At 43.5% G+C, this 115,343-nt stretch carries 86 protein-coding genes and 1 pseudogene (2 of these 87 cut by a window edge); 60 read left to right on the forward strand and 27 right to left on the reverse strand.

Translation table 11 applies throughout. From position 1 onward, the window contains the following. Together ACDJ58_RS14300 and ACDJ58_RS14305 are read right to left on the reverse strand one after the other, a co-directional pair. A protein-coding gene (locus tag ACDJ58_RS14300; RefSeq protein ID WP_413378974.1) for a radical SAM protein crosses the window boundary here: on the reverse strand, positions 1 to 652 show its 5' portion. 167 nt of this gene lie to the left of the window's left edge; 652 of the gene's 819 nt are visible here — the first part of the coding sequence; it begins with the start codon at positions 650 to 652; its stop codon lies off the left edge, out of view. Next, a complete protein-coding gene (locus tag ACDJ58_RS14305) occupies positions 649 to 1,245 on the reverse strand; it encodes a bifunctional transcriptional activator/DNA repair enzyme AdaA (RefSeq protein WP_413379668.1) in 597 nt (198 codons plus the stop codon). The genes ACDJ58_RS14300 and ACDJ58_RS14305 overlap by 4 nt, the downstream gene beginning before the upstream one ends. Positions 1,246 to 1,419: 174 nt before the next feature. Here ACDJ58_RS14305 and ACDJ58_RS14310 point away from each other — a divergent pair, with 174 nt between their 5' ends. From ACDJ58_RS14310 to ACDJ58_RS14320, 3 genes are all read left to right on the forward strand, one after another. Then, complete coding sequence (locus tag ACDJ58_RS14310) at positions 1,420 to 2,400, forward strand: Gfo/Idh/MocA family protein (protein WP_413378976.1); 981 nt, start codon at positions 1,420 to 1,422, stop codon at positions 2,398 to 2,400. Positions 2,401 to 2,424: 24 nt separating this feature from the next. Further along, positions 2,425 to 3,141 carry an SAM-dependent methyltransferase gene (locus tag ACDJ58_RS14315; protein WP_413378978.1) on the forward strand — a complete coding sequence of 239 codons (717 nt, stop codon included), beginning with the start codon at positions 2,425 to 2,427 and terminating at the stop codon, positions 3,139 to 3,141. A 93-nt stretch (positions 3,142 to 3,234) separates the two neighbouring features. Beyond that, complete coding sequence (locus ACDJ58_RS14320) at positions 3,235 to 4,128, forward strand: NAD-dependent epimerase/dehydratase family protein (RefSeq protein WP_413378980.1); 894 nt, start codon at positions 3,235 to 3,237, stop codon at positions 4,126 to 4,128. Positions 4,129 to 4,457: 329 nt separating this feature from the next. Here ACDJ58_RS14320 and ACDJ58_RS14325 read toward each other — a convergent pair whose 3' ends face one another. Beyond that, the gene (locus ACDJ58_RS14325; RefSeq protein ID WP_413378982.1) at positions 4,458 to 5,468 is read right to left on the reverse strand and encodes a LacI family DNA-binding transcriptional regulator; all 1,011 of its coding nucleotides are present in this window, start codon (positions 5,466 to 5,468) and stop codon (positions 4,458 to 4,460) included. A gap of 409 nt (positions 5,469 to 5,877) precedes the next feature. On the opposite strand from ACDJ58_RS14325, the gene ACDJ58_RS14330 reads away from it, so the two are divergent. The 4 genes from ACDJ58_RS14330 (at position 5,878) to ACDJ58_RS14345 (ending at position 10,486) form a co-directional block, all read left to right on the forward strand. After that, positions 5,878 to 7,668: an L-fucose isomerase gene (locus ACDJ58_RS14330; protein ID WP_413378984.1), complete on the forward strand. Its 1,791-nt coding sequence runs from the start codon at positions 5,878 to 5,880 to the stop codon at positions 7,666 to 7,668. Between the two features lie 41 nt (positions 7,669 to 7,709). Further along, positions 7,710 to 9,212 carry a rhamnulokinase gene (locus tag ACDJ58_RS14335; RefSeq protein WP_413378986.1) on the forward strand — a complete coding sequence of 501 codons (1,503 nt, stop codon included), beginning with the start codon at positions 7,710 to 7,712 and terminating at the stop codon, positions 9,210 to 9,212. Between the two features lie 53 nt (positions 9,213 to 9,265). Further along, a complete protein-coding gene (locus tag ACDJ58_RS14340) occupies positions 9,266 to 9,928 on the forward strand; it encodes a class II aldolase/adducin family protein (protein ID WP_413378988.1) in 663 nt (220 codons plus the stop codon). Between the two features lie 207 nt (positions 9,929 to 10,135). Next, a complete protein-coding gene (locus ACDJ58_RS14345; protein ID WP_413378990.1) occupies positions 10,136 to 10,486 on the forward strand; it encodes a hypothetical protein in 351 nt (116 codons plus the stop codon). Between the two features lie 116 nt (positions 10,487 to 10,602). Here the strand turns inward: ACDJ58_RS14345 and ACDJ58_RS14350 are convergent, their stop codons facing one another. Further along, the gene (locus ACDJ58_RS14350) at positions 10,603 to 11,229 is read right to left on the reverse strand and encodes an FMN-dependent NADH-azoreductase (protein ID WP_413378992.1); all 627 of its coding nucleotides are present in this window, start codon (positions 11,227 to 11,229) and stop codon (positions 10,603 to 10,605) included. A gap of 187 nt (positions 11,230 to 11,416) precedes the next feature. Between ACDJ58_RS14350 and ACDJ58_RS14355 the strand changes: the two genes are divergently transcribed. The 6 genes from ACDJ58_RS14355 (at position 11,417) to ACDJ58_RS14380 (ending at position 18,319) form a co-directional block, all read left to right on the forward strand. Then, positions 11,417 to 12,355 (forward strand): sugar-binding transcriptional regulator, encoded by a 939-nt coding sequence (locus ACDJ58_RS14355; RefSeq protein ID WP_090996297.1) that lies wholly within the window; start codon positions 11,417 to 11,419, stop codon positions 12,353 to 12,355. 229 nt (positions 12,356 to 12,584) lie between these two features. Then, a complete protein-coding gene (deoC, locus tag ACDJ58_RS14360; protein ID WP_413378994.1) occupies positions 12,585 to 13,259 on the forward strand; it encodes a deoxyribose-phosphate aldolase in 675 nt (224 codons plus the stop codon). A gap of 273 nt (positions 13,260 to 13,532) precedes the next feature. Further along, a complete protein-coding gene (locus tag ACDJ58_RS14365; protein WP_053780590.1) occupies positions 13,533 to 14,723 on the forward strand; it encodes a NupC/NupG family nucleoside CNT transporter in 1,191 nt (396 codons plus the stop codon). Between the two features lie 30 nt (positions 14,724 to 14,753). Further along, positions 14,754 to 15,932 carry a phosphopentomutase gene (gene deoB, locus ACDJ58_RS14370; RefSeq protein WP_413378996.1) on the forward strand — a complete coding sequence of 393 codons (1,179 nt, stop codon included), beginning with the start codon at positions 14,754 to 14,756 and terminating at the stop codon, positions 15,930 to 15,932. A 146-nt stretch (positions 15,933 to 16,078) separates the two neighbouring features. Continuing rightward, positions 16,079 to 16,786, forward strand: coding sequence for a purine-nucleoside phosphorylase (deoD, locus tag ACDJ58_RS14375; RefSeq protein WP_024631979.1), 708 nt, complete (start codon positions 16,079 to 16,081; stop codon positions 16,784 to 16,786). Between the two features lie 231 nt (positions 16,787 to 17,017). Next, a complete protein-coding gene (locus ACDJ58_RS14380; RefSeq protein ID WP_413378998.1) occupies positions 17,018 to 18,319 on the forward strand; it encodes a pyrimidine-nucleoside phosphorylase in 1,302 nt (433 codons plus the stop codon). Between the two features lie 85 nt (positions 18,320 to 18,404). Here the strand turns inward: ACDJ58_RS14380 and ACDJ58_RS14385 are convergent, their stop codons facing one another. Further along, complete coding sequence (locus ACDJ58_RS14385) at positions 18,405 to 19,388, reverse strand: TIGR03943 family putative permease subunit (RefSeq protein ID WP_413379000.1); 984 nt, start codon at positions 19,386 to 19,388, stop codon at positions 18,405 to 18,407. A gap of 40 nt (positions 19,389 to 19,428) precedes the next feature. Continuing rightward, a complete protein-coding gene (locus tag ACDJ58_RS14390) occupies positions 19,429 to 20,463 on the reverse strand; it encodes a permease (RefSeq protein WP_413379002.1) in 1,035 nt (344 codons plus the stop codon). Between the two features lie 281 nt (positions 20,464 to 20,744). On the opposite strand from ACDJ58_RS14390, the gene ACDJ58_RS14395 reads away from it, so the two are divergent. From ACDJ58_RS14395 to ACDJ58_RS14425, 7 genes are all read left to right on the forward strand, one after another. After that, positions 20,745 to 21,947, forward strand: coding sequence for a GTP-binding protein (locus tag ACDJ58_RS14395; RefSeq protein ID WP_413379004.1), 1,203 nt, complete (start codon positions 20,745 to 20,747; stop codon positions 21,945 to 21,947). A 74-nt stretch (positions 21,948 to 22,021) separates the two neighbouring features. Continuing rightward, entirely contained in the window at positions 22,022 to 22,171 is a 150-nt protein-coding gene (gene rpmG / locus ACDJ58_RS14400) for a 50S ribosomal protein L33 (RefSeq protein ID WP_413379006.1), read from the forward strand. A gap of 49 nt (positions 22,172 to 22,220) precedes the next feature. Beyond that, entirely contained in the window at positions 22,221 to 22,928 is a 708-nt protein-coding gene (locus ACDJ58_RS14405; RefSeq protein WP_413379008.1) for a metal ABC transporter ATP-binding protein, read from the forward strand. After that, positions 22,874 to 23,767: a metal ABC transporter permease gene (locus ACDJ58_RS14410; protein WP_413379010.1), complete on the forward strand. Its 894-nt coding sequence runs from the start codon at positions 22,874 to 22,876 to the stop codon at positions 23,765 to 23,767. The genes ACDJ58_RS14405 and ACDJ58_RS14410 overlap by 55 nt, the downstream gene beginning before the upstream one ends. After that, a complete protein-coding gene (locus ACDJ58_RS14415) occupies positions 23,754 to 24,833 on the forward strand; it encodes a metal ABC transporter substrate-binding protein (protein ID WP_413379012.1) in 1,080 nt (359 codons plus the stop codon). Before ACDJ58_RS14410 ends, ACDJ58_RS14415 begins: the two co-directional genes overlap by 14 nt. A gap of 201 nt (positions 24,834 to 25,034) precedes the next feature. After that, on the forward strand, positions 25,035 to 25,511 hold the full coding sequence (locus ACDJ58_RS14420; RefSeq protein ID WP_413379014.1) for a hypothetical protein: 477 nt from the start codon (positions 25,035 to 25,037) through the stop codon (positions 25,509 to 25,511). A gap of 47 nt (positions 25,512 to 25,558) precedes the next feature. Further along, positions 25,559 to 26,266, forward strand: coding sequence for a M50 family metallopeptidase (locus tag ACDJ58_RS14425; protein WP_111620815.1), 708 nt, complete (start codon positions 25,559 to 25,561; stop codon positions 26,264 to 26,266). 60 nt (positions 26,267 to 26,326) lie between these two features. On the opposite strand, the gene ACDJ58_RS14430 is transcribed toward ACDJ58_RS14425, so the two are convergent. The 5 genes from ACDJ58_RS14430 to ACDJ58_RS14450 form a co-directional block, all read right to left on the reverse strand. Continuing rightward, positions 26,327 to 26,698, reverse strand: coding sequence for a DUF4363 family protein (locus ACDJ58_RS14430; RefSeq protein WP_413379016.1), 372 nt, complete (start codon positions 26,696 to 26,698; stop codon positions 26,327 to 26,329). Between the two features lie 23 nt (positions 26,699 to 26,721). Beyond that, positions 26,722 to 27,450 carry a DUF421 domain-containing protein gene (locus ACDJ58_RS14435; protein ID WP_181458523.1) on the reverse strand — a complete coding sequence of 243 codons (729 nt, stop codon included), beginning with the start codon at positions 27,448 to 27,450 and terminating at the stop codon, positions 26,722 to 26,724. Positions 27,451 to 27,685: 235 nt separating this feature from the next. Further along, the gene (locus ACDJ58_RS14440) at positions 27,686 to 28,549 is read right to left on the reverse strand and encodes an SDR family oxidoreductase (RefSeq protein WP_413379019.1); all 864 of its coding nucleotides are present in this window, start codon (positions 28,547 to 28,549) and stop codon (positions 27,686 to 27,688) included. Then, positions 28,546 to 29,613, reverse strand: a complete 1,068-nt coding sequence (gene uxuA, locus ACDJ58_RS14445) for a mannonate dehydratase (RefSeq protein WP_376034711.1) — start codon at positions 29,611 to 29,613, stop codon at positions 28,546 to 28,548. The genes ACDJ58_RS14440 and uxuA overlap by 4 nt, the downstream gene beginning before the upstream one ends. A 47-nt stretch (positions 29,614 to 29,660) precedes the next feature. Further along, positions 29,661 to 30,392, reverse strand: coding sequence for a GntR family transcriptional regulator (locus tag ACDJ58_RS14450; protein ID WP_413379022.1), 732 nt, complete (start codon positions 30,390 to 30,392; stop codon positions 29,661 to 29,663). Positions 30,393 to 30,587: 195 nt separating this feature from the next. On the opposite strand from ACDJ58_RS14450, the gene ACDJ58_RS14455 reads away from it, so the two are divergent. After that, on the forward strand, positions 30,588 to 30,890 hold the full coding sequence (locus ACDJ58_RS14455) for an ArsR/SmtB family transcription factor (protein ID WP_413379025.1): 303 nt from the start codon (positions 30,588 to 30,590) through the stop codon (positions 30,888 to 30,890). A 97-nt stretch (positions 30,891 to 30,987) separates the two neighbouring features. Beyond that, on the forward strand, positions 30,988 to 32,379 hold the full coding sequence (locus ACDJ58_RS14460) for an aldehyde dehydrogenase (protein WP_413379670.1): 1,392 nt from the start codon (positions 30,988 to 30,990) through the stop codon (positions 32,377 to 32,379). 65 nt (positions 32,380 to 32,444) lie between these two features. On the opposite strand, the gene ACDJ58_RS14465 is transcribed toward ACDJ58_RS14460, so the two are convergent. Then, positions 32,445 to 33,356 carry a helix-turn-helix domain-containing protein gene (locus ACDJ58_RS14465; protein ID WP_413379027.1) on the reverse strand — a complete coding sequence of 304 codons (912 nt, stop codon included), beginning with the start codon at positions 33,354 to 33,356 and terminating at the stop codon, positions 32,445 to 32,447. A 179-nt stretch (positions 33,357 to 33,535) separates the two neighbouring features. On the opposite strand from ACDJ58_RS14465, the gene ACDJ58_RS14470 reads away from it, so the two are divergent. From ACDJ58_RS14470 to ACDJ58_RS14510, 9 genes are all read left to right on the forward strand, one after another. After that, on the forward strand, positions 33,536 to 35,767 hold the full coding sequence (locus tag ACDJ58_RS14470; RefSeq protein ID WP_413379029.1) for a glycoside hydrolase family 52 protein: 2,232 nt from the start codon (positions 33,536 to 33,538) through the stop codon (positions 35,765 to 35,767). After that, on the forward strand, positions 35,764 to 37,914 hold the full coding sequence (locus ACDJ58_RS14475) for an alpha-glucuronidase family glycosyl hydrolase (protein WP_413379033.1): 2,151 nt from the start codon (positions 35,764 to 35,766) through the stop codon (positions 37,912 to 37,914). The genes ACDJ58_RS14470 and ACDJ58_RS14475 overlap by 4 nt, the downstream gene beginning before the upstream one ends. Positions 37,915 to 37,993: 79 nt before the next feature. Next, positions 37,994 to 39,061, forward strand: a complete 1,068-nt coding sequence (locus tag ACDJ58_RS14480; RefSeq protein WP_413379035.1) for an NAD(P)-dependent alcohol dehydrogenase — start codon at positions 37,994 to 37,996, stop codon at positions 39,059 to 39,061. 167 nt (positions 39,062 to 39,228) lie between these two features. Next, positions 39,229 to 39,495, forward strand: a complete 267-nt coding sequence (locus ACDJ58_RS14485) for an HPr family phosphocarrier protein (protein WP_413379037.1) — start codon at positions 39,229 to 39,231, stop codon at positions 39,493 to 39,495. A 144-nt stretch (positions 39,496 to 39,639) separates the two neighbouring features. Then, positions 39,640 to 39,888: a type B 50S ribosomal protein L31 gene (locus tag ACDJ58_RS14490; protein ID WP_063563876.1), complete on the forward strand. Its 249-nt coding sequence runs from the start codon at positions 39,640 to 39,642 to the stop codon at positions 39,886 to 39,888. A gap of 215 nt (positions 39,889 to 40,103) precedes the next feature. Beyond that, positions 40,104 to 40,409 (forward strand): Dabb family protein, encoded by a 306-nt coding sequence (locus ACDJ58_RS14495; protein ID WP_413379040.1) that lies wholly within the window; start codon positions 40,104 to 40,106, stop codon positions 40,407 to 40,409. 159 nt (positions 40,410 to 40,568) lie between these two features. Continuing rightward, complete coding sequence (locus ACDJ58_RS14500) at positions 40,569 to 41,330, forward strand: SDR family NAD(P)-dependent oxidoreductase (protein WP_413379042.1); 762 nt, start codon at positions 40,569 to 40,571, stop codon at positions 41,328 to 41,330. 225 nt (positions 41,331 to 41,555) lie between these two features. After that, positions 41,556 to 43,283, forward strand: coding sequence for a ubiquinone-dependent pyruvate dehydrogenase (gene poxB, locus ACDJ58_RS14505; protein WP_413379044.1), 1,728 nt, complete (start codon positions 41,556 to 41,558; stop codon positions 43,281 to 43,283). A 338-nt stretch (positions 43,284 to 43,621) separates the two neighbouring features. Further along, on the forward strand, positions 43,622 to 44,377 hold the full coding sequence (locus ACDJ58_RS14510) for an SDR family NAD(P)-dependent oxidoreductase (RefSeq protein ID WP_063563872.1): 756 nt from the start codon (positions 43,622 to 43,624) through the stop codon (positions 44,375 to 44,377). A 97-nt stretch (positions 44,378 to 44,474) separates the two neighbouring features. Here the strand turns inward: ACDJ58_RS14510 and ACDJ58_RS14515 are convergent, their stop codons facing one another. From ACDJ58_RS14515 to ACDJ58_RS14530, 4 genes are all read right to left on the reverse strand, one after another. Further along, a complete protein-coding gene (locus tag ACDJ58_RS14515) occupies positions 44,475 to 45,656 on the reverse strand; it encodes an MFS transporter (RefSeq protein ID WP_413379047.1) in 1,182 nt (393 codons plus the stop codon). A 246-nt stretch (positions 45,657 to 45,902) separates the two neighbouring features. Next, positions 45,903 to 46,187, reverse strand: coding sequence for an ArsR/SmtB family transcription factor (locus ACDJ58_RS14520; RefSeq protein ID WP_413379049.1), 285 nt, complete (start codon positions 46,185 to 46,187; stop codon positions 45,903 to 45,905). A gap of 172 nt (positions 46,188 to 46,359) precedes the next feature. After that, positions 46,360 to 46,704: a hypothetical protein gene (locus ACDJ58_RS14525; protein ID WP_413379051.1), complete on the reverse strand. Its 345-nt coding sequence runs from the start codon at positions 46,702 to 46,704 to the stop codon at positions 46,360 to 46,362. A 39-nt stretch (positions 46,705 to 46,743) separates the two neighbouring features. After that, positions 46,744 to 47,934, reverse strand: a complete 1,191-nt coding sequence (locus ACDJ58_RS14530; RefSeq protein WP_413379053.1) for a cytochrome P450 family protein — start codon at positions 47,932 to 47,934, stop codon at positions 46,744 to 46,746. A gap of 436 nt (positions 47,935 to 48,370) precedes the next feature. On the opposite strand from ACDJ58_RS14530, the gene ACDJ58_RS14535 reads away from it, so the two are divergent. From ACDJ58_RS14535 to ACDJ58_RS14630, 20 genes and pseudogenes are all read left to right on the forward strand, one after another. Continuing rightward, positions 48,371 to 49,471, forward strand: coding sequence for an ATP-binding protein (locus ACDJ58_RS14535; RefSeq protein WP_413379055.1), 1,101 nt, complete (start codon positions 48,371 to 48,373; stop codon positions 49,469 to 49,471). Continuing rightward, entirely contained in the window at positions 49,459 to 51,861 is a 2,403-nt protein-coding gene (locus ACDJ58_RS14540) for a DUF5682 family protein (RefSeq protein WP_413379057.1), read from the forward strand. Before ACDJ58_RS14535 ends, ACDJ58_RS14540 begins: the two co-directional genes overlap by 13 nt. Next, positions 51,846 to 53,036 (forward strand): VWA domain-containing protein, encoded by a 1,191-nt coding sequence (locus ACDJ58_RS14545; RefSeq protein ID WP_413379059.1) that lies wholly within the window; start codon positions 51,846 to 51,848, stop codon positions 53,034 to 53,036. The genes ACDJ58_RS14540 and ACDJ58_RS14545 overlap by 16 nt, the downstream gene beginning before the upstream one ends. 51 nt (positions 53,037 to 53,087) lie before the next feature. After that, the gene (locus ACDJ58_RS14550; RefSeq protein ID WP_413379061.1) at positions 53,088 to 56,603 is read left to right on the forward strand and encodes a DUF4132 domain-containing protein; all 3,516 of its coding nucleotides are present in this window, start codon (positions 53,088 to 53,090) and stop codon (positions 56,601 to 56,603) included. A gap of 4 nt (positions 56,604 to 56,607) precedes the next feature. Then, positions 56,608 to 58,338, forward strand: coding sequence for a hypothetical protein (locus tag ACDJ58_RS14555; protein WP_413379063.1), 1,731 nt, complete (start codon positions 56,608 to 56,610; stop codon positions 58,336 to 58,338). After that, entirely contained in the window at positions 58,325 to 58,603 is a 279-nt protein-coding gene (locus tag ACDJ58_RS14560) for a hypothetical protein (protein ID WP_413379065.1), read from the forward strand. Before ACDJ58_RS14555 ends, ACDJ58_RS14560 begins: the two co-directional genes overlap by 14 nt. A gap of 110 nt (positions 58,604 to 58,713) precedes the next feature. Further along, positions 58,714 to 59,256: a sigma-70 family RNA polymerase sigma factor gene (locus tag ACDJ58_RS14565; RefSeq protein WP_413379067.1), complete on the forward strand. Its 543-nt coding sequence runs from the start codon at positions 58,714 to 58,716 to the stop codon at positions 59,254 to 59,256. Next, the gene (locus ACDJ58_RS14570) at positions 59,238 to 60,644 is read left to right on the forward strand and encodes a DUF4179 domain-containing protein (RefSeq protein ID WP_413379069.1); all 1,407 of its coding nucleotides are present in this window, start codon (positions 59,238 to 59,240) and stop codon (positions 60,642 to 60,644) included. Before ACDJ58_RS14565 ends, ACDJ58_RS14570 begins: the two co-directional genes overlap by 19 nt. Positions 60,645 to 60,816: 172 nt before the next feature. After that, the gene (locus ACDJ58_RS14575) at positions 60,817 to 63,327 is read left to right on the forward strand and encodes a WG repeat-containing protein (RefSeq protein WP_413379071.1); all 2,511 of its coding nucleotides are present in this window, start codon (positions 60,817 to 60,819) and stop codon (positions 63,325 to 63,327) included. 234 nt (positions 63,328 to 63,561) lie between these two features. After that, the gene (locus tag ACDJ58_RS14580; protein ID WP_413379073.1) at positions 63,562 to 65,361 is read left to right on the forward strand and encodes an ABC transporter ATP-binding protein; all 1,800 of its coding nucleotides are present in this window, start codon (positions 63,562 to 63,564) and stop codon (positions 65,359 to 65,361) included. Next, complete coding sequence (locus ACDJ58_RS14585) at positions 65,358 to 67,100, forward strand: ABC transporter ATP-binding protein (RefSeq protein ID WP_413379075.1); 1,743 nt, start codon at positions 65,358 to 65,360, stop codon at positions 67,098 to 67,100. The genes ACDJ58_RS14580 and ACDJ58_RS14585 overlap by 4 nt, the downstream gene beginning before the upstream one ends. 23 nt (positions 67,101 to 67,123) lie before the next feature. Beyond that, positions 67,124 to 68,086, forward strand: a complete 963-nt coding sequence (locus tag ACDJ58_RS14590) for an ABC transporter substrate-binding protein (RefSeq protein ID WP_413379077.1) — start codon at positions 67,124 to 67,126, stop codon at positions 68,084 to 68,086. A gap of 289 nt (positions 68,087 to 68,375) precedes the next feature. Further along, positions 68,376 to 68,774 (forward strand): annotated as a pseudogene (locus ACDJ58_RS14595) (RDD family protein). Positions 68,775 to 69,093: 319 nt separating this feature from the next. Next, complete coding sequence (locus ACDJ58_RS14600; protein WP_413379079.1) at positions 69,094 to 70,719, forward strand: ABC transporter substrate-binding protein; 1,626 nt, start codon at positions 69,094 to 69,096, stop codon at positions 70,717 to 70,719. 56 nt (positions 70,720 to 70,775) lie between these two features. Continuing rightward, a complete protein-coding gene (locus tag ACDJ58_RS14605) occupies positions 70,776 to 71,699 on the forward strand; it encodes an ABC transporter permease (protein WP_063563856.1) in 924 nt (307 codons plus the stop codon). A gap of 10 nt (positions 71,700 to 71,709) precedes the next feature. After that, on the forward strand, positions 71,710 to 72,591 hold the full coding sequence (locus ACDJ58_RS14610; RefSeq protein ID WP_063563855.1) for a carbohydrate ABC transporter permease: 882 nt from the start codon (positions 71,710 to 71,712) through the stop codon (positions 72,589 to 72,591). Positions 72,592 to 72,693: 102 nt separating this feature from the next. Then, positions 72,694 to 73,752, forward strand: coding sequence for a glycoside hydrolase family 88 protein (locus tag ACDJ58_RS14615; protein WP_413379672.1), 1,059 nt, complete (start codon positions 72,694 to 72,696; stop codon positions 73,750 to 73,752). 276 nt (positions 73,753 to 74,028) lie between these two features. After that, a complete protein-coding gene (locus ACDJ58_RS14620) occupies positions 74,029 to 76,329 on the forward strand; it encodes a helix-turn-helix domain-containing protein (RefSeq protein WP_413379082.1) in 2,301 nt (766 codons plus the stop codon). Positions 76,330 to 76,348: 19 nt separating this feature from the next. Next, complete coding sequence (locus tag ACDJ58_RS14625; protein WP_413379084.1) at positions 76,349 to 77,998, forward strand: extracellular solute-binding protein; 1,650 nt, start codon at positions 76,349 to 76,351, stop codon at positions 77,996 to 77,998. A 195-nt stretch (positions 77,999 to 78,193) separates the two neighbouring features. Next, positions 78,194 to 80,860 carry a discoidin domain-containing protein gene (locus ACDJ58_RS14630; protein WP_413379086.1) on the forward strand — a complete coding sequence of 889 codons (2,667 nt, stop codon included), beginning with the start codon at positions 78,194 to 78,196 and terminating at the stop codon, positions 80,858 to 80,860. Positions 80,861 to 81,401: 541 nt separating this feature from the next. Here the strand turns inward: ACDJ58_RS14630 and ACDJ58_RS14635 are convergent. Further along, the gene (locus tag ACDJ58_RS14635) at positions 81,402 to 82,406 is read right to left on the reverse strand and encodes a DGQHR domain-containing protein (RefSeq protein ID WP_413379088.1); all 1,005 of its coding nucleotides are present in this window, start codon (positions 82,404 to 82,406) and stop codon (positions 81,402 to 81,404) included. Positions 82,407 to 82,548: 142 nt separating this feature from the next. On the opposite strand from ACDJ58_RS14635, the gene ACDJ58_RS14640 reads away from it, so the two are divergent. From ACDJ58_RS14640 to xerS, 8 genes are all read left to right on the forward strand, one after another. Continuing rightward, a complete protein-coding gene (locus ACDJ58_RS14640) occupies positions 82,549 to 82,917 on the forward strand; it encodes a helix-turn-helix domain-containing protein (protein ID WP_413379090.1) in 369 nt (122 codons plus the stop codon). 8 nt (positions 82,918 to 82,925) lie between these two features. Then, on the forward strand, positions 82,926 to 83,621 hold the full coding sequence (locus ACDJ58_RS14645; protein WP_413379092.1) for a hypothetical protein: 696 nt from the start codon (positions 82,926 to 82,928) through the stop codon (positions 83,619 to 83,621). A 21-nt stretch (positions 83,622 to 83,642) separates the two neighbouring features. Next, positions 83,643 to 87,416 carry a hypothetical protein gene (locus ACDJ58_RS14650; RefSeq protein WP_413379094.1) on the forward strand — a complete coding sequence of 1,258 codons (3,774 nt, stop codon included), beginning with the start codon at positions 83,643 to 83,645 and terminating at the stop codon, positions 87,414 to 87,416. Positions 87,417 to 87,732: 316 nt separating this feature from the next. Further along, positions 87,733 to 88,332, forward strand: coding sequence for a hypothetical protein (locus tag ACDJ58_RS14655; RefSeq protein ID WP_413379096.1), 600 nt, complete (start codon positions 87,733 to 87,735; stop codon positions 88,330 to 88,332). 216 nt (positions 88,333 to 88,548) lie between these two features. Next, a complete protein-coding gene (locus ACDJ58_RS14660; RefSeq protein WP_413379674.1) occupies positions 88,549 to 89,550 on the forward strand; it encodes a helix-turn-helix domain-containing protein in 1,002 nt (333 codons plus the stop codon). A gap of 457 nt (positions 89,551 to 90,007) precedes the next feature. Further along, positions 90,008 to 93,946 carry a hypothetical protein gene (locus ACDJ58_RS14665; protein WP_413379098.1) on the forward strand — a complete coding sequence of 1,313 codons (3,939 nt, stop codon included), beginning with the start codon at positions 90,008 to 90,010 and terminating at the stop codon, positions 93,944 to 93,946. Between the two features lie 783 nt (positions 93,947 to 94,729). Then, positions 94,730 to 97,186: a zinc-ribbon domain-containing protein gene (locus ACDJ58_RS14670; protein WP_413379100.1), complete on the forward strand. Its 2,457-nt coding sequence runs from the start codon at positions 94,730 to 94,732 to the stop codon at positions 97,184 to 97,186. Positions 97,187 to 97,316: 130 nt separating this feature from the next. Beyond that, entirely contained in the window at positions 97,317 to 98,387 is a 1,071-nt protein-coding gene (xerS, locus tag ACDJ58_RS14675; RefSeq protein ID WP_413379102.1) for a tyrosine recombinase XerS, read from the forward strand. 1,212 nt (positions 98,388 to 99,599) lie between these two features. Here xerS and ACDJ58_RS14680 read toward each other — a convergent pair. The 10 genes from ACDJ58_RS14680 to ACDJ58_RS14725 form a co-directional block, all read right to left on the reverse strand. Continuing rightward, positions 99,600 to 100,283 (reverse strand): hypothetical protein, encoded by a 684-nt coding sequence (locus ACDJ58_RS14680; RefSeq protein WP_413379104.1) that lies wholly within the window; start codon positions 100,281 to 100,283, stop codon positions 99,600 to 99,602. A 1,213-nt stretch (positions 100,284 to 101,496) separates the two neighbouring features. Then, positions 101,497 to 103,317, reverse strand: a complete 1,821-nt coding sequence (locus ACDJ58_RS14685) for a hypothetical protein (RefSeq protein ID WP_413379106.1) — start codon at positions 103,315 to 103,317, stop codon at positions 101,497 to 101,499. Between the two features lie 1,239 nt (positions 103,318 to 104,556). After that, on the reverse strand, positions 104,557 to 105,540 hold the full coding sequence (locus tag ACDJ58_RS14690) for a hypothetical protein (protein ID WP_413379108.1): 984 nt from the start codon (positions 105,538 to 105,540) through the stop codon (positions 104,557 to 104,559). Between the two features lie 443 nt (positions 105,541 to 105,983). Further along, a complete protein-coding gene (locus ACDJ58_RS14695) occupies positions 105,984 to 106,802 on the reverse strand; it encodes a hypothetical protein (protein WP_413379110.1) in 819 nt (272 codons plus the stop codon). Between the two features lie 444 nt (positions 106,803 to 107,246). Further along, entirely contained in the window at positions 107,247 to 107,801 is a 555-nt protein-coding gene (locus ACDJ58_RS14700) for a hypothetical protein (protein WP_413379112.1), read from the reverse strand. A gap of 1,531 nt (positions 107,802 to 109,332) precedes the next feature. Next, positions 109,333 to 109,695, reverse strand: a complete 363-nt coding sequence (locus ACDJ58_RS14705) for a hypothetical protein (protein WP_413379114.1) — start codon at positions 109,693 to 109,695, stop codon at positions 109,333 to 109,335. Positions 109,696 to 109,968: 273 nt separating this feature from the next. Then, positions 109,969 to 110,775: a Shedu anti-phage system protein SduA domain-containing protein gene (locus ACDJ58_RS14710; RefSeq protein WP_413379116.1), complete on the reverse strand. Its 807-nt coding sequence runs from the start codon at positions 110,773 to 110,775 to the stop codon at positions 109,969 to 109,971. A 674-nt stretch (positions 110,776 to 111,449) separates the two neighbouring features. Continuing rightward, positions 111,450 to 112,307 (reverse strand): restriction endonuclease PLD domain-containing protein, encoded by an 858-nt coding sequence (locus ACDJ58_RS14715; RefSeq protein WP_413379118.1) that lies wholly within the window; start codon positions 112,305 to 112,307, stop codon positions 111,450 to 111,452. Positions 112,308 to 112,942: 635 nt separating this feature from the next. Beyond that, complete coding sequence (gene tnpA / locus ACDJ58_RS14720; RefSeq protein ID WP_413372396.1) at positions 112,943 to 113,416, reverse strand: IS200/IS605 family transposase; 474 nt, start codon at positions 113,414 to 113,416, stop codon at positions 112,943 to 112,945. Positions 113,417 to 113,853: 437 nt separating this feature from the next. Continuing rightward, the gene (locus ACDJ58_RS14725) at positions 113,854 to 114,183 is read right to left on the reverse strand and encodes a hypothetical protein (protein ID WP_413379120.1); all 330 of its coding nucleotides are present in this window, start codon (positions 114,181 to 114,183) and stop codon (positions 113,854 to 113,856) included. A 387-nt stretch (positions 114,184 to 114,570) separates the two neighbouring features. Between ACDJ58_RS14725 and ACDJ58_RS14730 the strand changes: the two genes are divergently transcribed. Further along, on the forward strand, positions 114,571 to 115,343 hold the 5' portion of the coding sequence (locus ACDJ58_RS14730) for a PIN-like domain-containing protein (RefSeq protein ID WP_413379122.1). It continues 718 nt past the right edge of the window; only the first 773 of its 1,491 coding nucleotides appear in the window; the start codon lies at positions 114,571 to 114,573; the stop codon falls past the right edge of the window.

Genomic DNA, 115,343 nt, shown 5'->3' on the forward strand with positions numbered 1-115,343 from the left:
CATCTCCCATAAAGTAATCATCAATGCATATTCGATCAACAAGCGGCCTCAGAATGGCTGCAAAGCTTTCGCTGCTGGGCAATACTGGCGCAATAGCAGCTTGTGTAGGGATACCGGCATCTCGCAGTTGTTCCAGTGCACGCAATCTGCCGGCGATTGGCGGAGCTGCAGGACTGAACTGCTTGCGGATATCATCCAGATCCGTTTCCACGGTCATGCTAACACGGACCCGGTCACCCAACTTTTGCAGCAGATCGATATCTCGGGTCACCAATGGACTTCGGGTTTGAACCAATATAAAATCGGGTGGATGCTGGGCCATCACTTCTAGCAAAGACCGCGTGATTTGCTCCTTATATTCAACGGGCTGATACGGATCTGTACTGGATGACATAAAGAGAGTGACTTTACCTTTCGATTTGGCACGCTGCAGCTCCTTGGCAAGTACATTGGCGGCTTCCTGTTTCACATCAACCCAGCTTCCCCATGGCTCTTTGCGAAATAAAGATACGGGCATTTGCCTTACATAACAGTAGGAACAGCTAAAAGCGCAGCCTGTGTAGGGATTCAGCGTATGTGTATAACCATTAAGGAACCCGGATCCTTTGTTCAGCAACGTTTTGGGTACTTTGTATACCAAGCTGGTCTTCATGATTGATCACGCCTTTGTTCACGGTAATTGGCAGGTGTGCATCCTGTATGTTTTCGAAATACAGTAATAAAATATGCCGGATTGGCTATGCCGACCTGTCGACCGATATCTGTAACGGTAAGCCGGGTACTTTCAAGCAATTTCCGGGCTTCGGTAACTCTTTTTTCCTGAATATACTCTACCGGAGTTAGGCCAATAATCCGTTTGAACACCCGATGCAGATGATAGGGACTACCGTGACTCACATTTGCAAGAATATCTAGTGTTAGAGGCTCAGCAAAATGATGTTCAATATAGTCTGTTACAACAGAAATCCATTCCTGATCGGGGACTCGCTCTCCCGTTGGTTTGCACCGTTTGCATGGACGGAAATGTCGTGCCAATGCTTCTTCAAGATTGTTAAATATAGAGACATTCTCATATTTGGGTGCTTTCGACTTGCAGGAAGGTCTGCAAAAGATACCTGTTGTTTTGACACCGTAATAGAATTTTCCATCAAAGCTGCTGTCGTTGTGGATAATGGCATTCCACTGTTTGTCATCTATAGGAACAGAATCTGTTTGGTAGGGGCTGTGACTTTCCAAAAGAATCACCTCAAGTCTCATTATACCCCTGATTTATGGAGATCGACGATGTTTCAAGCAAAAACGCAAGATATCAATATGTTGGAAATGTACTTCCCTTCAATCTGAATGAAATATAGGCTACAATGTACAGGATGGCAAGCTGTTTAAGCGTGAAATTTATTTACGAAAGAGGTAGATTGAATGGTTCGTTTTGGAGTGGTAGGTACCAACTGGATTACAGAGAGGCTTCTTGAGGCCGCTGCACAAGTCGAAGGATTCGAATTGACTGCCGTGTACTCAAGAACTGAAGATAAAGCTAATGCATTTGCAGATCAATATCAGGCTGCACTTCGATTCACCAATTTGGAAGAGATGGCGACGAGTGATGGCCTCGATGCCGTGTACATTGCTACACCGAATACCTTCCATGCCGAGCAGGCAGAGTTGTTTTTGAGAAACGGCAAACATGTACTGTGCGAGAAGCCTTTGGCTGCCAATGGGGCAGAGGTCCATCGTATGATTGATACAGCGAAAGAACATGGAGTTCTGCTCATGGAGGCTATGAAATCGACCCTTGTTCCCTCGTTCAAAATGGTTCAATCTCACCTACATAAAATTGGCCCGGTACGTAAATATGTGGCGAGCTATTGCCAGTACTCTTCCCGGTACGACAAGTATAAAGAAGGAATCGTCCTGAATGCGTTCAAACCCGATCTTGCTAATGGAGCGTTAATGGATCTTGGTGTGTATTGTCTCTATCCATTGATTACGTTGTTTGGAGAGCCTAAACAAGTTCAGTCCCAGGCATTGATGCTGGAATCAGGGGTAGATGGACAAGGCAGTGTCATTCTGAATTATGATGAGATGGAAGCGGTAGTGACGTACTCGAAAATCTCCAATTCTCATGTTCCAAGCGAAATTATGGGCGAACGCGGCAGCATCATCATTGACAAAATTGGTTCACCCGAACATGCGGAGATACGCTACAATGATGGTACGGTGGAAAAACTCACTGCCGAGCAAATTTACCCGTCGATGTATTATGAGGTGGAGGAGTTTGTCAATCTGATTCAGCAGGGCAAAAAGGAATCGGATATGAACACGTATGAACGTTCCTATGTTACCATGCAGGTGATGGATCAGATCCGGCAGCAGATTGGTCTTGTTTTTCCTAACGATTAATTCTGGAAAGTGAGCTGAGACGAGATGAGCAGAGATGAGCAGAAGAGCAGAGTAGCCGGCCTGGAGCTGGCACAGATTATTTTTATCGGGCGAACCTTCGAGGAATATATGAAGATGTTCAACCTGACCGTAGAAGAGATTAAAGGTAAGTCCATTCTCGATTGTCCGGGTGGGGCTTGTTCATTCAGCAGCCATGCGCGAGAGTGCGGTGCAGAACCCATGGCAGCGGATATTGCCTATGAACATGAGATCGGCCAACTGGAAGTGAAGGGACTTCAGGATATTGAACATACGATGAAACAAATGAAACAAGTACAAGACAAATATAGATGGGATGATTTCGGTTCGATCGATGGCTTGAAAGAAGAACGTAGACGTGCAATCACCGACTGTGTGGCGGATATGAGACGTTTTCCTGACCGTTATGTGGCTTCTGTACTGCCGGAGTTACCTTTTGCCGATGAACAATTCGATCTGACATTGTCTGCGCATTTCCTGTTTACGTATGCAGATCGCCTGGATGCCGAATTCCATCTTCAGACGATCCTTGAGCTGTTGCGAGTGACCAAGCGGGAGCTGCGGGTTTTTCCTACAGTAGACTTGTCTGGCAAACGTTATGAGCATATGGATGAACTAAAGGCTATACTGGAAAAACGCGGATATATTACTTCTGAAGAGAAAACTTCATACGAATTCCAGCGGGGAGCACACACGATGCTCCATATTGTGAAATCCCGGTAAAAATACCTGAATTGCAACAACACAGACAGCACTTCATTCATGAAGGTTTTAATAAGATACGCATGACCAGAACAGGTTAGGAGGTTTTATCGGATGAAAAAAGTACTTATACTTGGTGGGACACGGTTCTTCGGCAAACGTCTGGTTGATCATTTACTGTGGGAAGGAAAGTCTCAAATCACGGTCGCAACTCGCGGCAAAACGGATGTAGACTTTGGACCTGAGGTCAACCGGATTAAAATGGATCGTGAAGACCCGAAATCTCTCGCCGAGGTTGCGCAGACCGACATGTGGGATATTGTCTATGACAACATCTGTTACTCGCCGGATGCGGCGAAGTCGGCTTGTGAAGCTTTTGCGGGACGTACCCAAAGATACATTTTGACATCAACGCTCTCGGTATATGGAGATCCCAAACCTGGATTTACGGAAGTCGATTTCGATCCGTACACCTATCCGGTGCAATATGGAAGCCATGAGAATTTCTCATATGGAGAGGGTAAACGGCTTGCGGAAGCTGTGTTTTTCCAGGAAGCGGATTTCCCGGTGGCGGCGATGCGCATTCCAATTGTACTCGGGATTGATGATTACACGCGAAGACTTCATTTTCATATTGAACATGTGCAAAAAGGAAAACCCATCGGCATGCCCAATCCGAACGCCGAGATTGGTTTCATCAATTCCACGGAGGCCGCGAGATTTCTCGCTTGGCTTGGACATTCATCCATTACAGGACCTGTGAATGCAGCGTCCAAAGGAGCTATAACTCTTTCCGCCATGATGCATCTGATCGAAACGGTAACAGGCATGCAATCACAGGTACTGACCGAAACGATCAAAGAAGACATGTCACCCTTTGGAATTTCGGAGTCCTGGACAATGGATACATCCAAAGCAGAGCAGGCAGGATATACGTTCGAAGCATTAATGGATTGGTTCCCGGGTTTAGTTCGGGAAGTCGCTCTGGCACTTCAATCCGAGGGATAAATTGAACTAAAGAATATTTACACTTGCCACTCCGATGACAGAACAACCTTCCGATCACTGTTATCCCCAGATTTTTTGGATTCCCTTTTTTCAAAGGGGAAAATCCGGGGATAAAGGCGAACGCTCCGCTTCTTCAGGTTATTTCTGTCCTCTACGTTCTTGTGTAAATGCTTAGTTCAATTTATATAGATTCCATATATAAGAGGTACATTTCATACAAAGAAAACAGGACGCAATCAGAGAGATATTCTCCGATGCGTCCTGTTTGTATTTGCTTCAACTAAACAGTTTCTCTCGAGACAGGGTTGATCTTCAATTGATTTTCCTCTTTATTCGCAAGGTACAGAGGCCGAAGCGCGAATACGCAGCTCAGATGGCATAATGACGGTCTGTGGTTCCTCAGGAGCCTTGCCTTCAATTCGGTCGATCAACATTTGCATGCCGATGGCACCGAAATCATAAGCAGGCTGTGCAGCAACGGTGAGAAAGGGATCAAAGGCAGAAGCCAAGTCCAGATCATCAAAACAGACGACCGAGATGTCTTCAGGCACACGAAGCCCCCGTTTACGTAAAAGTCGAATGACGCCTATGGCGAGCATATTGTTTGCTGCAAATATGGCTGTAGGTTTGTGCTGATGTGCAAGTAAACTGTCGATACCCACTTCATCGCTGAAATCCCGGTAGCCTGTTCGAAGGATTAAGCCTTCATCAAAAGGCAGCTCGGCTTCCCGAAGCCCCTCCATGTATCCTTTTTCTCGCAGCCGCGCAGTCGAAACCTCGGAAGAACCATTAACCAGAGCAATGCAGCGATGTCCGAGATTCGTCAGATAACGAATCAATTGAAGCGCCCCATCTCGGCTGTCCCCGGCGATAACGTCAGATGTGATTCCCGGGACAGTGCGGTCCAAAATAACAAACGGAATGTTACGTTCCTGCAGCTGCTTCAAGTGATTCAGTGAGCGATCTCCTGCAGGTGCAAACAGTACACCATCGACGCGAGTCGATAGAATGGTTTCCACATAATTTTTCTCCTTGTCGTAATCCTCGTCGCTATTGCTGAACAAGAGGCGATAACCACGCAGATTGGCAGCGTCCTCAGCCCCCCGCGCCAGAGTTGTATAGAAGGGGTTGGTAATATCCGTAATCAGCAGTGACAGCATCTGGGTCCGTTGCAGCACAAGACTGCGTGCATTGGAGTTGGGAATGTAACCAAGTTCCTCAATGACCTGTTGTACACGCTCGCGTGTCGCCGGGCTGATGCGACCTGTTTGATTAATGACTTTGGAGACGGTCATGGCGGAGACGTTGGCTTTTTTGGCAATATCATAAATGGTAATCAATAGGATCTAACCTTTCCGCAACATAGTCTTTCCATTCTATAGGATAATGCCGATTGACAGCAACATAGGCTCATGATATCTTAGGGTTACCGATAACCCTAATCGTAAAAAAGTTGATTTATTTCAGTATAACCGCTCTTCATTTTTGCTCACATCGCTTCCTTCATATTCCATAACAGGACAGCATAACGGAGTCAATAATATAGAGCGGTTTATTAAATTAAGTATTTGTAAACGCATTCATAATAAGAAAAAGAATTGACCGTTGGCATGCAATGGTAGTGTGTTACCTCGGGTATCGGTGAAGAGAAGGAACAGAATCCCTAATTTGCCCCATCAAACTGCACACGGACCAGTCACAAGTAATTCGTACCTATTCTATGAAACCATTGAAGGAGGACGTTTTAGTATGACACATCAGGATTATCGTTATAAACAGGCATTTCCCAAGATTGGTATTCGTCCCACGATTGACGGAAGACGCAAGGGTGTTCGCGAATCATTGGAAGAGCAGACGATGCGCATGGCGACGTCCGTTGCCGAGCTGCTCGCAGCAGAACTTCGGTATCCCGATGGATCGCCGATAGAATGCGTCATTGCCGAGTCCTGTATTGGCGGTGTGAACGAGGCAACGGCAGCAGCGGAACTATTCAGTCGTTCCAACGTGGGCGTGACCATTACCGTTACGCCTTGCTGGTGTTATGGGACAGAAACGATGGATATGTCTCCTTCCATTCCTACGGCGATCTGGGGCTTTAACGGAACCGAACGTCCGGGCGCAGTATATCTGGCAGCAGTACTCTCTGCCCATGCACAGAAGGGGATTCCGGCCTTTGGTATCTATGGCGAGGATGTTCAGGATGGAGGAGATACGACGATTCCTGATGACGTTCGTGAGAAATTGCTGCGCTTCAGCCGTGCGGGTCTTGCCGCTGCAACTTTGAAGGGACGTGCTTATCTGTCTATCGGCTCGGTATCAATGGGCATTGCCGGCTCCATCGTGAACGATTCTTTTTTCCAGGAGTATCTGGGCATGCGGAACGAATATGTGGATATGAGTGAACTTACTCGTCGTATAGAAGAAGAAATCTACGATCCTGAGGAGTATAAGCTGGCGCTAGCTTGGGTGAAGGAGAACTGTAGTGAAGGACCGGATAACAATGCTGCCCATCTGCAGACAGATCGCAAACGCAAAGAGTATGAATGGGAAACGGTAGTCAAAATGACGCAGATCGTACGTGATCTGATGGCTGGAAATCCGAAGCTTGCGGAGCTGGGATTCACTGAGGAATCCATGGGCCACCACGCGATTGTCTCCGGGTTTCAGGGACAACGACAATGGACGGATCATTCACCAAACGGAGATTTTCTGGAATCCATCCTGAATTCTTCCTTTGACTGGAATGGCAAACGCTCGCCTTATCTGGTGGCAACAGAGAACGACAGCCTGAATGGTGTGTCGATGTTATTTGGTTCCCTACTTACACATACCGCGCAGATCTTCGCAGATGTACGCACCTATTGGAGCCCGGATTCGGTAAAACGCGTGACAGGGCATCAGCTGGAAGGAAACGCAAAGGACGGTATTCTGCATCTGATCAACTCCGGTTCTGCGGCATTGGATGGTACAGGGCAACAATCAAGAGCGGGTGAGCCTGTGCTTAAGCCTTTCTGGGAAATTACAGACGAAGAGGTTCAGGACTGCCTGAAAGCCACCTCATGGCGGCCGGCATCCGTGGAATATTTCCGGGGCGGCGGCTATTCGGCTGATTTCCTGACCAAAGGAGGCATGCCTGTTACGATGACGCGTCTCAATTTGGTTAAAGGACTCGGTCCGGTACTGCAAGTGGCTCAAGGTTACACCGTCGACCTGCCTGAGGATGTGCATGATACGCTGGATCAGCGGACAGATCCGACTTGGCCGTCCACTTGGTTTGCACCTGTTCTGACGGGCTCAGGGGCTTTTACTTCGGTCTATGAAGTAATGAATCAATGGGGCGCGAACCATGGTTCCATCTCTTATGGACATATCGGAGCAGATCTCCTGACACTGGCCTCCATGCTTCGTATCCCGGTCAGTATGCATAATGTACCGGAATCTGAGATTTTCCGTCCACGTGCCTGGGGACTGTTCGGCACAAGTGAACCGGAAAGTGCCGATTACCGGGCATGCAGCGTCTTTGGACCGTTGTATCGTTAACCTCCAAACGGCTTGTCGCGGAAGGGAAGGAGGCATGAGAGATGGGAACTCAAGCAACACATGTGCTTGCTGCCGATTACGGCGCCGGAAGCGGCCGGGTGGTCCGTGGGACTTTTGACGGGAGCAAGCTTTCGTTAGAGGAAGTGCATCGATTCAGTAACGATCCTGTACACCTAGGGGATGGATTGTACTGGGATTTCCTGCGACTTTTCCACGAACTGAAACAAGGGATTGTAAAGGGCATGCAAGGCATCTCCCAACCGGTCCGTTCCATTGCTGTGGATACGTGGGGAGTCGACTATGGATTGGTGGACGGGGCGGGAAGATTATGCTTCAACCCCCGCCATTACCGGGAATCGCGTAATGCGAAGTGGATGGAAGAAGCTCTGCGCATGGTGAATGAAGAAGAGCTGTATTCCTTGTCCGGTGTCCTGCCACAACAGATAAATACGGTATTTCAACTACTTGGAAGTGTGCGCGAGCACTCGGAAGGTCTGCGGCCAGATGTGCGCATGTTATTGATGCCGGATTTGTTTAACTATTATCTATCTGGTCAACAGGCCTGCGAGTACACAATTGCCAGTACAAGCGGACTATTGCATGCCGGAGAGGCCCGTTGGAATGAACAGTTGATCGGCCGGCTGGGTATTCCGGAGTCGCTATTCCCACCTCTCGTACAGCCAGGAACGGTGCTTGGGCAGTTAACGGATGAGCTGCGTTCAGAGTTGAAGACTGGACCGATGCAAGTGATATCTGTAGGTTCACATGATACAGCATCTGCATTGGCAGCCATTCCTGCGACAGATTCGGAATTTGCCTTTATTAGCTGTGGCACCTGGTCACTCATGGGCGTGGAACGCGACAGTCCTGTATTGGATAATCGTAGTCGTCAACTAGGGTTCACCAATGAGGGCACGGTAAATGGCAAAGTACGAACCTTGAAGAATCGATCAGGCCTGTGGTTATTGCAGGAGTGCAAACGGCAGTGGGAACGGGAGAATCAACGTTTTACCCATGAGGAACTGGTCCTGCTCGCTGCTTCGGCAACCGCTCATCAATGTTATGTATCACCCGGAGATAAGGTGTATTTGGCACCAGGCGACATGCCAGAGCGAATTAGGCAACAGTGCAGTGCCAGCGGGCAAGCAATACCCGAAACGATTGGAGCCATTGCGCGTTGTATACTCGAAAGTTTAGCACTGGAGTTCAGACAGACTCTGGATGAACTGGAGCTAATTACAGGCACTCGGCCACGGGTGATTCATATGGTCGGTGGCGGTGTGCATAATCGCTTATTGTGCCAATTTACGGCTAATGCAGCAGGTATTCCGGTGATAGCGGGTCCTGCAGAGGCAACTTCAGCCGGAAATTGCATGCTGCAATTCCTGGCACATGGCGAAGTGAGCAGTTTGTCCGAGGTGCGAGAAGTTATGGCTTCTTCCTTTTCTCCCGAAACCTATGAGCCAGAAGACACCGCAAGGTGGCAGGAAGCCTACGTAAGATACCAAAACCTGAATCAAACATTGGCGAGCAGATCTAATTAGACGAGCATTTTGTAAAATGCTTAAAAAGAAAAGTCAAAGGAGTGGAGCAGAACATGTCTGAACAACATGTAAGGGAAGAATTGACCAAATATGCCCGCAGAGCGGTTGCTCAGGGACTGGTGGTTGGACCTGGGGGGAATCTTAGCGCCCGTTCCGAAGGAACGATGCTTCTTTCGCCGAGTGGTTACGCACTAGAGGATCTGGAACCTGACGAATGGATCGCGATTGATATTGCGACAGGAGAGACACGTGCCGGATCAACACGCCCTTCCTCCGAGGTGTTGATGCATCTGTATAGCTATCGGGTCAATCCTGATATTCAAGCCATTGTGCATACACATCCGGCATACACCATCGCCCTGAGTCTCGTTTTCGATGAATTGCCTCATTTGTTCCCTGATCAGTCAGCACTGGTGGGCGATATTGGCTTTGTCCCTTATGTTCTGCCCACGACCAAACTTCTTGCTGATGCGGTGGCTGCCAAGGTTGAAGAGCACACAGCGCTCATTCTGGTTAACCACGGATTGGTCACGACAGGTAAAAACTTGCGCGAAGCCTACTACCGCACCCAGGTGGTGGAGGAAAGCGCCAAGGTGTACATGATCGCCAAGGCAGCAGGGGAGCCTAAAGTGCTTACTGCGGAAGAATACAAGGAGATCCAATCTCTTGAAAGTGAAGCTTACCGCGTACAGCTACTGCAACAACTTAAGTCATAGGCGCTCCCATCCGGGTTACATTTGATTTATACCTCGGGCACATTCGGCTATATTTTGTATTAATTGCTTATATAAAAGCACTCATTTTGACCCATAATCATCCAATAGTCCCTAATACAATAACTAACTTTTTTCGACAAGTATTGCATATCCCGAAATACCGAGTATAATACTGGGTAAATAGATGCAAAGGGGATGCAATAAACGATGAAAACACATTCTGAATTGAACTCACTTCTTGTTGACGATTATCTGGATCTCCTGAACATAGCGAAACAGCTAGGTGATGAGGAGTGGAAAGAGGCCATTCTGCAAGCATTGAAAGAAGAAGTGGATGCTAATCATCATCTGGATTCAACCGAGGTCAGACAAGATCTTTGGACTCAATTTGAAGGTATTAACGAACAGATGCATGACCTGTTAATGCAACTGAAAAATGCCGATGGTTCTGAAGAGAAAGAACAGATTATTGAAGCCATTTGGGGACTGAAAGTGGACCGCCATGCCATTACTCGCAAACTTGAAACCATGAGCCGTGCCAGCGCTGGACATCAATAAAGCTCTATCGTTTATTATAAAAAAATAAAAACCCGCGTGCCGCCCTAATGGAATTAATATTTCATGGGTTGGCATGCGGGTTTTGTCTTTGTTGCTGTACTTGTTCTAATTAAGGGTTAGAACTGTTTAGCGAGTGTACGTGCCTCTTCTATAGCTTGCTGTTTGATCTCATCTGCGCGTTCCTTATATTGGTTATGTCCTTCCACAAAAATGCCTTCAAGCTTCGGAACACCCAGGAAAGACATAATAATGCTCAGGTAACGATGACCGGATTCCATTTGGGCCGCAGGTCCTTCAGAATAAATGCCACCACGGGCCTGAATATGCAGTGCTTTTTTGTTGGAAAGCAATCCAACCGGGCCCTGTTCCGTATAACGGAACGTTTTACCAGCTACACAGATGGAGTCGATATAAGCTTTCATAATTGGAGGAAAGGAGAAGTTCCACATCGGTGTTACAAAAACATATTTGTCTGCAGAGGCAAATTGATCGGATAATTCATTCAATCGTTGGACCTTAGCCTGTTCTTCAGAAGTCAATTCGCTACCGGATTGAAGTTTCCCCCAACCACTGAACACATCTGCATCAATATGAGGAATATCTGAGCGATATAGATCCAGATGAATAACCTCATCCGAGGGATGGCTTTCACGATATGCATCCACAAACGCTTTACCTGCAGCCATGCTGAAGGAAGTTTCATGATCATGAGGATGGGCAGTAATATACAATAATGTAGACATACGGTTCTTCCTCTCTATGATGTTTTTTTTGCCAAAAAGGGCCCACATTAATAAGCGACCGATGTAGTATGCATCGTTTGTAACGTTTTATACCTGGATAGTGACCTGGTACTCAATCATGTATAATACATTAGTGTAAGGTGAATTCGAACGATAATAGGAATGAGTGAGATGAGCGCATATGGGAATGGATCTGGAGAAACAACGATTAAGCATTGAAGCAGCGAAATTGTATTATCAGTCGGATTACAGCCAGCAGGATATTGCGGTCAGGCTGGGAGTGTCACGTCCAACGGTATCACGGTTACTTCAATATGCGAAAGATCGCGGTTACGTTCGCATTGAAATTATGGACCCACTGGAGGATATCGACATTATCGCCGGGGAACTCAAGGCCAAGTATAATCTGGATACTGCGCTTGTATGTTTTGCCCCGTTGAAGAGTGATGAAGAAATATTAAAACATATTAGTAAGAGAGCAGCAGATTACTTACAGGATACGGTGCAAGATGCGGACATTATTGGCGTAACCTGGGGGACAACAATGAACGCCGTAGCCCGTCAGCTTCGTCCAAAGCAGGTCAAAGGCGTGGAAGTTGTTCAACTTAAGGGAGGCGTAAGCCATTCCCATGTGAATACGTATGCGGCAGAGATTGTTCATTTATTTGCTGAAGCTTTCCATACGGTTCCCCGATATTTGCCTTTGCCCGTGATCTTCGACAATATTGAAGTCAAAAAAATGGTAGAAGCAGACCGACATATTGGCAGGATTGTGGAGCTTGGCCGACAGGCGAATATTGCCATGTTTACTGTAGGTACAGTGAAGGAAGATGCACTTTTGTTCAGACTGGGGTACTTTAATGAAGAAGAACAGCAATTGCTGATGCATTCAGGTGCGGGTGACATTTGTTCACGTTTTTTTGATGCCGAGGGTCGGTTGATCAGTGAAGAAATTAACAACAGAACCGTCGGAATTGATCTGGCCGAGCTGCGAAATAAGGAAAAATCGATTCTCGTGGCCGGGGGAAAGCGTAAAATAGAAGCCATTCATGCTGCGCTCAAAGGCCATTACGCCAACATTTTGGTAACAGACCAATACACAGCTCAGGCTTTGCTCCGATTATAATTCAATGGATGACAACATCTGCCACGCGACATGGGCGGATGTTTTGCTTTCTTAGGCAGAAGCTATATTGTACGATTTCATCCCGGTGAGGGAAGCCTTTTGTTTAATGAAGTTTCCATGGAATGTGTTAAGATTTCAATGATGAACAAAAGTTCATATTGATTTTTACATATGTTCATGTTAGGGTAGGGATATAGAAAATAACTAGTTCAGATAAGGGGAGATTTAAATGACTACACCACAATTAGCCAAAATGATAGATCATACCTTGCTTCGTGCAGATGCAACACAAAGTGAAATGGCCAAATTGACCGAAGAAGCGAAACAATATCAATTTGCTTCTGTATGTGTTAACCCGGGCTGGGTTGCTTATGCTGCTGAACAGCTTCAAGGTACTGGCGTAGATATTTGTACCGTTATTGGTTTCCCTCTGGGAGCTTCCACTTCCGAGACCAAAGCGTTCGAAACCAAAGACGCCATCGCCAAAGGTGCTACTGAGGTGGATATGGTCATCAACATTAGTGCTCTGAAAGACGGCAAAGATGACGTTGTGGAACAGGATATCCGTGCAGTTGTTGAAGCAGCAGCGGGTAAAGCTTTGGTGAAAGTCATTATTGAAACTTGTCTGTTGACGGATGAAGAGAAAGTACGTGCATGTCAGGCAGCAGTAAAAGCTGGAACTGATTTTGTCAAAACGTCCACAGGTTTCTCTACGGGTGGAGCAACACCAGAAGATATCGCTTTGATGCGTCGTACCGTAGGTCCAGATGTAGGCGTTAAAGCTTCCGGCGGCGTGCGTAGTCTGGAAGACATGCAAAAAATGATCGATGCAGGAGCAACTCGGATTGGCGCAAGTTCCGGTGTGAAAATCATGCAAGGCGAACAATCTACATCTAATTATTAAATCGTGAGTAACTTAGCTCGATAAATTCCACTAGATGGAATGCTTAGATGCTTTAAAAGGGTTTAACTTGTTCTTCATATCTATAAATGGATGTGGAGAACAAGTTTTAAAGCTGATCCAAATTTTCTATATTTTTAATTAAAACAGTATCATAAAAAACCGAATTTATTGTAAGCGCTTCAACCGTTTTCTGAAAGGTTAATTCATCACATATATGGGAAACCTTTGAGCTGAATGATCATCCGGCTTAACTACCTTCAAAGGAGAGATAGAATGAAATTCCTAATTGCCCTTCTTGGTATACTTGTTGTCTTTGGACTAGCTTATCTGGTCAGCAACGGTAAGAAGAAGATCCGATATCGTCCACTAATTATCATGATTGTTTTGCAAGTTATATTGGGATACGCATTGTTGAACACAGAAATCGGTACGTTTTTGATTGGCGGTTTCGCGACTGTATTTGAAAGTTTGCTTGGCTATGCAAATGACGGTATCTCATTTGTATTCGGTGGCTTGACTACCGTTGGTGCAGACAGTGGGGGCGCGCCGTTTTTCCTCAGTGTATTGATGCCGATCGTCGTCATCTCAGCGCTCATTGGGATATTGCAGTATATCCGAATCTTACCTTTTGTTATAAAATATATTGGTCTGGTATTAAGCAAAGTCAACGGAATGGGTAAACTGGAATCATATAACGCGGTTGCTTCGGCTGTATTGGGGCAATCTGAAGTGTTCATTTCTGTTAAAAAACAAATTGGGTTGCTGCCGAAACATCGGCTGTACACCTTGTGTGCCTCGGCGATGTCCACGGTATCGATGTCGATTGTCGGTGCCTATATGTCCATGATTGATCCGAAATACGTGGTTACGGCACTTGTGCTGAACCTGTTTGGCGGTTTTATCATTGCTTCAATCGTGAATCCTTATGAGGTTTCCGAGGAAGAAGATATATTGGAAGTACAGGAAGAGGAAAAACAATCCTTCTTCGAAATGTTGGGCGAGTACATTTTGGATGGTTTCAAAGTCGCCATCGTCGTAGCAGCGATGTTAATCGGTTTTGTTGCTTTGATCGCACTTGTTAACGGGATCTTCAGTGCAGTGCTCGGCATTTCGTTCCAGGAACTGCTTGGTTATGTGTTTGCACCATTTGCCTTTATTATGGGTGTTCCGTGGAAAGAAGCGATTCAAGCGGGAAGTATTATGGCTACCAAAATGGTATCCAACGAATTCGTTGCCATGCTTGATCTGACCAAACAAACTACATTGTCTGCCAGAACAACAGGAATCGTATCCGTCTTCCTCGTATCTTTCGCCAACTTCTCCTCGATCGGTATTATTGCCGGTGCGGTGAAGGGACTTCATGAGAAACAAGGTAACGTGGTGGCCCGCTTCGGTCTGAAACTGCTTTACGGTGCATCGCTTGTCAGCGTGCTGTCTGCGATCATCGCCGGACTGTTCTTGTAAAGCCGGATTATTGGAAGGAGTGCTTAAGTTATGTCAACATTCAAAAGAGTACATCTGATCGTTATGGATTCAGTGGGAATTGGTGAAGCGCCGGATGCAGCGGAATTCGATGATTTCGACGTCGACACCTTTGGTCACATTGCACGTGAACGCGGAGGTTTGAACATGCCGCATATGGCCAGTCTTGGACTGTCCAATATTAAGGAAATTGAAGGTGTCCCTGTAGCGGATACACCAAAAGCCTTTTACACCAAGATGCAGGAAGCGTCCAGAGGAAAAGACACCATGACGGGTCACTGGGAACTGATGGGCCTATACATTGATACGCCATTCCGCGTATTCGCAGACGGATTCCCGGATGAGTTGATTCAACGCATTGAGGAGAAAACAGGCCGTAAAGTGATCGGGAACAAACCGGCCAGCGGCACGGAAATCATTGATGAATTGGGCGAAGAGCATGTGAAAACAGGTGCCCTGATTATATACACATCCGCAGATTCGGTTCTGCAGATTGCAGCCCATGAGGATGTTGTTCCACTGAAAGAACTGTATGAAATCTGTGAGTTCTGCCGCGAGATTACTCTCGACGATCCTTACATGCTGGGCCGTATTATTGCCCGTCCTTTTGTAGGCGAAGTAGGTAACTTCAAGCGTACAGCTAACCGTCATGACTACGCACTTAAACCTTTTGGCCGTACCGTGATGAATGAACTTAAAGATGGTGGATTTGATGTGATCGCTTTAGGTAAAATCGCAGATATCTACGATGGCGAAGGTGTAACCAAGTCTGTACGTACCGTCTCCAACATGGATGGTATGGACAAACTGTCTGAAACGATGGATGAGGCGTTCACTGGACTTAGCTTCCTGAACCTGGTTGACTTCGATGCCCTGTTCGGTCACCGTCGTGATCCACAAGGTTACGCTCAAGCACTTGAAGAGTATGATGCTCGTCTGCCTGAGATCTTCAGCAAAATGACAGACGATGATCTGCTGCTCATCACAGCTGACCATGGTAATGACCCAACCTACCGCGGGACGGACCATACACGTGAGTATGTGCCACTGCTTGTGTACTCTCCACGCTTCAGTGGGGGCAAAAAGCTTGAACTGCGCAGCACGTTTGCGGATGTTGGAGCAACAGTAGCTGAGAACTTCGGAGTGAAACTGCCGGAATATGGTACAAGCTTCCTGAAGGATTTGAAATAGTCAGCATTCTTATCTTTAACTGAACTTGGGGAAAGTTGTTATTTTCTTGAAACATAAAGTTGGACAGGATAACCACTGGGGCAGCTTCGGCTGCTCCGATCCCTGGCCTTCATTCAATCATATGGATAACTGGAGGAGATTTAATCATGAGTACACATATTGGAGCTAAACCCGGAGATATCGCAGAAACAATCCTTTTACCAGGAGACCCCTTGCGTGCAAAATTTATTGCAGATACGTACCTTGAAGATGTCGTTTGTTACAACGAAGTTCGCGGAATGCTCGGATTCACGGGTACATATCAAGGACACCGTATCTCGGTGCAAGGCTCGGGCATGGGGATTCCATCGTTTAGCATCTATGCCAACGAACTGATCAGCGAATATGGTGTGAAAAACCTGATTCGTGTAGGAACTTGCGGAGGTATGCAAGAACACGTTCGCGTTCGTGATGTTATCCTTGCTCAAGCTTCATGTACTGATTCCAGCATGAACAAGCTCGTGTTTGGTGGATATGATTTCTCCCCGATCGCGACGTTCTCCCTGCTGAAAGAAGCCTATGACCGCGCAACTGCAAAAGGTATGAAAATTCACGTCGGTAACGTATTCAGCTCCGATTCCTTCTATCGTGACGACCGTTCCGTGACTGAGAAATTGATGCAGCACGGCGTACTGGGCGTTGAGATGGAAACAACTGCACTGTACACACTCGCAGCCAAATTTGGCGTAAACGCACTGACTATCCTGACTGTAAGTGACCACTTACTGACAGGTGAAGAGACTACTGCTGAAGAGCGCCAAAAAACATTCAACGACATGATGGTGGTAGCACTGGAAACAGCAATTACGCTGTAAAAATTACTTATCAATTGATTTTGATCGAAACTTTGTTTCAAGCACGTAGTGGAGGACCCGGAATCGATTCTAAAGAAGCGAAGCGTTCGCCTTTGTCTCCAAATTTCAACCTTATAAAAGGTTATTCAAAGAAATTTGGAGACAACAGCGATCGAAAGAACGATCCGGGGCCGTAACGGACTAACAACAAAGTGTTCTATACAAATCACCCACAACGAAGGAGAGATCATCATGAGAATGGTAGACATTATTGCTAAGAAACGCGACGGAAAAGAACTGACAACAGCTGAGATTGATTTTGTTGTTCAAGGATATACACAAGGCGAAATCCCGGATTATCAAGTCAGCGCTTGGGCGATGGCAGTATTCTTCAAAGATATGACTGATAAGGAACGCGCAGATTTGACCATGTCCATGGTGAACTCGGGCGATACCATTGATCTGTCCGCAATCGAAGGTATCAAGGTAGACAAGCACTCCACAGGAGGCGTTGGCGATACTACAACGCTGGTACTGGCACCGCTTGTTGCTGCTCTGGATGTTCCAGTTGCCAAAATGTCCGGACGTGGATTGGGTCACACTGGTGGTACAACAGACAAACTGGAATCTGTTGCAGGTTTCCACGTCGAGTTGGAGAAAGAAGAGTTCATCCGCCTCGTTAACGAACATAAAGTTGCCGTTATCGGTCAAAGTGGCAACCTCACGCCGGCGGACAAAAAACTCTATGCATTGCGTGACGTGACAGCTACTGTTAACTCCATTCCACTGATTGCCAGCTCCATCATGAGTAAGAAAATTGCAGCAGGTGCCGATGCGATCGTATTGGATGTCAAAACGGGTGCTGGTGCATTCATGAAGACAACGGAAGATGCGAAAGAACTGGCACATGCTATGGTAAGCATCGGTAACAATGTAGGACGTAAAACGATGGCTGTCATTTCTGATATGTCTCAACCACTGGGCCTCGCTATCGGTAACGCGCTTGAAGTGAAAGAAGCCATTCTTACGCTGCAAGGTAAAGGACCGAAGGATCTGGAAGAACTCTGTCTGGCGCTTGGACGTCAAATGGTATTCCTTGCTGGTAAAGCAGACTCCCTGGAGCATGCTGAGGAGAAATTGAAAGAAGTGATCCAGAACGGTAAAGCGCTGGAGAAATTCAAAGACTTCCTGGCAAATCAAGGCGGAGACGCTTCAGTTGTAGATCACCCAGATCGCTTGCCACAAGCGAAATATCTGGTTGAAGTACCAGCGGATAAAGACGGATATGTAGCTGGTATCGTCGCTGATGAAATCGGTACTGCTGCAATGCTGCTCGGCGCAGGCCGTGCAACGAAAGAGTCCGAGATCGATCTTGCTGTAGGCTTGATGCTCAACAAAAAAGTGGGTGACCAGGTTAAAGCTGGCGAATCCCTCGTAACGATCCATGCGAATCGTGAAGACGTAGCAGACGTAATCGCGAAGATCAAAGAGAACATTACCATTGCAGATCATGCTGATGCCCCTGTGTTGGTTCATGATATCGTAACGGAATAATATATCAGGCAAACAAGGTCTAACCTTATGCCTGAATTAAATTCAAAGCCCCGAAGCTGTGCATTCCATAGCTTCGGGGCTTTTCTTATTTATTTTGTAACTTATCATACGTCACAACCGAATCTGCACTAGTGTAAATGTAAGGGGTGGATGGCTGATCGACCGGCGTTACCTTCGACGCCCGAATCTCAATGGTGTCCTCACCATTCACTTGGGCCGATCCAATTGTGCCATCGATTTGTACCCAACTGTCTGTAGGAAAGCTGTCTGCATTCGGGACATGAATCATCAGGCCAAAGGGTGCCGCGTCTGCTGGGCAGCACATAACAAGAAATCTCCCTAATGCAAAATGAGATTCATGATCCATGCTTTTATCTCGATATACAAACCCGGTAAGGCTGATGGCCTTGCCTGCAAATTGTCGTTGGAACATGTCGATGGAACCTAATGTCTCGGAGAAGATTTCAGGATATACCTTAATGACCGATTCCGCATATAACTTCTCTGCCAGTTCGGCTAATTCACGACTGTACTCATCTGGGGGAACGAATTGTACTTTTATGGCAGACACAGATGATTGAACAGTTGCAGTTTTTTTGGATAGATCTTTAATGTCCAGATCTGTTGCATCAGGTAAAGGTTCTTTTCGACGAATCTCCGGAGGTCCATAGGATAGGGACATGCCTTTTTGACTGGCCATGGAACTTCCTAGTGCCTGATCTGGCAAAAGAAAACCAAGTACTAAAGGAATGGCAATCAAGCCATAGATCAGCAAACTGCGTACCCATCCTGAAGGAGGTGGATGCTCACAGTCACAATGGAGCTGGCTATTACCAAACAGTCCGTGCCAGGCCATGATTGCGGCAATAAACAAAAAGGGAACAGGGCAGCAGAGTAGCAATCGCTGCATCGTCGGCGCTAAGTAATAATGAAGAGAATCAGTTGTATTCAAATGAATGATGTATACGGCGAGTCCGCCGATCCACAGCGCACGAATCAGGTTATGCCACTGGATAGGGTGAGATTTGGTAACCGGAGCTTTGGTCATTGTATAACCAGGATGGTTCATGTAATCACCTCTTTTGATCAGATAATACATTCATAAATGCTCATGCCAAAAGGTTAATCAACCACGACCCTGCAAAAACCAAAGTAATAATGGCCAGGCTCAAGCCAATAACAAACCGGGTGCGGAAGGTGGAGAGCAGCATCAATGTGCTTTTGAAATCAAGCATTGGACCGAGAACGAGAAAGGATAACAGCGGTCCCAACGCAAACGTGTGAGAGAATGCAGATGCTACGAATGCATCGGATGTCGAACAGAGAGACAATACATATGCAAAGCCCATCATGAAGGCATAGGAGGCGACAGGCCCGTTACCGAGAGAAATGAGATCACTGCGGCTGATAAAGGTTTGAATGCAAGCTGTTATTAGAGCACCGATCACCAAATATTTGCTCATATCGACAAATTCGTCACCCGCATGGATGAAAAAGCTGTGCCAGTTTTTATCGTGCGCGTGATCATGATCAGTAGAGTGGGAATGAGGCTGTGCCATTTTGAATCCAGGATGTGTCTTGACCTCCGTCACTGTAGCCTTCGGTTTGCGCAACGGATTCTGGCGGACGAACATATACACGAGACCACCGATGGAAGCTGCTACAGCAAAGGCCAGTCCCATACGGGCGATCGTAATTTCGGGATGGGAAGGAAAAGCGAGCAGGGTCGCGGTAAATACAATTGGATTTACAACAGGGCCGCTAAGAATAAAGGTCACCGCGATATAGGGCGGCATGCCTTTATGCATCAACCGTCGCACGACCGGAATCATGCCACATTCGCAGATAGGGAAAATGATTCCCAGCAGACCCGCTACCAGAACACCTCCGACGGGGTTCTTGGGCGTTAGTTTGCGAATCATTTCCTCAGAAACAAACCATTGCATTAGCGAAGATAACAGCACCCCTATGAGCAGAAATGGAGCGGCTTCGAGGAAAATGCTGATGAATACCGTTTTCATATTTTGTAAGGCTTCACTGTTCCATGCTTCTTTCATATTGGGAGCCATCGTGATCAACACGGGAACAAGAAATGCGCAGGGAATCAGGAATGACAGGAGCTTAAGATTGGCTGCCATTTTCATGGGATAAACCTCCAGAACCGGGACTTTGGTAAAATATATGCTTGTACCGTCCGCATCATACTCGTTCCCTGTAATTAATCAACATTTTTACGATTTACATATCTGGACCTTAAAAACTTCTAATGTTGACAAAAGAAACGATGTTCAGTTATAGTTTGTTTTATTAATCGTAATAATTACTATTAATTAATGATTATTTTTCAGCCCATCGGTAGAGTGAAAGCTACATAGCATTCCGATTTTTTTAGTTTTAAGAGGATAAATGGAAGGGAGTAATTAAAATGACAGAACAACAACAAGTACTACCCCGAGTTCCGGTGACGGTTTTAAGTGGATATCTGGGCGCAGGCAAAACGACATTGCTTAACCATGTTCTTCATAATCGAGAGGGTATGCGAGTCGCTGTCATTGTGAATGACCTGAGTGAAGTTAATATTGACGCTGGTTTGATCCGGGATGGTGGTGGATTGTCACGTATTGATGAGAAGCTGGTGGAGATGTCCAATGGCTGCATCTGCTGCACGCTGCGTGAGGATTTGTTGAAAGAGGTGGAGCGGCTTGCGCTGGATGGTTCTTTTGACTATATATTGATTGAATCGACAGGTATTGGTGAGCCAGTCCCCGTTGCCCAGACATTTACGTATATTGATGAAGAGCTGGGGATCGATTTAACGAAATTTACGCGGCTCGATACGATGGTGACAGTAGTGGATGCTGCCCAGTTCTGGCGCGACTTCTATTCCAAAGAAACGTTGAAGGATCGGGGCCAGGAAGCCGGAGAGGACGATGTACGAGGGATCGTTCATCTGCTGACGGATCAGGTTGAATTCTGTGATGTGCTGATTTTGAACAAGTGTGATCTGGTATCGGAAGATGAATTACTCAAACTTGAGAAAGCACTACACGCGATGCAGCCGGAAGCCCGACTTATTCGCACCACACATGGACAGATTGACCCGAGGGAGATATTGAATACCGGACGGTTTGATTTTGAAAAAGCAAGCCAGTCTGCGGGTTGGATCCGCGAATTAATGAAGGAAGAACACACGCCCGAGACAGAGGAATATGGCATTCACTCATTTGTGTACCACCGGAAACGTCCGTTTCATCCGGATCGTTTGCTTCGCTGGATTGCGAAATGGCCTGATAGCATTGTACGTTCCAAAGGCTTAATATGGCTGGCTACACGTAACCATATGGCGGTGTCGTTCAGTCATGCGGGAACATCCAAACAATTGGGACCAGCGGGGTTGTGGGTAGGCGCGATGAGTGACGAAGAGCGACAAATGCATTTTGGTGATACACTTCCGCCTATTCCGGATTGGGATGAGCAGTGGGGCGATCGGGTTACGAAACTGGTGTTTATCGGGATTGACATGGACCGAGCGGAGATCGAACGGACACTAGATGATACGCTCCTTACAGAAGAGGAGATGCAAATGAATTGGCGAGAACTGAAAGATCCATTTCCAGCGTGGAGTTGACAAACGCAAAAGCATGGGCTAATATCATTAAATAGTAATAATTACGATTAATTAATTCAAAGGAGGCCATACCCATGAGAGTCATTGTAACCTTAGCCTGCACCGAGTGCGGAGATCGCAACTATACAACAACCAAGAACAAGCGTAACCATTTGGAACGGATCGAATTGAAGAAGTATTCACCACGATTGAAGAAGATGACCATCCATCGGGAAACAAGATAAATTTTTTTGTCATTTTTACATCGTAATATTTACGAAAAGAGGAAAAACCATGATTCTATCTTCCATGCGTGATGTGGTATTCGGATACAGTAAAGAGCCGGTCATTGACCAACTGTCGCTGGATATCCATGTAGGGGAGTTTGTGGGCATTACAGGACCAAATGGTTCGGCCAAAACAACCATGCTGAAATTGTTGCTGGGGCTGTTACAGCCCTGGAGCGGCACGGTACATATGAATGCACAGTCCGTACGTGGCAGCAAGCTGAACATCGGATATGTACCCCAACAGGTAGCATCATTCAACAGTGGATTTCCCAGTACGGTGATCGAACTGGTGCGATCCGGATGTTACCGCAAACTCGGTTTGTTCCGCAGATTCACATCCGAGCAGGAAGCCATCGTGGAACGCAGCTTGCGGGAAGTCGGCATGTGGGAATACCGCAACGCCCGGGTTGGGGAACTATCTGGTGGACAAAAGCAGCGAATCTGCATTGCAAGAGCCTTGGCAGGCCAACCGCAGGTACTCGTGCTGGATGAGCCGACTACAGGCATGGACCGGCGCAGCCGTGAAGGGTTCTATGATCTGATGCGCCATTATGCAGACGTCCATGGACTGACCATTATTATGGTCACCCACGGACTGGAAGAGATGGGCAACCGGTTGGACCGGACGATTACCCTGGAGCGGCAAGAAAGTGAGGAATGGCAGTGTTTGAGTACGAATTCATGCAGCGTGCTTTCTGGGCAGGCGGACTGATTGGAGTCATTGCTCCAATTTTAGGAGTCTATCTGATGCTGCGACGGCAGGTGCTAATGGCGGATACGTTATCCCATGTTTCATTGGCAGGGGTTGCCCTGGGTTCTGTGATGAACCTGGATCCGGTGATCTGTGGATTTGCGATTGCGATTATCGGTGCATTGCTGGTGGAACAACTCCGGCGAAATTACCTGACATATAGCGAGGTGCCTGTAGCTATCATTATGACGTCGGGGCTGGCCCTTGCTGTGGTGCTCATGAGTCTGAAAACCAATCTGTCCAAGACATTCAGCTCTTATCTGTTCGGTTCCATCGTTGCAGTTAGTGATATTCAGTTGTGGATTATGACGGCTGTGTGCGTCATCGGACTTATTTTTTTCATCGTGCTCCGAAGACCATTGTACAATTTGACGTTTGATGAAGAGACAGCTTCCATTGGGGGCATTCAGGTTAAAGGTTTATCATTTGCATTTGCCATTCTAACAGGAATGACTGTTGCTTCAGCCATGCCGATTGTCGGCGTATTGCTTGTGTCTGCTTTAATTGTACTGCCCGCTGCCTTGGCACTGAGATTGTCACGCAGCTTTGCTGCAGCGATCCTTATTGCCGTCGTCACCGGATTAATCGGTATCTTTAGCGGACTAACAACCTCTTACCATCTAAACACACCACCGGGAGGAACGATTGCTCTCATCCTGTTGGTCTTTCTATTGATTGGCATATCAGCACAAAAGCTGATTGGACGATATAACCGTAAACGTCATCGTAAAGAGAGAAAACAACAACGTGCAACTCTATTCATACATTCAAGGGAGAATACACCACATGAAATTCAATAAAAAATCAGCTCTTGCGCTATTATTCAGTTTTACACTTATCGTAGCCGGTTGTGGACAAAATCAGTCCGCTTCCGATTCCAGTACCAGCTCGGCTAACACGCCAGTACCAGCCGAGACCGAAGAGGCCAAACTGAACGTTGAAGTCAGCTTTTATCCGATGTACGAATTCACCAAAAATGTGGCAGGTGATCTGGCTAATGTCCATACACTCGTTCCTGCGGGTATGGAGCCACATGATTGGGAACCAACACCACAAGATATTGCAAGCATCGAGAAAGCGGATGTGCTTGTCTATAACGGGGCGGGTATGGAATCCTGGATCGATCAAGTTACGGATAGTCTGAGCAGTGCCAAACTCATTCAAGTGGAAGCGAGCCATGGGATTGATCTGCTTGAAGGGTCGGAAGAAGATGAGCATGATCACGAACATGCCGATACAACGGACACGCATGACCATGCGGATGAAGCCACAACAGAGGAGCATGATCACGATCATGACGCCGAAGCAGAAGAAGGACATACACATGATCATAATCACGATGGACTTGATCCCCACGTTTGGCTGTCACCTGCACTTGCCGTGAAGGAAGTACGGAATATCGAGGCTGGACTTGCACAGGCTGCGCCTGAACATGCGGAGCAATTCAAGCAAAATGCCGACGCCTATGTTGCCAAACTGGAGGCACTGGATCAGGATTTCAAGGCGGCTGTGGCAGACAGCAAACGTAAAGATTTCATCACACAGCATGCTGCATTCGGCTATCTTGCACAGGAATATGGTTTGCAGCAAGTACCTATTGCCGGTCTATCTCCTGAACAAGAGCCTTCCGCAGCGCAAATGGCAGCCGTTATTGATTTTGCCAAGGAGCATCAGGTGAAAACGATTTTCTTCGAAACGTTGGTTTCATCCAAAGTGTCAGAGACCATCGCCAGTGAAGTAGGGGCCAAAACGGCTGTGTTGAACCCGATTGAAGGGTTGACGGAAGAGGAGATCGCAGCAGGAATGGATTACATCGGCGTAATGCGGCAGAATTTGGAGGCACTGAAACTGGCACTGAATGAGTAGCGCTTTTGCTTCATTAACAAGCCGAGTTTACGAAAAAAGAAAACCCATTTGATGCCTGTCATCGAAAAAGGTACAATAATACAACATGCTGAGGAATGGCAATGCCGTTCCTTTGCCTTTTGCCACGCAGAGAGCACAGGGATGTGCTCTTTTCGTTGTTCAGGGTGACGGAGATCATGCGGGGAACGGGAGGAAAGCCTTATGGATTTAAATGAAGAACAGGAAGTGCTATTAAGCCAGCAGCCTGCCCATCTATGGAGAAGACGCAAGCTGGAGTTAATGCAGTGGACGGAACGCGAGAAGCAGACGGTGGCAGCGAAGAGAACGGAGATTTGGAACGATGTTGAAGTGGATGCTGAGCTTGTGGATGCCTTGACTTTGCTTCACAGAGCGGGCGTACGTACTGAGTTTTCTTGCGCTGGTGTAAGCCCACTCGATGAACCGGTAGATCATTCTCTCTATGCCTATGTTACACTTGTACAAAATGAGGCAGCCGATCGATTTGTGACCTATGCGCTGTCGCAGATGCGCAACAGATTGCTTGCCACACTGGAGACAGGAACGGGTCGTTATGATCTGTCTTCTTTTTTCATTGGCCATAACCGGAGTTTCTGCTGGTGGATGCAATATTGCGCCGCACATTTCATGGATCGAAACGATTACACTGTAGCCACGTAGTATAGTGATAGGTATTTTTACTCGGAGGCAAGGGAGGTAGGACCGAATTGAATAAATGGCTCAAAACCATACTGTTCTTGGTGGGTTCAGCGATACTAACCCGCTTTATCCCATTTTCTTCATTGTTCCGTAACCTGGATACGATGATTCACGAATTTGGTCATGCACTGGTAACACTGTTGTTATCCGGCAAAGTATTGCGCATTGAATTATACGCTGATCACAGCGGCGTTACGTATTCATCCATGCTGACACCCGGCAGATCTATATTGGTTTCCTTAGCTGGGTATGTCACGGCATCTCTCTTTGCCTGGCTGCTATTCTATCTATACCGGAAAGGACGGCACATGTGGGGGCTTGGCATCATGACGGGTGTAGCTCTTGTGTCGCTTCTCTTCTATGTAAGGGGAGAATTCGGCATGCTCTGGCTTACAGGCTTTAGTGCGCTGAATGTTGTGATTATGATCTTTGGTGCCAAAATTGCGAAATTCTATTATTTGTTACTGGCTTTTCTCACACTGGAAGAGTCCGTAGTTAGTGCTATGTACGTTGGACTAATGTCTTGGACACAGCCGTCACGCGCAGGGGATGCAGCCAATCTGGCTCAGCAGACATTCCTCCCAGCGCTGTTCTGGGGAACGTTATTTGCACTGTTTGCACTGTGGTGTGCGAAGGGAGCACTTACGCTCTTTTTCCGAAAAGAAAGCACGGCCCGCACGTCAAAATCTCGTGGATTACGAGGGCGTAATGTTTAGAAAACAGAGAAGGCACTTCCTTTTTTATTAAAGGAGAGTGCCTTTTTGTGTGTCTTCGGGTCAATCTCCAAGATTGTCCCATAACACATAAAAGTAATAAATTTCTTCCATAATCGCCTTATCATCTTCTGCAGCAACGCCGCCTTTCATCCTTGCCAAGGTACCTAGAATATCGTAGATCGTCTCACGCTCCACACTGAACTGGATGCGATTGACGATCTTGTCCCAGGCTTTCATCGCGTAATCGATTTGGGACCTGGCTTCAGTCCATTTTTTGCCCTCAACCTGTTTCTGCAATGTTTGTACAGATTCAAGCAAGCGATCATCAGCACCAAAGGGCTTTTTGAGAAGGGCTCCGCTTGCCATTATCGCAACGAACACAAGAATGAGGCAGATCGGAAGCACATACAGCAACCAGAAACGCGATTTCATTCAATCGCCTCCTTCATGTAAATTTAGAAAGGCCCCTCATAATCGCCCATATCGATTTTTTCGGTGATCTTATCCTTAAAAAGATCAATATACAATTTATCGTTAGGCAATATGGCGGCAAAAGCAATATCCTGTATCGTCACTTTTTGCTTCTTAAGCTGCTCGCTGAGCCAATTCGTATCCTTGTTTCGTTCCTCCAGATTTTGCTTAATCAGCACGCCATCAATAATAATCTCGGTCATCAGCTTGCTCTTGGCAGGATGCATATGCATGTCCTTCGCGGTTACCGGTTGATTCTCGGGTTTCAACACAACAGAGAGACTGCCGTCCGGTTCAAGAATGGCATAATCCAACGTAGTGATGTCAAATACATCCTTTTGCCGCAGCATCATGGTCAATTCGTCGAATTTTACACGCATTTTATGCAGGTTCTGTTCGAGGATTTTACCGTTCTGGATGACAAGTGTAGGGTCGGAGTCCATCAGTTTGGAGATGGTACGATTTTTCAGCGTAATATACTGAAAGATAATCGTGATAATGGTGAAAATGGTCAAGGCCACAAAATGAATCCACGCCTTGGAAGATAGATCGGTCGCAAATGTACCTGCGATGGAACCGATCGTAATGCCGTTAATGTAATCAAAATACGTCAAGTTGCCCATTTGTTGTTTGCCCAGCACCCTGGTATAGATGATCAGGGTCAGAAAGGCGATAATCGATCGCACAGCAACAACCCATGTTTCTTCCATCATGTATGTATCACCTTCCTTCGCTTCATCTTACAAATTGAAAACGTTAATGCTTGGAGCCAATATTTATTTCCACCCAGCATATTTGTGGGCTATAACAAGCTTTTCCTAGGCTGGATAATCTTATTCTTGAACGGCAAAAAACCGAAACCTGGATAAGAGCTCCAGGCTTCGGTTAATCATTCGAAAACATATATTTAATTCGGTCAATCCATGTAAAAGGAAAATAGAATAGAGGTCATACACCCGAGTAAGCCATAAACCCGCCATCCACAGGAATAACCGTACCTGTAACAAAACCGGACTGCCGTTCATCTGCCAGCCACATCAGCGTGCCCAGGAGATCTTCCGGTTTGCCGAAGCGCCGCATTGGCGTGTGCGCAATGATTTTGCTTGAACGTTCGGTCGGCGATCCATCCGGCTTAAGCAGCAGATTACGATTTTGCTCAGTCAGGAAGAACCCTGGTGCAATAGCATTTACCCGGATTCCCGATTCGGCCAGATGTACTGCAAGCCATTGCGTGAAATTGTTAATCGCCGCTTTGGCTGCACTGTACGCAGGAACTTTGGTCATGGGCGAAGGGGCACTCATGGACGAAATATTAATGACGGTAGTAGGAACATCGCGTTCAATCATTTGTCTTGCGAAAATCTGGGTAGGGATGAGTGACCCGACAAAATTCAGATCCATCACCTGACGGAAACCATCGACACTTACATCAAAAAAAGTAGTGATATCCGGCTGCTCCAAATCTTCCTGTCTGAAAATTTCATTTGTGGTATTGGCGCTGGCATGGTTGCCACCCGCTCCGTTAATAAGGATGTCGCAGGGTCCCAGCTTCTCCTGAACAACAGCTGCTGCCGCTATTACGCTATCGGCCTGGGTCACATCACAAGCTACTGCGATCGCTTTTCCGCCTTGAGCCTCGATTGCTGCAACGACTTCTTCCCCTTTGGATACGGTACGGTTCAGAATGGCTACACTTGCGCCATGACGCGCGAGCTCCTCAGCCATAGAACGACATAGAACACCTGCCCCGCCAGTAATTACAGCTGTTCTGCCTTCCAGACGACTTGATCTTTCTTTGGCAAAGTCATTCATGCTTTTGACCTCCTTTGCAGGGAGTCCCAGACGCCCCACAGATACATAATTCCCAAAGCCCGATCATAGAGTCCATATCCCGGTCTGCATTGTTCTCCCCAAAGATGACGTCCATGGTCCGGTCGTGCATAACCTTCAAATCCAATATCGTGATAGGCTTCCACAACACCAGCAATATCAACATTTCCATCCTGACTGCGGTGAGAGGTCTCGATAAAGTCACCATTATCGTAGATTTTGACATTACGGATATGAGCAAAAGGAATACGGTCCTTGAACTCGTGAATCATGCCGATGATATCATTGTTTGGATTGGCTCCAAGAGAGCCGCTGCACAGCGTTACACTATTGTAAGGGCTATCATACAGGTTCAGATATCTGCGAACATTGTCTTGACTCGTAATAATCTTTGGCAGACCAAAGATTGGCCAAGGCGGATCATCCGGATGAATGGCCATTCGAATACCTAACCGTTCAGCAGTAGGAATGATCTCCTGCAGGAAATATCGAGCGTGTTCCCACATATCTTCCTCTGTTACATCCTTATAGGCTTCGAACAGACCTGTTAAATACTGCAATCGTTCCGGTTCCCAGCCAGGCATCGTCAATGCGGAATTTTCAGTAATGCGTCGAACCAATTCTAGCGGTTCAATATCGGCGATTTTGCTATTCTCGTAGAAGAGGGCGGTAGAGCCATCTTCCATCTCCTTATGCAAATCGGTACGCAGCCAATCAAAGATAGGCATGAAGTTGTAACAGATCACTTTAACGCCTACCTGGGCAAGTTTTTCCATCGTTTTTTTGTAATTCTCAATATATTGATCACGTGTAGGCAGACCGAGCTTGATGTCTTCATGAATGTTAACACTCTCAACGACATCCAGATGTAACCCGGCCTTATCTGCAGCAGCTTTGACTGCCAGAATTTTGTCCATGGGCCATTCCTCACCTGCCGGAACATCGTGCAGCGCCCATACAATGCCTTCGACTCCGGGAATCTGCCGGATGTGGTCAAGTGTTACGGTATCATTGCCTTCTCCAAACCAGCGAAAAACCATTCTCATCACATTCACCTCATCAAGATTAGTTTAAAGAACAGGTAGATCCATCATCATTGAAAATAGGAAGGGTATGTATCCCGCAGGACACCAAGATCCGTAACGGTCAAATGCAGATGTTCCTGCATAATGTGCTCCGCCGTTTGGGCATCGTGCTGTTGTATCGCCTGAACCATGGATCGATGCTGTTCGAGCAAGTGATCCCAATGATGATCCGAAGACAGACGGAGCATTCGGCTCCGGTTCAGATGCACGTTCATATGCTGGATCACGGACCAGGTGTTTTTTTTGTTACAGCCTGCAAAGAGAGTACTATGGAATTCCTCATCCAATCCGAACATTCGTTCATCATCCGGTTCAAGTATGCATTCCTGCTGCTGCGCAAGGTTCTGCTCCAATATTTTCATTTGTTCATCTGGAAATTGCACACACGCGAGCCGTATGACGGCACGCTCAAGCTGTTCACGCATGAATCGAGCTTCCTCCACGAGATCAACTTGAATCAGAGATACATAGGTACCTCGCTGCGGATAGACTTCCAGCAGACCTTCCTGCGCTAATCGGACAAAGCTTTCTCGAACAGGGGTCCGACTTACATTGAACTCAAGCGAGATCTCTTTCTCCGAGATGGCGGTACCGGGAGGCAGCTTCAAACTCAGAATCAACTGCTTCAACGTCGTATAGACCGCCTCACGAGAAGAGAATGCCTGTTTGTTCAGAGAAGACGGGTTTATTAAGGATGATAATAATTCGGCTTTGGACGAAGACCTAGGGGGAAATTCCATAATCTCAACTCCTTCAAGGATATACTACCATACTTGTATGGTAGTATGGAAGCGCTTTATATAAGTTATTCACAATTTATCTGACACGGCTTGCTGTTAGCGGGATGGTGGAGTAAACTATAGTTATTAGGTTCAAACGTTTAAACCAACAGACGTGACAAATGTGATATCTGTAGAATATATAGAGGTGAAACCATGGGACAAAAATCGATATCTATTTTTCAAACCTGCATCCCCTTATTCCAGGTACTTAGCGACAATCATCGTCAGGCGATTTTACTTGCTCTTAGTGAGAAGGGCAGCATGACAGTAAATGAAATTACAGAACAGTTCAGTCTATCCCGGCCTGCTATATCCCATCATCTCAAGCTATTGCTTGAGAAAGGACTTATCTCCGTGGAACAGAAGGGCACACAGCGATATTATTCCGCTTCATTAAGATCCTCGGTGGAACTATTGAAGGAACTGGTTGGGGCGTTGGAAGAGGAGTGCTTATAGGCAAGAGTTGTTAACATGCCTAGGCATGTGGTCTATACGTTCGTATGTTTAAACGAATCATCATTAACTCGAAGAGGAGTTGGATTATATGAGTGTCATGCAAGAATTAAGCGAACATGAAGTCGAAGAAATTTTACAGAATCAACGGCAGTTTTTCCGCTCAGGGGTTACTCGTTCGGCCGAGTCTCGAATTGCACATTTAACCCGGTTGAAACAGGCGATTCAAAAGTATGAGTCCCGTCTTACCGAGGCGCTCTATCAGGATTTGGGCAAGAGTGAGTTCGAATCTTATACTACAGAGATCGGATTTATGCTGGATAGTATCACGCACACCATTCGCCAAGTGAAGAAATGGGTCAAGCCGGTCAAAGTTAAAACTCAATTCGCGCTGGTCGGTTCCAAAAGTTATATCATTCCTGAGCCGTATGGTGCGGTATTGATTATTGGACCTTTTAACTACCCATTCCAGCTATTAATTGAACCCCTGGTTGGTGCGTTGGCAGCAGGCAATACGGCAGTCCTCAAAGCATCAGAGAACACACCAGCCGTCTCCGCTGTTATTCGCGAGATGATTACCTCCGTATTCGAACCAGCTTATGTTCACGTGGTCGAAGGAGCCAAAGATACAACCACGGCGCTCATTAATGCGCCATTTGACTATATCTTTTTTACAGGAAGTGTACCGGTTGGCAAAATCGTCATGGAGGCCGCTGCCAAAAATCTCGTTCCGGTTACGCTGGAGCTTGGTGGTAAAAGTCCGGTTATCGTGGATAAGCACGCAGATCTCAAAGTGGCTGCACAGCGCATTATATGGGGGAAACTGCTTAATACGGGTCAGACCTGCATCGCACCGGATTATCTGCTTGTGCATGAACAGGTGAAAGATACGTTGATCACCGAAATGAAAGCAGCAGTGGAGTCGTTCTTTGGCACAAATATCCAGCACAATCGAGACTATGGTCGAATCGTCAACAAGGCCCATTTCAAACGTCTCACTACCCTTATTGAACGCGATCAAGCCCTCGTCATCTATGGTGGTTACTCCGATGAGGAAGATCGCTTTATTGAACCGACGTTTATTGATGCCGAATCGTGGGAAGCGGCAACGATGGAGGACGAAATTTTTGGTCCAATTCTGCCGATTATCAGTTATTCCCATATTGATGAGGCGATTGCAGGTATTGTGAAGCGGCCGAAACCGCTGGCACTCTACCTCTTTACATCTGATACACAACTACAGGATAAAGTGATGCGTGAGGTTTCTTTTGGGGGCGGCTGCATTAACGATACGATTACCCATGTAGCCAACCCACGTCTGCCTTTTGGAGGGGTAGGACATTCCGGTCTTGGTTCATATCACGGGCGTTATAGCCTGGAGACCTTCTCTCATATGAAAAGTGTGCTCAAAAAGAGCATCAGGTTGAACCTGTCTATTTTATATCCGCCATACGATAACAAGCTGAAGACGATTAAACGTCTATTAAAATAAAAAAACTGACGTTTAATCGTAAGCAAATTAAATACCATACTGGAATGATGTTCAATGGATGAAGCTCATTCGGGAGCAGGCTGTTCCTGTCTATAGCGTGTGGGTGAAATCCCTGACCAGCGCTTGAATTGACGACTGAAATGGGCAATATCTTTGTAGCCTAACATGGCAGCGATATTCTGCACCGACAGCTTGGGGTTACCCAGCAGAACTTTGGCTTCATGCAGAACCATTTCAGATAAATATACACGCGGAGACTGACCATATACCTGCCGAAATACACGGTTACAATGTGAGGAACTGATGCCCAGCTCTGCAGCAATATCATCAATGCCATAATGGCTGTCGGACTCACGTCCCTGCTTAAATTGCTGACTCACCAGTCCTTGCAGCCGATTACGAATTTGATGTGCCAGTTCGATCTTCTCATATCCGTCCGTAAACAATTGAGCGGCTTCCTGAGAGACAGCCTCCCATAAATGGCCGAACAACTCAAATACCGCCGATTGCAGCTGCATGCGCTGTACCATCGTACTCGCCGCCCGGTTGTCCGCAGAAGACATTAATTTGCGAAGGACAGGCTCGATCTGGCGGGTGACCGGACTATCTACATCGAACAAAACCTGCTTGATTCGTGCAAGCAAAGAGAGAAATAACTGATCATCGATATCAAAATGCATGCAAAAATACGTAAACCCCTTGCCGTTATGGCTCAGGCTGGAATGAATACTTCCTGGAGGAATCAGGAGTAATTCTCCAGCCTTTTGAATATACAGCTTGCCGTCCACGGTCATGTATTGTTCGCCTTCCGTTACATAATTCAGCTCATATTGTGGATGTTCGTGGGCTGGATAATCCCAATCGGCCCCGACACTTCGCAAATGTATGGCGAACAAATTCACCGTTGTTTGTACATCCGGGTAGAATACTTCATGTACACTCTCTCCCAAAGCGGGAGGCAAATAGGTGGAAGACATGGAAGACCCCCTTGATAAAAAATATAGAAACAGATGTAACCGCTTTATTTATATTATAGTCTATTAGCTTGATTTGGGTAAATATCCGATTGATTTGACCATGGTCTACGGTGGAATGCCCATGGTAGGATGGGGCTAATGAAAACGCATGCAAACCATTTTGAGAGGGGTCATCGTTCATGAGCACATCCAAATCCATCTTTTATAATGCCCATCACTCACCGATCGGGGCTTTTGCCAGCTTTACGCTTGGATACAAAGGAGCCAAAGGCGGACTAGGCCTGGAGCTTGGCAAGCCAGCAGATCAGAACGTATATATAGGTTTACAATCTCGCGACAGTGAGAACTACGAAGCACTCCCATTTTTCGAAGCCGTTGAAGATGCAAGCGTTCGATATGATGTAGAGAAAGTGGAGAATTCGGATTCAGATCAGGTGTCTTCGGCCTCGACGGAAAGTGGAGCGAGCACGCCAGCGGCAGTTGCAGCACAGGGAACACGCCCACTGATTTCAGCGTTCCGCGATGAAGAGATTACCCGCGAGTTCACTTCAGGAATAGATACGTGGACGGCGGGTGATCTGACTTTCCGTATTTACTCACCTGTGCGTCCTGTACCCGAACCGCTGAGTGGCGATCGTGAAGCAATAATGGATGCGCTTGTGCCTGCGGTGCTGGTGGAGATGACAATTGATAACACGCAAGGACGGCAGTCGCGTAAAGCATATTTTGGCTACCAAGGTAATGATCCTTACTCAGCCATGCGTATCATCGGAGGACCTGAGGGTGGGGCATTAACCGGAGTTGGACAAGGTCGCCTAACCGCCATTTTGTCTGCGGATGAGGGGCTATGGCCTGCACGCGGATTTACTCTGGACAAGATATTGCAGGAGAAGCATCGTGAGAATCTGGCGTTCGGACTGGGCGAAACAGCTGCGTTGTTGATGGACGTCCCCGCTGGAGAGAAGCGTACATACCAATTTGCCGTCTGTTTTTATCGCGGCGGGATCGTTACTTCGGGTATGGACACGACCTATTGGTATAGTCGTTATTTTGCAGATATCCTGGAAGCCGGAAAATACGCGCTAGACCGTTTCAACGAGCTGACTGCTTCCTGTAAGGAAGTTGAGCAACGTCTCGGTGTATCTGCTTTGAGTGAAGATCAGTCATTTATGCTCGCCCATTCCATTCACAGCTATTATGCAAGTACACAACTGCTGGATGCGGACGGCCAGCCGTTCTGGATCGTAAATGAAGGCGAATACCGGATGATGAATACACTCGATCTGACCGCAGATCAGTTGTATTTTGAACTTGCCTTAAATCCTTGGACCGTGCGTAACGAGTTGGAGTGGTTTGTGAAACGCTACAGTTATACAGATCAAGTGCGGTTCCCGGGCGAAGAGAAGGAATATCCGGGCGGCATTACTTTCACGCATGATATCGGCGTGGCAAATGTATTCTCACGTCCGGGGCACTCGGCATATGAACTGGTGGGTATTGATGACTGCTTCTCGCAAATGAGTCACGAGGAACTGGTCAACTGGCTCTGCTGTGCAACTGTATATATTGAACAGACGCAGGATCGGGACTTTGTTAAAGAGATGCTGCCCGTCATTCGGGATTGCTTCGAAAGCATGTTAAACCGGGATCATCCGGATGAACAACAACGCAATGGCCTAATGGGGCTGGATAGCAGTCGCACCAAAGGTGGAGCCGAGATTACCACATACGACAGCCTGGATGTGTCGCTTGGACAGTCCCGTAACAACATCTATCTGGCAGGCAAATGCTGGGCCGTCTATGTAGCACTGGAGAAGCTGTTCGCTGCAGAGAAGCTGGCTGAGTTGTCTCATCACGCAGGACGTCAGGCAGATCGCTGTGCAGCCAGTATCGCAGCCCAGTTAACCGATGGTGGCTACATTCCGGCAGTTATCGCCGAAAATAATGATTCCCGTATCATTCCGGCCATTGAAGGCTTGGTGTTCCCATACTTCACCGGCTGTGAAGGCGCGCTGGATGTAAATGGCCGTTTCGGTCCTTACCTGCAAGCGCTTCGAACCCACTTTAAAACCGTTCTTGTCCCTGGCACTTGTTTGTTTGAAGATGGAGGCTGGAAGTTGTCTTCTACGAGCAATAACTCATGGCTCAGCAAAATATATCTGTCTCAGTTCATTGCACGAGAACTGCTGGGCGTGGAATGGGATGAAACAGGGAAGGCTTCTGACGTTGCTCATGTAAACTGGCTGCTGCATCCAGAGGAATCCTACTGGTGCTGGAGTGACCAGATCCTGGCCGGTGTAGCGGTCGGAAGCAAGTATTACCCGCGCGGAGTAACATCGATTCTATGGCTGCTCGAAGGCAAAGGTAATCGTCTGGAGCAGATCTATGCTAGCAAGGAGGCTGTACAATGAGCAACACAACCGTTCAATCCAATATCTCCGGCCCGCAATATGATGCGTGGCTTGGATATCTTCAAAGTCAATCCGCAGTGAAAGGGAACGCCAAAAAGGCATCCCCTGCCTGGAGCCATACCGTGTCGGTGGCGGAAGATCAGGAAATCATATCAACAGCAATTGCCGAACTGACACAGGGGCTGGATAAGCTGTTTGGCATCAAGCCGAAAGTTAATCATGAAGTTGCCAGCCAAGCGAGTGAGCCGGATTTAGCGAACCAGGAGGCACAAGGGATATGGCTTGGCACATGGACGGGATCGGAAGCTGTAGCTCAGGCCTTCAGCGACACGGAACGCTCTACCGTGCAAGGAGAAGGTTATATTATCCGCGAAGATAAGGAACGGGGCAGGCTGATTATTGGTTCTGAAACCCCTCAAGGTGTTCTATATGGTACCTTTCATCTGTTGAGGGAACTTGTTTTGGAGCAAGAAAACTCAAACGATGTCCATCCTGCTGCGGGAAGATTAAGCTATATTTCTGAGCAGCCAGTTAATGCATTACGCATGATCAATCAGTGGGATAATGTGGACGGTAGCATCGAGCGTGGTTATGCTGGAAAATCCATTTTCTATGACAATGGAGAATTCACTCGTGATCTCGGACGTATTCGAGATTATGCCAGATTGCTCGCTTCTACAGGCATTAACGCCATTTCAATCAATAACGTTAACGTGCATAAGCGTGAGAGCCTGTTCCTGACGGAACGTTTCCTGGGTGATGTTGCGAAGGTTGCTGCCCAATTCAGAGCGTACGGCATCCGATTGTTCCTAAGCGCCAACTACGCAAGTCCGATAGAGATTGGTGGATTGCTTACGGCAGATCCGCTGGATGAACAGGTCCGTGAATGGTGGAACATTCAGACAGCCAAGGTGTATGCGGCAATTCCGGACTTTGGCGGCTATCTGATCAAAGCGGATTCGGAAAATCGGCCGGGACCCTTCACATATAACCGTGATCATGCCGATGGAGCGAACATGCTGGCCGAGGCACTTTGCCCATTCGGTGGACTGGTGATTTGGCGCTGCTTCGTCTATAACTGCAAGCAAGACTGGCGTGATCGCTCCACAGATCGCGCACGGGCGGCATATGACCACTTCAAGCCACTGGATGGCCGATTTGCGGATAACGTCATTTTGCAGATCAAGAATGGACCAATGGACTTTCAGGTTCGCGAGGCCGTATCTCCGCTGTTCGGGGCAATGAAGACCACAAATCAGGTGTTGGAATTCCAGATTACGCAGGAGTATACGGGCCAGCAGCGACATCTGTGTTATCTGGTTCCACAGTGGAAAGAAGTATTGGATTTTGATACGTTTGCCAAGGGGCCAGGTTCTGAAATCAAACGCATTGCTGACGGTTCTCTGTACAACAGGCCTTACAGCGGCTTTGCCGCAGTCTCCAATATCGGTGCAGATGCTTGCTGGACAGGACATCCGCTCGCTCAGGCGAATCTATATGGATATGGGAGACTTGCCTGGAATCCAGAGCTGTCATCGGAAGAGATCGCGGAGGAGTGGGTTAGACTTACATTCGGACATGACGAAGAGGTCGTTCGTCTAATCTCGGGCATGCTTTTGAATTCATTGGATATCTATGAAAGTTATACGGCACCACTCGGTGTAGGCTGGATGGTTAATCCAGAGCATCATTATGGGCCAAATGTGGATGGCTATGAGTATTCCAAGTGGGGGACGTATCACTTTGCCGATTGTGATGGCATTGGTGTGGACCGGACAGTGAGCAGTGGAACAGGATACACTTCCCAATACCACCGCGAAAATGCCGAAAGATATGAATCCCTAGATTCCTGTCCGGATGAGCTGCTGTTATTTTTCCACCATGTCCCGTATACACATGTTCTGCATTCTGGCAAAACGGTCATTCAGCACATTTATGATACACATTTTGAAGGTTCAGAGCAGGCTGCGGCATTAGCTCAGACCTGGGGACAGCTGGAAGGCAAGATTGATTCTACTGTATTTGATAAGGTGTCTGCGTTACAGGCAGGGCAGGCGGAGCATGCCAAGGAATGGCGAGACATGATCAATACGTACTTCTATCGCAAAAGTGGTATTGCAGATAAACAAGGAAGAACGATATATTAATCTGGATACGAAAGCTAGAACTGTCGGATCTTCTTCGGAGGAAAGAACAACGTTGGCATACATAAGAAGGAGGGAACATATGGGACATCATCAATTACCCGAGACCATGAAGGCTGCTGTAATGACAGAGCCTGGGCACATCATCATTGAGGAACAGGCTGTACCACAGCCGGCTGAAGACGAGGTACTCATTCAAGTGATGGCCGTTGGCGTCTGCGGATCGGATGTGCATTATTTTGAACATGGCAGAATTGGCCGATTTGTGGTTGAGAAACCAATTATACTCGGACATGAATGTGCAGGTATCGTAGCAGCTGTAGGCTCGAAAGTATCACGGCTGAAAGAAGGAGATCGGGTAGCCATTGAGCCTGGGGTAACCTGCGGACGATGTACGGCATGTAAAGAAGGCCGTTATAATCTGTGTCCCGATGTGCAATTTCTGGCGACGCCTCCGGTAGATGGGGCATTTGTACAGTACATGACCATTCGAGAGGATATGGTTTTCCCGATCCCGGATTATCTGTCTTATGAAGCGGCAGCCATGAACGAACCTTTCTCGGTTGGCATTCATGCTGCAAGACGTAGTAAACTGGCTCCGGGAACCACACTTGCTATTATGGGCATGGGACCTGTTGGACTGATGGCTGTTGCAGCTGCCAAATCGTTTGGCGTAGAACGCATCATCGTCACAGATCTGGAGGAAGTGCGGTTGGAGGCTGCTCGTCGAATGGGCGCCACCCATACCATTAATGTACGGAACGAAGATGCACAGGCGGTGATCCGTGAGTTAACGAACGGCGTCGGTGTAGATACAGCTTGGGAAACCGCGGGGAATCCGAAGGCGCTTCAGTCAGCATTATATTCGCTCCGCCGCGGAGGCAAGCTTGCTATTGTAGGACTGCCTGCACAGGACGAGATTGCCCTGAATGTTCCTTTTATCGCGGACAACGAGGTTGATATATACGGAATCTTCCGTTATGCCAATACGTATCCAGCGGGAATTGAATTTCTGAGCTCAGGCCAGCATGATGTGATGTCCCTGATTACTGACCGTTATTCGCTTGAGGAGACCCAACAGGCCATGGAACGAGCATTGCACAACAAGAGCGGCAGTCTGAAAGTAATGGTGTATCCGAACGGCAAATGAATCTATTTCGAAGGAGCCCTGATGTTTAGGGCTTCTTTTTTTGTATTTTTCGCCATAAAAGGATTAAACAAGCTTCCATAACGTGGTATAATGCATGAAGATTTTAATATATAAAATTATACACACCAAATATGTTGAATAGCATCTAGCGAAAGGAACTGAAGGTTGTGAGAACACATGAATTTATGATTCACTCTGATTTCCAACGGGATGATCTGATGTCTGTATCTTCTCAAGCGTCGCGTTTTGCCTCGGATATTTCATTGTCATTTATGGATGCGAATCATGAGCATCGTGTAGATGTCAAAAGCCTGCTCGGAATGGCGCTTCTTCCCATTCGACATGGCAGTGTGGTGAGATTGCAGACACGGGGAAGAGATGAACTTGAAGCGTTGGAATATATGCTGAATGTATTGGAGAAGGGCTTAACTTGAACGCTGAAACCTGTGCTAATCACAGTGAATTGTAAAATATTTATCGTTTCTTCAATTCCGACTGGTACTTCGTCCAAAAAAAGAGTATAATAAAATTTAGTTCTATTCTAAGAAGTACCCATATTAAAGGAGTGTAAATAGATTATGCCAAAAGCTGATATCCATCCAAAGACACAGACAGTAATTTTCTTCGATGCAAGTGCTGATTACAAATTCCTGAGTTCTTCGACTAAATTCTCGAACGAAACAATGGAATGGGAAGATGGTAACTCTTACCCAGTAATCCGTGTGGACACTAGTTCCGCATCCCACCCATTCTTCACAGGTAAACAAAGAAACGTGGACATCGGTGGTCGTGTTGATAAATTTAACCGTAAATACAACATCAAATAGTTTGTCCAACCATTACAAGAAAACCTCGGGATCACTCCTGAGGTTTTTTTGTTTGCATGCCGATAGGTAAACTCATGTAATTCAGAGTGAAAAGTAATTCTAATACCCATACATATTCAATTTATCTAAAATTAATTCAACCAATTATTGCGCTTACAATACTTTCGGATGTACACTAGGAAACAGAGTCAGACATATTGGAGGAGGAAATAGAGATGAGCAGCATCAATCATATGGTAACGTTTACACTTTACGCAGGTAAAGATACACCCGAAGCAGAGGCATTTTTGAAAGAGAGTGCGGATGCACTGGCGAATATTCCCGGAGTAGAGCAATTCCAGGTCCTGCGTCAGGTGAGCGAAAAAAATGAATTTGACTACAGTTTTTCGATGGTATTTGCCAATCAGGCTGCGTATGATGCATATAATGATCACCCGGTTCACCGCAAATATGTGGAAAAACGGTGGGAAAAAGAAGTTAGTCGCTTCCAGGAAATCGATCTCATTCAGCACGGGAAGTAACGAATTGATGAATCTCATTGAACAAAGCAGAAAAATAGCACGAAATTCGAAAGCGTTTTCTAGCTTGATTAATGATGGTTAAATCATTTTAAAATCCCTCTTTTTTCATCGCTAAATTTCGTGATTACACATTTGGCTCAAAGGAGGGGACTTGTCCCTATGAAATTGGATCTTACAGGTAAAACGGCGCTGGTGACTGGCGCAACCGGTCAATTGGGAAGGGTCATCTCTCGTACGTTGGCATACTGTGGTGCTGACCTCGCGCTGCATTACATAAATAATGAAACGAAGGCTAGAGAGCTTCAGGCTGAGATTGAAGCCATGGGTCGGAAAACGGTCATTGTTCAGGGAGATATCACGAAGCAAGATACGGCATTTCGGATACGGGATGAAATTCAGTCCAGCCTCGGCGATGTCGATATCGTAGTTGCCAATGCGGTCATCCAATATGCCTGGACAACGGTGCTGGAACAATCACCGGATGATTATATAAGCCAGTTCGAATCATGTGTAATGCAGAGTGTGTATCTTGCAAAAGCATTCATCCCATATATGAAAGAAGCCAGAGCAGGTCGATTCATTGGAATCAATACGGAATGTGCGATGCAAAATTTCGCTACCCAATCAGCATATACTGCAGGAAAACGCGGCATGGACGGTTTGTACCGTGTGCTGGCGAAAGAGGTAGGCGAATATCAGATTACGGTCAACCAGGTTGCGCCTGGATGGACGATCAGTGAGCGCGACCGCAACAGTGAGTCGGGACATGATGAGGGTTATATTCAAACTGTACCGTTGAAACGCAGGGGAGAAGATCAGGAAATTGCCAATGCCGTAGCATTTCTGGCATCCGACCTGTCCTCATTTATTACAGGAGCTTATATCCCAGTCAGTGGTGGCAATGTGATGCCTGCCATTTAATTTGGCTTTATTGATGTGAATGAATTATTAAGTATGCAATAAACCGCTTTGTAAACCATAACAACCCATGATCCGTTTGTCAGTCCATGACAAGCGGATTTTTGTATATACCCATAAATACATATAATTTTGTTTCTTATTTCAAAAGATTGGGGTAAAAGAATAGGTAGTTTAACGCGGTGGAAACATAACTCAAAATAAGCGAATAAAGGAGACCGACCTGTCATGAAAAAAACAATTGCAGACGTTCTGGTCGAAGCACTATTGAACGCAGGCATCAAACGCATCTATGGTATCGTTGGAGACTCCTTGAATGCGGTACTGGATTCCATCCGTCGTTCGGGAAAAATTGAATGGATTCATGTCCGCCATGAGGAAGTGGCTGCTTTTGCGGCCGGGGCAGATGCCCAAGTGAGCGGAAGTATCGCCGTATGTGCGGGCAGTAGCGGACCGGGAAACATGCACTTGATTAACGGTCTGTATGACTGTCATCGGAACCGTGTACCGGTACTTGCCATCGCTGCTCATATTCCAAGTGATGAGATTGGGAGTGAGTATTTTCAGGCGACTCATCCAGAGTATTTGTTTCAGGAATGCAGTCATTATTGTGAAGTCATCACAACAGCCAAACAGATGCCGCGTTCCTTTACGATGGCAATGCAGACCGCAGTAGCGCGTTCAGGCGTTTCCGTCATTATACTGCCGGGTGATGTAGCGGCTTTAGAAGCGGCTGACCTGCCTGTGCCGGAGCATGTATATCATGCCACAAAGCCTGTTGTACATCCTTCCGAACCTGAACTGCGGAAACTGGCGGAATTCCTGAATCAAGGCAAAAAAATTACGTTGCTGTGTGGTGCAGGCTGCGCAGGTGCACGTGAACCTCTCATGCAGCTCTGTGATCGCTTGAAATCTCCTATGGTTATTGCTTTGCGAGGCAAGGAATACCTGGAATATGATAACCCGTATTCGGTGGGCCTCACGGGATTAATCGGGTATTCATCCGGTTATCATGCCATGATGGACTGTGATGTGCTCCTGATGCTGGGAACAGATTTTCCGTACCGTCAATTCTTCCCGGAAGATGCGGTTGTACTTCAAGTGGATATTCAGTCTTCACACCTTGGTCGCCGTACAAAGCTCGATTATGGAGTGTGCGGAGATGTGAAAGCTACCATTGAAACATTGTTACCTTATTTGACGGAAGAGCATAGCGACAAACATTTGCATAAAAGTGTGGAACGTTACGAGAAAGTTCGTAAAGAATTGGATGAGCTTGCCGTAGGGAAACCTGGGAAAACACCAATTCATCCTCAGTATCTAACCAAGGTCATCAGCAATGCTGCAGCGGAAAATGCGATCTTCACCTGCGATGTAGGTACACCTACGGTATGGGCGGCTCGCTACATTGAAATGAGCCGCAATCGCCGATTGCTGGGTTCATTCAGTCATGGCACCATGGCGAATGCTCTTCCACAGGCAATTGGAGCGCAGGTGTCTGATCCGGGAAGACAAGTGATATCCTTATCTGGTGATGGCGGCATTGCCATGCTGATGGGTGATCTTCTGACGCTTAAACAGCATAATCTCCCGATTAAAGTTGTCGTGTTTAACAACGGTGCACTCAGTTTTGTTGAGCTGGAGATGAAAGCTGCCGGATTGCTTGAATCCGGAACCGAGCTCGTAAATCCTAACTTTGCCATGGTAGCCCAAGCGATGGGATTGGAAGGGATACGGGTTGAAGATCCGGCTGATCTGGAAGGGGCTGTAGAGCGTGCATTGCAGCATGATGGTCCGGTTCTGATTGATGTTGTGGTGAACCGTCAGGAGCTGTCCCTGCCTCCGAAGATTAATATAAAACAGGCCGAAGGCTTCACCTTATGGATGATGAAGGCGGTGCTGAATGGGCGTGGCGATGAGCTGATCGAGCTCGCAAAAACCAATTTGCTAAGATAAATATTAGGTTTTCTTTAGCATTATCGCAACATGTTCAACCGTAGATCTGAGAATGTAAATGCATGAAATTAAACTGTACATCTCACCAAAAAGAAGGGGACCATTACACGCTTTTATTAAGGAGCTCCCCTTCTTGAGATGTGTGGTATGTGATGGATATTATAGTATGTATTCATATTATATAATTTGTTTTTAAATTGTAACTCCTTTAAAATAGGTAAAGTCAGGCAGGATTCAAGTCTTTTCACCCTACATATGTTGCATTCCGATGCAATACCGCTTCATATCGAATTAACCGATCCGATGACAGATGACGAACACACATGGAGGAGATCAGAATGAGTCACAAAGGAAAAGTAGCAATTATCACTGGAGCAGGAAGTGGATTAGGCCAAGCGACTGCACTGAAGCTGGCAGAGAAGGGCGCATCTATTGTTGTCGTTGATCTCGTGGCAGAGACGGGTCAGGAAACTGTAAAACAGATTGAGAAGCTCGGCGGTAAAGCCATTTTTGTACAAACAGATGTAAGCAAGGCGAACGAGGTAGAGAATTATGTTAACAAAACGATCGAGGAATTCGGTCGAATCGACATGTTCTTCAATAATGCCGGGATCGCTGGTCCTGGTATCAAACTAATTGAGCATACCATCGAGCAGTTTGACCAAATCATTGATATTAACCTGAGAAGTGTATTTTACGGATTGAAATATGTGATTACCGAAATGCTCAAAACAGGCGGTGGTTCAATCGTCAATACGGCATCTACAGCAGGTATTGTGGGTGTTCAAGCGGTTGCACCATATGCAGCGACGAAGCATGGCGTAGTTGGACTGACACGTACAGCGGCCATTGAGTACGGTAAAGAAAATATTCGTGTGAATGCCATTGCCCCAGGTACGATTGAAACTCCTATGGTGGTTCAGTTTGGGAAGGATAATCCTGAAGTGTTCAAAGCGACCCTTGACAGCATTCCATCCGGTCGTCTCGGTAAGCCTGAAGAGATTGCCAATCTGGTATCCTTCCTGCTGGGAGACGAAGCTCCTTATATTAATGGCGCTGTTTATCCAATTGATGGTGCTGTAACTGCACAATAAGGCATCAATCAGACTGAATAAGAAAGAGAGGCTACTGTAATATCACAGTGCCTCTCTTTTGGCATTTTATCATTTTTATTCTTGAGCTCACGCTCCTTTATGCCACATTGGATGATTCGGTCTGAACTGCCGTGGAATTTCCCTGACGGTAGGCAAGGATAATGATAATCATCGCAATCACTACTCCTGCGGCTCCAATCCAGGTGATGGATGACAATGAAACTGCGCTGACGGCGATTCCCCCAATACCGGCACCGGCAGCCATGGCCAGTTGCATAACGGAACTGTTCAGACTTAACATAATACCAGACGATTCCGGAGCCATTGTAACCAGATTATATTGCTGTGTGGGGCCAGAAGACCAGGCGGCGAAGGACCATAGAATCAACACAATGAAGATGGCCACACCCGAATGAGCCGTGATGTTCAGCATTAGCAGACTTACGACATGCAAGGACATTCCCAGGATGAGCGTTCGTTTTACTCCCATACGATCGGCACTGTATCCTCCAGATTTGGAACCAATCAGACTTGCGATACCAAAAGCCAGCAAAGCGGAACTTAACAACATTTCGCTCATGCCCGCAACAGATACCAGGTAAGGTGAAATGTAGGTATACGCAATGGAATAGCCTCCTAACCAGAAAAAGCTGACAAGCAACGCAAATCCAATACGAGGTTGTTTAAGGAGGGCTAATTGTTTTTTCAAAGGAACCGGTGCTTCGCCTTCAGATGGTGGGATCGTAGATGCAATAACAACCATGGCGATCACACCCAAAATCGCGATACCTGCAAAAATCAGTTTCCAATCCCAAGCTGCAGCAACCATTCTGCCCAGTGGAACTCCCACGATCAGAGATGCGGTAAACCCCGTAATGACCGTTGCGATAGAGCTGGCTTGTTTGCCTGCGGGCGCTATTTTGGCAGCGACTGTCAAGGCAGTTACAACGACGACTCCGGCGCCCAGCGCCATGAGGACTCGCGCAGCGATAAAGAGTCCATATCCAGGTAACAGGTAGGCCAAGACGTTACCAACGACAAAAAGTCCCAGAAAGTAAAGCAGCAGCTTACGTCGGTCCATGCGGGATGTTAAGGCGATAATGATGGGCGTACCGAGCGCATAAACGAGTGAAAAGATTGTGATCAGCTGTCCCGCAGCAATCAACGATATATTCATGGTGTCCGAGATCCGATCCAGAATACCCGCAATGACATATTCGGAGGTCCCTACAAGAAAGCTGACCAAAGCTAGGACATAGATTTTCCAGGTGTTAGACATGAGTATATAACCTCTTTCTGATTGTAATTATTATATTTTTAGAAATATAGAAATAAAGACGAGAGATCTGGATCTAGAAATAACTAATGCACCAATGAGGCAAGGATGATTACTTGATCTATCAAATGTACCGGGTGTTATGACAAAAGGATATTTATACGACTACGAAGAGGCTCAGCCGACCAAGTAGCAATACAATATAATGATTTTATATTTCTAGTATTATAGAAATATAAAACAAAAATTTTATCTCTCCAACAGATAAGGAGCGAATCTCTGTACAGTATCCGCATTCAGGCTGTAGTAAATATACGTACCTTTCTTTTGTGAGGTCAACAAACCACAATCGGATAGCTGCTTCAGGTGATGAGATAAAGTGGACAGCGCTACGGTTACAAGCCGATTTTCCAAATCAGCGGGGCACAGGTTGCTTTCACCCGAAAGGATCTGAATGATCTTATATCGGGTTTGTTCACCCAGAGCTTTATGAATTTTGACGACCTGTTCAGTATCAATCGATTTGGATTGCATCAAAATGGCTCCTTTCGTCTTTATTTCTTATTTCTATAAATATTGAAATAACTTTAACATGTCTTTTGAAAAAAGTAAACTCCCCACGAAGATCTTTGTTTCCAGTCGAACATGAATCAACTGAAAGCAAAAACCTTTGCAGGAAGTTGGGAAGTCTATCTACGCTCACTAATTATAGGCGTTCAAGATATTCGACGTATTCTTTGGCATCTTTCAACGACAGGTTTCTGGCTTCACGAGCCTTTTTGATTGCAATTATTTTCTTGCCCTGTTGTGCAAGTGCCTGCAATTCTCTATCAAGTTCAGTCAGGTCAGCATGTGTCGGTGGAGGCGGGGACACATTCACTGAAGAAGTGTTATAACTGAGAGGGGAGTGTGCGGTACTGCCTGAACCATTCTCCAGACGTTCTACATCCCTTTTCAATTCATTCAGCTGTGTCTGCAAGCTGATGACGCGAACCAATAAGATAAGAATAAGAAGTAAAAAAACGACTAAAACAATGGTGTTAATTTCCATGCAAGCAGGTGCCTCGCTTTCCTTGCTTCAAATACATATCTATTTAAGTTGTACCGGGATCTCCTTAACACCACGAACAATCATGCCGGGTCTCCATTCAAGTTCATTAACACCAGTCTGAAGCTGCATATCGGGAAAGCGTCGAAGCAGCGTATTAATGGCAATCTCGCCTTCCAGTCGCGCGAGAGGGGCTCCCAGACAGAGATGAATGCCTTTGCCAAAAGCCAAATGTGCGCTCTTCTCGCGAGTGATGTCAAAAACATCCGCATCCTTAAATTTCTCTTCATCCCGATTGGCTGAATCCAGAGCTACAATAACAAGTTCACCTTCAGCTATGTGATGTCCATGAAATTCAATGTCCTCGGATGCCCAGCGGGACGTGCTGAATTCAACCGGGCCGTTATAACGCAGCATTTCTTCAACAGCATTATGGATTAACTCAGGTTTCTTTATCAACAGGTCGCGTTGTTCCGGGTGCTCCAAAAGGGCGAGTACACCATTACCGATCAGATTAACGGTTGTTTCGTGTCCGGCGATGATCAGCAGAGCGACAACACCAAGCAGCTCCTTTTCAGAGAGTTGTTCTCCTGATTCTTCAGCCACTACGAGCTGGCTGATCAGATCGTCACCCGGTTGCTCACGTACTTTGGCAAACCAGGCATTCAGGTAATCAATGAATTCCTGGGCATGCTTTTCAAACACTTCGGAATTCTCCGCACTTGTCGCATCGATGATGGAATTGGACCATAGACGGAATTTGTCCTGATCCTCAAGGGGTACACCCAGGATTTCACTGATCACAATGATCGGTAATGGAAAAGCAAACTCATCGATCAGATTCATCTTGTCCTGGGAATCGAGATTATCCAGGAGATCGTCGGCAATATCTTGAATATGGCTTCTCATGCCCTCAATCAATCTGGGAGTAAAAGCCTTCTGTACGAGTCCACGCAACCGGCGATGATCAGGTGGATCGGAAAAAAGCATGTTATGCACGAAGATATTTTGTTGATCGGGTCCGTAACGTTTGACTACATCCTTACTGAAGCGGTTGTCTTTTAATACTTCGACTGCATCCTCATATTGGGTAATAATCCAACCGAAATCACCATGAGGGAACAGGACTCTGTAAATGGGATCATTCTGTCTCAGCTTTTCATATACGGGGTAAGGGTTCTGTGTGAATTCTCGGGTGAAGAACTCAGGCTGTGAAGTTTCATTTGTACTCAAATGGTTAATCTCCTCTCATCAAAAGCTCGTAATGTTACGCATCTTATCTAAGGGATCATATGTTAATTTCGGTGGCTTCATACGAAAAGCCTGCACCATCTATATATTCAATATTGGAGCGATTGAAACCTTGTTAATCTGCTTGAACCATATTACGGATCGTTTAACGAACTATAGGGACGTATGGCCTATAATATGAAGTTTTCTACAACAACAACGTGGACTCAAATTAGTTTTGAAGCAGTTGTCATAATGCAACGATATAAGTAATTCACAATTGTGCTATGAACCATGTCTAAGGACTTATGAAGAATGCTGATAAGAAGGACGTTTCAACCATTTTTGTCGTTTTCTAAGTTCGTTGAAAGGCTGCTGTGATAAGATAAAACTTTATAAGAACATACGATCTGTTTATGCGAGAGGAGAAACTTTGACGATGGAAATGCTTAAGCCACCCGCCGAGACATTATATGAGACAGAATTACGGGCACTGCGAGAAGAAGATACAGGAAAACGTCCTCCAAACTGGCTGCTGTCCCCGGCCTATGTCAGAGATTTTATTATTGGCAGGGATAAACCTGCAATGTTGGATGGAGAAGAGGTTCCCATTACGCGGAAATTTTATGGCAATGATGTCCTGATTGAACGTTCCGTGGTAACTTTGGCAGGCAATCGGGGCTTGATGCTGGTAGGGGAACCCGGGACAGCCAAGACCATGCTTAGTGAATTGCTAACCGCAGCTATTTCCGGAACAAGTCTGAACACGATTCAGGGTACGGCAGGTACAACCGAAGACATGATCAAATATTCCTGGAATTATGCCATGCTGCTGGATAAAGGCCCATCCGAAGCGGCACTTGTACCCTCACCGTTATATAACGGAATGAAGAAGGGGATTCTTACCCGTTTTGAGGAGATTACACGTTGTCCTGCTGAAGCACAGGATAGCCTAATCAGTATTCTCAGTGACAAGGTAATGAGTATTCCTGAACTGGACGGCGGTGTGCTGTTTGCCAAACCAGGGTTTAACGTGATTGCTACGGCGAACATTCGCGATAAAGGCGTCAATGAAATGAGTGGTGCGCTGAAGCGCCGTTTCAATTTTGAGACGATCAAACCGATTAGCAGTGTGAAAATGGAAGCCAAAATTATTGAATCCCAGGCGCAAAGCCTGTTATTACATAGCGGGATAGACACCGAGATTAATTCGGATGTGGTTGAATTGCTGGCCACGACATTTATGGAGCTTCGCACAGGAATGACGCGGGAAGGTTACAAGTTGGATACGCCCCAAGCGTCCATGAGTACGGCTGAAGCCGTATCTGTATATGTACAGAGTGCAATGACTTCCTATTATTACGAAGACAAGGGAATTACATTGGATCGGCTGGTGCAAAACATGTTGGGGACGATAGCGAAAGAAAGCGACAAGGATCTGTCCATTCTCAAAACCTACTTCTCCAAGGTCGTGAAGGAGCGTTCCAGAGAAGAAGGGATTTGGAAGGATTACTACGAGGAGAAGAAATGGATCGGTTAACAGGAAAAGCTGATCTGGATGTTGCCCAGTTACAGACGCTATTTGAGTCTCAGGTCTATAACCTGAACAACGGAACGCTTTATTTTCCCATACGCCATCATAGCCCAGCCTGTTCCTATCATTTGCTGCGATTGATTGAAGAATACAAGCCGGACATCATTCTAATCGAAGGCCCTGAGAGCGGCAATCCCTTACTTCAAGTTCTGGCTGATGAGGCAACCCTACCTCCTGTCAGTCTTTACTACACCTATGAGAGTGAAGATGAGAGAGCGGCCTGTTATTATCCGATGCTTCGTTACTCACCTGAATATGTAGCGTTGAAAGAAGCAGCTCGGCTGAGCATCCCTGCAACTTTTATCGACCTGGACTATCATCATTTCTCTAAGCCCAACAAGGCAGAACAGCGGGAAATTTCCATTCAAGATGAAACTTTGCTCGCAGGGTCTGAGTTTATCCACCGTTTATGTCAAAAAACAAACTGTCGAAGTTTCGATGAATTGTGGGAGAACGTATTTGAAATTGGTGGTCTGGAGAAGTCAACACAGGCATTTGTACAGGATGTATTCACGTACTGCACCTTATCCCGGATGTGTTATTCAGCGGAGCGGTTGCACAGTACAGGTGATTTGGCAAGAGAAGCTCATATGAGAAGTCGTATTAAGCAGGCTGGGCAGGAGCATGAACGTGTGCTTGTCATCACTGGCGGATTTCATACGTATGGACTGCTGATGCCCGAGAATCATGAGACTGACTCAGAAGAGATGACGATGCAAGAGCATGCGAAGGCTCAGAATTCGGTGAATCAGCAGATGTATCCCATGGTCTACACGTTTGCTGAAGCGGATCGGCTGAATGGGTATGCAAGCGGCATGCCTTACGTGAATTATTACGAACAGATCTGGACCCAGCTGCTTCGGCAAAAGGACTCCGTGTATAATTTGACCGCTTTGGACTTGTTATCACGACTAACCCGCAAGCTGAGGGAAGGGCATGAACATGTATCAACCAGCGACGCTATTGAGGCTTACAGCATGGTTCAAGGACTCGCAGGACTGAGAGGAAAAAGGGAAGGCGGAGTCTATGAGCTGATGGATGCAACACTTTCTTCCTTTGTTAAGGGTGAACTTACGTTAGCTTCAGACAAACCTCTGCAAGAACTACACAGATTGCTAACCGGCAATGTCATCGGAAAAGTGGCTCCCAACCCATTTAGTATTCCGATCGTTGAGGATTTCAAAGAACGTTGTACAGCATCAAAACTTCAAATTCGAACTACAGGCCAACATAAGAAAATACTTGATTTATATGCCAAACCAGATCATCGTCGGCAAAGTCAATTGTTTCAATGTATGGTCTATCTCGTTCCGGATTTCGCGAAGCGACAATCGGGCCCGGATTGGATAGCACAGCGTGACATGAACCTTGTTCGAGAGACATGGGTGTATACCTATTCCTCCAGAATTGAGGCTCGATTAATCGAGAACTCGCTCTATGGAGGCACAATTCGGGAAGCCGCTACGCGCAAGATGGAAGAGGAAATGCAGGGAATACCGGATCATCACAGCGGTGACCTCGCCAAATCCATGCTTCAGGCTTTGCTTATGGGCCTGCAGGATACAGCAATGAAGCTGTATGAACATGTGAAGTCGGCGCTCCGGAAGGATGGGAATTTCTTGTCATTGTGCGGAAGTCTGCATATTTTGAATCGAATTCAGCAGCATCGCAGACTTCTTGGGTTGTCTGAGGAACAGCAGCTCCTCATTCTCGTATCCGAAGCCTATAACAATGCCGTGGACAAACTGATGCAGCTCTCAAGAACGAATCCGGATGAACATGAAGCGATTGTCCAGGGACTGAAGCTGCTTGCCATGCTGGCAGAGTCGTCCGAAGAGCATTTTCGGGATGAACCATTCAGGGCACACCTGGATGAACTTCTGTCAGACAGCCAGCTTCCGGCACAGCTGGAGGGGGTGTGTATTGCCATATCTTCAGGACTTGGCGACAGGCATAGAGAAGAGATCGTGGATCGAGCACGTGCATATATCCGGGGATCGCAGGAACAGACCCGCCAGACTGCACTTTATCTACAGGGTGTGTTCTCTGTAGCACGGGACGCTTTTTTGTATGAAGATCAGCTTTTATCGGAGTTAAACTATATGATCGAGCAACTTGATTATGAAGAGTTTATTCGTATGATCCCTGAACTTCGTTTGGCTTTTACTTACTTCACACCCATGGAGACAGGTCTGATTGCGGATCGGGTTGCGAGCTTGCATCAGGTAGAGAACGAAGAGATGTCATGGCCTTCCGTTGACGAGCGATTGCTGATCCAGACGAAAACATGGGATGAAGCCCTTCGGAAGGAGTTTGACGCATGGAAGCTGATCTGAATGAGCTCAATACAACCAAGGAAATTGTGAAAGACAATGCAGAGCTGAACCGGGCGGAAACCATAAACCGTTGGCGCCTTATTCTAGGTGAATCCGCCGAAGAAGGACTGTCCAATGCAGAAGATTACTCCCCTGATGATTTTAAATATACCGAAGTCGATGAGATTCTCGGATATCTGTATAATCGCGAATACGGTGAAGAGCAGGGTTACAGAAAAGGGGGAGGAAGGGGCCCCTCGGATCTAACCGTTCCCAAATGGTTGCATAAGGTCAGGGAATTGTTCCCGAAACCAACGGTAGAAATCCTGGAGAAACAGGCGCTTGACCGGTATGGCCTAACGGAATTGTTAACGGACAAAAAGCTGCTGGAATCACTCGAACCCAATATGAACCTGCTCAAGAATATTATGCAATTTAAAGGACGAATGAAAGGCGACGTATTAAAGAGCGCCAAGGAAATCGTACGAGTCGTGGTTGAAGAGCTGCGACGCAAACTCGAATCTCAGACCAAAGCGAGCATTATGGGGAAACGCAGCCGTTATGCATCCAGTTCGGTGCGTTCCTTGCGCAATTTGAATTTCAAGCAGACGATTACCAAGAACTTGAAGAACTATGACAAAAACAATCGAAGATTTGTAATTGATCGTCTATATTTTGACGGGAATATCCAGTCACACAACAAGTGGGACATCATCATTGGTGTGGATGAGAGCGGAAGCATGTTAGATTCAGTGATATACAGTTCGGTGATGGCAAGCATTTTCTATCGCTTGAATGCACTGCGAACGAAATTGTTTATTTTTGACACACAGGTTGTCGATTTGAGTGACAGGCTGGAAGATCCGGTAGATGTGCTTATGAACGTGCAGCTTGGTGGAGGAACGCATATTAGCAAGGCCCTCCGTTATGGTGAGACGTTAATCGAAAATCCTGGGAAAACGATATACATTCTCGTTAGCGATTTGGAAGAGGGTTACCCTATCCAGCACATGTATAAAGCATGTAAGGATATTCTGGATACGGGCTGCAAATTGCTTGTGCTGACCGCACTCGATTTTAACGGAGATACCGTGTACAACAAACATGCTGCGCAGACCTTATCCAATATGGGTGCACATGTAGCTGCGATTACGCCCAATGAGTTGGCAGACTGGATTGGCGAAATTATTACTTAATTGGTTATATACAATATCATTTATACACTCATATTCGAGGAGGAATGTGTAATGTTAACCGCAGACCGCGCAGTAGAAGCTTTAGTGGAGAAGTTTGCAGAGGTGTGTTCCAATGAATATTCGTTGAAAACGGACCGGAGTTCGGAAATCATTGATTATGTGATGGGAACGACGGATAAGTTTCCTGATATGATGGGAGGTTCCAGCCATTATGCCTACCAGACGATAGAAGTACTCATGAAAATTGCCAAAAAAGATGACGGAGACATCTTTTTTCGAGCGGGAGCCATTGTAATTCATATGGAATCCAATTATTCCAGAAGGAATTCGTGGAGAACCGATGGTTTTACGCTCTGCCTTGGAAACGACTCGGAGGCTTATGGATTGAGTGGAAAGAGCAAAAACAATGATCGGATGGGCGGGTTGCTGTCCCGTTTGGAAAAAATCAATCGCTATGCTGGAGAGAAGGAAATTCTGGATGAATTAAAGAGCAGACTGAAGGGAAATTTCCAGGATGTAATCAATGGAATGATACTCCTTCGACTCTATTCAGATCTCAATAATAGCCCTTCTCATCTTACCCAGGTGCAACAGTTCACTCAATCTCTGCCTGCATTGTTTCAACATGTGATGACCCATGATACAAGTAAGCTGCGGAACGAATTGCATGCATTGATTGAGCCACTGGTGGTTTGCAATTTTCAAACGAAACATAACCGATCTGCATATGAATTGAATGATGAATTCCTCCGGGAGAAGCATAATCAGGTTATAGCTGAGAACTATTCGGATACTTCTCTTTCCAAAAAGGAGCAACTGTCTTACAGTGAGTTCGACAAGACGATGATCCTTTTGAGCAATGCTTTGTTGTATTTGGTTAACATCAGTGGCGGCAAACAGCGTTTCCTTGAAAACAACAGTGAGACCGGTCTTATTTTGCTCGAAGCCATAAACCAATTACATGAGATCTATCCACTTGAAGTTCGGCGCTACTTGTTAAGCATGGATCCAAGAACGAAAAATGCTAATGAGTTACTGTCAGGGCTGGTGCCCCTAGACGAGCCATATCAGCTCATCGAAATGTTGCGTAATGAGCTCGAAGTGTACACCATACCATGGCAATTTCTGCAATCAGCTATTGTGAATGAGCCACAGCAAGCGATTCGTGCATACCACATATTAAAACCCCCATTCCTCAAATTATGTATCCAAAAAATGCTGGAGGGCCATGGAATCGCAGTGCCAGATGTGGATGAAACGGTTGAACAAGCCGTGTTCAGTGCTCTTCGACATCCATTAGACGGAGGGAGACAGGGGATTGCAATTGCACGATATTTGAACGGTGAAAGCTCACTTGAAGAATACTGGGAAGATCCGAATAGTCGTGGGCTGTTTAATAACCTGAATCGTGATAAAAAGCGCGTTCATAACTTGATCAGCATTAGTTTTCTGCCTTTGGATTCGGAGGCGATGCGTCGGTTCGTGATTCTGACCACGTATCCCGAGTGGACACTGGATATCGTTTCTGATATGTATCAATCTTACGCGTTTAGCGGTGAGAAGCTCCTTGAACTTTACGGCCAAGATCCAGAGGTGAAACAAGAGAAATTACTGTCTAGTCTGATCTCTCTCAACGGTATGACCGATTACAAGTACAAATCGATGCCTCAGGATGAATATCGCCGGATCATTCAGCAAAATCTGGACTTTGCTTTGGGACAGTACAAGAAACTGCCCACGGACACGCGCATCTTAATTTTGGAAATTACTTTTGAACAACGTCACGAGCTATCGAGTAAACAGGTAGCTGAAGCGATTCGTGCCGGATTGCAGGATTCATCCAAAAAGGCAAATGGCGTGGCGTTATCTGAATTCAATCGGATTCCTGACCAGGACTTATACACGACAATATATCGTTCGGAGAAAAAAACGGGTGTGAAAGAAATGGCTCTGAGCGCCATCCGCAGTTTGGATAATAGCAAGGATGTATACCTTGAGCTTCTGAAGGGTGAGAAGTCTGCAGAATGGAAGAACCTGATTCAAATTCTGCTGGATACCGCGGATCAAAGCCCAGAGTATGCTCATGCGGCACTTGCAGATCAGGCAGATGCCAAAAAACTGACCAGACTAAGCTGGTTGTCCTTAAACGATCTTCCTTCTCTGATACGATCAGAGGACAATCAACCATTAGATGATCGAATCAAGCAATATATCTTGGTGCAATCAATAGATCATACATCTGCGCCGAACGAAAGACTGAATGAACTACGTGAGTATGTAAGCGAGGATTCGCTCACACGGTTTGCTAGCGAGCTGCTGCAGTTGTGGATTCAGGAGAGTGCTTCTGCGAAGGAGAAGTGGGTAATGTACCTCTCGGCACTCTTTGGCGATACTCAAATTGTGAATATATTGGCTCCCCAAATTAAGGAATGGACAGAAAACAGCCGAGGCGCCATTGCGGCTGATGCTGTAAAAGTACTGGCCTATCTTAAGGAACCTTCTGCTCTCATGGCGATTGACAAGATTAAACGCAGTGTGAAGAACCGCCAGGTTAAGGGTGCGGCTGAAGAAGCGTTGCAGCTGGCAGCGGAAAATATGGGACTTAGTTCGGAACAACTGGAAGATCGACTCGTCACCACACTTGGTTTTGATAAGAATGGTACGATGCAGCTGAGCTACGGGGAGCGTTCATTCCTGATAAAAGTGAATGGAGATCTGCAGGTCGTTGTTGTAAATGAAGAAACGGGTAAATCTGTGAAGAGTCTACCTGCTCCTGCACAGAAAGATGATACTGAACTTGCCGCGCAGTCCAAGGCGCGATTTACTCAACTGAAGAAGGATCTCAAAACGATGGTTAACATCCAGGCGCAACGTCTGGAAGAATCTTTGTCTAAACAACGGCTGTGGTCTGCTGATGAGTGGACAGCATTGTTTGTACAGAATGTAATCATGCAGAAATTTGCTGTAGGGCTGATATGGGGTACGTATGAAGATGGTCAGTTGGTCACCACTTTCCGTTATATGGAGGATGGTACGTTTAATACCGTCGATGAGGATGAATACGAGCTGCCTTCGGGATCTCTAGTGGGATTGATTCATCCACTCGAACTGGACCAATCTACGCTCGAAGGATGGAAAACGCAGCTGGAGGATTATGAGATCAAGCAGCCGTTTGAGCAGCTGAATCGTCAAATTCATGTGCCTGAGGATGAAGACAAAAGCAAGGTTGAATATGACCGCTTGCCGGAGTCTGATTTCTCTCCCACCGCATTCCCCAAAGCACTGGAGAAATACGGATGGATCAAAGGTCCAGCGCAGGATGGCGGCTGGTATCATGAATTTTACAAAGAGTATGGAGATCTTGTCGCAGAACTGCGCTTCAGTGGTACCAGCATTTCATATTATGAAGGATTGGAAGATATCACGTTGGAATCTCTGCACTTCTTTAAACCTGGCAGTCAGAAACACTATTATTATAGCGATCACAAGTCCATTGCTTTGGGTGAAATCGCAGGTCGTGTGTTCAGTGAAACGATCTATGATATTTTAAGAGCGTCAGGACGTTGATCAAGTGAGTGGAATTGAACAGAAATTTCGGATTTTTTCGAAGCGGTGTACGGAGGATTATTTGATTCGATATGCCAATAAGGGATTGTACAAACGGTCTCTGAAAGATTTGGATAATGGCGTGAGTGTGCAATACACTTGGAATGAAGCATCTGTGAATTGTCAGTTGACTGATGGTACACATTGCACGCTTGAAAATACGCTGGATCATTGGGAGTGCTCCTGTCCGGCAGACAACATTTGCAAACATATACTAATTTCGATTTTGTATTATCAACGGGAACATCAGACAGAGGATACATTCAATCAGGGTGAAGAAGCGTCATCAGCAGAGTTGGAACCTGCGTCTGGTATGGTAATGGAGTCCCGCTTCCGCTGGATGGTTGAATCGGATCTTGCTCCTTTGATTAAATCGTATAGTTCTTCCTTGATTGAGGAGGTTCTGTTCCGATTAAGATATCCGGAGCAGATTGAAGTAACGGAAGATTCTCTTCTAACGGTGCGTCTGGTGAAACAAGAACTTGAGGTTTCGTTTACAGAGGAAGCTAGCCTGGCTAAGGCCCTGTGCAAAGTAAAACAAACTGTCGGCAATATGGCCAAGCTTGAAGCATTATTGCGGTATCGGATGCAACAAGGTTTGGATGATACGGAAGCCATAAGTGGAAGAGTCCATGATGCCAAGTTTTCACTTCAAACGGTGCGGGAATGTCGTTCCATGCTGGCAGGTCTGCTAAATACGGGGCTAGCACGTCTACCGCAATCGTATATGGCTCAATTGGAGACACTGGCGATTGCAGCCCATAGTGGTCATCTTCCCGACGTTGAGCGAGGTTTACGCGGGATTCAGGGAGAATTGCAGATGTTCTTTAACCGACATGTACGGTTCTCCATGCAATCGATGCTTGATCGGGTAAGCAAATTGTATCTTGCATTACAGGTGCTTGAACAAGAGAAGGTATCTGTTTTCAAACAAAGTCAGCTCATTGGCAGTTTCCGAAGTAAATACTATGCGGTTCCTGCGCTGCATCTGTATGGACTGGGTGCTGATGCATGGGAGACACGCTCCGGTTACCGTGGAATCACTTATTATTTCTATTGCTTTGATGATGCCGAAATCTATACGTATAGCGATGTGCGGGCGGTATACTATGAAGATAATCAATTCTCATATACAGAGCACTATGGTTCCTTCACTCCATGGCAGTCCAATCTGACTTTCCGTCAATTTGCCGGGGAAGAGGTTCAGTTTCGCTCGGTGAAAGTAAATGAAGAGCATAGACTCTCCTCCGGGGAAGGCGCTAAACTTACACTGTTGCCCCGAACAGGAGTGGAAGAGGTGAATCTGGGCAAGTTCATGCAAGATATACCCTCCGTACTCGCTGAGGATGCACGCTCATTTGAGTTGTTTTCCGTTCCGCAAGAACGACTGGCGATGATCAAGGTTACCCGGGTTGTAGAGCATCGCTTCGATAAGCAATCGCAGGACCTTATTCTAACGATGGAGAGTGACCATGGGGAGACGTTGGATCTGACTCTTTCTTATTCAACGGAATGGGAGACCATGATCAAACGGCTAGAGTCTGGCTATGGAGCAGGAACACTCGAAGACTTCTACGCTTTTGTGCGTATAAAGCAACAACGGATATACCCGATCAGCTTCCTGAAGGGTCCAACGGTGATCAGTCTGAAACTGGATACGGGCTATGGAAGGACGGGGAGAGTTGGAAGACTATAGTCAGTTGATGCAGAAGATCAGCAGCTGTTCAGAAGAGCTGTTGCTTCGCGGATTATCCCAATTCACACTGAAAGATATTGAAGTATTGGAACAGCTAATCGTGGAGACCTCGAGGTTCCAAATGACTTTCCTTCGTGAAATACTGGAGCTCATGATCGAAGAAGGCCGAAAAACTGCTCTGGGGAGCAGTGATGAGGAGCTTATGTTGCTTCATTATTGCCGCCTCACACAGTATGTACAGCTCAGCACTCAGGAATCATCCTGAACGGATTGACACATAAAGAATTGCAGAAGCGTGAGCATCTGCAATTCTTTTTATTTCATTTGAGTAAATTGGGTTTTTGAATCGAATCTAATATGGAAGGGAGGGTGAGCATGAAGGAAGAACAGATCAGGAAAGCAGTCGCTAGACGTGACCATGAAGCCATGGAATGGGTGATGAATAACTATGCTGGATTGTTGTGGAAAATTATTTATTCTATATTACATAATGCCTCAACAGAAGAAATCGAAGAATGCGTAGCAGACACCTTTTTTTCATTTTGGCAAAATCCACTTTCTTTCCAGCCCGAGCGCAGTAGTTTGAAAAATTATCTGGCAACTATTGCGAAGCACAAGGCCAGTGATCGTTACCGGAAATGGAATCGCAGAAGTGAGATTTCATATGAGGAGAGTATTCATTTTGTTCAAACTGAGGACACTCTCTCTAAATTAATCAGTAAAGAAAGGCAACTTGAATTGGAGCAGGCTATTGAATCATTTCCTGAACCAGACCGAGAAATTCTGAAACGTCGGTTTTACGAAGCTCAGAAGCCATTGGAAATTTCAGAAGCATTGTCTTTGCACGTCAGACAGGTCAATAACAAAATTTATCGTTCGAAACAGTGGTTGCGTAAGTGGTGGTTGCAGAAGAAATAGAGGAGGTGATTCCCATATCGAATCCAGGAGATCATTTTACGGAACAGAATCTAACCCATATCAAAAAAATATTCCATGAGAAAGCGCGCCTTGAGGCAAATTTGCAATTTAATTCACAGAAGAAGAGCAAACAACTAAATAGAAGAAGAACCCGTAAGTTAATCTATATCCCCATTGCAGCCATCCTCTCTTTAACTATTGTTACAGGTGCAGCAGCGGCTATGGGAGTAATTGATCTTTCATCTATTCTGCAATTTTTGAGTGGAGATCGAATCAACATTCTTCGTCCGGTAAATAAGACCAGTGAAGATCAGGGCATACGCATGCAGACTCTCGGTGCTGTTCGAGACGGCAGCACAACTGAAATTTATGTGGCCCTCAAGGATTTAACAGAAGACCGAGTGAATGCTTCGCTTGATGTATATGATTTTCATGTATCAGGTGGTCGGTCACATAATGCAAAGTTAGTACAGTATGATCCTGCTGAGAAGACTGCGATTATTCGATTTCTGGTTCAGGGAAAACGGCTCAGCAATCGAATGAGTGTCCAGATTAGTTCTTTTTTATCAGGCGCAAATAAAGAGGAGAACTATGATTCTGGGCTCAATCTCTCAGAACTCCTGAGTAAGAAGCAGCAGACCGAATATGACACTCTTGATCCACTCAAAGACAGTATTAGCGGGTGGGGAGGTGAATCCGCTCTGGAATTAAGTGAACAGGAATTCATTCATGTACTTCGTCAGGATCAAACCCATATTAAGTTGCCTGGGATCAATTGGATGTATATATCCAATATAGGTTTCGTCGATGGGAAATTGCATATTCAGATTAATCCAGATGACGAGATGGGTAGATACAATCATGGTTATTTTTTCTTTACTGATGATCAAGGGAACAAGCAGGATATCCCCATGAATAGTGTCTCCTATGGCTCTTATATCAAAGGTGGTACTCGATACGGTGGGGATTATGAGGAGTATATTTTTGATATTTCGAATATCAGTCAACTCAACAAGCTCCAGCTTAAAGGAGATTTTACTAGTTATGATCAGTACGTTACGGGGAAATGGGAAACAACTTTTGATCTGAAACAGGATTTATTAAGTAAAACTGGAAAAGCAACTCTTACGCTGAATGATGAATTACGTACAGAGATTGTAGTCTCCTCCCTGGGTGTTACGCTTATGGGCAAAGGGGTCAACCAAATAACGCCTGAGAATCTTCATATGGTACTCTATCTCAACGATGGCACGAGCATTTATCCCAAATCGGGGTTCCTGAACATTGACGACAATTTGATGAAGTGGATATCACCTCAAACAATACCGGTAAATGAAGTGAATTATCTGATGTTGAACGGACAGAAAGTGTTATTGCAAGATCCTTAAAGATAGTTACAAATAAAATGGGCGGTCTTCACGACTGCTCTTTTTTTATAAGATTTTGTTATTCGCTCTCAACTTTTCAAGGTTAACGGTTATATTCGCTGAGATGTCATATCCCCGCTTATGTTGCATACCCATACCATTAGGCGAATGCTGTCTTAAGGAGGAAACAGGCATGTCCATGAGCGAACCTCTGTTAACGCAAATTGTCAATCAACATATCCCGGCTGACGCGACTGTCGTCACCATTGATAAACCGGTCAAACATCCGGCCATTTATGCTTCAGATTTAACCGGAGACGGAATGCCGGAGATTGCTGCTGTATATGAGCAGGGCGGAGAATTGATGCTGCTAGTTCTGAAATTTTACCAGGGTCACTGGATCAAGATGTCTTTGACGAAAGGCTTGGGTTATGGTGTTACCTTGCTGACAGCGGCATCGGTGACATCCACGGCGCGGAACAATCTCATTGTCGGCTGGCAGATCGGTGCGATCTGGTCGAAGCTTGCTGTATATGAATGGACGGAATCAGGACTGACTGATCAGGCGCCAGAAGATTTGTATTACAGCCATGCGGAAATCATCGATATGCCGGGTCACCACGGCAGAGATGGCAAAGTAGAGATTGCACTCTGGATTCATGATACAGGTGAAGCTTATCGGGTCGAGATCATCCGCTGGCAGAATGGTAAATGGGTTCCCGCAACAGATGTATACCCGTATTACTTTCCTAAGGTAGTAAAGTATTACGAACAATTGGCAGAACAACATCCAGATTATATTTTCTATTGGTATTATCTTGCGGACGCTCAGTATAAAGCCGGATTATTTCCTGCTGCACTCGTTTCGGTCCAAAAAGCGCTAAGTTTCAGTGACCCCTACCCTTCACGGAAAGTTCTGCTTGAGCTGGAAAAGAAGATTAGGCAAGCCATGGGCACAGAGGGGCCGCGTGAAACAACGTGGTTATTTCCGATATCAGTTAGAACAACAACTGGAACCCGGTGGGGTTATATGGACGCCCAAGGTCGTATTCGTCTTGAACCGATACTTGACGATGCCCAAGACTTTCAACGAAATGGCCTGGCTGTCGTAGTGAAAGACGGGAAGACTGGCATCATCAATCTTAACGGGCAATTTGTCATTCAACCTGTATACGATTCCATTAATTCTTTTACAGAAGGTCGGGCCATTGTCATTGATTCCCAAGGGTTCAAGATGATTGATGAACAAGGCGCAGTACTGACCAAACGGGCGTATCCGTATATAGCCGATGTGAAGGACGGCCGAGCGCTATTTTACCTTTCAGACAGCAGTCAGGCAGGCGGGGAAGTCAGTCGTTACGGTTATTTGGACACCTCTGGAAATGAGGTCATTCGGGCGCAGTTCGCTTCAGCGAACGATTTTCAGGATGGCCAGGCCGTTGTGCAGATCAAGGAAAATGAATATGCGTTAATTAACCGAAATGGTCAGCGGCTGGCGACGTATCCATATGCCTATGTAGGAACTCTGGGTGACGGATTACTTCCTTTTCAGAAAGAGGCATCGGGAAAATACGGTTATATCGACGAAAGTGGTCATATCCGAATTCAGCCGAGCTTCACATCGGCATTTCCGTTCAGTGGTGGGTACGCTATTGTGAATACAGCGGAGGATTACAACTCCATCTATGGCGTTATTAATACTCAGGGCATATTTACCATCCAACCCGCCTACAATGACATTCGAGATCTGGGAGAACATCGGTTGGCCCTGGGGCAAGCGATTGATCCCAAACAGTCTTTTATCGGATCGGTCTATGCAATTGCAGATGTCAATGGTAGGAAACTTTCGGATTTTGTATATACGGATGTATCAAATTACAAGGGAGGGCTGGCTTCAGCCACAAATGGAACACAAACGTTCTTTCTGGATCTAAATGGGCGACCTGCAACGGGATACCCACGTGTTGAAGGCTCGGGCACACTCGAATTGGTAGCTCCCGATCTGATCAAGGCATATGTTGACCAGCGCGTATCCTATGTAAACCGAACCGGGCAAATCATTTGGCGGCAAAATACAATCGTTCCACTTCACCCGCCTTATCGTGTACGTGAAGAGAAATATAAGCCAAACCCCGATTACCTCGTGTATTATCCGCAGGTGGAAGGGTTAACCGATCAAGCCGTTCAGCTTGCAGTAAACGCCAAGTTAAAGGCACTTTCCCAAGTGAAGCCAATCCCTGCGGATCAGAAGTTGGATTACACGTATACAGGGGATTTTGATATTACGTTCTACCAGCAGCAATTGCTTCAACTCAAACTCACGGGTTATAACTACCCGGCTGGTGCAGCACATGGCATGCCGACAATGATCTATGCGATCATTAATCTGAGCAGTGGTCAGATGTATGAACTCAAGGATTTGTTTAAACCGAACAGTGATTATGTGAAGGTGCTTAGCAAAATCGTAGGTGATCAGATCAAGAATGATCCGCAGTACTCTTATGTTTTTCCGGATACGTATGAGGGAATCAGCCCGGATCAGCCGTTTTTTGTCACAGCGGATGCATTGCATCTATACTTTAGCCCTTATGAAATCGCTCCTTACGTCGCGGGATTTCCGACGTTTACAATTCCTTTTGTCCAGATCAAGGATATTATTAATACAGAGGGTTCATTCTGGAAAGCTTTTCACGAGCAACCATAACCAATCCATTTCACCCTAGTGCAGAGAGGCCATATGTCCAATATATGGTCTCTTTTCTTTCGTTCTCGTGAATTATCAGATGAAATAAAACAAAATGATGCCGTTTATTATCCGTATAGAGGTATTTTTACTCCGTTTTGAGGTAGTAGCTGATCGCTGTGCTGTGAGATATTAATTGGGCGTATATAACACTGCGCGATATTGAGAATGATTATTAATGTCAGGAGGAGCGGGATGAACACCACATCTGAAGTATCCGGTTTAATGGAAGTAACCAAGGAGCGGAAAGGTTTGCTGATTACAGCAAGTATCTTCTCGGTATTATCGAGTCTGCTGCAAATGGTTCCATTTATCGGAGTGTATAAAATCGTCGAAGAACTGTTAATCCATGCTCGGGAGCCATCTGCCCTGGACAGGGATTTGCTGATGTATTGGGGGTTCGTCTCTTTCGGAGCGCTGATCGCCGGACTTATTGCGCTCTATATTGGAGGGATGTGCTCGCATATCGCTGCGTTCAACATCCTGTACCAGCTCAGGGTAAAGCTTGCTGACCATGTGGCAAAAGTGCCGATGGGGTATCACACCCGAACTGCGACAGGTGAGCTGAAGAAAATCATTGAAGTCAGCGTTGAGAAAATAGAGAAGTTCATCGCGCATCAGCTTCCCGATCTGGTAAGCGCAATCGTCATTCCACTGGTACTACTTTGCTATTTGTTCTGGCTAGATTACCGTATGGCACTGGTCTTGCTTGTTCCCATGATTATCGGGTTCTGGCTGCAAAGCAGCATCTTCCGAAATGAGCGGGGGCGTCAGGCATATCGTGATTTTCAGCATGCGATTGAAGAGATGAACTCAACAGGGGTTGAGTACGTAAGAGGAATGCCGGCGGTAAAAGTATTCGGTATTACAGCGGACTCGTTTCTCACCTTTAAACAGGCAGTAACTCGTTATCGCGATATTTCGTTGAGAATAACCGATTTATGTAAGACGTCGTATGGCATGTTTTTCATCATCATTATTTCGCTGGTTACCTTTATTGTTCCGATCGGCATTTTACTTTCCAGCGGAAACGCAGGCAATCAGTCTTTTGCGATCACCTTTATTCTATTTCTGATCATTACACCAAGTTTGTCCGCGCCACTACTGAAGCTGATGTATTTGGGCAGTGGCATGCGTGAGATCGTGGAAGGTCAGAATCGGATCAAGGCTGTATTTGCCGAGTCGGTTGTACAGGAACCTCTCTCTCCGCAAGTGCCCGATACATATGAAGTGGCTTTTCGGCAGGTATCCTTTGCTTATGAACAAAAGGATAGCGAAGCGTTCAAACCTGTACTTCAAGAAGTTGATTTTGTAGCTAAAGCAGGAGAAATGACCGCATTGGTTGGACCTTCGGGTGGCGGAAAATCTACCATTGCCAATCTGCTTCTGCGTTTCTGGGACGTGCAGCAAGGCGAAATTACGATTGGTGGGGTTCCCATTCAGGAAATGGGGACAGAGAAGCTGGTGGAGACAGTTTCCTTTGTATTCCAGGACGTACATCTGTTCTACGATACGATTGAGGAAAACATCCGCATGGGCAATACAGCTGCATCACGGGATGATGTCATTGCAGCGGCTCGAACGGCTTGTTGTCATGAGTTTATTGAGAAGCTGGATGAGGGATATGACACCAAAATTGGAGAAGGTGGAACTTACCTGTCTGGCGGTGAAGCTCAACGGATTGCCATTGCGAGAGCTTTACTCAAGGATGCTCCCATTCTCGTATTGGATGAAGCGACAGCGTACGCGGATGCAGAGAATGAACATAAGATCCAGCAAGGTCTGGCCCAACTGGTTCAAGGTAAAACGGTCCTGATTATTGCTCATCGTCTAACAACGATTCGAGCAGCTGAGCAGATCCTGGTCATTCGCCAGGGTGCCATTGTTGAGCGAGGTACACATGATCAATTACGCGAGGCAAACGGTTTGTATGAAAAGATGTGGCAGGCTCATATTCATGCAGCTTCGTGGAAGCTTGGAGGTGCGAAGCAATGAGGAACTATTTATACAACATATCGGGTGGTAACCCCCGCAGTCTGCTTCCATCCATCATAGCCGCCATTCTGGACGGGATTGCCAAGATCGTTCCGGCTGCGCTGCTCGTTGATATTTTCAATACGATATACAAATCCTTCGCTGAACAGGAAAAGGAACTGGATATCCAGCGAATGTGGATTGTGTGCTGCATTCTGTTTGCATGGCTGTTGGTGGAATATGCGGCTTACTCTTCTCTCTATGATAAAACCTATCGGGCAGCATACAGCCTCGCTGCAACGGGACGCTTGAAGCTGGCTGAACATATTCGTCATCTATCATTGGGTTTCTTCGGCAAAAGGGACCCGGGAGATCTGACCAATCTGATTCTGAGTGATTATGGACAGGTAGAGCATACGATCTCTCACAATCTGTCACAGCTCATCAGCGCAATTGTGCTGCCGGTGTTGGCTTTTGCTGGACTGCTGTTTGTAGATTGGCGAATGGCAGTGGCGATGTTCATCGCTGTTCCACTGGGTGTGGCCTTGTTATGGATGACAGACTCCATTCAGGCTCGCTTAAGCGAGAATCATGTGAGAGCCAAGAACGAAGCGGCCAGCCGGCTGCAAGAGTATTTAACGGGGATTCGTGAGATCAAAGCCCACAATATGGGCGGAGAACGATTTGAACGACTGCGTCGTTCTTTTGACGAGTTGAAGTCGGCATCCATTCGGTTGGAAGGCATTATGGGTCCGATGATTATGGGAGCGATGCTGCTTGCGCGGTCCGGCATGACGTGGATGATTTTGGCAGGTAGTTATTTGCTTGCTGGCGGGGAATTGACATTGCCGATATTTCTGCTGTTTTTGCTGGTCGGTACGAAAGTGTTTGAACCTCTGACCGTTGCGCTGATGAGTTATGGTGAAATGCGATACTCCGCATATAGTGCACGGCGCATTATGGAAGTGCAGCAGGAAGCGCCGATGACAGGAACAGGCAGCGTACAACCTAATCAGGCGATTTCGTTTGACCGCGTAACCTTTGGTTATGATGATGAGCTGCCTGTGCTGAAGGATTTGTCGTTTACCATCCCTCCGCACTCGATTACTGCTCTTGTAGGGCCATCTGGTAGTGGTAAAAGTACGGTTACCCGTCTCATTGCGCGTTTCTGGGATGTGCAGTCAGGTTCCATTACGATTGGCGGGCAGCCGATTAACCGTATGGACCCGGAGAAATTGTTGGAGGATATCTCTGTTGTCTTCCAGGACGTGTATCTGTTCCAGGATACGATCGGCAACAACATACGTGTAGGGAAGAAAGAGGCTACCCAGGCAGAGATTGAAGAAGCAGCACGACGGGCTTGCTGTCATGAGTTTATCGCAAGTTTGCCTCAAGGCTATGACACGTTAGTGGGAGAAGGAGGCTCGACGTTATCTGGTGGGGAGAAGCAGCGTATATCGATTGCACGTGCGTTGTTGAAAAATGCATCCATCGTATTGCTGGACGAAGCTACGGCGTCACTCGACCCGGAAAATGAAGCCGCTGTACAGCAAGCGATTAATGAGCTGGTCGCGAACAAAACGGTAATCCTGATCGCCCATCGTTTGAAAACGATCCAAAATGCGGATCAGATCCTTGTTCTGGATCAGGGCCAGCTTGTGGAACAAGGAACGCATGAGCAATTATTGCTAACATCGGGCATCTATTCGCGTCTGTGGCAATTACAGCATGATGCCGAGGGATGGCAAGTAAAAGTGTAGAATTGGAGAGGAGAATAGTTCAAATGTTAAAACGAATTCATATATGGATTGCATTATGCTCCATGTTGATGCTTGCGGCTTGCGGAACTGAACAGACAAGCAGTCAGGAGGTTCGTTCATCAGAGGGAACGACGCAAGAGACAACGAAAGTCATCACCAATCCAAATGGAGAAGAAGTTACAATCCCCCTTAATCCGGAGCGGATTGTGGATCTGTCCGGCTCAACAGAGGAATTACTGATCGTGGGTAAAACGCCTGTCGCAACGACCAGCGCGGATTATGGGCAGCAGGATCAGATCACTCCACCCCTTAAAGACAAGTTGGATGCAAATACCGTAGTTCTGGGGTGGTTGGGCAGCAAATTCAGTATAGAAGCGGTGACTGCATCGAACCCGGATCTGATAATTCTGGGAAAGGATTTTAATACAGATCAGTATGAAACCTTATCCTTGATTGCACCGACAATTGTTTTGCCATACTCGTATTATGATTGGAGAGAACGTCTGACGTTCCTGGCAGATACATTCGGAGAAGAAACCAAAAAGGATGAGTTCCTGGCTAAATATGATGCAAAGTCGGCTGAGTGGAAGCAAAAACTCGAATCGGCTGTGAACGGTGAATCTTTTGCGGTCATCGAAACCTATCCTAACAATCTGGTGATCTATTCGAATAAAGGTGCGGCAGAGATGTTGTACGGCGAGTGGGGCCTAAAACGTACAGAAGGTATTCCTGAGCCCGAAGGCTGGGGAGGCAAACAGATCAGTATAGAGGCGCTAATCTCCGTCAATCCGGACGAGCTGGTGCTGATGGAGAATAGCGAGAACAAAATGGAAGACAGCAAGGTGTGGAATAACATGAATGCCGTCAAGGATGGGAAGATTTATAAAATCTCCAGTGTAGATAACTACAATTATTCTTATACGGCTATGGGACGGATGGAACTCATGGATCGTTTGGGTAACATGATTTTGGAAGGACAGAAGTAATGCTGAACAAAAATGTAACGAAAGATTAAAAGTTAAATGGTTCGCCATGGATGGGCTTCTCAACCAATGTTGAGGGGCTTTTTGTTTGCCGGAAATTCACAAAGGGTGGTCGAAATGTTGATGTTGTGATCCTCATAATAAAAGGATGTTATTTGGCTTTATGGTAAATTTTTCAGTTATACTATCTTTATATGTACATACATATGTTGAGTTAGAACAAATTTATGAAAGGAGTTAGGATAAACGTATTCATTAGTTTTTTTAGTAAAGAAAGTTTGGAGGAAACATTTTGTACAAAGCAGGTTTTTGGATAAGGCTCGGTGCAAGTATTTTGGATGGTATTATTATTGCATTGCCTTTAATGGTTATCGCAGGGCTCATTACAGGAAACTATGATAGTGATGAACCTATAGCAAAAATATTAAGTGCATTGTATTCCATTTTATTGCCAGCATTCTGGTACGGTAGAACAATTGGAAAACGCATCTGCGGAATTCGAATTCGAAAATACGATACACATGAGCCCCCTGGAATTGGAACCATGCTGATGCGAGTAATTGTTGCAGGACTTGTATAAGGAATAACTTTTGGTATTGGTTTCATTGTAAGTGTCATCATGGTTGCTGTACGAGAAGACAAACGTGCAATACATGATTTTATCGCAGGTACCGAAGTCGTTTGGGACTAAAAATGAGAAGGTAAGCCCTGGCACAAATATTGTTTATATTCCAATCAACTCATATTCACCCACGTTACAGACTATGAACAGTGTTCATGGTCTGTTTTTTTGTGATGTCAGAATTACAGTCACAAACCCGCGCCAATACAGCAAATTCAAGGCATTGCAGATGATTGCATAGATAATTTGTCTATCGTTTTGGCTAAATGATCATTTGGTTCTGACGAAATCAACATGTCATTTCATCTTTTGCGAATATCGCTACAATGCGCTCTCCCTTACTCTGAGGTAGAGCACAGACATTCCCAAAAGGTGGAGGATAAGGTCCATGAGAAGAAAAGTGTTATCTACGAGTTTGATGATCCTGTTATTAGGTACAACGATCCTGGGGTGTTCGTCCGGAGACAGTAAAACGGGCGACGCTGATAAAGGGACACCAAGCGGATCAACGGAAGCAACAACCTATCCGATTCAAACGGATAAGACGCTTACGTATTGGGGTGAAATTAACGGAAACCTGATCGGGGTCAAAAATTCGCACAGCGAAATTCCATTCTTTCAGAAATGGCAGGGAAAAACCGGCGTGCCACTCAAATTCACGGCACCACCGACAGGTCAGGTCAGAGAATCCTTTAACGTGATGCTGGCATCCGGGGATTTGCCAGACATGCTGGAGTATAATTTCATTGGAGATTTTCCCGGTGGACCGGAGAAAGCCATCAATGATGGTTACATCCTCAAGCTGAACGATCTAATTGACCAGTATGCTCCGAATCTGAAGAAATACCTGCAGGAGAATCCGGATATCGACAAGATGGTCAAAACGGACAGTGGCAGCTACTATGTATTCCCGTTCGTTCGGGGAGATGAGTACCTGCGTGTCTTCCAAGGTCCAATCATTCGTCAGGATTGGTTGGATGAGCTGGGACTGCCGGTTCCGGAAACAATTGATGAGTGGACAACAACCCTTAGAGCTTTTAAAGAGAAAAAAGGCGCAGCCGCTCCGTTCTCTGTAGTAAGTAAGCCACGATTCTTTAACGATTCCGGTAATGGTGCTTTCCTGGGTGCCTTCGGTGTAAACCGCGGATTCTATCAGGAAGACGGACAGGTCAAATTTGGTCCTGCGGAAGAAGGTTTCAAAGAATACTTGACGTTATTCCAGGAATGGTACAAAGAAGGTTTGATTGATAAAAACATCTCGACAGCTGATACCAAATCTGTTGACGGTAACCTCGCTTCTGGTGCTACTGGCGCTAGTGTCGGTAACGCAGGCGGAGGTATCGGCAAATGGCAGCCGCTCGTTGAAGCAAATGATCCGGATGCCGTTCTGGTCGCTGCCCCATATCCGGTACTTAACAAAGGTGACATTCCTAAATTCGGCCAGCTTAATCAGGGTTATGCCTCGGAAGGTACGGTTGCCATCACGACGGCAGCCAAGGACCCGGAACTTGCCGTTCGCATGCTGGATTACGGCTACAGTGAGGAAGGGCACATGTTCTTCAACTTCGGTGAAGAGGGTGTCAGCTATAACATGGAAGGCGATTATCCGAAATTCACAGACTTGCTGCTGAAGAATCCGGATAAACTCGCTCCTGCACAAGCGATTTCACTATATGCCCGCAGCAGCTATAACGGTCCGTTCGTTCAAGACAAACGTTATGCCGAGCAGTTCTTTGCATTACAGACTCAGCGCGATGCCATTGATGTATGGAAGAATACACAGGCCGCAAAATATAATCTGCCTTCAATCACACCTACACCTGAAGAGAGCTCCGAATACGCGACCATCATGAATGATATCAACACACTCGTCGATGAGATGACCATCAAGATCATTCTGGGCAACGAACCGGTGGATCAATTCGAGAGCTATGTCGCGAAAATGAAATCGTTACATCTGGATCGAGCTATTGAAATCCAAACAGCAGCACTCGAACGCTACAACAACCGGTAACTGTAAAAGGGGAGGGCTCTAGCCCTCCCGATTGAAAAGAGGTGAAAAGGTACATCATGAGCAATCGTCAATCCTTTAGAAGCCGGTTCGTGCGGGACTTCATGATGAACAAGTATTTGTATATCATGATGATTCCCGTTATTGGATATTATTTAATATTTCATTACGGCCCGATGTACGGCGCAATTATTGCCTTTAAAGATTATTCTCCGATGAAGGGTATTTTGGGGAGTGATTGGGTTGGGCTGAAACACTTTGAAGAGTTTTTCAACAGTTATTATTTCTTGCGTGTTCTGAAGAACACCCTTCTCATCAGTTTATATACGCTGGTCTTTGAATTCCCCGCACCGATCATTCTGGCGCTGCTCATCAATGAAGTACGCAAGCGCGCGTTCAAGCGGGTCGTTCAGACGATAACGTATATGCCTTATTTCATCTCTCTCGTCGTCATATGCGGTATTATTACGGACTTCACGAACGCGGATGGTTTAATCAACCGCCTTATCATGATGCTTGGATATGACGGTCAGGCGATGCTACAAAAGCCGGAGCTGTTCCGTCCGATCTATGTCCTGTCTGAAATATGGCAACGGATCGGTTGGGAATCCATTATCTATATCGCTGCGTTGATGAGCATCGACCTAGAGCAGTATGAAGCGGCGAAGATAGACGGAGCGAGCCGTCTCAAGCAAATGTTTCACATTACACTACCCGGATTACTGCCTATTATTACGATCATGTTCATTCTCCGGATGGGTAATATGCTGAATGTCGGGTTCGAGAAAATCATTCTGCTCTACAATCCGGTGACGTATGAAACGGCTGACGTAATCTCTTCCTTCGTATATCGAAAAGGATTGTTGGAATTCGGATGGAGTTACAGCTCGGCAGTCGGTCTATTTAACTCGGTGATCAATCTCGTTCTTCTGATTTCGGCGAACTATATCAGCCGCAGAGTGAGTCAAAACAGCTTATGGTGAGGTGGTAACTTTGATTAAGGAAAGCGGTTGGTTTGACCGAATCTTTACGATTTTCAATTATACATTTCTAATCCTGCTTGTCATCGTCACATTGTATCCGCTGCTCTACGTGTTATTTGCGTCCTTAAGTGATTCGGCGCAGCTGTTAGCAAACAAGGGTCTCCTGTGGAAGCCGGTCGGCTTCAGTCTGGAAGCTTACAAGAGCGTACTTGCCAATCCAGGTATAGCAACAGGTTTCCGTAATACATTGTTTATTCTTGTATTCGGCGTCATCGTCAACCTGTTCATGACTGCGCTTGGTGCGTATGTTCTATCCCGTAAAAACGTGATGTGGAACAAAGTGTTCATGTTCTTTATCGTGTTCACGATGTTCTTTGGCGGTGGGTTGATTCCACTGTACCTGGTTGTAAAAGGCGTTGGCCTGTTAGATACATTGTGGTCGACCATTCTGCCTTTTGCCATCAGCACGTTTAACCTGATCATCATGCGAACGTCATTTATGGGCATTCCGGACAGTTTGGAAGAATCGGCCAAGATCGATGGAGCCAATCACTTCACCATTTTGTTCCGTATTATTATCCCGTTGTCCATGCCAGTGATCGCCGTGATGATTCTGTATTACGCAGTTGATAAGTGGAACGGGTGGTTCTATGCATCTGTGTTTATCAAAAGCCGAGAACTGTTCCCATTGCAATTGGTGCTGCGTGAGATTCTGATTGCCAATTCCACGGAGAGCATGTCGGCAGGTGCATCGGCTGGGGATCGCTTCCAGATTGGGGAAACCATCAAGTATGCGACTATTATGGTAGCGACGATACCAATCCTGTGCATCTATCCATTTTTGCAGCGCTTTTTCGTGAAAGGTGTCATGGTTGGTTCATTGAAAGGTTAAACCAGAGAATTGAAGAACGGTAAGGAGGTATGACGTTACATGAGCGTATTAAATGAAGTGAACAAGGACGTGTGGGATCAGATTAAGAGTAAAGCCGATCAGATGCTTGCAGCCATAGGTGAAAAGTCTCCGCATGTTGCTGGTACGAATGGCATCTATGACGACATGAGAATCGATTGGTGGACCTCGGGATTCTGGCCAGGCATACTGTGGATTGTGTACGATATGACGGGTGATGAGAAATATAAAGAGGCTGCATGGAATTGGGATGAACGGCTATCAGAACGGTTTCTCGAAAATAACTACTTCGATCACGACGTGGGCTTTCATTTCCTGCCCACAGCCGTCATCAAATACAAGCTCACGGGAGATGCCGATGCCGCAAGGCGTGCCTTATTTGCCGCCAACTTCCTGGCTGGCCGCTTCAATACCAAAGGCAACTTCATACGGGCTTGGAATGGAGACATGCTCGGCTGGTCGATCATCGACACCATGATGAACCTGTCCTTGCTCTTCTGGGCGTCTGAGGAGAGTGGAGATCCACGTTTCAACCATATCGCCAAAGCTCATGCGGATATGGTCATGAAGCAATTTGTGCGGGAAGATGGTTCTGTGCATCATATTATTCGATTTGATCCCGAGACAGGTGAACGGGCAGAAGCGATAGGGGGTCAGGGAGCTGCGCCGGATTCGGCATGGAGTCGGGGAGCTGCGTGGGCTTTATATGGATTAACGAATACGTATCGTTATACAGAGGACCCGGCATATCTGGATGCTGCACAGCGTGTGGCGAACTTCTTCATTTCCAGCCTGCCTGAGGATAGCGTTCCGCATTGGGATTTCCGTGCAGAGCCAGAAGAAGGAGAGGAGATTCCAAGAGACAGCTCTGCTGGTGCAATTGCTGCTTCCGGACTGCTTGAGCTTGCAGATGTACTTCCTGATCCGGAGGGTAGACTCTATGCTACCGTTGCCAAACGTATCCTGAGTTCCCTGCGGGATCATTATGGAACATGGAATCTTCCTGAGCACGAAGGTATGCTTCTTGAGGGAACCGGTCATAAACCGGCAGGTCAGAACGTGAACGTCTCACTCATTTATGGTGACTATTTCTACGTCGAGGCGAGTGCCAAATTAAACGGTTGGAAGCATCGCATTTTCTAAAAAAATTCTAAGAATATTTATAAAACATTCTCAACGTGATACCGAATGCCCGATAGACGAAATTAGTCTATTCGGGCTATTTGTGCTTGATTTGACGGGGAAAATCAGTGGTTGCTACCCTTTTTGTCAATCGAATTGAACTTTTTATCTATATCCCAATCGCGCTCTTACCGTTATAATAAATTCCTGATCCAAGCATAGATAATCTACGAAGAGTTGGGTGATGAGTTGTTGCTAAACATTCGATATTTGTGGCAAAAACGAGAAAGCATAATTGTGACCTGGCTTGTCTCTTACAGTGCTGTTTTGATTGTGCCGATTCTGATCAGTTTGGTTATTTACATGCAAGCGAATGAGACATTGAAGAGTGAAATACATCGGGCCAACGATTCTTTATTGAAGCAGATGCGATATACGATCGATACACAAGTGGATCTTATGAAGCGGTTAAACATGGAGATGACGTGGAGTCCAAATCTGCAAACGCTGATGTATTCCAATCAGCCGGCCAAAGAGGCGCCGTACACGGCTTACCAACTGGTAAAGGAACTCCGTCTCTATAAAACATCCTACGCATCCATCGATGAATTCTACGTCGTGTGGAAAAAAGATCAATCCATTCTCCGTTCAGGTAATATTCGGGATATGCAAACGGCATTTCATACCATACATAACACAGGTGCAATGTCTTTCGAAGCGTGGCGGGATCAGATCCTGGGTGCAGAAACGAATCAATTCGTCATTCTGCCACATCAGAATGCAGCCCCGGCGGAGTCTTCCATTGCGTACATTACACGTCTGCCTGACGATTTGAATGGTCAGGAGACCGGTACGGTTGTCGTCATGGCGGATACGCGAAGATTCCAGGAAGCGATTGAGAGCATTTCGGGTTTTAGTGATGCCACGCTGCTGATTCTGAACCAGAATAACGAGATTCTGATGAGCAATCGTCCCGGATCGGAGGAATTGAAGCCATTTATGAATGGCAATCAGGTTCAGTTGGATAACGCCAAAGTAGGCAAGTCGGAGATGTTCTATATGGACTCCGCGGTATCCGATCTGAAGTACGCATTGATTATTCCCAGCAGCCTGTATTGGGAAAAGGCAGTATATGTCCGTAATTTTACGTATATCAGTATCGTGGTAAGTCTCATTAGTGCGGGTGTACTGACCTGGTTCTTCATGCGCCGGAATTACTCCCCAATCCAACAGCTCGTTGAATCACTTAAGGACAAAAATACTCAGAATGAACCCGCTGATCGGAACGAACTTCGGTTTATTCAAAAGGTCATTATGAACACACGATCAGAAAAGAACGAGATTGCCCAGCAGTTGCAAAAACATCAGCAGGTGCTGCGCTCCAATATGATTAATCGGCTTCTGAAAGGCAAACAGGATACGCTTGTGCCCTATGAAGATGCTTTCCGTTCCTTTCATATGCCGCTCTATTCAAGTGAATTTGCTGTTATCCTATTTGTAATTGAAAATGAAGAGAACCTCTATGGAAAGCTACCGGGTATTGATATCAACGAACGAAACAAATTGATCCATCTCATTATTTCCAATGTGGTTGAAGAACTGACTTCGGAGCACCAGCACATCGGATATGTAGCGGAAGTCGATGATATGATGGTCTGCCTTGTAAATATGAAAGCGGATTCTTCGGATTGGAATCAGGATCTTCATCACATTGCGGCAGAAGCGCAGCGCTTCCTGGAACGCTATGATATGGAACTGACGATCTCCATCAGCGGACGCCATACGTCGTGGATTGGCATCGCCGAAGCATACCAGGAAGCAGTAGACGCGATGGAATACAAAATGGTGCTTGGCAAGAAAGGCATCATTACCTATGGGGATGTCCGCAGCGATGCGATGGCGGATGACCCGTTTGGCTACTACTATCCGCTTCAGGTAGAACAACAGCTTCTTAATTTTATCAAGGCGGGAGATACTGAACAAGCAAGCGCTTACATGAACGAGATTACAGAGCGAAACTTTGATAAAACGATTATGTCGATTACACTCGCTCGTTGCCTGATTTTTAACCTGGTAGGTACGATGATAAAGGCCATCAATGATCTGGGGGACAGGGATAACAATACACTAACTCACTACCCGCATCGGATTGATGACATTATTGCCGGGGATACCATCCAAGAGATGCAGGAGGCTTTGCAGGGTTTGCTTGAGGAGGTATGTGCCTATGCCGGTGAAAAGCGCGCAACGAATGTATCACAAGAACGTGAGGATTCTCTGCGTCATCTCAGTACCCAAGTCACACAGTATATTGAGAGTAACTATACGGATGTGAATTTGAACGTCAACGCAATTGGTGAGCATTTTGAGCTTAAGGGCAGTTACTTGTCCAAACTCTTCAAGAATCAGACCGGTGAGGGTCTGCTGGACTGCATTCATAAGTGCCGTATCCGACAGGCTAAAGAAATGATTGAGCATAAACAGGAATCCATTACAGAAATATCCCGAATGGTCGGGTATAACGATGCAGCAACTTTCATCCGAGTATTCAAGAAATACGAAGGCATTACGCCTGGTAAATATAAAGAAATCTGTTGATTTGAAAGGAGACCGGAACATGAACGTAAAGAGGAAGTTGGCATTCATAGCAAAGTTGACAGGATTCATCCTGCTGCTTGGTATGCTGACTGCTTGCGATCAGAACGGGACAGATTCGGATGCCAAGCTGGATGAACGTTCCGGCTCATCAGAGTACCAGACCGTCTCAATTGCTTCACCCAATGACGCTGGGAAATTAACCTACTGGGCAGAATTGAATGGCAATGCAGCGAGCATTAAATCCAGCTTCAATGAGGTTCCTTTTTTTCAGGAGTGGCAGCGGAGAACCGGAGTCAACCTTCAATTCATCCGGCCTCCCGCCAATCAGGCCAAAGAAGCGATTAATGTGCTGCTTACGTCCGGAGAACTGCCGGATATGATTGAATACGAGTGGAGCAATTATCCCGGTGGGCCGGAGAAAGCGATCAAAGATGGATATATTCTGCGATTAAACGATGTTATTGATCAATACGCACCTCATCTGAAACAGTACCTGACCGAGCATCCAGACATTGATATGCAGATTCGCACAGCGAACGGAAGTTATTACGCGTTTCCCTTTATTCAGGGAGATGATAAGTTGCGAACCTATCAAGGACCGATTATCCGGAAGGACTGGCTGGATGAACTTGGACTTGATGTGCCAACCACGATTGACGAATGGCATACGATGCTTCAGGCATTTAAGGACAAAAAGGGAGCTGATGCCCCGCTTACTTTTCTAGGTGTTCCGAATCCGTTGTTTGGTATCGAAGGCGGCGGTTTTATTGGCGCTTTTGGCATAAAAAAGGGGTTCTACGTGGAAGATGGGCAAATTAAGTTTGGGGCACAAGAACCTGAATATAAGGCTTTTCTATCCTTATTTCGTGAATGGTATGCGGAGGGACTCATTGACAAGAATCTGGCTGCCGTCGATTCGGAGACTCAGGATACAAACATGACAACAGGACGCAGTGGCGCGAGTATCTGGAATGCAGGGGCGGGGATCGGTACATGGCTACCCATCTTGCAGGAGACGGATCCCCATGCAAAGCTTGTGCCAGCGCCATATCCTGTCATGAACAAAGGAGACCGCCCGAAATTTGGTCAACTTGCTCCCGCTATCGGTTCCAGTGGAGTCGCCATATCCAGCAACAGTCATCATGTAGAAGAAGCAGCACGGATGCTGGACTACGGGTATGGGCCTGAGGGACATTTGCTATTCAACTTTGGCATTGAAGGTGTAAGTTTTGAGATGAAGGACGGGTATCCGACGTATACCGAGACTATTTTGAAAAACCCTGATAAGTGGTCGCCGGCACAAGCACTAGCGATGTACACCAGAGCGAGTTATTTCGGTCCATTTGTACAGGATACGCGATATATGGAACAATATTATATTTTGCCGGAACAGAAAGAGGCGGTGCAGTTATGGTCCAACACGGATGCTGTTCTTCATCAGGTACCGACCCTGCCCAAAACCGAGAAAGAAAGCACGGAGATGTCAGTTATCATGCAGGAAGTGAACAAAGTAGTGGACGAGATGTCGCTTAAAATCATTTTTGGTATTGAGCCGGTGGATGCTTTCGATACGTACGTCGAGCAAATCAAGTCATTACAGATTGATCGTGCGATTGAGATTCAGCAGCAGGCGTTAGAGCGGTATAATCGCGCTGTATCCTCAAAATAAATCCTTATATTGTATAAAATGGGCATTGAAGTGTCGTTTTTGTTGATGTAATTTCGTTCCCTCGTACTCTACAATCGGTTATGACATGCTGAACTGGCATGCACATGACTCTTGCTTGGGCAGGATTGGAGGTGACTATAGGGTTTCTTGAAACCGCTCACATACTCTGAAATCCAAAAGGAGGAGAACGAAAGCATGCCTAGAAAGTGGCCTTTTTTATTGTTGGCATTTACGTTGACTGTTGGATTGTCTGTACCTGGAACCCAGGAGGCTCGAGCGTCAGAGGGTGACTCACAGCCATCTATTGATCGTGTCGGTGAGAATCTGTCTCTGAGTACGGATGGCAGAAGCAGGCTCTATCCAAACGATTGGTATCCAGGATTTAAAGATGAACAGGGAAGGTTTCTGCATGACTTTTCGTATGCCGGATATCGGCGTGGGGAAACAGAACTACCTAAAACGGCTAAAAACAAACGTATCGACGTCACGAAAGCACCGTACTTTGCCGATCCTTCAGGGAGTCGTGATGCAACGCAGGCTATTCAAAAGGCAATTGATGCTGCTGTTGCGTTAGGTGGGGGTGTCGTGTATCTTCCCAAGGGTACATATCAGGTTAACCCTCAGGATGGCAAGGATTATTCACTAAACATTCCTGCAAGTCGTGTAGTCCTGAAAGGTGACGGGATGAACAAGACTCATATCTATAATGCACAGCAAAATATGAAAAACAAGGATATTATCCGGATCGGTAACGGAGATTGGAAGAAAACCGGGATTTCTACGAAACTTCGCAAATCCGTTACCGATCCAACCGTCCTGCTGCCCGTTGAGAACACAAGCGGGTTTGCGGTGAATGATTACGTGGTCATTTCATTCGAAACGACGCCAGGATTCTTACGTGAGCTTGGTATGCAAAACAAGTGGTCGTCACGCCTCGGGAAAGTAGAACCGTTATTCTATCGCCAAATCGTGGGGGTAGATCCGGAGAATAAAACGATCACGTTAGACATTCCGACGCGTTATCCAATGAAGCTGCGCGATGATATTACGATTAGTCAGACCGCAGATCCAATTGTCGAGGTAGGGTTGGAAGATTTCTCGATCGCAAACATTCAAAATGCGAAGTCGGGGCTTGGTGAAGATGACTTCAAAGTCGTTGGGACTGCTGGATATGAAGCCGATAATGCCAAAGCGGTCAATGTGATAGCAGTGGCCAACAGCTGGATTCGAAATATCAATACCTATAAACCAGCTGGCAATACAGATTATCATCTGTTGTCCAAAGGTATTATTCTGGACCGTACGAAGAACGTAACTGTGGATCATGTAACCATGCAGTACCCGCAGTATCGTGGAGCGAATGGGAACGGTTATTTATATCAATTTATAGGCAATGATAACCTTATCAAGAATAGTAAGGCGATCGGAGCTAGGCATAGCTTCACATATGCCAACTTCTCTGCGAACGGGAATGTGCTGCAAGGTTCGTATTCTGAGAAACCTTCATTATTGACTGATTTTCATATGTATTTGAGCATGGCGAACCTGATCGATAACCTGGTAGTTAACGGGGACGGGATCTCTGCCATTACACGGGATTATGGATCATCCGAAACGAATCGTCATGGGGTCGTTACCACTGAAAGTGTGTTCTGGAATACGACCGGTCAGGCGACCCATCCTAGTAAATCCGGCGTTATTGTAGAATCAGAACAATTCGGGAATGGATATGTCATTGGAACAAAAGGAAAGGACACCGGCGTGAACGTTAACATTGTTGGTTCCATTCCGGATGCGAATACGCAGCCATTTGATATGGCGGAAGGCATTGGGGAGGGCGATCGTTTGTCCCCGCAAAGTTTATATCAGGATCAGAGCAAGAAGCGAATCAAAGATATTCATCTGGGGCTTCAATCCCTGTTGGTAAATGGCGAAGCTATAGGGGGTATGCAGTTCTTAAGAACGGATTACGTTCACACTTTGCCTTATGGCACAACCGAAACGCCGATTATCTCTGCAAAAGCTTATGCCAAGGATGCTAAGGTTAAAATTAAGCAACCGCAAGGGACTAATGGAACTGGAGAGATCACTGTATCATATCGGGGTCACAACCAGAACGTGCGAGTGAAGTTCAAGGTAGCTGATACACCCGTACTTCCAGAGAATATCTCCATAAGTCCCAATAAAACAGTACCGGGCTGGAGAGTCGCAGGTAATGCGATCAGCGCAGGCGGAAGCGGAGAATTATCTTCGTTTGTAACATTAGATAATGGTGAGATCGTAAACATCGCAGAATTGAATGTTCCTGTGACGTACACATCAAGTGATGAGACGATCGGATATACGGAAGGAACTACTTTCCATGCGGTAAAAGCGGGAAAGGTCGACATCATCGTGAGCTGCGTCTTTAATGGCGTAACGGTCGAGGCACGGGAGAAATTTGAAGTCAAAGAGCCTATGGCCGAGCCGGAAGGACCTTTCGCTGTTGTAACCAAGGTTACAGCAAGTGCAGATGATGGCAATCTGCCGATCCATACGATCGATCGTGATCCAGACTCCAGATGGTCTGCAGATGGAAAGGGACAATACCTGCAGTTGGAGCTTGAGCAACAGACTCAAGTAGGACAGGTAAGCATTCAATTCTATAATGGACATACGCGATCCAATTATTTTGATTTGGAGATATCATTAGATGGTATTAATTACCAAAAGGTGTTAAGTAATGTGGCCAGTCAAAAACAGGCGACTTATGAAACATTTGAATTTGAACCGGTTCAGGCCAAATTCATTCGTTACGTCGGCCAAGGGAACGAATCCAACACCTGGAACAGCATTATTGAATTTTGGGTGCACGGGAATTAAAAATGACATAGGGTAAAATCAAAAGAATTCAATTCAAATTCAATAGCGAATATAATAATATGTGCTCATTTTAAAGCTGGAATGGGCGCATATTATATTTGAGATAACTGAGTTGTGTGATACGACAATTAGAATAAGTGAGATCACATATTTATCCATACGAAATTAAAATTATCTCGGGGGTTATAAAAAGAAAAAGCCACATTTATCCATGAGTGTGTGAACCGGCGAGTTTATATGGGATCAGTTAGAATCATTGTTGCATTAGCAAGAAATGTGGAAAACTAATGAAATTTGTTTTAAAATTAAGAACTGTTTCACAAAACTCGTATTTCTTTTAGTTTGTCATTATAATTGTGTAATCTTGATACTATAATGTTTTTATAAGTTGTGACACATAATATTAACTGATTTGAAATATATAAGTAGTAAATCTGGAATATAGATCTTGTCTTAGTCGTCGCTTTTTTCAAAGAACAACTAATGTGATCATAAAGGTATAGGAATCTGTTTCAGAAACCTATACCAATACTTAGATCTTCTAACTCTCTTTTTCTAAATTCATAATATCGAATAATTCTGAAGCTAAAGTCTTAGAACTTGAAATACCTTTTAAATATTTAAAAGGACCATCTGTAGACCAATCAATCCTCTTCAAGCGTGTTACTGACTTGATAAACTTTTGATGGTCTATTTGTGTTGAGTTTTCTTTCTTACAGTTAGACAAAGCTTTGGATGCAGCCATTGCTAAGGCGTCTAGACATACAATATGCGTAAGTTTGTATTCTTTATAGTTCATCCATTCATGAGGATATTCTTGTCGCATTAAATTGAAAAACTCAAGTACAAGATCTACCTTTTCCTGTTTTGATAAATTTGTAGTCTCGGTGTCTTTGAAAAAATACTTTAGCATGCGATGGAGATTCTGAAGAGTAATATGTCTTCCTTTACTCCGTTTACCTGTAATACTACCTATATGATAAAAAGGACTATCGTTGAATATCAGCAGTTCAGTGGACATCCAGCTCAGTTCATCGTGTTCTCTCTTCAAATATTTACTTAGAGAAGTCCCGAGTCCCTTTGCTTTTGTATTAATAGTATCGAAAAATTCGATTTCTTCATCGTCATCTAAATAGTGAAAAACCATGAAGGGAACATTAATTTCTGAATGCGTTTCCTGAGTATAACGTTTAATACCTCCTAGTCGATGCTGTCCGTCCAGTACAGAAGCTTTACTCTTGCAAAGTAATCTTCCAAACATAGGTCTACTAGAGTCATACGCTGTAAATTCCCACATACCAGATGCATTCAAGAGAATTGGTGTAAATAATGCATTATCACCTTTGGAAAGGTATAGTGCAAATTCATCGACACGTTTCGGATCAACTGGACGTTGATATCCTTTTCCAGTTGGGTCGTTATATGGTTTAACATAGGTTGAATGCATAGCAATTGAGGATGGAAACGCACTTTGGTATGCAATTTTCCCCCTCATTTTAGTTTGGAGAACATTTTCTATAACTATTTGATGAGGTAATTGTCTCATGAAGTACACTCCTATAGAAATTTTATTTTTTCTAAGTAAATATATATCTTAAAATATATAATTACTAATGGTAATATATAGTTTGAGTATATTTATTTCATACATAAGTACACCTACTCTTAAGTGAGAGGTGATTATACTTATGATAAAAATTAATGCTTTTGTAGGCGAGCGAATAAAATCTCTAAGAAAGTCAAAGGGATTAACTCAGGCTAATTTAGGAGAACAAGTAGATCTACCACAGCCTTATATTGGTGGGATCGAAAAAGGGGAGAGAAACATTTCTTTGGATACCCTGCAAAAACTAATAGAAGCTTTAGATATAACACCAGAAGAACTATTCCGTAATTATGACAATGATCATCTGTCCAACAACAAAGAAGTACACGAAATTCTAGATCGAATCAATGAACTTCTCGTAAAGAGAGACATTGAAGAAATTAAAATAGTTGAGAAATTTGTGTACGACATTCTCAAAACAATCGATAATTTAAAAACTTCAAAGAAATAGAGGATCAAATGAAAAACAGATTACTTGATTATTACACGAATAAAGTGAGGGCACGTGTGCTTATTTATAAGAATATGCCATTTTTATTTTGGGGATATATGATCACATGTATTTTAACCGTGCCAATCTCAATTTTTTTACTAATACTGTTCTTAACCGAGAATTGGACTTTGATTACGATCATATCTGCGACTGTTTTCTTTGTGTTATTTGTTTGTATACATAAACAGTTTAATAATAAATCTCGAATTATACTTAATAGAGAGTTTTCAGTTAAAACAGAAAAAGGTAAGTGGATCGACGGTTTTCATGAAGTTCAAATTCACCTTATTACAGAATATCTAATAGAGCATAACCTCTATTCAAAATGGAAAATTGAACGTTTGATGGACTCATATAAGACAGACAATAGTAAAGACAAAATGCCGGCACTTATTGCACCAAGTATATTAATAGCAGTTCTTGCACCAAACTTAAATTATCTTCTGAAACATATTTATGGAATGAATATCTATCAATCTACCGAGGGGCAATTTGCTATATTCTTCGGTGTTTTAACTATATCCATATTTATAGTAACAGCTATAACATATTCAAAAAACCTCTTCGAAGAATTCACTGAAATTATTGTTTATAAGAAAGTAGGGCAGCGTAACAATCTGATTTCTATTTTGGACGATATTCTAATTACAATAGAAAGTTAGCAACAAATAGGGGGCATGATTATGCTTGAAATAACGGGTGATGAGATCGCTCAACTTAATGATTCTGATTTGAGATCCTTAATTGGACTACTTTGTGAAGCTGACTTATCATCAATGCAACTCCAGACCGCAGGTGTGACCTGGGGAGGTAATCAAAATGCCAAAGATGGTGGAATAGATGTACGCGTTGATGCAAATTCTTTACTAATGAATGATGGCTTTATTCCCAGACAACATACAGCATTTCAAGTGAAGAAACCTGATATGCCTCGGAGTGAGATTCTACTAGAAATGCGTCCTAACAAGTTACTAAGACAAGTGATAAAAGATTTGGCCGATAATAAAGGTGCTTACATAATAATCAGTAGCCAGGGATCAATTTCAGACTCTTCATTAAAAAGTAGAAAATCAGCTATGCTGGAAGCCATATCGGATTACAGTAATGCTTCTCAATTGAAAGTGGATTTTTATGATCGTGAGCGGGTTGCTAGTTGGGTGAGAAGTCATCCTTCTATAGTTCTATGGGTTAGAGACAAGATTGGTCATCCAATACAAGGATGGCAAGCGTTCAGTAACTGGGCAAACCATTCCGAGAGCACAGAAGAAGAATATTTACTCGATGGTACGTCTCGTCTGTCTAACTCTGCAAGTGTTTCTACAGAGAGTACGGATCTGCTACAAGGTATTAACGAATTGAGAACAATATTAGGGCGACCGGGTTCTTCTGTTCGTCTAATCGGATTATCAGGAGTAGGAAAAACACGCTTAGTTCAAGCGTTATTTGATAACCGAATTGGTGAAGAAGCTCTCAACAAGTCTTTGGCTTTTTATACTGATCTAGGTGATGCTCCGATTCCCGACCCTAGATCTTTTGCTGCAAGACTTAAAACACTTAGAAAAAGAGGAATACTGATCGTAGATAATTGTCCCCCTGATCTTCATAATCATTTAACTAAGTTATATGCGAATGATAATTACATAAGTTTACTCACAATTGAGTACGACGTCAGAGATGATCAACCTGAACAAACAGCGGTTTTTCGATTAGAACCCTCATCAACTGAACTGATTGAAAAAGTAATCAGAAGAAAATTTAAGCACATAAATAGCGTAACGGTAAGACAGATAGCAAAAATTTCTGGTGGAAATGCACGTGTTGCCATTGCAATAGCTAGAACTATCAGTATAGGAGATAATATCTCTCATCTCAGGGATGCAGAATTGTTTAATAGATTATTTATACAACGAAATAATTCAGACTCAAAATTACTCAAAGCAGCTGAAATCTGTTCACTTGTATACTCGTTCAGTAGTGAGACTGTTGGCCCAAACAGTATCGAAATAAAACTACTAGCCGAGTTATCTGGCATGAGTGTATTAGAACTCTATCAGAACATAGCGGAACTAAAGAGGAGAGATCTTGTACAGCAACGAAGTTCTTGGAGAGCTGTATTACCACATGCCATAGCAAACAAACTGGCTCAAAATGCGCTGGAGAATCTTCCTAAACAATTGATTAGAAGTACATTCGAAGATCATGCTAATCCGAGATTATTACAATCGTTTTCAAGAAGGCTTGGATATCTCCACAATAGTCAATTAGCTCGAGAGATAGCTAAAGATTGGCTTTCAAGCGGTGGTCTATTAGAGGATTTTCGAAAGCTCAATAAGGCTGCTCTTAATATCCTTCGAAATGTAGCTCCTCTCCATCCCCAGTTAGTACTTTCACGGATGGAGGAAATTAATGATCAAGCGAATGAATCGATATTTTTCTCTCGTGAAAATTCTGATTTCTATTATTACACAAATTTATTGAGATCCCTAGCATATGATAGCGACTTATTTGAAAGATCTACTAGGTTGCTCTGTAACTATGCTTTAACAGAAAATGTTAACGAAAACAATAATTCAATTCGTACTACACTAAAATCTCTTTTCTATATCTATCTTTCAGGAACGCACGCTTCTGTTGAGCAAAGGCTTAGGATCATATCCTGCCTCATAGAATCAGATCTTGATAATGAAGTTGAACTTGGAATATACCTCTTAGATGCATCACTAGAAACCTCAAAGTTTTCAGCTATCAATAGCTTTAACTTTGGTGCTCACGTTCGAGATTACGGGTACTATCCAAAATCCAAAGAAGAAATTCAAACTTGGTATGAAACGTTTATTGAATATGCTGTGTCAACTGCTATATCGGATAAGCTAATTGGAAAAAAGATAAAAAGAGTTTTATGTAACAAATTCAGAGGACTTTGGACTAGAGCAAAAATGTATGATGCACTAGAATCTGCTGTAAATCGAATTTTGGCTAATGAAACATGGTATGAAGCTTGGTATGCAGTTAAAAAAACTAAAAGGTATGATTCTGATAGAATGTCAGATGAAGCTTCGACTAGACTTGACTCGTTATATACATTGTTGGAACCCAAATGCTTATATGATGAAGTAATGCTGTTAACCTTACAGGGTCAGGGATACCCCTATGATATATTTGAAACTGAAGAAGCATTTACTAAGGTTAGGGCTCTTTCAAATGAGCTCGGGCATAAGCTTTGTTACCAAGAAGATATCCTTAACTCTTTGTTAATACATCTCCTGAGTACTAATAACAGAAATTTATATGAGTTAGGACAAGGATTGTCCCAAGGAGCCAGTGATGCAAAAAGATTATGGACTCATATGATAGAGAAACTGAGTGAAATTACACCATCAAACCGAAAGTATCATCTACTACAAGGGTTCTTATATTATCTTGTATTAACTGATAAAAGTTCTGCTGAAGAAATCTTGGATGAAGCAATCGATCACGAATTGCTTTCAGAAGTCTTTCCATCGCTTCAGTCCGTTTTAATAGATACTGATGGTCTAGGTCGTCTAGAGAAGTCTCTTCAGTTCGGAAAAGCACCAATTTCGTCTTTCGCAAGTTTAGCTCTAATACAAACTCATGATATAGACTTTAATGAAAAGTTCTTCGAATTAATACGTCTTATAAGTTCAAAAGAAGATGGATTAGCTGTAGCTGTAGAATTATTTTATATGCGAATTTCCAGAGATAATAAGGGCTTAAGCCAAGACATTATCAGTTTAGGGCAAGAATTAATTTTAAATTATGATTTTTCTCAACGTTCATTTGATAATCATCATTTTGTGTCTGAAATAATCAAGATCTGTTTTACAGATGTGAAATCTACCCGTAATGCTAAACGTATTGCTACTAAGCTATATTTTTCAATAACAGAAAATAATGTGTTTTTTTCTGATCTTGATCATATTTTTTTGTCTTTGGTGGAGGTTCAACCACTTGAGTTTTTAGAAGTGTTTGTAAGGGATACAGAAGAGATGGATTATAGAATTGCTCAGATATTTAGCGGGCAATTAAACCTTAACCCACTAAATTTGATATCTGATGAGCTGATAATCAATTGGTGTGATGTAAAGAAAACAGAGCGATACCCATTAATGGCATCAATCATTGATGCTTATCAAGAAACATCGCCATCGCAACAAATAGAATGGACATCATTAGCAAAGTATTTGATAGATAATTATTTTGAACCGACGGTTATCCTAGAACAATTAATGCATGTTTTTCATCCAAATCAGTGGTCAAACTCACTGGCTAATGTAATGTTAAAACGTCTTCCCTTATTAGAAAGCTTAATGGAATACGAGAATCCAATTGTTGTAAAATGGGCTAAGAATAAAGAGCCAATTTTGAAAAAAGAAATTAATCGGATTCGTAATCGGGAGCAAGCTCAAGAACAGAATCAAAATGAGCATTTTGAATGACGGTTAGAAACCAGTCGGGATAGCAAAGATTACTGGTAACTAATCTAACGATTCAAAAAAACTAACATAAGGTAAACTCATCTGTTAGTCATTAACTTCTTGTGTCTCGCAGTTAATGATACTAAACTTAGAAGCATAAGCTTCTTTTAGTTAAATCTAGTAGCATTGAACAACTGATTGGGTGAGTGTATTGTTTTATCCTTGATTTAATGAAAATTAATAGAAAATACCAATAATGATAGGTATGAAAAACAAATGGTATGTCTGAGATGCTCAAGGTGACATCCATTTATTAGTGAGAGGAGCGATTTGTTAAATGAGTTGGGAAAGTCATGATAAATATAAGCCGTGCAGATGTGGATTGGGATTTATTGTGGAAACTACTCGTTCAGATGACTGGAATCGATTTGAATATAGCACAAGACTTGAATGTCCTGAATGTAGAAAAAATTATGTTACATATATTTATGATTACATAAGTTCTGGGATGTATGAACAAGCCACGTGTTGGGTGGATAGACAATTATATGATACCTTTCAGAAGAAAGAGGAGAGGTTAAAAGAAACTAAAAGTCGACTAACGCAACAGTTTAATGAACATATGCGTAAGGAATACCTGGATAAATGGGTAGCACTTTTTGAGGATTCACCTTACACCAAAAAAGCAGTATGGGAGAAATTTAAAAAATATAAGCTCACTTCATATAGTTACAAAACGTTTTGTTCTAAAACGGATAAACAAAGTCTAAGTCAGTTTGTTGAAAACCAAGTGCTTTATGAAAACAGATATTTAATTCTCTCAGCGATTGGGGTTGAGAGTGATTCTTTTTTGGAGAGTTATTCGGCCAATTTAATGGAACATCAAAAGGCTAGGGATAACGCAAGACGTGAAATGATGCAGAGTTCTTTCCGATAGAAAAATTAGAAAGATTACAGGGATGCACTATATCAATGGAAAAGGACTTTAAACATGAGAAAGATCTTTCATTGACGGAGAACCAAGTATAGATATTTATTTAATAGATAGGAATGGGGAGAGTTAATGTCATTATTTTATAAATCAATTCATCCCATAAATCTTAAAGATATTGAGTCTCTTATTGGGGACCCCCCGATAAAAGAGGGGTAGCAAATTGATTATAAGCGGGATATGATTCGTGCTGAACAATTATGCGAGGCAATAATATCGTTTGCGAATACTCAGGGCGGCGATCTGTTGATTGGAATTGATGAGGAAGCGGGTGTCCCAGTTAGCCTTGTTGGGGTTGAGTGTCTTGATACTGACAAAGAGAAGCTAAGGTTACTCGAGATTTTTCGCAGTCGAATTGAACCGAGGATCACGAATATTGATGTTGAATTTATTGAAATGGAAGAATCAAAATATATTATCCTGATCCGCACACAAAGAAGTTGGCTTCGCCCGCATAGAGGTTGGCATAATTCCAAGTTTTATGCCCGTCAATCGAATGGCAAGTACGAATTGGATGTGCAGCAGCTTCGACAGATATTTTTGGGCAGTTCAGAATTTAACACTAAGTATGCTGATTTCCTTGCAGAGAGGGCAGCTTATCATATTGAAAAATATGGATTTAAGCCATTCATACTTCTGCATTTTATTCCAGTATCGGCTTTTGAAAATCCCAATGTAGTTGATTTAACAGGAATATTTAATCAGATTAGGTCAACTCCTATAGGTACATCAAATGATAATAGGAGAATTAATTTTACTGGAGTTTATTCAGAATCAGAAGATAAATCGTGCAAATTTCAACTGTTCAGGAATGGGATAATTGAACATGCAACAACAAGAATTATTGAAGAGAAAGAGATTTCGGGGAAAAGACTGCACGACTGTTTGAAGAAGACATTTGCGTATGCCCTACACAATTATAGATCATTAGAAATAATGGAACCAGTTTATGCAATGCTTTCTTTTTACGGCGTCGAGGGATTAACTGCTGTCGACATTGATACTTTCTTTACTGGACATGATGTAGTACCTTATGAATCGGACAAAATGATCTTTCCAGAAGTCCTTATTGAGGATGTAGAGAATGTAAATCTTCCCGAATTACTCAGACCAATTATGAATGCATTATGGAATGCCTACGGCTTCTCGAGCTATTCTCGTTAGTTAAATTAATACATCTCCTTATCATCTACCCAAGGTAAAGATATACTTCAATATAAGTACAGCTCACAATCTATATGAATGTACTCTATTAAGTTCCGTTAAATGAGTTCATGAGTGCATTTCACAATATTAAGAGAAAGGAAAAATACACTCAATTGAGTGTATGGATTGAGCAAAACTACTCTACTTGTTCTACCTTTCCTCTATCACAAGGAAAGCAACTTTGTTGCTTTGATGGTAAGCTTCAAAGACAGCTTGGATTGTTTGCTAAAGGCTCAATCTAGCAGTGGTCTTCTTTGTTGAGCCCCTGATTCTATTGTTTTGTCAATTTCTTCTGAATATTTGCCGCTTACAAGAGGAATATAAAAGACAGGGATAGAACTACTTTGATAGGGAACAGAACCATAAGAGCTACATATGGCTTTATATTTGTTCGACTGACTGGATTAGAGGTGACATGATGACCGTTGAAATTGCAGGAGTTCGAGGCTATGAGTACCAATATCTCGTTTCTGCTTATGTGGCGCTGAAGCTACTGGACCAAGAAAACGTTGGCATCTATATCGAATGTGCGGATGGCGAAGATTTACGGATTACTTTTCAGGTCGCGGGTGAGCCTTATATTTTGGACGTGCAAGTGAAGGATCGTTCCGGTCAAGTTGATTTAGCGGAGTTTTCGAGTTGGATTAGCCATTTTGACAAGCATAGCCGGGACATGAACTTGCTGGAGAAATTAAAGCAAGACGCTAACCGCTTTGTATTATTTATAACGAATGCCCGCTGCCAGGACGACGTGAGCCTCTTTGTAGATTCCAATGAGGTTTATTTGCCGTTAACGGCAGGGATGGGCAACGACTTATTGGATCGGGTCAAAACAAATGTGTTGTCCCACTACACAAATGCGACTACTGCTGGGCAGGGACGTCGGCGTTTTTTGGAGCAGTTTTTTAAAGATAACTCGAATAATCAGCTTAGGACGATTTTGAAAAAAAATCGCGTCTGGGAGTCTATGGACTGGGATATTGTTCATGAACGGCTAGCGCAGTTGCTCAATAGAAAATACGCCGTTCCTCAAAGCGAAACAGAAGGCGTCATTAGCAAGCTGGATGAACTAGTTCGTCAAGGACGCGATTCCGGGGAGTCCATCACGGAGGATGTCGTTAGACTGCTTACTGCTTACAACGGCAATCGAATATTCCCCTATGATGAAAAACTCGTGCTGCGTGCTGAAATGCCCCTCTGCAGTGAAGCTTTGGAAGCTTCCCATGTGCTGCTGTTGACAGGGGTATCCTTTTGTGGCAAAACGTATTTGGCGAAGGAGATTGCCCAACGTTATCAGGAGTCTGGCTTTAAAGTAAAAATAACAAGTGAGCTAGATGGGGACAGCGGTGCGCTTGCTTTTTTGCGGCATGTGAGCCCTGAGGAGAGGCTACTCGTACTGGAAGATCCGTTTGGCTCGATGACGGCTCATCCACAAAGGGCCGAGCTTATTGCAAAAGTGGAACGGCTGCTGGACGCCTGCGGCCCACATCGCAAACTGATTGTGACAACCCGCAGCGATATTTTGCTTCATGCTTTGCGTCGCGACTCGATTGCGGAATGCCGCATGAAGGCACATGTATGGCATGATTTGACGGCTGATGAAGTTGCAACCGGAGAGCAAATTTGGAGTCGCTATTATGGTGAGTCGGACCCATCTAAGGCATTGTTTAAGCGACTGCAGGACTGGCTGGAGCGTAATGAACGTACGAGCGTCTTGCAACCGGGACAAATCGTGCACCTCTATTATGCGCAGCCTGATCTGGGTGTGCTGGAACAATGGGAGGAGTCGGCAATCGTTAATGAAGCACGGATCGACTCTACTCGCTTGGCAAGGCAAATTGACGAGCAGGGACAGTACAGCAAGCGTGTGTTTATGGCGCTTGGTTTAAGCTGCAACACCTATCGAGCGGCAAAGCTCGACGATTTGGCGTTTCTGTTAAGTGAATCGACGGAGGAACCAGCGCTTAACCCTCAGCGTAACGAGCCTGTTACAATTGCCTATCATTTCGGGGGCAAAGTAGCGGAGACGCCGCCATATCCAGCCTACCAGACAACGTATGAGATTACGGTCGACAATAGGGAAGCGCTTCGAGATTTACGCGACCGCGGCTATATCAAAGTTGATTCGGTTTATAAAACGATTGTGTTTACCCATCCGATTTACTACCACGCGAGCAAAATCTTATTCCAAACAAATCTGGAGGACGTTTTTGCCGACAAGGAGAGCATTTTCCGCTTGTTAGGCCGAAGTTTGGCTTCACCTTCTAAAGAAGGAAACTTGTGTGCGCTTATGATGGCAGAGTGGCAGTATGCCGAGACACAAGATGCCACGCTTAAACAACGAGTCAAGATATTGCTGCTAAGAAGTCTACATTCGTTGTTTCCGTCTGTGAAGGATCGGGTCATTATGTATTTCAATAGTCGGCTGGATAAGCTGGACGATCAGGAGCAGAAGGCGTTTGTGCGTGCTGTAAAAGTTCAAAACTCGATGAATGACGATCATATTTTGTGGCATAAGGGCGAGCCGTATTTTAATACAGCAACGGAGCGTCGGTCCAGTTTCAACTGGCTGAACTGGGATGAGGACAGACATGTAGCAAGTCTGCAAAAATTGGCGGCAAGCGAGCCGCTTACTGCTGAAGAAATACGGGATATGCTAGCAGCTCAAGTTGCAGACAAAATGAAGCCAGCGGATCTGTTACACGTTATTCGGCTGGCGCTAGATTATGATGAAAGCTTTATTCGAGCGAAAGCGGTTAAACTGCTGTTTCAACAGTTCGCTTATACGTTCGAGGATATTGCAGGCTACTTGGAGCCGCAAGAGCATCCGGACTATATTTATAATCTGTTTCGCGGCGCTTTGTCCAGTTGGAGCAGCTATACATCACAAGCGAAGTCAGCGATTTTAGATTATTTTCGTAACTCGCTGTCTATTATGTCCGTTGCGCTGCGCTCTAAACGTTTTTTGGAAAAGTTCGAGGATCAGTATGCGCGGGATGGCCTAGATTGGGATGGACTCACAGACGAGGAAGCCCGAGAGTTATGGCTTGTTTGGTACGATGTGTTTATTGCGCTACTAAACCATTTTCCGTCCCAATATATACGGATGAATGAAGCTCATATGGTGAAAGTAGCGAGAGAGTCGCTCGCTCATGTTGATGATTTGGAGCGGATTTCCCAATTGGCAAGCTCTTGGCATCGTTGGCTGCATCATTATAGCGAACATCATTTGCCGGAGGATTATGGCATGAATGTTGCGGATTATTTGCTGAAAGGAACAGGACAGGCTGCTGACGTTAGAGCAGAACTGTTTCAAGAACTGCTGTCGGTCCGGCAAACTAGCCTTCTCACGGTTACGATCGGCACATTGGTAGACCATTGGCCCTCGCTGTCAATTGGCGAACGTACTGAGCTAATAGCGGTATTGCAAGCCAAGCGAGAGGATGTCCGTTGGCTGCGTGGAGTTGCGCTGAACCGCCGCACTGTTCCTGATGAAGTGCAAATTGCGATTGTGGGCGAGGTCTTATTTGGACAAGAGATTGATGCTGTAGTGGATCGGCTGATGGCGGAAGGATTGCTGGAATGCTGCCTCAACGTCCATTGCGGTTACCCGCAGCCGTTATGGTGGAATGGCTATCATCATCATAACGAAAAGGTATGGAATCGTGTTATTTTGGAGGTTTTGGGGAGACCACCGGAGGGTCGCTGCTTCGATATTGCGTTGCGGGAGTTTATAGATGCGCTTTACAATCATGATACGCATCCATTTCCAGACGGTATGGCCGTGTATACGAGGCTGGTCGCTAATCCGGCTCAACGACAGGCGGTGTTTCGTCAGTTGCTGACCGTTACAGCAACAAACAACCAAAGTAATAAACAAATGTGGAAATTGCTGTTTGCCTGTAGCTCCGAGGAGGAACGGCAGAAATTTTTTACGATCATCGCAGAAAACATTGAAGCTGTGCAATACTATTGTGATGATGAAGACGATTTGTTGGAGCTATTTGAGCAGGAGGTTGTATTTGGCCAGTTGTACCCGAGACTGGTCATGGACCATGAGGTTGTAGCTTTTTGCTTCCGGTATATGGATTATGTTGGGCAGCAAGTAACTGCTTCACTTACCGATGAGAAGCAAGGGGAATTTAAAGCATTCATTAACTCGGTATATGAGCATACTCCGCCAAGAATGACGTTAACAAACAAGATTATTAGTAACACACTGTGCAATTTACGTATTTCCGATGACGAAATTGATCAACTAATTGAAGCTAGTCGATGTCAGCTTATCGATTTAGGCCACGAGCAATCGCAATCGTTTGACGATCATTACGAGTTGGAGCATTGGGTGCAGTGATTCGTTAAGACAAGAAAAATAGAGATAAGCCTGCATTTTACGAACTGCATAAATCTAGTGAAAAAGATCGATCTATGAAGTTTAACAGCGAGGATGCAGCTACTCATGAAGGAAATGCTATAAATCATTATTTAGCATACGTATGATAGTTTACTTGTTACTACAAATAAAAGCACCCATTTCGGTGCTTTTTCATTTGCTCTCTTACGTCAAGAAGAGAGCAAATTTAGCCCGTTTCAGTAAGTGAAGTAGACTTAGCCTTACATGTCGAGGGACAAAAACATAGCCCTATTGCCGATTAGGTGTGTGCCTGTTCCCATAGGCTCAGCAAAGTCAAAAATTTTATACATGAAAATCTTCACAATTTTAATCTATATAATATACTTAAATTATAAAAAAACTCATATAACAAGTAGACTAATTCACAATAAAAACTTTGTTTTGAGGAGGGTGTATAATTCATAGTTCATTTTCTTTATCTTCTTGCCATTAGCATCAGTTTAAATATTTGTTGATTTTTTGCATTAGTTTTTCTTAATCCACTTCTTCATAAATTTTTTCCAGACAATTTGGCCAGTTTCCGTGTTGTAAATATAAACATTATCATCAGGAAGGGATTTGGATTCTTCTCTAAGTTTGGGAGTCAAGATTGCTGAGCATTATCACATGCTGAAATAAGTTTTTGTTATGACTGGTGAAGAGTTATTAGGAGTTTCATAGTTTACCAATATCGGTCACTAAGTTTGGGGCCATTTTATATCAATTAAGTTAGGGTATTTAAGTATGTTTTTTTGGAATAATGGTGGTGAAGAGAAAGGTGATAAGATGGTGGCTAAAGGATCGATACAAGAAATGAAAGATTTGGCTATAAAGAGAGAAGGGTTATGCTTATCCATTGAATATACCAATAGTAATACGAAACTTAAGTGGAGATGTAATTGTGGTTATGTATGGGAAGCAACCCCGAATAATATTAAAAGAGGAAAATGGTGTCCCTCGTGTGCTCATACCAAGAATGCCAACTCTAAAAGGAAAACAATTCAAGACATGCAAGTTATGGCAGAACGAAATCATGGTAGATGTATATCCAGCGAATACTCAAATATGAATTCAAAGCTAGTATGGGAATGTTCTAAGGGGCACCAGTGGGAAGCATACCCCAGTAATATATACTCGGGAAAATGGTGCCCCACATGTGCGGGGAGAAATAAGAGTTTAACTGATATGCAGGCTTTTGCAGAGGAGTATAACGGTAAATGCCTATCTACTCAATTTTTTAATATGACTAGAAAGCTAAAATGGCAATGCAATGAAGGTCATATATGGGATGCAACTCCAAATAGTATTTTAAACCAAAAATCTTGGTGTCCCGTTTGTGCTGGAAACAATAAAAAATCAATTAAAGATATGGAACAATTAGCTGGTAGGAGAGGAGGAAAATGTCTTTCGAAAAAGTATATTAATATTGATTATCCACTTTTATGGGAATGTACTAATGGTCACGATTTCATAGCTACACCTTACTCAATTGAAAAAGGTAGTTGGTGTCCAAAATGCAATAATATCTCAGTATTCTTCAATGAAGAGAAGTGCAGATTTATTTTGGAATCTCTTACACAGAAAAAGTTTTATAAAACAAGGAAAGAATTTGGAAACGGTTATGAACTTGATGGATACAATGAGGAGCTTAGATTAGCTTTTGAGTACCACGGAAGACAACACTTTTCATATACTCCTTATTTCCACAATCAAAGCGAGGAACTTTTTTTTGAACAACAGTTAAGAGATCTAAAAAAGGAGCAACTTTGTAAGGAGAACTCTATACATCTAATTGTGATTCCATATAATGTCGAAAGTGATACGGATAAAGTAGGATTTCTTCATAAGAAATTATGGGAATTAGGATACGATGTTTTGGATAATGACTTAGATTGGAGAAGTTTTTATAAAGGGTTTAATCCATTAGAAGAGTTACATACTCTCGCTGGTTTAAAAAATGGCATTTGTCTCTCGAATGAGTACAATGGGAGTGATGAGAAATTAAGTTGGGAATGTTCAGAAGGACATGTGTGGGAGGCCTCTCCATATTACATAAGAAAAGGCTCATGGTGTCCCCAGTGCTTAGGCCGAGGGAGAACTATCGAAGATATGAAAATACTCGCACAAGAAAAAGGAGGGGAATGCTTATCAGACTCATATACAAATAACAGTACAAAGTTAACATGGAAGTGTGAAAGTGGTCATGTATGGGATGCAACACCTTTAAGTATTTCAAATGGAGCATGGTGTCCTAGATGTTCTGGTAGATTGATTACCATTAAAGATATGCATTTATTGGCCGAAAGTAAGAATGGTAAGTGCCTGTCCACCCAATATAGTAATAATATAACACCATTATTATGGGAATGTCATATGGGACACCAGTGGAAAGCAGCTACTAGAAGTATTCAGCAAGGTTCGTGGTGTCCATCATGTAATTCAAAAACGATAAATAACATGAAACAAATTGCAGCAAAATATGGTGGGGAGTGTATTTCTGAAATATATAGTGGGATTGACGGGAAATTACTTTGGAAATGTGATCATGGACATCAATGGGAGTCGTCTCCTAATTATGTCCAAAGAGGAAGATGGTGTCCTCAGTGTAAGAAAGACCAAAAACAACGTAAAACTATTAACAAACTAAAATTGTTAAAAGAGTTAGCTCAACAAAGAGAAGGTAGATGCCTATCTCGAATTTATTATAATGTTGACACTAAACTTAGGTGGGAATGTAAGGTGGGCCACCAATGGGAGTCTACACCCTATAGTGTGAAAAACGGAAGTTGGTGCCCTACATGCGCTTCTAAGCATTCTGGTATGTATAGAAAAAATAATATTAGAGATATGAAGAGGCTAGCGGAGAAAAATGATGGAATATGTATATCCGATACTTACGTAAACAGTCAAACAAAATTACGTTGGAAATGTAAAGAAGGTCATGAATGGTTCGCCAATCCTAATAACATTCAGCAAGGATCTTGGTGCCCGACATGTAGAAGAAACGAAATTTCAATTAAGCAGAGAAAGTCCATTGAGGATATGATTGAACTAGCTAGAAAAAGAAATGGAAAATGTTTATCTACGGAATATATTAATGCACACACCAAGCTAATGTGGAAATGTGTTCATGGGCACGAGTGGGAAGCTAAGCCCAATAACATACAACAAGGAAAATGGTGTCCTAGGTGTATTAAATAGTTAACTTTAGTTGGCGATTTTTTCATATAGTGATAAGATCGGTCCAACATATATATAATTACGTAAAATAATAATTTGACGAATAAATAAAGATGAAATATATTAAAAACACGGAGGTACGCATACATATATGGATAAACAAATGAAAATGCACTATATGCAACGAATTGATGATAAACTATCTGATTTGCCTTGGTACGTTACAGAATTTATCGATAGTAAAAAACGAAAGTTATCTCCAACGACACTTCTTAATTATTGCCATGATTACATTATCTTTTTTGATTGGCTTATCACTGAGGATATAACTTCATCAACTCGGAAAGAAATACATTTAGAAACATTAGAACGATTAACCATTCGTGAGGCGGAAAACTTTATGTCATTCCTGAATTATCAGTTGGGAAACAAAAAGCTTACGATTAATCGGAAATTGTCCTCACTAAAATCTTTGTTCGATTACCTGCAGAATAAGGCTGAAACTCGCGACCTAAAGCCTTATATCCAACGAAATGTTATGGCCAAGATGGATTTGAATACTATAAAAGAAAGCCAGGAAACTATCGCAAATCGCATTGAAGGAAAAATTCTTAGAGAAGACGATTTTGAATTGTTCAGACAATTTGTAGCCTATGATTTTGGTGAAAAGCATAAAGACAATAAACGGATCTTTTCGTTTCATCAATTTAACCGTGAACGTGACACCGCAATTGTTTCGTTGATATTGGGTTCTGGGCTTAGATTATCCGAGGTTTCAGGCATTAATACGGATGATCTAGATATGAATAAAGCTTTAGCCCGAGTAATACGTAAAGGTGATAAAGAACAATATGTTTACTTTAGCAGGCAGGCATTAGTGGATTTAGAAAGTTATCTTCAGATCAGAGAAACAAAATATGTGCCTGAAAAACACGAGAACTATTTGTTCATAGCAGCTCCTGTGGGCCGTAAAGGAAAAAGCCGGCGTTTGACACAACGATCAATCGAAAAACTCGTTGAAAAGTATGCAACAGCCTTTGGAAAGCCTTCTTTAACAGTGCATTCTCTCAGACACTCCTTTGCAACACGATATCATCTGGAGAATAACGATGTACCCAGGTTAAAGAATCAGTTAGGACATTCGTCGATACAAACGACAATGATATACACACACCTGACTGATGAAGAGATGCGTAATGCAGTAAATAACATGGATCGATAAACCCGCGGCACTATGCGGTTTTTCTTAGACTATTACACAAAATCCGTATTTTGACTAAATGTCTGTATACCCAAATGCGCCGAATCTCGTCTTTCTGAGATCGGCGCTTTTTGATTAGATAATGTATACTCATTCTTTGCTTTGGATTCGATGTTGAACTTTTAGATGATATTATTCTAACACATTATTTGATTAAATATACATTTCAGATAAAAAAATTATCATCGGGAGTTTATCTCATATTTGTTTGCTGCCGCATATCTTCACTCATATATCATTCTAGGGACATTATCTCCTGGTCCTTCCATACGTTTGTCCACGTCTAACTGGAGTTATGCGTAATTAAGTTGAGTTCAATTTCCCTGAGGACTCTTATCACCTTTTCCTTGTCATTCATGAAGAAGCTGCGCTGAAACTTACCAATGTTGCCTTACCTGAAAATAAAAAATTACTAGAACAATTTAAGTTTTCATATGCGGAGGTTTATCGGAAAATTTTTAAGAACGTATGCAGCCCCTATTCAACTAAATGCCGGGTTAGTTGAAATAATTTCGCGTAAAAACTCACTAGTTCAGGAAATTCTTGGAATCAGAAGGCTGGATATGATTATGCCAGAGTGTATATTTCCAACGTCTCTTGCGGCACGGAGGAGATAAACCCGTGTTTCCTCCTCTCCTTTTATACGAGATTTTAACCAATCCAATCTTTCAACATGTAGCTGATCTATGAAACTATTTTACCTGGGTCTACCCATTCAATAGAGCGAAGAGCCAATATTTTTTCGAAATGAGTAGTGCACAATTTGATAAAAAAACGATGTTACACTACGCTAAGTAATAAAAAAACAAAAATGCAGTACGTTGTTCTCGTTCTGGCATTTTTTATTCTACATAAGTTTATTGAAATGCGTATCTGTCCACAGTAATACAGAAGCCACCATCAGTATCATTATTGGTATGTGACTCAATAATCACTTGATAAGTTCTTTTCTGGAACCACATTGCTCAGATCTCAGCTCTCCCTCTAACATCTTCAGTAAAGTCTGTGACTTTTAAAGTGAAATAGGCTGCTGGATTCGCTCGCTACTAGCATCGTGAATCCAACAAGGCTTATTTCATTTCAGAATCCTACGTGGCGCTATCAAGATAACGCCACATAATTTTCTACGGGGGATTGACGTTCTGAGGCACCGTCAGGAACTCTAATAATTAACTAATGAATTGCTGTAAAGTAAGCTTCATAAATACCTTTGTGAAATCCTCCAGGGGCAATGGTGTACAGTCCGCACTTACTAGCATTTGAAAGTTGTAACCATCCATCTCTTAACTCCTTAGAGATGTAAGGACTCTCATCTGGCAACCAAATGGAAATTTCTAAGTCCCAATTCTTCTCGGGACTAGTTTCCATTCTCAAAGATACTGCCTCAGTTTCGTCATTACTCTCCAAAATCAAGCAGTATCCATCTGTAATATAGTGAACGTAGCTATCAGTTGCCTTCAAGAAGTACCATGAAACATCTAAAAACTCCCTACACTGAACTAATGTAGGAGGATTCATATCTTCGTGTTCTATCTGGTTTCTAATGTCTATTAATTTATTCAGTATAAATGGTCGTATTATGCCGAAATACTCTAATTGCTGTAATGGCTTCTTTGGTACATCCGATAGTGGAATTAAGTTGAACTTGTACTCATTTTGTAGTGTATTCAGTCTACTATTAACCGCTCTTTTTAAAGCACATATCGCGTCCACTCTTTGAAAATGGTTGGCTTGTCTGTTTAGTATGCGTTCCGCATGTTTCCAAATCTCATAAGGTCTCTTATACAAAGTTGGTTCATTACAATAGGAGCCATCAATTTCAGCCCGCCATTGAAATACTTTTGGGGATAACCACATATATTCCTCCTCCAATCTTTCAACTCTCTATACTTATTCTTATCTTCTTCTGATATTCGCAATGTTTATCAGAGAATTTTCTAAATGATGGATTAAATCAATTAAGTTATATTACATGCTTGAACAAGAAAGCCGACCACAAACACTGGCTGCCTTGTTCTTTGACTTAGCTATCGTTTCCCGTTAGTTCAACCGAATTAAAAAATTTGATGCAAATAAAGCAACTGTCCAATCAATAGTCCTGCCACACCAAATCGGTTAAAATAGCTACTTTCAATGGGACTAAGTTCGCTCATGCTCCTGACCTTTACGCAATCGTTCAATCCTTCATGCCTACTATTTTGTTCTCTGACTGTGTAATCACATTGAAATAAGCCGCAACGATGAAATTCAGGCTGTTTTGGGGTTCCCACTTTACGAACCATGGTACGGTAAAATGTTACTCCTGCAATTGTGAAGTGCTAGCTCCTACAGCAATTCCCTCGATTAGGCCAGCAAACTCAACTGTATCTAGAATCAACTGCTTAAAAGTCCGTATACTTTTTGGGTAACCGCGGGAATTAGAGGCTCCGACGGCAAGATACCAAATTATTAAATATGCTGCATGCGTATTAAAAATTGCCGAGTCTGTACGGTGATTTACACCTTGTGGATACCTTGCGCCGACTGTTTCCGATAAGACGCTCCAACACCACATGCTCACCTGAGCCTCGCATTTGTCCTACGAAAAAGACTGTTCCATTCCCACTGACTGTTCGGCCTGTTTTCTTTACTTTAGTATCTTCATAATATTCCCATCAATTTCAATTGTGTAATCCCCGTTGGTTTTTGTGTCACAATCTTTTTCACTTTGAGATTCGCTGTGATAAACGGACATTCAGGTCATCCTCCTATCCGTTAAATAATTTAGAACTTCCAAACCTAGTTTGACCTTGATAAAAGTTTATATTTATATTTGATACCTGATTGTACAAGGATCGGTTCAGCGTTGAAGTTGGTCTTTTGATCATAATCCATTCTGTACCTGCCCGTTAGTTTAATGAATTGAAGGGCGAGATGACGATTAGATATATGCCTAACCGGCAATAGGAACATGTTCTTGTTCTCAGCAGCTAGTTTGATTTCGATATTTCGGTACCGATAAAATAAAAAAAGCCGCTAAAATAGCGACTTAAAAAGGAATATGTTCTTGTGCCCCTCGACATTAAAGCTATTACGTCATTGAATAATGATGCTTGTTTTCTGTTTCAACGTAATTATGATTCGTGGATACGTATCCAAAGTATTGATCTATTGTATTATAAAAAAACTGATACAGCTGAGAAAACCTAACGTAATCCGATACACTAATCCTATCTAATTCCTCTTTTACTTTGATAATGAACACATTATCTATTGCCTCTTCCCCAAATTTCAAAGAGTATTCTGTCTTCCACTTGTTCTTTGCATTTTCAATGGCATTTACCACAATAAACCGATCAACAATCGGGTAACCGGCAAAATTGGCACGCACATCAGTAAATGAATTTTGCAATACATATTTTAAGCATTGTTGAATTTCAAGTATATACTTGTTAAATATTCCGTTATCTTCTGGATTCTCAACATGTTTCTTAATTGAACCTATAATCTCTTCTGATTCTGAAAGATCCAAAATAAGCATGTTTATTGCTTTCCAAGCCGTGACAGAAAAAACGCCGGTTGCTCCATACTCATATGGTCTATCCACTGCTGGAGTAGTTATTCCGTCTCTCTTTCCTAGTAAAGATCCATGTACCAAATCGTTTAAAAGCTTATCTTTAGAGTACCCTTCAGTGACAGGTCTAACAATATAATTACTGTGCTTTTCATAGGCGCAGTACTCTTTGACTATTCTTGTGAATAACTTTTTGTAAAAGACATTGAAAAACTCAACATGGACATCATTGACTTTATTTTGATCATCAAAATACAAAATAATGTTATTCAAGAGAGTTCTGAAATCAGATAGACTACTTAATAGTCTATCGAATACTTCCAAAGAACAAAACTCATATCGTTGATATTCTTCTTCATCATAGTTAATTTCATCGTCAGTTAAAACTCCTACTTCAGGCAAAAGAAGTTCTCTCTTATGAGTCTTAATTAGTTGGTTAGTTGCCTCACCATTTTCATCAATTATGCTTAGAGACTTAAGAAATTTATGTATTTCTTTGAAATTCAATTTTATAACACTTTTGTTTTTAACAAGATCATTATATATATCGGAGCTGATATTAATTTCGTCATTCATACAATCTTCCAGCTTAGACCCAAGTATTGCGCTGCGTTCAATAATAAACGTAGGAACTGCTTCAAAAATTGATTTTACAAATTCCCCATACATTTCTCTACCCAAACTAGGCATTGTAAGGTTTGTTCCGTTCATAAAGATACAGGCTTGAATACCATCCAATCCTGCCTCGGCCAAACTTGGTGGCTTCTTGCTACTTTCGCTGAGTTCCAAATCCAAAAAACCACGGGTATCACGTAGAATAACCGTCTTAAATCCGTATTTACGCATGATCTCCAAGGCTTTTTTTGATGCAGGCACCTTTATCTTTATATAACTCACTAATTTATCGGCCTTAGAGCTATTAATCATAGAAATTGCATAGTTTAAATCATTTTTTATTTTATCGGAAACTATTTTTAGATTATCTTCCAATGACTTTTTGAAACTTCCATCCTCAGAAGCAGTAACAGGGTTGATCTTAAACCCCTTATAGTCCATATTGCGTAATTTTGCGTTCATCCCTACAACATCTTTACTATCTATATTAAGTGTGAGATTATCTAAATCAAACTTCACCTCGCTTACTGATGGATTATCACAATCAGATAGCTCATAAAATGTTGTAACTTTAGTCAAACCACCATCATTTTGATGTAATTTTGTTAGTGAATTTCCGAATTTTTGTTGATCAATCATTGATGCAATAAACGTCGATTTTCCCGAATTGGTTATTCCTACTACGGCTACATCAATTACATCATTAAAAATTTTTATACTCATAAATGAACTCCTTCACCTTATCTTTAAACTTCTCTCATTGACTCTTACATTAATTCTACTTTTTCCGACATTTCCCTCTTTTTCAATTTCAATTAGTCACGATAATGCCGAAATAAAATCAAAGCGTAGAATAGCTATGATACTCCTGTTTTGGTATTAAGATATAAAAGTGAATGGTGCTGTCATGGCTGATCTTAGGATTTACTAGAAGTCCTCTATTTGAGATCGTTGGTCGCAACGTTTATGTTTCACATGCGTAGAGCCACTCTGTTGATGTTTTCCGCTCCTCAAAGGAATTATACGTCCAATGGGGATGATTTCACTAGCAATGGCGTTAACCGGATTACCATGCTATATGAAAGGAACATAACACGTCGAAGGGTGATCTGGGTGTACCCTTTTATCTTGCATACATTGAACTTCCGCACCTGTGTTAAAGCAACAGTTCGACACTTCATTTTTTAATACCAATCCAACTGTGTTTAACCTCTTGTCCCGTCAGCTATACATAATGAAGTTTTAAGTACATTTGATCTATATTTAGATATCCATCTAATCGGTAATCGGACTATGTTCTTGTCAATTCCGGCAATCGGTACAAGTTCTTGTCCTTGGCTTGGGACAAGAACTTGTACCGATAAAATAAAAAAGCCGCTAAATTAGCGACTTCAAGGGGTATATGTTCTTGTCCATCGACAGATTCAGTATACCTTTCAAATTATTGTTCACACTGTATGTATTTATCTTTCTTTGTTATTGGATACAGTGTACCCTTCGGAATCATTATATATACATACTGTCAGTTAGCTTTACCTAATTAAGTGGAGGTACCTCCCGAATCGTATTCGGTTATTTCTGGTAGAGGTAATTTCATCTCATCACTTGTATTAGTGGCCTAATTAAAATAATCATAGGTTAATCCTTCGCTTCTACTTATTCTATAGTCAATGCATAGTAAACGAAAAAATCTCAACGGACATCATTCCATGGTTTTGATCGATGAATTGTGTACGATTACCTATACTATAACCCCCCCCTAAAATCTTTTCGAACTTCCACAAATCTGTTTGATTTTCAATCAACTATCTTATAATTTATGAAAAAGTGTCTGCATCGTTTGGGATAGACTCCAATTTAAATGAATTAGGCTACAAAAAAAGTCAGACGTTGTTGAAAAACCAGCGCCTGACAGTTAACCGTAGATATAAATTTATGATACCTCTCATTGCACGTTTGGCATTATGACTGTGAACCTAAGTTTTGTACTTCCAAAGTAATCTGATGATTGAGGTCGAAGGTAAGAATTTCTGATGAATTTTTATTGTGAAGTTCCGGTTTATCCGCCGGATTTCCGGTCCACTGATATGTTCCAGATATCCATTTCTTTTGAAACCGAATCTGAATAGTACATCCTGGTATTAGTTTATGGTTCTCCACGTAATGTCCCCATATATCTGTGACTGTCTCCTCTTCCAAGGTTATAGGTCCCTTTATCCGTACAGGGGCTGTTTCTATTGTGAAATGAACACGCTCCGGCATTTCCTCCCAAAACTCTACTAAAGCTTCTCTGTACCGATCTATTGCCGTATCAGGAATGGATAAGGCAATTTCATTGAGCGTGCTACTATATAGATCCATAATCAACTTTCCATTAACATCTCTAAAATAACCAGGTTGAATACTTTTTAACTGATCAGCTGCGGCCCCATCCCCATGCTTAATCACATTTTGAACTAATCGGAGCTCATTAATTGTATCCCAGGATGTTATAGAAGTTGGTTGCCAATCACTGTTCAAAAAAAGAGTTTTTATTTCTCCAAATGTGGTACAAAAATTTTTGAATTCCAGTTTCATACCTTTTTTATCTACAAAATGATGATATCGAGTAATTTCCTTAAAAGATAACTCTCGAACTTGCTGCTCCCATACCTGATATAGTGTGGATAAAGTCATCATATATGTGTTGTATTTCATCAAATTTAAGGTTTGCCAGTAATCAAAACCGAAGTCGCGGGCCCTCTCCGCAAAATCAGCAGGATCATCTCGATCTGGATTGAAATAGGAACCTATTTCCGAATAATATTTTTCAGTTTCTTGCTCCGACTCTTCATCTATATTATTGAACTGTGTAGCCAAGCGTTCTTTATATGTTTTTACATAACTATGTATTCTCTCAATGTAAGGTTCTTTTTGATAATCCGGCAAATAAATAAATGGTTTCATTTTCAATCCTTTCTGAAGAACGGACTGGTGTAATTACCAGTGTTTGTTCTACATCCCAAGTTGTATTTGGTTTCCTCCTATGATCATAATATAATCTGTTGCACAATGCTATCTGACCACTAACCCTCTCTTTTCAAAAGGGATATGAGTTTTGTATTGACAAAATCCTCAAAATCACCCTCATTTTCATTTCTGTAATATAGTAGTTTTGCGCTCCCCCATAAAATCCTTGAAATAGGTGCAATTTCTTCAGTCCAAAGCAGCATAAGCTTAATACGCGACCAGTCTTGAAAAGATTCCCTTACAGTAGCGCTATCGGAGCTTTTCGGTAGCATGGGAAGAGTTTGACTGTATAATTGAAAAGCTACTTCTATAACATCTTCAGAGTTTGTTTGATTATCTCTTATATTTTCATGAATATAATGGACTAGCCATCACATTCCTTAATCTAATTTCGTGAAATTTAGATCAATAATAATATCATCCAAATCAATGTTATTTTTTTCGCAGAATTCCTTGATATCCAGCCACAAATGCCAATCAAGTTTGGACGTCCCATACATTAGAACTACATCCACATGTAGATCTTCATCTCTTTCTGGTTCATAAACAAATCCATATTTGTTGAGTAATATTATGTGTTTTACAATTTCACTCGTTGTTTTCCCTGTTATTTCTGTAATTTCGTGAATTATAGCCCCTGTTCCCCATGTTAACTTTGATGAACGTTGAATTATAAGACAGAACACTTGGCGAGTATCTGGGGAGAAGATTTTTAGCTTATCGACCCATCCATTAATATCTTCAACCACACTCTTAGCTTCATCTTCCCTATAATTCCAGCCAAAATATTGAAAGAAACGTTCACCGCTTTCAGAGTAGAGAAAAGTCTGTTGCCCGGTTAAGTCACTAATAGAACGCTGTAATTGGCCTACGATATCAGTATACTTGTCCTCATGTTCCCTTTTCATTCTCTGTAGAACTTCAACTGTATATGTTTGAACATCATTAGTTTTGATGTGATGATCATAACAAAACAACATCAAATTTGAGAGAGCTCTTCTCTCCTCATTTGTTTGATTAGGATTAAATCGTTGCCCGCCTTCTTCGGCGGCTTCAATATGGCAAATCTGTCCAACATAATTCCCATCACTATTGACGATCGTGTGTATGCAATCAGGAAATGCACACTGATTACCAGATCTCAAATATAATTCTCTCAAAACTGCAGAAGTTGGTTGTAGTCTTTTAGCCATAGCCATCTGTGTTCCCCCAATTCATATCATGTGTCCGCACTAAGGTTAAAATGCGAAACTAGTCTAAGGCTGGATTGCTTCGCAGCCCTGTTTTCACTAAATTCATATTCTAAGATAGAAAGAACCTCAGTAACTTTTGTGATTTGCCAAATAGTCATGTGTGAATTCAAAAGACTGTGCTGTTTCATTTGCTTAGTCGACTTCTGAATCTCTTGAGCACGATCCGTTTCCTCCGTCGGTTCCACACGAACCTAACTCCGGTACCGCATGATAATTACTTACCCCTAATACTATATGCAGTTCTAAAAATTGAACTTAAGCTTATTACATAACAAAAAAAGGCTATTTTATAGCGACTTGTTACACAACTATTTTATTTCACCGTACAATACTTCGAATTCTCAAATAATAATTTTCATTGGGTTCTCAACTGCAACACAGATAACTGAATTAGCTCTTAGTAACTTCCCTTAAACGTCTAATCTTACTATCATCACCTGCTATGTTTGGTTCAAGAACTACAATTGGAAGTTGATACTTCATGCTTAGCCTTTGGGCTGTTTCTCTTTTATCTTCATCGCAGTCGGTTGTAATCCAAATGGATCGAACCTCCCTTGGTACTACAATTGCCTCAAATATCTCTTCATTAGGATTTACCAACATTTTTGCTAATGAGAATGTATGTATATCAGTATAACGTCGATTTGCCGAATCTATTCCAGTAGCTATATCACGGTTAGAAACAACAAAGATCTCTCCAACAACATACAGTCCGATTGTACCTATATAGATACCGTTTCCGCTACAACAGATCTGAATGCTTGGTATACCTTCCACTAGACTATCAAATATTACACCTGCTCGTTTATCCTCTTTCCCCTGATGATAGGCATCTAATCCATGAGCATAAACCTTCTCTTGAAAAAACTGACTTGGTTTTGGAACGAACTCATCCAAGTGAATGTGTTCTTTACTGGTGGTTACATGCTCTGTATTTAATCCCAATTTATTAGCCCCTATCGTATCTAAATTTGTACTTATAGTGTGCTGTCTACCGATTTCTGGTACTTTTATTATTTTTTCATCCACTGGCGGTCAATAAATGTTTAAGTAGTAACACCAAAATACTCATAAACTATATTTTGATCCTAAAAGCGCAACATCTTTATTCCCATTTTTAAATTCTAAGCTATTTAAAACTTTTTGCACCGTTTCAGGTGTCCATTAAATCTTCAATTTTCTTTTGCTCGCGTGATTGATGTATAGAAAATGTAATGAGTAATGAGCTCTTCGATCAAAATAACAGAAATCGAGTAAATCCTGTCTGTGCAATCAAAAATAGTATATGCACTTTGCCGAAGAAATGTTTTGAATGCCAGTTTGACAAACCATCGATCGAACATTTCAATGCTGGTCATTGCTTCTGCAAGCCTATGTTATAGTTACAAGTGACTTCCGTAAAAGGATAATACCCCAGCATCGAGCCAAGTCGGGAAAATACTCAATTTCTGTCATGGTGAATGAGTGTTTACCATGATGAATTGTTAGGCTGAATGTATGATAGTTACGAACGTAACCGTCGAAAGTGTTCTCCCTCTATCCTGCCACTTATTCAGGAGATACTTTGAATTTATTTGCTTTACCCTGAACTTGAATATAATTGTCCCAGAATGAATAACTTCCAATTTTCACCTTCATTAACTTTCGTAAGCATCAGGTTCGGCTGTATTAATTTTCGTAGCTCTTTGAAGTCTATGTAGTAAATTTTGTTTCCTTCCAATCTAACTAAACGGCTCCTTCGTCCAAAAGCTCTACCAGTTAGATCGTAAGATTGAACCAACCTTTGCCGTTCTCATGGATCTTTGATGATGGAGTACAGACTACGATGAGTCCTCCGCCGCTGATTCCTTGGAACATAACTTGCTTCATGTTGATCGTAATTAGTGAAAAGTTATATCTCTGTGATAGTGTGTCGACAAAGATCTTTTATCAAGATTCAACATTTCAATGCCCCCATAATGCATCATTTCCTACATAATAGCATGTGGATGCGTACACTAACTAAACCACTCATAACCTGCCGTGGCTAGACGTGGTGTATTAATTCGTTGGAAAAAAACCAAGTCCTCCGATTGAAGGCTCTCAGGGCTTTAGTTTTGATAACGCTGAGTCCAATTCCCCAAGAACGCTAAATAAGCATATCATCATTATATCTCAGAAAGACTTTATCCTTTTCCTCAATAAATTCTCCCTTTGACAAATAATTGTAAGAAATTTGAATTGCTTTCTTTGATGATCCTATATACTCTTCTACTGTAGCCGAATCTTCATTATTTAATAATTCAATACTGCTCATTAAGTAATCCGATAGATTGAATAGTAATGCAATCTTTTCGATAGATAGAATATATAGTCTACATAAAAACACCAAATCCAAGTTTTTTCTTTACTGCGCTGTCCTGATCTTTTCTTTATATAAATATTGTTATTTTCATCGAAATGTAAAAACTGTCCTGTTTCAGAAAGATTCATAGCTTCATTTGTATATTTTTTTATAGATCTTGGACGAACCTTGAATTAAGTCGTTTAAGTCCTTTACTGACTTTGTTTTAATTGACTTCTCAATGAACGCTAAGTCCTTATCAGCAATTGAATAAGCCCAAGCAACTTGTTCAAAAATTAATCTAAATAAAGGGGAAGCTTCAATATAATAATCGTTTCTTAATAATATCAAGCAACTCTCGTAGGTTGCTTGCAATTTTTGCATCACGAGATAATAATGAGGCACTCCATCAACATTCTTTGGATTTTTTGCGATGACCTCTAAGACATTTTCCATCGATCGAATAGTACCTATTAATAAATCTTGCGCTAGATCTGCGTAATCAGTCTCGTCCAATTCAAAATTCTCTAGTGCTAAATTATCAAGATCTCAGTAATATTCTCAAACTCATAGTCTTCGGTGATATATGCAATTAACGAAGCTCGAATATGTTGTTTAAATTTTTTTGATGAGTTTGTTGGTAGAGCATATGGAATATTTTCAAAAAGATAAGGAATTAACCTATAACTATCATCGTTTTTCATAAAACACCACAATTATGTTTATTATGCCAGTGCAACTTTCAACTCAACAAACGAGTCGTCCTAAACTGCCCTTTAGAGGCTACTATTAATAGTTCTTTTTCTTAACTACTTCCAATGTGCTGTCGATAATATTGTCATAATGTAAAAGCCTGATCTTCTGCTCTTCTATGTGCTCTCGCCTAATTCTGCGTGTTGTATCGTTTAAATCATCTCTTCTACCAGCTACTACAACGTATTGGCATCGCGTTGGGTCAAACGAATAAAATTCATCCGGTAACTGTTTTTCAGCATGCTTATATCCTTTAATTGTAGTGGTGAATGTAGAGGAATTAGCATTTATCCAGTTTTTCCAATCCTTAACTTGTTTGATTCCTTTCCTAAAGGCATTGCCAAGTTCCCCATCCGCCAAAGTTATCTGTTTAATAGGATGCTCAATTTCAACAAATATGAATGAGTATCCATCTGAATTACGCCCGATTAACAAATAATCAACCTTAAAGGTTGAACTCAATTGAAACTCTGGGAAAATGTATGCCTCGTGATGTCCGAAATCATAGTAATTTAATATTGAGCCAATAAAATAATACGCACCGTTTTCTTTTATATATCGTGCAATATCACGCTCATCAGATAATGTGCCATCGTCCAATTGGTCTGAAAGCTGGTTTAAGAAGATCTTTATACCACGTTCATTCTCCAAATCAACAATATCAAGATAATTATTAGGGAAGAGACTCAAAAAATGCCTCGCAGCCTTGGGATATTTTCTAAATAAATTGACCCTAATGTTTAGCTTCCCACGCTTCTCAACTTTTTCTTCTTCTAGCATTCTTGCATATTCAAGTTCCTCATCAGGTGTTAAGACAGAATAATCTCTATCAGTTGCTTTCATTCGTAGTCCCCCGTCTAACCGATAATAGTTTTAATAAATCTTCTCTGTTAGTCTCAACTGCTGAATTAATCCATGTGATTGTGCCGTTATTTGGTTTCGTGATTAAGCTCAACAACTAAGCCAGATTTTCGATAAAATTGTTCAGATCTTTAGCCCTTTCATCGACATACACCTTTAATCAAAAGATTCGAGCTTTCTTGTGCAATGTATTACTCTACCGGTGACAACAAACTTACAACTAGTTCACAGTCAATGAGTCCTAAAAACTCAAAAGTCCCTTTTCAAGAGATTCTACTAATGCCTTTAATGTGACCCTGTTTACGGGCAGATCCAGCATTTGTTAGAGTTGGTGCTGTAATAACTGCTGAATCAGAATAATCCCCGAGCACAAGAAAAAGCAGTACAGAACTCGACATGTGAACTCTGTACCGTCTCTCAATTATTTTATTTGCAGCAGTTACTACACTCGGTTAGTGTTAGCTTTTCTTTGTAGCTAATATCATAAATATCAAGAGCTTCCTCTTTGGACAGGAACGGTTCCCAACTTCCTGTACCTTGCTGTTTCTTCCATCCAAGCTCAGTTTGGTGCTTCATTTTGGTGACATGCGCACATGCATCATGATCGAGGTGGACGGTGCATGTTTTCAAAGGAAGGTCGATGTTCGCCCAGGCTCTTATTTGTTCTCCTTCTTTGCTTTCACACTACCTTCCATTAATTCGATAACATGCTTCGCAAACTCTTCAGTCAGTTGTATTCTGCCCCGCCCAAACTGTAATGCACCAAGAGTACTTCCTCCGACATTAGTTACAGGATGAACATGATCATAGGACGCTACGATACTGGCTATCGTATTATTGAATGTGTTCCAAGATTCGCTGTACTCTGGACATAAATTCTTTACTTCCAGCTCCCAAGACCATTGGCTTGTACTATCCCAAATATAGGGTTCACTAATTACTTCAAAATAACCTAGAAGTTTCGTCGTACCAACTCCATTACATATTAATATATCCCCTATACGCACAGGAGTAGGTCTCCGAGAGAAGTGCATCTTTTCAAAGTCACTGTTCAGTTTTCTTGTAGTTTCGAACGGACGGTCAGAAGAACCAACTGGCTTTATAAAATATCGAACATCTGGTTTAAGTTCAACTGTTTTTTTCTTAAATAGATGACCTACCTCAAGATCAAATTTTGGCACTTTATGTACTTCTTCATTTTTAGCATAACTGTCAATATTTTTAATAATCCCCTGAAGCTCCTCACGCGTTAGTGCATGGCTACTTACTTTTCCGATATCGGCAATCACCTTCTTCAAAGCTTCTTGATCTTCAACTAGCACGCCCCACTCATGATTCTGGTTCAGCCCGTTGTCTGTAAAGTTCGCAGAAGTGATAATCCCCCTGATTGGGACTCCATTCTTATGTGCGATATAAATCTTTCCATGCAACTTGCTATCTTCATGAACTCGAAAAGCAATAGAGTTCGTAAGGCAATTGAAAAGGAACGAATGCAACGAATTTGCCTTTCTCAATAAGTCAGGGTCATTATCCTTTAAGTTACTAAAAAAACCTTTGACTTCGGATGAATCCTCTTCCCAGACATCAAGTCCACCATATAAAGTTAGCGAACTGATGGTGGTTTTTTTGTCTCACGTTATAGGGGCAGTTCCTAACTCCCTATAATTATACAAGGCAATTGCCCTTATTGTAATGCATAAAATTTCTTTTAATTAAATAGTTCATTCTCAATTTATAAAGTCAGAAAATTGTGCTTAGTTCTCAATCAAATTGGATATTACAAGCCAAAGGCTATACTATTTATTTTTTGTCTTAACTCTAGAGATTTTTCTCGACGCTCCTTTAATTCTAGCGATGGATAACGTACGAGGGCCTCATCTAATATTGCTATCTCATTATCGTAGTCTTTCAATTTTCGATAGGACATTGCATACGATTTATATAAGGCTGGAGCATTGTATCCGTTATATCTTGCAATATCAAATAGTTCAATATTGAACTGATAAAATCATGACCACCCGTCCAACGGGTGGTTTGCTCTTGGGGTATAACCCCCTGTTGCCAAACTGCGCCTAAAGACGCTAGCCTGACAGCAAATCTGTTCAGGCTCAGTGTTATTTGCCGCTTTCACTTACCAGTTAAACTGGTTTTACTTCTTTTTGCTCCTATTACTGCTAAATGGATCTTCGTATTCTTTTATACTCAGCTTATCTACCGCTTGATCATGTGCTTCTTGCTCACGAATATACTTTCTTACCGTTGCTTCGTTTAGACCCACTGTGCTCACATAGTACCCTTCTGCCCAAAACTTTCGATTACCGTATTTATACTTCAACTTAGCATGTTTTTCGAATATCATGAGCGAACTTTTTCCCTTTAGATATCCCATGAACGTTGAGACTGCAATTTTCGGTGGAATCGCTACCAACATGTGGACATGATCGGGCATCATGTGACCTTCTATAATCTCTACACCTTTGTACTTACACAAACGTTTGAAAATTTCGATTAAATCTTTCCTTACTTGATTATAGATTTCTTTCCGTCTATACTTCGGGGTAAACACAATGTGGTATTTACACATCCACTTTGTGTGAGCTAGGCTGTAGCTCTTGTTTGCCATCAATGACCATTCCTTTCTTTTGAGCCTGAACATCTCAATTTTATTGGAATGGTCTTGGCGGTCAAACCCTCGATCCCTCCACCCGCATAGCGGGTGGTTTTTTGTTTCGCGCGTTTCACGCACTCAACTGGCTAAAGCCATAAAATAAAAAAGCCGCTAAAATAGCGACTTCAATGGGACCATGTTCTTGTCCCTCGACAATTTATTCCTAAATAGATAAAGCACGTCTTCAATCCCTTTAAGAAGTGAAATCCGTGCTTTGTATGTGTTAGATTGGACAATCCTTACAGCCAATCTGACTATTATATTATTTTTAATCTACTTATACTGCATTGGGATCACTACTCTTATTTTACCTTATCGAATAATACATTTTCTTCAAGTTCTTTATTCTTACAATCTAATAACTCAATTTTCATCAGTTCCATAGCCATAGTTCATGCTGCATCAGTATTAATTCCTCTTACCCCAAGTCTTAATGCTGGTATATAGGCAGTTACCTCTCTTGATTCCGTTTGACTTTCAAACATGACCGTCAAATGCCCCCCATTATATTGAAGTGTCTCAACCTGTGCGTCACTATGCATACTTACCTCACGAAGGCAGCCTTTTTTAATCTCGATCTCAACAAGATCAACTGCATTCATACGAGCCTCTTCAACGGTGTCCCCATGTGCCCCCAATTTTAAACAAGGGATGTACGCAGTCACATTCTGTTCAGCGCGATCCTCTTCAAACATAACTAGCACTTCCAACTCATTCTTCATTACAATTTCCCCCTCGATGTAATTAATGCAGATATTAGGTTCAGAAGTTGAATACTATTAAGTATCCATTGTAAAAATCAATATAAGGTATATGAAAATACAAAAAACCATCGAAACACAAAAAACACCCAACTCGGTGTCTATGTCTCCATGGCTAAATAGCTCAAATTTGTTATGTACCAGGTAATGCTGGTGCTTACTCCATCACTGTCAACTCGGGTGACAGTGAAAATAGATTAAATAGTAATAATCTATTCATACTACCATCTACAAATTCTACAAATTTCGTCAAACAACCTGTTAATCTAGTTAAATTATTGGATAGATTTTCATTTACCTGATATAATAGAACTGTTTGGTTCTATCATCCAAGTGGAGGTATTCAAGTTGCTCGATAATTTCGATAATTTCAAAAAAGTTTGGGACTCTGATCCATTGATCGTACTAGATACAAACGTATTTCTCCGTTTGTATAGCCAACCTCCGAAAGTGATCAATCAGTATATTGAGATACTGAGATCATTTAAAGATAAGATTTGGTTACCAGCTCAAGTGGTTCAAGAGTTTGAAAAAAACCATAAAAAAGAACATGGTCGAAATTTCACTAAATACGAGGTATTCTTAAAACAAATCCAAAGTACGATTGAAAAAAATAAGAATACACTTGAAGGTGAATTCATTAAACATTTAGAGCTAAAATATCCACTTATTGATGAGCTCAAGGTTCAGATCACTGGGCTTATAGATGAGATGCAAAAAGCAACTGTACATTATAAAGATAACATTAAGCAGCAGATTGAAGAGAACACTAAGGTTTTAAGAGAAGATGCTGTAAAGAAATTTGTACATGAACTAGTAGAGTCAGGTGCAACAGGGAAACGCTTTTCCCTTGTTGAAACCATCTCATTGTATCAAGAAGGGGAAATTCGTTTTAAGCATTTAATTCCCCCAGGCTACGAAGATATATCCAAAGATGCGGATGACCCAACTAAACAAAGGAAATTTGGAGATTTGATCTTATGGAAACAAACTCTCTCCAACGCTAAATTAGAAAACAAAAGCGTAATATTTGTTACAAATGATGTTAAGGAAGACTGGTGGGTCCTGGTTGATAATCAACCTGCGTGTGCACGTTATGAACTTTCTCAAGAGTTCAGTGA

Origin of the sequence: Paenibacillus taichungensis, from assembly GCF_047302525.1 — a bacterium.
Taxonomy (GTDB): domain Bacteria; phylum Bacillota; class Bacilli; order Paenibacillales; family Paenibacillaceae; genus Paenibacillus; species Paenibacillus taichungensis_B.

Excerpts from the sequence above, each read along its gene's own strand:
- ACDJ58_RS14640 (WP_413379090.1), top strand. The coding sequence starts at position 82,549 with ATGATAAAAATTAATGCTTTTGTAGGCGAGCGAATAAAATCTCTAAGA.
- ACDJ58_RS14665 (WP_413379098.1), top strand. The coding sequence starts at position 90,008 with ATGATGACCGTTGAAATTGCAGGAGTTCGAGGCTATGAGTACCAATAT.
- ACDJ58_RS14625 (WP_413379084.1), top strand. The coding sequence starts at position 76,349 with ATGAACGTAAAGAGGAAGTTGGCATTCATAGCAAAGTTGACAGGATTC.
- ACDJ58_RS14695 (WP_413379110.1), bottom strand. The coding sequence starts at position 106,802 with ATGGCTATGGCTAAAAGACTACAACCAACTTCTGCAGTTTTGAGAGAA.
- ACDJ58_RS14340 (WP_413378988.1), top strand. The coding sequence starts at position 9,266 with ATGTCTGAACAACATGTAAGGGAAGAATTGACCAAATATGCCCGCAGA.
- ACDJ58_RS14580 (WP_413379073.1), top strand. The coding sequence starts at position 63,562 with ATGAACACCACATCTGAAGTATCCGGTTTAATGGAAGTAACCAAGGAG.
- ACDJ58_RS14645 (WP_413379092.1), top strand. The coding sequence starts at position 82,926 with ATGAAAAACAGATTACTTGATTATTACACGAATAAAGTGAGGGCACGT.
- ACDJ58_RS14450 (WP_413379022.1), bottom strand. The coding sequence starts at position 30,392 with ATGGAATTTCCCCCTAGGTCTTCGTCCAAAGCCGAATTATTATCATCC.
- ACDJ58_RS14635 (WP_413379088.1), bottom strand. The coding sequence starts at position 82,406 with ATGAGACAATTACCTCATCAAATAGTTATAGAAAATGTTCTCCAAACT.
- ACDJ58_RS14430 (WP_413379016.1), bottom strand. The coding sequence starts at position 26,698 with ATGAAATCGCGTTTCTGGTTGCTGTATGTGCTTCCGATCTGCCTCATT.
- ACDJ58_RS14420 (WP_413379014.1), top strand. The coding sequence starts at position 25,035 with ATGGATTTAAATGAAGAACAGGAAGTGCTATTAAGCCAGCAGCCTGCC.
- ACDJ58_RS14350 (WP_413378992.1), bottom strand. The coding sequence starts at position 11,229 with ATGTCTACATTATTGTATATTACTGCCCATCCTCATGATCATGAAACT.
- ACDJ58_RS14410 (WP_413379010.1), top strand. The coding sequence starts at position 22,874 with ATGGCAGTGTTTGAGTACGAATTCATGCAGCGTGCTTTCTGGGCAGGC.
- ACDJ58_RS14440 (WP_413379019.1), bottom strand. The coding sequence starts at position 28,549 with ATGAATGACTTTGCCAAAGAAAGATCAAGTCGTCTGGAAGGCAGAACA.
- ACDJ58_RS14575 (WP_413379071.1), top strand. The coding sequence starts at position 60,817 with ATGTCCATGAGCGAACCTCTGTTAACGCAAATTGTCAATCAACATATC.
- ACDJ58_RS14355 (WP_090996297.1), top strand. The coding sequence starts at position 11,417 with ATGGATCTGGAGAAACAACGATTAAGCATTGAAGCAGCGAAATTGTAT.
- ACDJ58_RS14500 (WP_413379042.1), top strand. The coding sequence starts at position 40,569 with ATGAAATTGGATCTTACAGGTAAAACGGCGCTGGTGACTGGCGCAACC.
- ACDJ58_RS14670 (WP_413379100.1), top strand. The coding sequence starts at position 94,730 with ATGTTTTTTTGGAATAATGGTGGTGAAGAGAAAGGTGATAAGATGGTG.
- ACDJ58_RS14605 (WP_063563856.1), top strand. The coding sequence starts at position 70,776 with ATGAGCAATCGTCAATCCTTTAGAAGCCGGTTCGTGCGGGACTTCATG.
- uxuA (WP_376034711.1), bottom strand. The coding sequence starts at position 29,613 with ATGAGAATGGTTTTTCGCTGGTTTGGAGAAGGCAATGATACCGTAACA.
- ACDJ58_RS14550 (WP_413379061.1), top strand. The coding sequence starts at position 53,088 with ATGTTAACCGCAGACCGCGCAGTAGAAGCTTTAGTGGAGAAGTTTGCA.
- deoD (WP_024631979.1), top strand. The coding sequence starts at position 16,079 with ATGAGTACACATATTGGAGCTAAACCCGGAGATATCGCAGAAACAATC.
- ACDJ58_RS14615 (WP_413379672.1), top strand. The coding sequence starts at position 72,694 with ATGCTTGCAGCCATAGGTGAAAAGTCTCCGCATGTTGCTGGTACGAAT.
- ACDJ58_RS14655 (WP_413379096.1), top strand. The coding sequence starts at position 87,733 with ATGAGTTGGGAAAGTCATGATAAATATAAGCCGTGCAGATGTGGATTG.
- ACDJ58_RS14630 (WP_413379086.1), top strand. The coding sequence starts at position 78,194 with ATGCCTAGAAAGTGGCCTTTTTTATTGTTGGCATTTACGTTGACTGTT.
- ACDJ58_RS14725 (WP_413379120.1), bottom strand. The coding sequence starts at position 114,183 with ATGAAGAATGAGTTGGAAGTGCTAGTTATGTTTGAAGAGGATCGCGCT.
- ACDJ58_RS14515 (WP_413379047.1), bottom strand. The coding sequence starts at position 45,656 with ATGTCTAACACCTGGAAAATCTATGTCCTAGCTTTGGTCAGCTTTCTT.
- ACDJ58_RS14680 (WP_413379104.1), bottom strand. The coding sequence starts at position 100,283 with ATGTGGTTATCCCCAAAAGTATTTCAATGGCGGGCTGAAATTGATGGC.
- ACDJ58_RS14475 (WP_413379033.1), top strand. The coding sequence starts at position 35,764 with ATGAGCAACACAACCGTTCAATCCAATATCTCCGGCCCGCAATATGAT.
- ACDJ58_RS14380 (WP_413378998.1), top strand. The coding sequence starts at position 17,018 with ATGAGAATGGTAGACATTATTGCTAAGAAACGCGACGGAAAAGAACTG.
- ACDJ58_RS14565 (WP_413379067.1), top strand. The coding sequence starts at position 58,714 with ATGAAGGAAGAACAGATCAGGAAAGCAGTCGCTAGACGTGACCATGAA.
- ACDJ58_RS14585 (WP_413379075.1), top strand. The coding sequence starts at position 65,358 with ATGAGGAACTATTTATACAACATATCGGGTGGTAACCCCCGCAGTCTG.
- deoC (WP_413378994.1), top strand. The coding sequence starts at position 12,585 with ATGACTACACCACAATTAGCCAAAATGATAGATCATACCTTGCTTCGT.
- deoB (WP_413378996.1), top strand. The coding sequence starts at position 14,754 with ATGTCAACATTCAAAAGAGTACATCTGATCGTTATGGATTCAGTGGGA.
- ACDJ58_RS14535 (WP_413379055.1), top strand. The coding sequence starts at position 48,371 with ATGGAAATGCTTAAGCCACCCGCCGAGACATTATATGAGACAGAATTA.
- ACDJ58_RS14405 (WP_413379008.1), top strand. The coding sequence starts at position 22,221 with ATGATTCTATCTTCCATGCGTGATGTGGTATTCGGATACAGTAAAGAG.
- xerS (WP_413379102.1), top strand. The coding sequence starts at position 97,317 with ATGGATAAACAAATGAAAATGCACTATATGCAACGAATTGATGATAAA.
- ACDJ58_RS14415 (WP_413379012.1), top strand. The coding sequence starts at position 23,754 with ATGAAATTCAATAAAAAATCAGCTCTTGCGCTATTATTCAGTTTTACA.
- ACDJ58_RS14310 (WP_413378976.1), top strand. The coding sequence starts at position 1,420 with ATGGTTCGTTTTGGAGTGGTAGGTACCAACTGGATTACAGAGAGGCTT.
- rpmG (WP_413379006.1), top strand. The coding sequence starts at position 22,022 with ATGAGAGTCATTGTAACCTTAGCCTGCACCGAGTGCGGAGATCGCAAC.
- ACDJ58_RS14365 (WP_053780590.1), top strand. The coding sequence starts at position 13,533 with ATGAAATTCCTAATTGCCCTTCTTGGTATACTTGTTGTCTTTGGACTA.
- ACDJ58_RS14540 (WP_413379057.1), top strand. The coding sequence starts at position 49,459 with ATGGATCGGTTAACAGGAAAAGCTGATCTGGATGTTGCCCAGTTACAG.
- ACDJ58_RS14510 (WP_063563872.1), top strand. The coding sequence starts at position 43,622 with ATGAGTCACAAAGGAAAAGTAGCAATTATCACTGGAGCAGGAAGTGGA.
- ACDJ58_RS14395 (WP_413379004.1), top strand. The coding sequence starts at position 20,745 with ATGACAGAACAACAACAAGTACTACCCCGAGTTCCGGTGACGGTTTTA.
- ACDJ58_RS14455 (WP_413379025.1), top strand. The coding sequence starts at position 30,588 with ATGGGACAAAAATCGATATCTATTTTTCAAACCTGCATCCCCTTATTC.
- ACDJ58_RS14460 (WP_413379670.1), top strand. The coding sequence starts at position 30,988 with ATGCAAGAATTAAGCGAACATGAAGTCGAAGAAATTTTACAGAATCAA.
- ACDJ58_RS14470 (WP_413379029.1), top strand. The coding sequence starts at position 33,536 with ATGAGCACATCCAAATCCATCTTTTATAATGCCCATCACTCACCGATC.
- ACDJ58_RS14320 (WP_413378980.1), top strand. The coding sequence starts at position 3,235 with ATGAAAAAAGTACTTATACTTGGTGGGACACGGTTCTTCGGCAAACGT.
- ACDJ58_RS14685 (WP_413379106.1), bottom strand. The coding sequence starts at position 103,317 with ATGAGTATAAAAATTTTTAATGATGTAATTGATGTAGCCGTAGTAGGA.
- ACDJ58_RS14480 (WP_413379035.1), top strand. The coding sequence starts at position 37,994 with ATGGGACATCATCAATTACCCGAGACCATGAAGGCTGCTGTAATGACA.
- ACDJ58_RS14385 (WP_413379000.1), bottom strand. The coding sequence starts at position 19,388 with ATGAACCATCCTGGTTATACAATGACCAAAGCTCCGGTTACCAAATCT.
- ACDJ58_RS14600 (WP_413379079.1), top strand. The coding sequence starts at position 69,094 with ATGAGAAGAAAAGTGTTATCTACGAGTTTGATGATCCTGTTATTAGGT.
- ACDJ58_RS14525 (WP_413379051.1), bottom strand. The coding sequence starts at position 46,704 with ATGGAAATTAACACCATTGTTTTAGTCGTTTTTTTACTTCTTATTCTT.
- ACDJ58_RS14435 (WP_181458523.1), bottom strand. The coding sequence starts at position 27,450 with ATGATGGAAGAAACATGGGTTGTTGCTGTGCGATCGATTATCGCCTTT.
- ACDJ58_RS14520 (WP_413379049.1), bottom strand. The coding sequence starts at position 46,187 with ATGCAATCCAAATCGATTGATACTGAACAGGTCGTCAAAATTCATAAA.
- ACDJ58_RS14710 (WP_413379116.1), bottom strand. The coding sequence starts at position 110,775 with ATGAAAGCAACTGATAGAGATTATTCTGTCTTAACACCTGATGAGGAA.
- tnpA (WP_413372396.1), bottom strand. The coding sequence starts at position 113,416 with ATGGCAAACAAGAGCTACAGCCTAGCTCACACAAAGTGGATGTGTAAA.
- ACDJ58_RS14465 (WP_413379027.1), bottom strand. The coding sequence starts at position 33,356 with ATGTCTTCCACCTATTTGCCTCCCGCTTTGGGAGAGAGTGTACATGAA.
- ACDJ58_RS14330 (WP_413378984.1), top strand. The coding sequence starts at position 5,878 with ATGACACATCAGGATTATCGTTATAAACAGGCATTTCCCAAGATTGGT.
- ACDJ58_RS14495 (WP_413379040.1), top strand. The coding sequence starts at position 40,104 with ATGAGCAGCATCAATCATATGGTAACGTTTACACTTTACGCAGGTAAA.
- ACDJ58_RS14590 (WP_413379077.1), top strand. The coding sequence starts at position 67,124 with ATGTTAAAACGAATTCATATATGGATTGCATTATGCTCCATGTTGATG.
- ACDJ58_RS14490 (WP_063563876.1), top strand. The coding sequence starts at position 39,640 with ATGCCAAAAGCTGATATCCATCCAAAGACACAGACAGTAATTTTCTTC.
- ACDJ58_RS14335 (WP_413378986.1), top strand. The coding sequence starts at position 7,710 with ATGGGAACTCAAGCAACACATGTGCTTGCTGCCGATTACGGCGCCGGA.
- ACDJ58_RS14545 (WP_413379059.1), top strand. The coding sequence starts at position 51,846 with ATGGAAGCTGATCTGAATGAGCTCAATACAACCAAGGAAATTGTGAAA.
- ACDJ58_RS14315 (WP_413378978.1), top strand. The coding sequence starts at position 2,425 with ATGAGCAGAGATGAGCAGAAGAGCAGAGTAGCCGGCCTGGAGCTGGCA.
- ACDJ58_RS14390 (WP_413379002.1), bottom strand. The coding sequence starts at position 20,463 with ATGAAAATGGCAGCCAATCTTAAGCTCCTGTCATTCCTGATTCCCTGC.
- poxB (WP_413379044.1), top strand. The coding sequence starts at position 41,556 with ATGAAAAAAACAATTGCAGACGTTCTGGTCGAAGCACTATTGAACGCA.
- ACDJ58_RS14345 (WP_413378990.1), top strand. The coding sequence starts at position 10,136 with ATGAAAACACATTCTGAATTGAACTCACTTCTTGTTGACGATTATCTG.
- ACDJ58_RS14690 (WP_413379108.1), bottom strand. The coding sequence starts at position 105,540 with ATGAAACCATTTATTTATTTGCCGGATTATCAAAAAGAACCTTACATT.
- ACDJ58_RS14650 (WP_413379094.1), top strand. The coding sequence starts at position 83,643 with ATGCTTGAAATAACGGGTGATGAGATCGCTCAACTTAATGATTCTGAT.